The organism is Acinetobacter sp. CY05, assembly GCF_059515805.1.
In genome coordinates, this window is the sequence record NZ_JCAKMW010000006.1 from 1 (window position 1) to 115,343 (window position 115,343).

The 115,343-nt window shown below is 42.3% G+C and carries 99 protein-coding genes and 6 tRNA genes (1 of these 105 running past the window's edge); 57 read left to right on the forward strand and 48 right to left on the reverse strand.

The window, feature by feature from the left end; genetic code table 11:
• The 17 genes from tuf to AC5YCD_RS07060 all read left to right on the forward strand — a co-directional run.
• Positions 1-1,143: elongation factor Tu (tuf, locus tag AC5YCD_RS06980; protein ID WP_496129349.1), on the forward strand; the 1,143-nt coding region annotated here is incomplete at its 5' end.
• A gap of 57 nt (positions 1,144-1,200) precedes the next feature.
• Positions 1,201-1,276, forward strand: a tRNA-Trp gene (locus AC5YCD_RS06985).
• 73 nt (positions 1,277-1,349) lie between these two features.
• On the forward strand, positions 1,350-1,790 hold the full coding sequence (gene secE, locus AC5YCD_RS06990; RefSeq protein WP_496129350.1) for a preprotein translocase subunit SecE: 441 nt from the start codon (positions 1,350-1,352) through the stop codon (positions 1,788-1,790).
• 7 nt (positions 1,791-1,797) lie between these two features.
• Positions 1,798-2,331 carry a transcription termination/antitermination protein NusG gene (nusG, locus tag AC5YCD_RS06995; protein ID WP_496129351.1) on the forward strand — a complete coding sequence of 178 codons (534 nt, stop codon included), beginning with the start codon at positions 1,798-1,800 and terminating at the stop codon, positions 2,329-2,331.
• Positions 2,332-2,449: 118 nt separating this feature from the next.
• Positions 2,450-2,878, forward strand: a complete 429-nt coding sequence (gene rplK, locus AC5YCD_RS07000) for a 50S ribosomal protein L11 (protein ID WP_496129352.1) — start codon at positions 2,450-2,452, stop codon at positions 2,876-2,878.
• Positions 2,879-2,881: 3 nt separating this feature from the next.
• Positions 2,882-3,577 carry a 50S ribosomal protein L1 gene (rplA, locus tag AC5YCD_RS07005; protein ID WP_122899001.1) on the forward strand — a complete coding sequence of 232 codons (696 nt, stop codon included), beginning with the start codon at positions 2,882-2,884 and terminating at the stop codon, positions 3,575-3,577.
• A gap of 302 nt (positions 3,578-3,879) precedes the next feature.
• Entirely contained in the window at positions 3,880-4,386 is a 507-nt protein-coding gene (gene rplJ / locus AC5YCD_RS07010; RefSeq protein WP_496129353.1) for a 50S ribosomal protein L10, read from the forward strand.
• 42 nt (positions 4,387-4,428) lie between these two features.
• The gene (gene rplL / locus AC5YCD_RS07015; RefSeq protein WP_496129354.1) at positions 4,429-4,797 is read left to right on the forward strand and encodes a 50S ribosomal protein L7/L12; all 369 of its coding nucleotides are present in this window, start codon (positions 4,429-4,431) and stop codon (positions 4,795-4,797) included.
• A gap of 306 nt (positions 4,798-5,103) precedes the next feature.
• Positions 5,104-9,192 carry a DNA-directed RNA polymerase subunit beta gene (rpoB, locus tag AC5YCD_RS07020; RefSeq protein WP_496129355.1) on the forward strand — a complete coding sequence of 1,363 codons (4,089 nt, stop codon included), beginning with the start codon at positions 5,104-5,106 and terminating at the stop codon, positions 9,190-9,192.
• Between the two features lie 177 nt (positions 9,193-9,369).
• Positions 9,370-13,569, forward strand: coding sequence for a DNA-directed RNA polymerase subunit beta' (rpoC, locus tag AC5YCD_RS07025; protein WP_496129356.1), 4,200 nt, complete (start codon positions 9,370-9,372; stop codon positions 13,567-13,569).
• A 195-nt stretch (positions 13,570-13,764) separates the two neighbouring features.
• The gene (locus AC5YCD_RS07030) at positions 13,765-14,316 is read left to right on the forward strand and encodes a hypothetical protein (RefSeq protein WP_496129357.1); all 552 of its coding nucleotides are present in this window, start codon (positions 13,765-13,767) and stop codon (positions 14,314-14,316) included.
• A gap of 131 nt (positions 14,317-14,447) precedes the next feature.
• Positions 14,448-14,807 carry a DNA transfer protein p32 gene (locus tag AC5YCD_RS07035; RefSeq protein ID WP_496129358.1) on the forward strand — a complete coding sequence of 120 codons (360 nt, stop codon included), beginning with the start codon at positions 14,448-14,450 and terminating at the stop codon, positions 14,805-14,807.
• A 129-nt stretch (positions 14,808-14,936) separates the two neighbouring features.
• Complete coding sequence (locus AC5YCD_RS07040) at positions 14,937-16,301, forward strand: Na+/H+ antiporter family protein (protein ID WP_496129359.1); 1,365 nt, start codon at positions 14,937-14,939, stop codon at positions 16,299-16,301.
• A gap of 225 nt (positions 16,302-16,526) precedes the next feature.
• Positions 16,527-17,114: an OmpW/AlkL family protein gene (locus AC5YCD_RS07045; RefSeq protein WP_496129360.1), complete on the forward strand. Its 588-nt coding sequence runs from the start codon at positions 16,527-16,529 to the stop codon at positions 17,112-17,114.
• Positions 17,115-17,253: 139 nt separating this feature from the next.
• Positions 17,254-17,598 carry a lysozyme inhibitor LprI family protein gene (locus AC5YCD_RS07050; RefSeq protein ID WP_496129449.1) on the forward strand — a complete coding sequence of 115 codons (345 nt, stop codon included), beginning with the start codon at positions 17,254-17,256 and terminating at the stop codon, positions 17,596-17,598.
• Between the two features lie 77 nt (positions 17,599-17,675).
• Positions 17,676-19,595, forward strand: a complete 1,920-nt coding sequence (htpG, locus tag AC5YCD_RS07055; RefSeq protein ID WP_496129361.1) for a molecular chaperone HtpG — start codon at positions 17,676-17,678, stop codon at positions 19,593-19,595.
• A 187-nt stretch (positions 19,596-19,782) separates the two neighbouring features.
• A complete protein-coding gene (locus tag AC5YCD_RS07060; protein WP_496129362.1) occupies positions 19,783-20,061 on the forward strand; it encodes a hypothetical protein in 279 nt (92 codons plus the stop codon).
• 31 nt (positions 20,062-20,092) lie between these two features.
• Here the strand turns inward: AC5YCD_RS07060 and AC5YCD_RS07065 are convergent, their stop codons facing one another.
• The 6 genes from AC5YCD_RS07065 to AC5YCD_RS07090 form a co-directional block, all read right to left on the reverse strand.
• Positions 20,093-21,169 (reverse strand): hypothetical protein, encoded by a 1,077-nt coding sequence (locus tag AC5YCD_RS07065; protein ID WP_496129363.1) that lies wholly within the window; start codon positions 21,167-21,169, stop codon positions 20,093-20,095.
• Positions 21,170-21,244: 75 nt separating this feature from the next.
• Positions 21,245-22,975: a hypothetical protein gene (locus tag AC5YCD_RS07070; RefSeq protein WP_496129364.1), complete on the reverse strand. Its 1,731-nt coding sequence runs from the start codon at positions 22,973-22,975 to the stop codon at positions 21,245-21,247.
• 9 nt (positions 22,976-22,984) lie between these two features.
• Positions 22,985-23,164: a hypothetical protein gene (locus tag AC5YCD_RS07075; RefSeq protein ID WP_496129365.1), complete on the reverse strand. Its 180-nt coding sequence runs from the start codon at positions 23,162-23,164 to the stop codon at positions 22,985-22,987.
• Between the two features lie 196 nt (positions 23,165-23,360).
• Positions 23,361-23,522: a hypothetical protein gene (locus AC5YCD_RS07080; RefSeq protein WP_496129366.1), complete on the reverse strand. Its 162-nt coding sequence runs from the start codon at positions 23,520-23,522 to the stop codon at positions 23,361-23,363.
• 197 nt (positions 23,523-23,719) lie between these two features.
• Positions 23,720-23,968 (reverse strand): glycine zipper family protein, encoded by a 249-nt coding sequence (locus AC5YCD_RS07085; RefSeq protein WP_496129367.1) that lies wholly within the window; start codon positions 23,966-23,968, stop codon positions 23,720-23,722.
• A gap of 178 nt (positions 23,969-24,146) precedes the next feature.
• The gene (locus tag AC5YCD_RS07090; RefSeq protein ID WP_496129368.1) at positions 24,147-24,809 is read right to left on the reverse strand and encodes a DsbA family oxidoreductase; all 663 of its coding nucleotides are present in this window, start codon (positions 24,807-24,809) and stop codon (positions 24,147-24,149) included.
• Between the two features lie 163 nt (positions 24,810-24,972).
• Between AC5YCD_RS07090 and AC5YCD_RS07095 the strand changes: the two genes are divergently transcribed.
• The 4 genes from AC5YCD_RS07095 (at position 24,973) to AC5YCD_RS07110 (ending at position 28,984) form a co-directional block, all read left to right on the forward strand.
• Positions 24,973-25,719: a hypothetical protein gene (locus AC5YCD_RS07095; protein ID WP_496129369.1), complete on the forward strand. Its 747-nt coding sequence runs from the start codon at positions 24,973-24,975 to the stop codon at positions 25,717-25,719.
• Positions 25,720-25,794: 75 nt separating this feature from the next.
• Entirely contained in the window at positions 25,795-26,067 is a 273-nt protein-coding gene (locus AC5YCD_RS07100) for a hypothetical protein (RefSeq protein WP_496129370.1), read from the forward strand.
• A 52-nt stretch (positions 26,068-26,119) separates the two neighbouring features.
• Positions 26,120-27,472, forward strand: a complete 1,353-nt coding sequence (locus tag AC5YCD_RS07105) for an 8-oxoguanine deaminase (RefSeq protein WP_496129371.1) — start codon at positions 26,120-26,122, stop codon at positions 27,470-27,472.
• 150 nt (positions 27,473-27,622) lie between these two features.
• Positions 27,623-28,984 (forward strand): nucleobase:cation symporter-2 family protein, encoded by a 1,362-nt coding sequence (locus AC5YCD_RS07110; protein WP_496129372.1) that lies wholly within the window; start codon positions 27,623-27,625, stop codon positions 28,982-28,984.
• Positions 28,985-29,035: 51 nt separating this feature from the next.
• Here the strand turns inward: AC5YCD_RS07110 and AC5YCD_RS07115 are convergent, their stop codons facing one another.
• From AC5YCD_RS07115 to fadB, 3 genes are all read right to left on the reverse strand, one after another.
• The gene (locus AC5YCD_RS07115) at positions 29,036-29,623 is read right to left on the reverse strand and encodes a hypothetical protein (protein ID WP_496129373.1); all 588 of its coding nucleotides are present in this window, start codon (positions 29,621-29,623) and stop codon (positions 29,036-29,038) included.
• 223 nt (positions 29,624-29,846) lie between these two features.
• Complete coding sequence (fadA, locus tag AC5YCD_RS07120; RefSeq protein ID WP_496129374.1) at positions 29,847-31,016, reverse strand: acetyl-CoA C-acyltransferase FadA; 1,170 nt, start codon at positions 31,014-31,016, stop codon at positions 29,847-29,849.
• Positions 31,017-31,028: 12 nt separating this feature from the next.
• On the reverse strand, positions 31,029-33,182 hold the full coding sequence (gene fadB / locus AC5YCD_RS07125; protein WP_496129375.1) for a fatty acid oxidation complex subunit alpha FadB: 2,154 nt from the start codon (positions 33,180-33,182) through the stop codon (positions 31,029-31,031).
• A gap of 484 nt (positions 33,183-33,666) precedes the next feature.
• Between fadB and AC5YCD_RS07130 the strand changes: the two genes are divergently transcribed.
• Positions 33,667-34,041, forward strand: a complete 375-nt coding sequence (locus AC5YCD_RS07130) for a lysozyme inhibitor LprI family protein (RefSeq protein ID WP_496129376.1) — start codon at positions 33,667-33,669, stop codon at positions 34,039-34,041.
• A 40-nt stretch (positions 34,042-34,081) separates the two neighbouring features.
• On the opposite strand, the gene AC5YCD_RS07135 is transcribed toward AC5YCD_RS07130, so the two are convergent.
• A complete protein-coding gene (locus tag AC5YCD_RS07135; RefSeq protein ID WP_496129377.1) occupies positions 34,082-35,125 on the reverse strand; it encodes an AAA family ATPase in 1,044 nt (347 codons plus the stop codon).
• Positions 35,126-35,295: 170 nt separating this feature from the next.
• On the opposite strand from AC5YCD_RS07135, the gene uvrC reads away from it, so the two are divergent.
• The 3 genes from uvrC (at position 35,296) to AC5YCD_RS07150 (ending at position 38,444) form a co-directional block, all read left to right on the forward strand.
• A complete protein-coding gene (uvrC, locus tag AC5YCD_RS07140) occupies positions 35,296-37,101 on the forward strand; it encodes an excinuclease ABC subunit UvrC (RefSeq protein WP_496129378.1) in 1,806 nt (601 codons plus the stop codon).
• A 139-nt stretch (positions 37,102-37,240) separates the two neighbouring features.
• Positions 37,241-37,828 (forward strand): CDP-diacylglycerol--glycerol-3-phosphate 3-phosphatidyltransferase, encoded by a 588-nt coding sequence (gene pgsA / locus AC5YCD_RS07145; protein ID WP_122898948.1) that lies wholly within the window; start codon positions 37,241-37,243, stop codon positions 37,826-37,828.
• 31 nt (positions 37,829-37,859) lie between these two features.
• Positions 37,860-38,444 (forward strand): alpha-ketoglutarate-dependent dioxygenase AlkB family protein, encoded by a 585-nt coding sequence (locus AC5YCD_RS07150; protein WP_496129379.1) that lies wholly within the window; start codon positions 37,860-37,862, stop codon positions 38,442-38,444.
• Here the strand turns inward: AC5YCD_RS07150 and AC5YCD_RS07155 are convergent.
• From AC5YCD_RS07155 to recN, 5 genes are all read right to left on the reverse strand, one after another.
• A complete protein-coding gene (locus AC5YCD_RS07155) occupies positions 38,441-40,243 on the reverse strand; it encodes an ABC transporter ATP-binding protein (RefSeq protein WP_496129380.1) in 1,803 nt (600 codons plus the stop codon). The genes AC5YCD_RS07150 and AC5YCD_RS07155 overlap by 4 nt on opposite strands.
• A gap of 112 nt (positions 40,244-40,355) precedes the next feature.
• Positions 40,356-41,126 (reverse strand): IclR family transcriptional regulator, encoded by a 771-nt coding sequence (locus tag AC5YCD_RS07160; RefSeq protein WP_496129381.1) that lies wholly within the window; start codon positions 41,124-41,126, stop codon positions 40,356-40,358.
• Between the two features lie 297 nt (positions 41,127-41,423).
• Positions 41,424-41,867: a Holliday junction resolvase RuvX gene (gene ruvX / locus AC5YCD_RS07165; protein ID WP_496129382.1), complete on the reverse strand. Its 444-nt coding sequence runs from the start codon at positions 41,865-41,867 to the stop codon at positions 41,424-41,426.
• Positions 41,860-42,417: a YqgE/AlgH family protein gene (locus tag AC5YCD_RS07170; protein ID WP_496129383.1), complete on the reverse strand. Its 558-nt coding sequence runs from the start codon at positions 42,415-42,417 to the stop codon at positions 41,860-41,862. Before AC5YCD_RS07170 ends, ruvX begins: the two co-directional genes overlap by 8 nt.
• Positions 42,418-42,504: 87 nt before the next feature.
• On the reverse strand, positions 42,505-44,166 hold the full coding sequence (recN, locus tag AC5YCD_RS07175; protein ID WP_496129384.1) for a DNA repair protein RecN: 1,662 nt from the start codon (positions 44,164-44,166) through the stop codon (positions 42,505-42,507).
• A gap of 113 nt (positions 44,167-44,279) precedes the next feature.
• Here recN and AC5YCD_RS07180 point away from each other — a divergent pair, with 113 nt between their 5' ends.
• The 4 genes from AC5YCD_RS07180 (at position 44,280) to AC5YCD_RS07195 (ending at position 47,792) form a co-directional block, all read left to right on the forward strand.
• A complete protein-coding gene (locus AC5YCD_RS07180; protein WP_496129385.1) occupies positions 44,280-45,608 on the forward strand; it encodes a tetratricopeptide repeat protein in 1,329 nt (442 codons plus the stop codon).
• Between the two features lie 77 nt (positions 45,609-45,685).
• Positions 45,686-46,009, forward strand: coding sequence for a pyrimidine/purine nucleoside phosphorylase (gene ppnP, locus AC5YCD_RS07185; protein ID WP_496129386.1), 324 nt, complete (start codon positions 45,686-45,688; stop codon positions 46,007-46,009).
• Positions 46,010-46,122: 113 nt separating this feature from the next.
• Positions 46,123-46,875: a 23S rRNA (guanosine(2251)-2'-O)-methyltransferase RlmB gene (gene rlmB, locus AC5YCD_RS07190; RefSeq protein ID WP_496129387.1), complete on the forward strand. Its 753-nt coding sequence runs from the start codon at positions 46,123-46,125 to the stop codon at positions 46,873-46,875.
• A 2-nt stretch (positions 46,876-46,877) separates the two neighbouring features.
• Positions 46,878-47,792, forward strand: coding sequence for a DMT family transporter (locus AC5YCD_RS07195; RefSeq protein ID WP_496129388.1), 915 nt, complete (start codon positions 46,878-46,880; stop codon positions 47,790-47,792).
• A gap of 10 nt (positions 47,793-47,802) precedes the next feature.
• On the opposite strand, the gene coaE is transcribed toward AC5YCD_RS07195, so the two are convergent.
• The 4 genes from coaE to pilB are packed head-to-tail and all read right to left on the reverse strand — an operon-like array spanning position 47,803 to position 52,229.
• Positions 47,803-48,402, reverse strand: a complete 600-nt coding sequence (gene coaE / locus AC5YCD_RS07200) for a dephospho-CoA kinase (protein ID WP_496129389.1) — start codon at positions 48,400-48,402, stop codon at positions 47,803-47,805.
• Positions 48,403-48,412: 10 nt separating this feature from the next.
• Positions 48,413-49,270: a prepilin peptidase gene (locus AC5YCD_RS07205; protein WP_496129390.1), complete on the reverse strand. Its 858-nt coding sequence runs from the start codon at positions 49,268-49,270 to the stop codon at positions 48,413-48,415.
• Positions 49,270-50,496: a type II secretion system F family protein gene (locus AC5YCD_RS07210; RefSeq protein ID WP_496129391.1), complete on the reverse strand. Its 1,227-nt coding sequence runs from the start codon at positions 50,494-50,496 to the stop codon at positions 49,270-49,272. Before AC5YCD_RS07210 ends, AC5YCD_RS07205 begins: the two co-directional genes overlap by 1 nt.
• A 29-nt stretch (positions 50,497-50,525) precedes the next feature.
• On the reverse strand, positions 50,526-52,229 hold the full coding sequence (gene pilB, locus AC5YCD_RS07215) for a type IV-A pilus assembly ATPase PilB (protein WP_496129392.1): 1,704 nt from the start codon (positions 52,227-52,229) through the stop codon (positions 50,526-50,528).
• A 278-nt stretch (positions 52,230-52,507) separates the two neighbouring features.
• On the opposite strand from pilB, the gene tpiA reads away from it, so the two are divergent.
• The 11 genes from tpiA (at position 52,508) to AC5YCD_RS07270 (ending at position 59,697) form a co-directional block, all read left to right on the forward strand.
• A complete protein-coding gene (gene tpiA / locus AC5YCD_RS07220) occupies positions 52,508-53,299 on the forward strand; it encodes a triose-phosphate isomerase (RefSeq protein WP_496129393.1) in 792 nt (263 codons plus the stop codon).
• Between the two features lie 13 nt (positions 53,300-53,312).
• On the forward strand, positions 53,313-53,642 hold the full coding sequence (secG, locus tag AC5YCD_RS07225; protein WP_496129394.1) for a preprotein translocase subunit SecG: 330 nt from the start codon (positions 53,313-53,315) through the stop codon (positions 53,640-53,642).
• Between the two features lie 41 nt (positions 53,643-53,683).
• Positions 53,684-53,768 (forward strand) — tRNA-Leu (locus AC5YCD_RS07230).
• Positions 53,769-53,813: 45 nt separating this feature from the next.
• Positions 53,814-53,890: transfer RNA gene (locus tag AC5YCD_RS07235), tRNA-Met, on the forward strand.
• 68 nt (positions 53,891-53,958) lie between these two features.
• A tRNA-Met gene (locus tag AC5YCD_RS07240) sits at positions 53,959-54,035 on the forward strand.
• 70 nt (positions 54,036-54,105) lie between these two features.
• A tRNA-Met gene (locus AC5YCD_RS07245) sits at positions 54,106-54,182 on the forward strand.
• Positions 54,183-54,268: 86 nt separating this feature from the next.
• A tRNA-Met gene (locus tag AC5YCD_RS07250) sits at positions 54,269-54,345 on the forward strand.
• A gap of 211 nt (positions 54,346-54,556) precedes the next feature.
• Positions 54,557-55,081 carry a ribosome maturation factor RimP gene (rimP, locus tag AC5YCD_RS07255; RefSeq protein ID WP_496129395.1) on the forward strand — a complete coding sequence of 175 codons (525 nt, stop codon included), beginning with the start codon at positions 54,557-54,559 and terminating at the stop codon, positions 55,079-55,081.
• Between the two features lie 31 nt (positions 55,082-55,112).
• Positions 55,113-56,597: a transcription termination factor NusA gene (gene nusA, locus AC5YCD_RS07260; RefSeq protein ID WP_496129396.1), complete on the forward strand. Its 1,485-nt coding sequence runs from the start codon at positions 55,113-55,115 to the stop codon at positions 56,595-56,597.
• An 8-nt stretch (positions 56,598-56,605) separates the two neighbouring features.
• A complete protein-coding gene (gene infB, locus AC5YCD_RS07265) occupies positions 56,606-59,293 on the forward strand; it encodes a translation initiation factor IF-2 (RefSeq protein ID WP_496129397.1) in 2,688 nt (895 codons plus the stop codon).
• Entirely contained in the window at positions 59,293-59,697 is a 405-nt protein-coding gene (locus tag AC5YCD_RS07270; RefSeq protein ID WP_496129398.1) for a ribosome-binding factor A, read from the forward strand. The genes infB and AC5YCD_RS07270 overlap by 1 nt, the downstream gene beginning before the upstream one ends.
• 54 nt (positions 59,698-59,751) lie before the next feature.
• Here AC5YCD_RS07270 and AC5YCD_RS07275 read toward each other — a convergent pair whose 3' ends face one another.
• From AC5YCD_RS07275 to AC5YCD_RS07355, 17 genes are all read right to left on the reverse strand, one after another.
• On the reverse strand, positions 59,752-60,159 hold the full coding sequence (locus AC5YCD_RS07275; protein WP_496129399.1) for a Na+/H+ antiporter subunit G: 408 nt from the start codon (positions 60,157-60,159) through the stop codon (positions 59,752-59,754).
• 10 nt (positions 60,160-60,169) lie between these two features.
• The gene (locus AC5YCD_RS07280) at positions 60,170-60,448 is read right to left on the reverse strand and encodes a monovalent cation/H+ antiporter subunit F (RefSeq protein ID WP_122898902.1); all 279 of its coding nucleotides are present in this window, start codon (positions 60,446-60,448) and stop codon (positions 60,170-60,172) included.
• Complete coding sequence (locus AC5YCD_RS07285; protein ID WP_496129400.1) at positions 60,445-60,963, reverse strand: Na+/H+ antiporter subunit E; 519 nt, start codon at positions 60,961-60,963, stop codon at positions 60,445-60,447. Before AC5YCD_RS07285 ends, AC5YCD_RS07280 begins: the two co-directional genes overlap by 4 nt.
• A complete protein-coding gene (locus AC5YCD_RS07290) occupies positions 60,963-62,774 on the reverse strand; it encodes a monovalent cation/H+ antiporter subunit D (RefSeq protein ID WP_496129401.1) in 1,812 nt (603 codons plus the stop codon). The genes AC5YCD_RS07285 and AC5YCD_RS07290 overlap by 1 nt, the downstream gene beginning before the upstream one ends.
• The gene (locus AC5YCD_RS07295; protein ID WP_496129402.1) at positions 62,774-63,139 is read right to left on the reverse strand and encodes a Na+/H+ antiporter subunit C; all 366 of its coding nucleotides are present in this window, start codon (positions 63,137-63,139) and stop codon (positions 62,774-62,776) included. The genes AC5YCD_RS07290 and AC5YCD_RS07295 overlap by 1 nt, the downstream gene beginning before the upstream one ends.
• 1 nt (position 63,140) lies before the next feature.
• Positions 63,141-65,981, reverse strand: coding sequence for a monovalent cation/H+ antiporter subunit A (locus AC5YCD_RS07300; RefSeq protein WP_496129403.1), 2,841 nt, complete (start codon positions 65,979-65,981; stop codon positions 63,141-63,143).
• Between the two features lie 333 nt (positions 65,982-66,314).
• Positions 66,315-67,670, reverse strand: coding sequence for an AAA family ATPase (locus AC5YCD_RS07305; protein ID WP_496129404.1), 1,356 nt, complete (start codon positions 67,668-67,670; stop codon positions 66,315-66,317).
• A gap of 23 nt (positions 67,671-67,693) precedes the next feature.
• A complete protein-coding gene (locus tag AC5YCD_RS07310) occupies positions 67,694-69,184 on the reverse strand; it encodes a UvrD-helicase domain-containing protein (RefSeq protein ID WP_496129405.1) in 1,491 nt (496 codons plus the stop codon).
• 9 nt (positions 69,185-69,193) lie between these two features.
• Positions 69,194-69,976: a bifunctional phosphoribosyl-AMP cyclohydrolase/phosphoribosyl-ATP diphosphatase HisIE gene (gene hisIE, locus AC5YCD_RS07315; protein ID WP_496129406.1), complete on the reverse strand. Its 783-nt coding sequence runs from the start codon at positions 69,974-69,976 to the stop codon at positions 69,194-69,196.
• Positions 69,977-70,165: 189 nt separating this feature from the next.
• The gene (locus AC5YCD_RS07320) at positions 70,166-71,239 is read right to left on the reverse strand and encodes a patatin-like phospholipase family protein (RefSeq protein WP_496129407.1); all 1,074 of its coding nucleotides are present in this window, start codon (positions 71,237-71,239) and stop codon (positions 70,166-70,168) included.
• 81 nt (positions 71,240-71,320) lie between these two features.
• A complete protein-coding gene (locus AC5YCD_RS07325; RefSeq protein WP_496129408.1) occupies positions 71,321-73,036 on the reverse strand; it encodes a hypothetical protein in 1,716 nt (571 codons plus the stop codon).
• A 234-nt stretch (positions 73,037-73,270) separates the two neighbouring features.
• Positions 73,271-74,371, reverse strand: a complete 1,101-nt coding sequence (locus AC5YCD_RS07330) for a hypothetical protein (protein ID WP_496129409.1) — start codon at positions 74,369-74,371, stop codon at positions 73,271-73,273.
• Between the two features lie 65 nt (positions 74,372-74,436).
• Complete coding sequence (locus AC5YCD_RS07335) at positions 74,437-75,948, reverse strand: hypothetical protein (RefSeq protein WP_496129410.1); 1,512 nt, start codon at positions 75,946-75,948, stop codon at positions 74,437-74,439.
• 254 nt (positions 75,949-76,202) lie between these two features.
• Positions 76,203-77,822: an ABC1 kinase family protein gene (locus tag AC5YCD_RS07340; protein WP_496129450.1), complete on the reverse strand. Its 1,620-nt coding sequence runs from the start codon at positions 77,820-77,822 to the stop codon at positions 76,203-76,205.
• A 17-nt stretch (positions 77,823-77,839) separates the two neighbouring features.
• Positions 77,840-78,490: a ubiquinone biosynthesis accessory factor UbiJ gene (locus AC5YCD_RS07345; protein WP_496129411.1), complete on the reverse strand. Its 651-nt coding sequence runs from the start codon at positions 78,488-78,490 to the stop codon at positions 77,840-77,842.
• A 9-nt stretch (positions 78,491-78,499) separates the two neighbouring features.
• The gene (gene ubiE / locus AC5YCD_RS07350) at positions 78,500-79,417 is read right to left on the reverse strand and encodes a bifunctional demethylmenaquinone methyltransferase/2-methoxy-6-polyprenyl-1,4-benzoquinol methylase UbiE (RefSeq protein ID WP_496129412.1); all 918 of its coding nucleotides are present in this window, start codon (positions 79,415-79,417) and stop codon (positions 78,500-78,502) included.
• 165 nt (positions 79,418-79,582) lie between these two features.
• The gene (locus AC5YCD_RS07355; RefSeq protein WP_496129413.1) at positions 79,583-80,287 is read right to left on the reverse strand and encodes a DUF8198 family protein; all 705 of its coding nucleotides are present in this window, start codon (positions 80,285-80,287) and stop codon (positions 79,583-79,585) included.
• 170 nt (positions 80,288-80,457) lie between these two features.
• Here AC5YCD_RS07355 and pap point away from each other — a divergent pair, with 170 nt between their 5' ends.
• A complete protein-coding gene (gene pap / locus AC5YCD_RS07360) occupies positions 80,458-81,864 on the forward strand; it encodes a polyphosphate:AMP phosphotransferase (RefSeq protein WP_496129414.1) in 1,407 nt (468 codons plus the stop codon).
• Between the two features lie 39 nt (positions 81,865-81,903).
• Here the strand turns inward: pap and AC5YCD_RS07365 are convergent, their stop codons facing one another.
• Positions 81,904-82,476, reverse strand: a complete 573-nt coding sequence (locus AC5YCD_RS07365; protein WP_496129415.1) for a hypothetical protein — start codon at positions 82,474-82,476, stop codon at positions 81,904-81,906.
• A 161-nt stretch (positions 82,477-82,637) separates the two neighbouring features.
• On the opposite strand from AC5YCD_RS07365, the gene AC5YCD_RS07370 reads away from it, so the two are divergent.
• The 5 genes from AC5YCD_RS07370 to pnp all read left to right on the forward strand — a co-directional run bounded on the left by AC5YCD_RS07370 (position 82,638) and on the right by pnp (position 94,933).
• On the forward strand, positions 82,638-86,285 hold the full coding sequence (locus AC5YCD_RS07370) for an exodeoxyribonuclease V subunit gamma (protein WP_496129417.1): 3,648 nt from the start codon (positions 82,638-82,640) through the stop codon (positions 86,283-86,285).
• A gap of 2 nt (positions 86,286-86,287) precedes the next feature.
• On the forward strand, positions 86,288-89,974 hold the full coding sequence (locus AC5YCD_RS07375) for a UvrD-helicase domain-containing protein (protein WP_496129418.1): 3,687 nt from the start codon (positions 86,288-86,290) through the stop codon (positions 89,972-89,974).
• The gene (gene recD, locus AC5YCD_RS07380) at positions 89,974-91,665 is read left to right on the forward strand and encodes an exodeoxyribonuclease V subunit alpha (RefSeq protein ID WP_496129419.1); all 1,692 of its coding nucleotides are present in this window, start codon (positions 89,974-89,976) and stop codon (positions 91,663-91,665) included. Before AC5YCD_RS07375 ends, recD begins: the two co-directional genes overlap by 1 nt.
• A 666-nt stretch (positions 91,666-92,331) precedes the next feature.
• On the forward strand, positions 92,332-92,601 hold the full coding sequence (gene rpsO, locus AC5YCD_RS07385; protein WP_004692669.1) for a 30S ribosomal protein S15: 270 nt from the start codon (positions 92,332-92,334) through the stop codon (positions 92,599-92,601).
• A gap of 244 nt (positions 92,602-92,845) precedes the next feature.
• The gene (gene pnp, locus AC5YCD_RS07390) at positions 92,846-94,933 is read left to right on the forward strand and encodes a polyribonucleotide nucleotidyltransferase (RefSeq protein ID WP_496129451.1); all 2,088 of its coding nucleotides are present in this window, start codon (positions 92,846-92,848) and stop codon (positions 94,931-94,933) included.
• A gap of 40 nt (positions 94,934-94,973) precedes the next feature.
• Here the strand turns inward: pnp and AC5YCD_RS07395 are convergent, their stop codons facing one another.
• The 5 genes from AC5YCD_RS07395 to AC5YCD_RS07415 all read right to left on the reverse strand — a co-directional run bounded on the left by AC5YCD_RS07395 (position 94,974) and on the right by AC5YCD_RS07415 (position 100,902).
• Positions 94,974-95,228, reverse strand: a complete 255-nt coding sequence (locus AC5YCD_RS07395) for an HP1242/YdcH family protein (RefSeq protein ID WP_496129420.1) — start codon at positions 95,226-95,228, stop codon at positions 94,974-94,976.
• A 78-nt stretch (positions 95,229-95,306) separates the two neighbouring features.
• Complete coding sequence (locus AC5YCD_RS07400; RefSeq protein WP_496129421.1) at positions 95,307-95,624, reverse strand: chaperone modulator CbpM; 318 nt, start codon at positions 95,622-95,624, stop codon at positions 95,307-95,309.
• A gap of 283 nt (positions 95,625-95,907) precedes the next feature.
• Complete coding sequence (hslO, locus tag AC5YCD_RS07405) at positions 95,908-96,783, reverse strand: Hsp33 family molecular chaperone HslO (protein ID WP_496129422.1); 876 nt, start codon at positions 96,781-96,783, stop codon at positions 95,908-95,910.
• A 42-nt stretch (positions 96,784-96,825) separates the two neighbouring features.
• The gene (locus AC5YCD_RS07410) at positions 96,826-98,658 is read right to left on the reverse strand and encodes a cation:proton antiporter domain-containing protein (RefSeq protein ID WP_496129423.1); all 1,833 of its coding nucleotides are present in this window, start codon (positions 98,656-98,658) and stop codon (positions 96,826-96,828) included.
• A gap of 39 nt (positions 98,659-98,697) precedes the next feature.
• Positions 98,698-100,902 (reverse strand): primosomal protein N', encoded by a 2,205-nt coding sequence (locus tag AC5YCD_RS07415; RefSeq protein ID WP_496129424.1) that lies wholly within the window; start codon positions 100,900-100,902, stop codon positions 98,698-98,700.
• 153 nt (positions 100,903-101,055) lie between these two features.
• Here AC5YCD_RS07415 and gspF point away from each other — a divergent pair, with 153 nt between their 5' ends.
• The 3 genes from gspF (at position 101,056) to AC5YCD_RS07430 (ending at position 103,356) form a co-directional block, all read left to right on the forward strand.
• A complete protein-coding gene (gspF, locus tag AC5YCD_RS07420) occupies positions 101,056-102,261 on the forward strand; it encodes a type II secretion system inner membrane protein GspF (protein WP_496129425.1) in 1,206 nt (401 codons plus the stop codon).
• Between the two features lie 11 nt (positions 102,262-102,272).
• Positions 102,273-102,737 carry a type II secretion system major pseudopilin GspG gene (gene gspG, locus AC5YCD_RS07425; RefSeq protein ID WP_496129426.1) on the forward strand — a complete coding sequence of 155 codons (465 nt, stop codon included), beginning with the start codon at positions 102,273-102,275 and terminating at the stop codon, positions 102,735-102,737.
• Positions 102,738-103,020: 283 nt separating this feature from the next.
• Positions 103,021-103,356: a hypothetical protein gene (locus AC5YCD_RS07430; protein WP_496129427.1), complete on the forward strand. Its 336-nt coding sequence runs from the start codon at positions 103,021-103,023 to the stop codon at positions 103,354-103,356.
• A 34-nt stretch (positions 103,357-103,390) separates the two neighbouring features.
• Here AC5YCD_RS07430 and lnt read toward each other — a convergent pair whose 3' ends face one another.
• Both lnt and AC5YCD_RS07440 read right to left on the reverse strand, forming a co-directional pair.
• On the reverse strand, positions 103,391-104,950 hold the full coding sequence (lnt, locus tag AC5YCD_RS07435) for an apolipoprotein N-acyltransferase (protein WP_496129428.1): 1,560 nt from the start codon (positions 104,948-104,950) through the stop codon (positions 103,391-103,393).
• Positions 104,947-105,786, reverse strand: a complete 840-nt coding sequence (locus AC5YCD_RS07440; RefSeq protein WP_496129429.1) for a CorC family transporter — start codon at positions 105,784-105,786, stop codon at positions 104,947-104,949. Before AC5YCD_RS07440 ends, lnt begins: the two co-directional genes overlap by 4 nt.
• A gap of 157 nt (positions 105,787-105,943) precedes the next feature.
• Between AC5YCD_RS07440 and tusA the strand changes: the two genes are divergently transcribed.
• Complete coding sequence (gene tusA / locus AC5YCD_RS07445) at positions 105,944-106,195, forward strand: sulfurtransferase TusA (RefSeq protein ID WP_496129430.1); 252 nt, start codon at positions 105,944-105,946, stop codon at positions 106,193-106,195.
• A gap of 176 nt (positions 106,196-106,371) precedes the next feature.
• On the opposite strand, the gene AC5YCD_RS07450 is transcribed toward tusA, so the two are convergent.
• Positions 106,372-108,084, reverse strand: coding sequence for an electron transfer flavoprotein-ubiquinone oxidoreductase (locus AC5YCD_RS07450; RefSeq protein ID WP_496129431.1), 1,713 nt, complete (start codon positions 108,082-108,084; stop codon positions 106,372-106,374).
• Between the two features lie 184 nt (positions 108,085-108,268).
• Here AC5YCD_RS07450 and AC5YCD_RS07455 point away from each other — a divergent pair, with 184 nt between their 5' ends.
• From AC5YCD_RS07455 to AC5YCD_RS07475, 5 genes are all read left to right on the forward strand, one after another.
• A complete protein-coding gene (locus AC5YCD_RS07455; protein WP_496129432.1) occupies positions 108,269-108,880 on the forward strand; it encodes a DUF1285 domain-containing protein in 612 nt (203 codons plus the stop codon).
• Between the two features lie 40 nt (positions 108,881-108,920).
• A complete protein-coding gene (gene murI, locus AC5YCD_RS07460) occupies positions 108,921-109,784 on the forward strand; it encodes a glutamate racemase (protein ID WP_496129433.1) in 864 nt (287 codons plus the stop codon).
• Positions 109,785-109,829: 45 nt separating this feature from the next.
• The gene (locus AC5YCD_RS07465) at positions 109,830-110,858 is read left to right on the forward strand and encodes a DUF4062 domain-containing protein (RefSeq protein ID WP_496129434.1); all 1,029 of its coding nucleotides are present in this window, start codon (positions 109,830-109,832) and stop codon (positions 110,856-110,858) included.
• A gap of 63 nt (positions 110,859-110,921) precedes the next feature.
• Entirely contained in the window at positions 110,922-111,941 is a 1,020-nt protein-coding gene (gene hemH / locus AC5YCD_RS07470; protein WP_496129435.1) for a ferrochelatase, read from the forward strand.
• A gap of 9 nt (positions 111,942-111,950) precedes the next feature.
• A complete protein-coding gene (locus tag AC5YCD_RS07475; protein WP_496129436.1) occupies positions 111,951-112,595 on the forward strand; it encodes an MBL fold metallo-hydrolase in 645 nt (214 codons plus the stop codon).
• 39 nt (positions 112,596-112,634) lie between these two features.
• On the opposite strand, the gene AC5YCD_RS07480 is transcribed toward AC5YCD_RS07475, so the two are convergent.
• Positions 112,635-112,814, reverse strand: a complete 180-nt coding sequence (locus AC5YCD_RS07480) for a hypothetical protein (RefSeq protein WP_496129437.1) — start codon at positions 112,812-112,814, stop codon at positions 112,635-112,637.
• A gap of 110 nt (positions 112,815-112,924) precedes the next feature.
• Positions 112,925-113,110, reverse strand: coding sequence for a DNA gyrase inhibitor YacG (locus AC5YCD_RS07485; protein ID WP_496129438.1), 186 nt, complete (start codon positions 113,108-113,110; stop codon positions 112,925-112,927).
• Positions 113,111-113,191: 81 nt separating this feature from the next.
• Here AC5YCD_RS07485 and AC5YCD_RS07490 point away from each other — a divergent pair, with 81 nt between their 5' ends.
• Entirely contained in the window at positions 113,192-113,833 is a 642-nt protein-coding gene (locus AC5YCD_RS07490; RefSeq protein WP_496129452.1) for a class I SAM-dependent methyltransferase, read from the forward strand.
• Positions 113,834-113,836: 3 nt separating this feature from the next.
• Positions 113,837-115,027, forward strand: coding sequence for a TIGR03862 family flavoprotein (locus AC5YCD_RS07495; protein ID WP_496129439.1), 1,191 nt, complete (start codon positions 113,837-113,839; stop codon positions 115,025-115,027).
• Here the strand turns inward: AC5YCD_RS07495 and AC5YCD_RS07500 are convergent.
• On the reverse strand, positions 115,021-115,343 hold the 3' portion of the coding sequence (locus tag AC5YCD_RS07500) for a hypothetical protein (protein WP_496129440.1). 214 nt of this gene lie beyond the right edge of the window; 323 of the gene's 537 nt are visible here — the last part of the coding sequence; its start codon lies off the right edge, out of view — the gene reads right to left on this strand; its stop codon occupies positions 115,021-115,023. The genes AC5YCD_RS07495 and AC5YCD_RS07500 overlap by 7 nt on opposite strands.

Consider the following 115,343-nt stretch of genomic DNA (forward strand, 5'->3'; position numbering starts at 1 on the left):
ACAATTGGTCACGTTGACCATGGTAAAACAACTTTAACAGCTGCGATTGCAACTGTATGTGCTAAACAATTTGGTGGCGAAGCGAAAGACTACGCTGCAATTGACTCAGCACCAGAAGAAAAAGCACGTGGTATTACAATTAATACTTCACACGTAGAATACGATTCTCCAATCCGTCACTACGCTCACGTAGACTGCCCGGGCCACGCCGATTATGTTAAAAACATGATTACTGGTGCTGCTCAAATGGACGGTGCGATCCTTGTATGTGCTGCGACTGATGGTCCAATGCCACAAACTCGTGAACACATCCTTCTTTCTCGTCAGGTAGGTGTACCTTACATCGTTGTATTCTTAAACAAATGCGACCTTGTAGACGACGAAGAGCTTCTTGAATTAGTAGAAATGGAAGTTCGTGAACTTCTTTCTACTTACGACTTCCCAGGTGATGATACTCCAATCATCCGTGGTTCAGCTTTAGCTGCACTTAACGGTGACCAAGGTCAATACGGCGAATCAGCTGTTGTAGCTCTTGTTGAAGCGCTTGACTCTTACATCCCAGAACCAGAACGTGCAATCGATAAAGCATTCTTAATGCCAATCGAAGACGTATTCTCTATTTCTGGTCGTGGTACAGTAGTCACTGGCCGTGTTGAATCAGGTATCGTGAAAGTAGGCGAAGAAGTTGAAATCGTTGGTATCAAAGACACAGTTAAAACAACTGTAACTGGCGTAGAAATGTTCCGTAAACTTCTTGACGAAGGTCGTGCGGGCGAGAACTGTGGTGTTCTTCTACGTGGTACTAAGCGTGAAGACGTTCAACGTGGTCAAGTATTAACTAAACCAGGTGCGATCAAGCCACACACTAAATTCGACGCAGAAGTATACGTACTTTCTAAAGAAGAAGGTGGTCGTCATACTCCATTCCTTAACGGTTACCGTCCACAGTTCTACTTCCGTACAACTGACGTAACTGGCGCAATCTCTCTTCAAGACGGCGTTGAAATGGTTATGCCTGGTGACAACGTAGAAATGTCAGTAGAATTAATCCACCCAATCGCAATGGACCCAGGTCTACGTTTTGCGATCCGTGAAGGCGGCCGTACTGTAGGTGCGGGTGTTGTTGCTAAAGTAACTGCGTAATATAATATTACTGAGTTATTTTTCAGATCGAGGGCTTCGGCTCTCGATTTGCTCTGCAGGCTAGTAGTTCAATTGGTAGAGCGTCGGTCTCCAAAACCGAATGTTGGGGGTTCGAGTCCCTCCTGGCCTGCCACTTTTCTAAAAAAAGCTTGATGCTGGCGAATCTAGTCATATAATAAATCGCGAATTCTACGACGAGTACAAAAATGTCGAACGATAAATCGCGTGACGCATTAAGCGACGCGCCAATTCCTCAAAGAAATAATTCTGCTGAAGTTGTAAAAACAGGGTCGCCTTTAGACTATGTTTTATGGGCTATTGCATTGATTTTGTTAGTCGGTGCTTTAATGACCAACCAACATCTGCCAGCTTATTGGGCACCAGCCAATGATATTTGGGTACGTGTTGGGGTAATTTTGGCTTGTATCGTGGTTGCTTTAGGTTTATTATACGCCACCCATCAAGGCAAAGGCTTTGTTCGCTTGCTTCAAGACTCGCGAATTGAGTTACGTCGCGTTGTTTGGCCGACGAAACAAGAGACGATGACCACATCTTGGCACGTACTTGTTGTTGTACTTGTAGCATCGGTTTTACTGTGGTGTTTCGACTACATTCTAGGCTGGGCTATTAAATTAATTATCGGGTAAGAGAGCTATGAAACGTTGGTACATTATTCATGCCTATTCAGGTTATGAAAAACAAGTGATGCGTTCGCTTAATGATCGAATCCAGCGTAGCGCTGTTGCTGATAGCTTTGGTGAAGTCCTTGTTCCTACCGAAGAAGTGGTAGAAATGAAGGATGGTAAGAAGCGCAAGTCAGAGCGTAAGTTCTTTCCAGGCTATGTCTTAGTCGAAATGGAAATGAACGATGAAACTTGGCACATTGTTAAAGAATGTCCAAAAGTTTTAGGTTTCATTGGTGGTACTGCTGAAAAGCCTGCACCAATTACGCAAAAAGAAGCTGATGCAATTCTTGCACGTGTACAAAACAAAGGTGAAGCACCTCGTCCTAAGACGATGTTTGAACCTGGTGAAGAATTACTCGTAATTGACGGTCCATTCACCGACTTTAAAGGCGTGGTGGAAGAAGTCCTTTACGAAAAGTCACGTTTAACGTTGACCATTAACGTATTTAACCGTCCAACCCAAGTTGAATTGGAATTTCGTCAAGTCGAAAAGACTATCTAACTGGTTTGGATTGAAAACGCTCGATTTGTCGTGTATGAGTCGGGCACTGTTATTGTAACGTAAGTTACTTAAAATCATTGGGGAGCCTAGCGGCGTTTGCACCCAGAGGTAATTGACAATGGCTAAGAAGATTGACGGCTATATCAAGCTGCAAGTTCCAGCTGGTAAAGCGAATCCATCTCCACCGATTGGTCCTGCACTAGGTCAACGTGGTGTAAACATCATGGCGTTCTGTAAAGAATTCAATGCTGCTACACAAAAACTTGAAGCTGGTCTTCCAATTCCAGTCGTGATCACTGTGTACAACGATAAGTCGTTCACATTCATCATGAAAACTCCACCTGCTGCTATTCTTCTTAAGAAAGCTGCTGGTATTGCTAAGGGTTCAGCTGTACCTAACAAAAACAAAGTTGGTAAGTTGACTCGTGCTCAATTAGAAGAGATCGCGACTACTAAAGAACCAGATTTAACTGGTGCTGACTTAGACGCGCGTGTACGTACCATCGCTGGTTCTGCACGTTCTATGGGCTTGGAAGTGGAGCTTTAAGACATGGCTAAATTAACTAAACGTCAAAAAGCGATTGCTGCTGCTGTAGAAGCAAACAAAGTTTACACTTTGGATGAAGCTGTAGCGGTTCTTACTAGCCTTCCTGCTGCTAAATTCAAAGAATCTTTGGACGTAGCGGTAAACCTAGGTGTTGACCCTCGTAAATCTGACCAAGTTGTTCGTGGCGCGACTACACTTCCTGCAGGTACTGGTAAAACTGTACGTGTAGCTGTGTTTGCTCAAGGCGCTGCTGCTGAAGCTGCTAAAGCTGAAGGCGCGGACGTTGTTGGTTTTGATGATCTTGCTGAAAGCATCCAAGCTGGTAACTTAGACTTTGACGTAGTGATTGCTGCACCTGACGCTATGCGTGTTGTGGGTAAATTAGGTACGATCCTTGGTCCACGTGGCTTAATGCCAAACCCTAAAGTGGGTACTGTAACTCCTGACGTAGCAACTGCAGTTAAAAATGCAAAAGCTGGTCAAGCACGTTACCGTGTAGACAAAGCGGGTATCATCCACGCTGCGATTGGCCAAGTAGGTTTCTCTGCTGAAGCTGTTCGTCAAAACGTTGAAGCGCTTATCGCTGACCTTAAGAAAGCAAAACCTGCTACTTCTAAAGGTGTTTACATCCAAAAGATCACTTTAAGCTCGACTATGGGCCCTGGTCTTACTGTTGATGTAGCAAACGTTTCTAAATAAGTTTTAACTTATTACAGAATTTTAAAGCCCTGAGTAAGTTTTAAAGCATTGCTTTAAAACTTACGCAAGAAACGCTTCGTCGTTGATTGCGCAACTTAGGCAAACTTTGAATTGATAAATTGAGATTTATCAGCGTCAAAGACCTCGGGCGAGGGCAGTTTTATGCTGCCTTCTTAAAAATCCAGTCCGAGTAGACGCGGTGGTGTGATTTGGTTCCTCCTCCGCGTGTAAATTCAGCGATGAATTTACGAATTGGGAGTGCACTTGTTTGAGTGCATAAATCACCGTTAGGAGGTATTACAATGGCTCTTCTTATCGAAGGCAAAAAACAGATTGTAGCTGAAGTTAACGCTGTTGCTTCTACTGCTTTCACTGCTGTTGTTGCTGACTATCAAGGTTTAACTGTAGAGCAATTAACAACTCTACGTGTTGAAGCTCGTAAACTAGGTGTTCACACACGTATCGTACGTAACACTTTAGCTAAACGTGCTCTTCAAGATACTCAATTCAGTATTCTTGCAGACAACCTTGTTGGCCCAACAATCTTAGCTTTCTCAACTTCTGAAGACGACATGGGCGCTGCTGCTCGTTTGTTCGAAGAATTTGCTAAAACTAACAAAGCATTTGAACTTAAAGCTGCTGCATTTGACGGTAAAGTGTATCAAGGCGAAGAAGTTAGCGTGATCGCGAACCTTCCAAACCAAGAAAAAGCACTTACTATGCTTGCAAACGTTCTTCAAGCTCCTATTTCGAAATTGGGTCGCCTTATTACTGCGCTCAAAGAGAAAAACGAGTCAGAAGCTGCTTAAACTTACACACACATCATTCAATCCCCATTTGGAGTTACTCTCATGGCTTTAACTAACGAAGAAATCCTAAACGCAGTTGCTGAAAAAACTGTTCTTGAACTTGTTGAACTTATTTCTGCTTTCGAAGAGAAATTCAACGTTTCTGCTGCTGCTGTAGCTGTTGCTGCTGCAGGTCCTGCTACTGCTGCTGCTGAAGAGCAATCAGAATTCAACGTAGAATTAACTTCTTTCGGCGCGAACAAAGTTGCTGTAATTAAAGCAGTTCGTGAAGCTACTGGCCTTGGTCTTAAAGAAGCTAAAGACATGGTTGAAGGCGCACCTGCAGTTCTTAAAGAAGCAGTTTCTAAAGAAGAAGGCGAAGAGCTTAAAGCTAAGCTTGAAGCAGCTGGCGCTACTGTTACACTTAAGTAATTGCTTAAGCGGAGCTAATTCTTTAGAATTGGCTCCAAAAATTGGCTGGTGGCCCTTGGGTCATCAGCCTTTTTGCGTTACAATAATCGGCTCGATTTTTGTTTGCATGCATTAAACGCTATACAAATTAAAAATAAAGATAAAAATCAAATGTTTACCAATATTTTTTTGCCTAAAAATATTGTTAAGCGTTTTTATACCACTGAAAATTGCAGCATTTGTAAAAAGTGGTGGCCATATCGGCCTGCGTAATTCCTTCTAAGTCCGTTCTGCAGGCGGGCTTAGTTCACTTTCCGAGGACTCCAGATGGCATACTCATATACCGAAAAGAAACGGATCCGTAAGAATTTTGGTAAATTGCCCCAAGTGATGGACGTGCCGTACTTGCTCGCGATTCAAGTCGACTCGTACAGAACGTTCTTACAAGACGGTAAAACTCCAAAAAACCGCGATGATATTGGTCTCCAAGCCGCGTTTCGTTCAGTTTTCCCAATTGAAAGTTATTCTGGCAATGCTGCTCTAGAATTTGTTGAGTATAGTCTTGGTAAACCTGAGTTTGACGTTCGTGAGTGTATCCTTCGCGGCTCAACTTATGCGGCACCAATGCGCGTTAAGATTCGTTTGATCTTAAAGGATCGCGAAACGAAGTCAATCAAAGACGTACGTGAGCAAGAAGTGTACATGGGTGAAATGCCACTCATGACTGAAAACGGTACCTTCGTCATTAACGGTACTGAGCGTGTTATCGTTTCTCAATTACACCGTTCACCGGGCGTATTCTTTGACCACGATAAAGGCAAAACGCATTCAAGCGGTAAAGTGCTTTATTCAGCACGTATTATTCCTTACCGTGGTTCATGGTTAGACTTTGAATTTGATGCCAAAGACTTAGTCTACGTACGTATCGACCGTCGTCGTAAATTGCTAGCGACTGTAATCCTACGTGCTTTAGGTTATAACAATACACAAATCCTAGACTTGTTCTACGAAAAAGTGCCTGTATACCTAGACATGGGTAGCTATCAAATTGACCTCGTTCCAGAACGCCTGCGTGGCGAAATGGCGCAATTTGATATTGCTGACAATGATGGCAAAACAATTGTTGAACAAGGTAAACGTATTAACGCGCGTCACGTACGTCAAATGGAAGCGGCTGGCTTAACTAAGCTTTCTGTTCCAGATGAATACTTATACGAGCGTATTACTGCAGAAGACATCCAATTACGTGATGGCGATATTATTCCTGCAAACACCTTGTTAAGCCATGAAATCATGGTGAAATTGGCTGAAGGCGGCGTTAAACAATTTAACATCCTATTCACCAATGACATCGACCGTGGTTCATTCATTGCTGACTCATTACGTGCTGATTTAACCAAAGATCGTGAAGAAGCATTAGTAGAAATCTACAAAGTAATGCGTCCAGGCGAGCCGCCAACAAAAGAAGCTGCTGAAAACTTATTCAACAACTTGTTCTTCTCATCTGAACGTTATGACCTATCTCCAGTTGGTCGTATGAAGTTCAACCGTCGTTTGGGTCGTCCTTACGAAGTCGGTACTGATCAGAAATCGCGTGAAGTTGAAGGCATCCTATCGAACGAAGACATCACTGATGTATTAAAAACATTAGTTGAAATCCGTAACGGTAAAGGTGAAGTCGACGATATCGACCACTTAGGTAACCGTCGCGTACGTTCAGTTGGTGAAATGACTGAAAACCAATTCCGTGTAGGTTTAGTTCGTGTAGAGCGTGCTGTTAAAGAACGTTTATCACAAGCTGAAACAGACAACTTGTCTCCGCAAGATTTAATCAATGCGAAGCCAGTTGCTGCTGCAATCAAAGAATTCTTTGGTTCAAGCCAGTTATCTCAGTTCATGGACCAAAACAACCCATTATCTGAAATTACACACAAACGTCGTGTATCAGCGCTTGGCCCTGGTGGTTTAACACGTGAACGTGCGGGCTTCGAAGTACGTGACGTACATCAAACGCATTACGGTCGTGTTTGTCCAATTGAAACGCCGGAAGGTCCAAACATTGGTTTGATCAACTCGCTTTCTGTATACGCAAAATGTAACAACTTTGGTTTCTTAGAAACACCTTACCGTAAAGTGGTTGATGGCCGTGTAACAGACGAAGTTGAATACTTATCTGCAATTGAAGAAGTAGGTACTGTGATTGCACAGGCCGATTCTGCAGTTGATACAGACGGTAACTTATTAGAAGAAGTGGTATCTGTACGTCACCAAGGTGATTTCGTACGTATGCCGCCTGAAAAAGTAACCCATATGGATGTATCTGCACAGCAGGTTGTATCTGTAGCGGCGTCACTAATTCCTTTCCTTGAGCACGATGACGCCAACCGTGCGTTAATGGGTTCAAACATGCAGCGTCAGGCTGTTCCTACGTTAATCGCAGACAAACCACTTGTTGGTACAGGTATGGAAGCGAACGTAGCACATGACTCTGGTGTGTGTGTGATCGCGAAACGTGGTGGTCGTATCGAATTTGTTGACGCATCACGTGTGGTGATTCGTGTCAACGAAGAAGAGATGGTTGCGGGTGAGGCAGGTGTAGATATCTACAACTTGATCAAATACACACGTTCGAACCAAAACACTTGTATTAACCAAAAAGTTCTTGTGAACTTAGGTGATCAAGTGGGTCGTGGTGACGTTCTTGCTGATGGTCCATCGACTGATGGCGGTGAGCTTGCACTGGGTCAGAACATGCGCGTTGCGTTCATGACGTGGAACGGTTACAACTACGAAGACTCGATCTTGTTATCAGAGCGCGTACTTCAAGAAGACCGTTTAACATCAATCCACATTCAAGAATTATCATGTGTAGCACGTGATACTAAGCTTGGTGCGGAAGAAATTACTGCCGACATTCCAAACGTGGGTGAAGCAGCACTTTCTAAACTTGATGAGTCAGGTATCGTTTATATCGGTGCTGAAGTGACTGCGGGTGACATCCTTGTAGGTAAAGTAACGCCTAAAGGCGAAACTCAACTTACTCCAGAAGAAAAACTGCTTCGCGCGATCTTTGGCGAAAAAGCAGCTGACGTGAAAGATTCATCTTTACGCGTATCTTCAGGTGTTAAAGGTACAGTTATTGACGTTCAAGTGTTTACACGTGACGGTCTTGAAAAAGATGAACGTGCACAAGCAATTGAAAAAGCGCAGCTTGATGCTTACCGTAAAGATTTAAAAGAAGAGTTCAAAATCTTCGAAGAAGCAGCGCGTGAACGTATTATCCGTTTACTTGCTGGTCAAGAATCTAACGGTGGCGGTACAACTAAACGTGGCGATAAGTTAACTGAAGAGTTACTTGCTGGTTTAGAACTTGTTGACTTAATGGATATCCAACCAGTTGACGAAGGTATCGCGGAACGCTTAACTCAAATTCAAGTATTCTTGAAAGAGAAGAGCCAAGAGATCGACGAGAAATTTGCTGAGAAAAAACGCAAACTTTCTACAGGTGACGAACTTACAACTGGCGTATTGAAAGTTGTTAAAGTTTACTTAGCTGTTAAACGTCGCATCCAACCGGGTGATAAGATGGCGGGTCGTCACGGTAACAAAGGTGTTGTATCTAACATCCTACCTGTAGAAGACATGCCACACGATGCTAACGGCGTACCTGTAGACGTAGTACTTAACCCACTGGGTGTACCGTCACGTATGAACGTGGGTCAGATTCTTGAAACTCACTTAGGTATGGCGGCGAAAGGTCTTGGCGATCAAATCGACAAGATGATGAAAGAGCAACGTACTGTACTTGAGCTACGTGAATTCTTAGACAAGATTTACAACAAAGTTGGTGGCGAGCAAGAAGATCTTGATAGCTTAACTGACCAAGAAATCTTGGCATTATCTGGTAACTTGCGTAAAGGTGTACCTTTAGCGACTCCAGTATTTGATGGTGCTGAAGAATCACAAATCAAAGACTTACTTGAACTTGGTGGTATCTCACGTACGGGTCAAACCGTATTGTACGATGGCCGTACAGGTGAACGTTTCGACCGTCCTGTAACTGTAGGTTATATGTACATGTTGAAACTGAACCACTTGGTTGACGACAAGATGCATGCGCGTTCTACTGGTTCTTACTCACTAGTAACACAGCAGCCGCTTGGTGGTAAAGCACAGTTCGGTGGTCAGCGTTTCGGTGAGATGGAAGTATGGGCACTAGAAGCATACGGTGCTGCATACACGCTTCAAGAAATGCTTACAGTGAAATCGGATGACGTTGAAGGTCGTACCCGTATCTACAAAAACATTGTAGATGGTAACCATTATATGGACCCAGGTATGCCAGAATCGTTCAACGTATTGACCAAAGAGATCCGTTCTTTAGGTATCAACATTGAACTGAAAAATGGTGACTAATTAGTTCCATTTGATCCCCCAACCCCCTTGATAAAAGGGGGGGATTCACTCCTCTTAATCTTAAGGGGAGTTTCCCGCTTAAGTAGGCGGGATTGGACGGGGGATTAGTTCAGTTAAAAAACAATATTTGTGACCCAGTTGGGAAGCGAAAATCTTCTCAACACACGGAGAAAAAAATTGAAAGACTTGCTCGATATCATGCGCAAAAAGACGGACTCAGACGGTCACGCTCCTGTAGAGTTTGATCGCATCCGTATTGGTCTTGCGTCACCAGAAATGATTAAGTCATGGTCTCATGGTGAAGTGAAAAAGCCTGAGACAATTAACTATCGTACGTTCAAACCAGAACGTGATGGTTTATTCTGTGCCAAAATCTTTGGTCCAGTAAAAGATTACGAATGCTTGTGTGGTAAATACAAGCGTATGAAATACAAAGGCGTCATTTGTGAAAAATGTGGCGTTGAAGTAACAACTGCAAAAGTTCGTCGTGAACGTATGGGTCACATCGAGCTTGCTTCTCCAGTTGCACACATCTGGTTCTTAAAATCATTACCAAGCCGTATCGGTTTGTTACTTGATATGACTTTACGTGATATCGAACGCGTATTGTATTTCGAATCTTACGTTGTAACTGACCCAGGTATGACGCCTTTTGAGAAATACCAACTTCTTAACGATGAAGAATACTTCAATGCGTTAGAAGAACACGGTGACGAATTCACTGCGAAAATGGGTGCAGAAGCTGTTCAAGACTTGCTTAAAGACATCGATCTTGAAGCGGAAATTGCGCGTCTTCGTGAAGAAATTCCAGTAACAACTTCAGAAACTAAGCTTAAGAAAGCATCTAAGCGTTTGAAGTTAATGGAAGCATTCAACGATTCGAACAACAAGCCAGAATGGATGGTGTTAACTGTACTTCCAGTTCTTCCACCAGATCTTCGTCCGCTTGTACCACTTGAAGGTGGTCGTTTCGCAACTTCTGATTTGAACGACCTTTACCGTCGTGTGATCAACCGTAACAACCGTTTAAAACGTCTTCTTGACCTTGCAGCGCCAGACATTATCGTACGTAACGAAAAACGTATGTTACAAGAGTCTGTAGATGCATTGTTAGACAACGGTCGTCGTGGTCGTGCAATTACCGGTTCAAACAAACGTCCGCTTAAATCTTTAGCCGATATGATTAAAGGTAAGCAAGGTCGTTTCCGTCAAAACTTACTTGGTAAGCGTGTTGACTATTCTGGTCGTTCGGTAATTACTGTAGGTCCAAACTTACGTTTACACCAATGTGGTCTTCCGAAGAAAATGGCACTTGAATTGTTCAAGCCGTTTATCTTTGCCAAACTACAAGCCTCTGGTCAAGCAACCACCATTAAAGCTGCGAAGAAAATGGTTGAGCGCGAGACCCCAGAAGTTTGGGACGTTTTAGCCTCTGTGATTCGTCAACATCCAGTGATGTTGAACCGTGCGCCAACACTTCACCGTTTAGGTCTTCAAGCATTTGAACCGATTCTGATTGAAGGTAAAGCGATCCGTCTTCACCCACTCGTATGTGCTGCGTTCAACGCCGACTTCGACGGTGACCAAATGGCGGTACACGTTCCATTAACACTTGAAGCTCAGTTAGAAGCTCGTGCGTTAATGATGTCAACCAACAACATCTTGTCTCCAGCGAACGGTGAGCCAATCATCGTACCGTCTCAGGACGTTGTCTTAGGCTTGTACTACATCACACGTGATGCGATCAATGCCAAAGGTGAAGGCATGGTGTTTGCGGATACTCATGAAGTAAACCGTGCACTTGCAACAGGTCAAGTTGATTTACACGCTCGCGTGAAAGCACGTGTACACCAAACAGTGATTGACGAAGATGGTAACCGTGAACAACAAACTATTGTTGTAGACACGACACCTGGTCGTTGCTTACTTTGGGAAGTTGTGCCTGAAGGCTTAAGCTTCGAGCAAATTAACCTTGAGATGACGAAAAAGAACATCTCTAAGTTAATCAACTCTTGCTACCGTAAATTAGGTCTGAAAGATACGGTTATCTTTGCTGACCAATTGATGTACTTAGGTTTCCGTCAAGCAACACGTTCAGGCGTGTCGGTTGGTATGGAAGACATGCTGATTCCAGAAGCGAAATACTCAATTATTGAGAAAGCTGAAGCTGAAGTTCGTGAAATCGAACAACAGTTCGAGCAAGGTTTCGTAACTGCGGGTGAACGTTACAACAAAGTTGTCGATATTTGGGCGCGTACCAACGACCAAGTTGCTAAAGCAATGATGGACAACTTATCTTTCACTACTGTTAAAAACAAACAGGGTGAAGATGAGAAGCAAAAATCATTCAACTCAATCTACATGATGTCAGACTCTGGTGCCCGTGGTAGTGCGGCGCAGATTCGTCAGCTTGCAGGTATGCGTGGTTTGATGGCAAAACCAGATGGCTCGATTATTGAAACACCAATTAAAGCCAACTTCCGTGAAGGTTTGACCGTACTTCAGTACTTCATTTCAACACACGGTGCGCGTAAAGGTTTGGCCGATACAGCACTTAAAACTGCGAACTCGGGTTACTTAACGCGTCGTTTAGTTGACGTAGCACAAGACTTAGTGATCACTGAGCCAGATTGTGGCACGATGGGCGGTCTAGTCATGACTCCGTTCATTCAAGGTGGCGATGTCATCGAGAACTTAGGTACTCGAGTTCTAGGTCGTGTTGTTGCTGAAGATGTGAAGAAACCTGGTACAGATGAAGTTCTTCTACCTCGTAACACGTTGATTGACGAGAAACTTGCAACGTTCCTCGAAGACAACGGTGTCGACGAAGTTAAAGTTCGTTCTGTTGTATCTTGTGAATCAAGCTTTGGTGTATGTGCGAAATGTTACGGCCGTGACTTGGCACGTGGTCATCAGGTGAACCCAGGTGAATCTGTAGGTGTAATGGCTGCTCAATCAATTGGTGAGCCAGGTACACAGTTAACCATGCGTACCTTCCACGTGGGTGGTGCGGCAAGCCGAACGTCTGCTGCTAATAGCATCCAAGTACGTAACAAAGGTACAGTACGTTTCCACAACGTGAAAACCGTACAACATGCCAAAGGTCACTTGGTATCAACATCTCGTTCAGGTGAGATTGGTATTGCTGATGATATCGGTCGTGAGCGCGAGCGCTATAAACTTCCTTACGGTGCGTCTATCATCATTAAAGATGGCGAGAGCGTAGAAGCTGGCGGTATCGTAGCGACTTGGGATCCGCATACACATCCACTTGTTACAGAAGTTGCCGGTAAAGTACGTTTCAGCCAAATCTCTGATGGCGTGACTGTTACGACCAAAACTGATGATGCAACAGGTATGTCGACGATTGAAATCTTACCAGTGACTTCACGTCCTGCGTCAGGTAAAGATCTACGTCCTGCCGTTGTATTAGACACAACAGATGGCGGCGAACAGTTCTACTTCTTGCCACAAAACACCATTTTAACGGTTCGCGATGGCGAAACGATTGGTGTGGGTGATGTTATTGGTCGTGTTCCACAAGAAACTTCACGTACTCGTGATATTACCGGTGGTCTTCCACGCGTAGCGGATTTATTCGAAGCACGTAAACCAAAAGAGCACGCAATCTTGGCAGAAGTGTCAGGTGTTGTCAGCTTTGGTAAAGAGACCAAAGGTAAGAACCGTCTTGTGATCACTCCAGATGATGGCTCTGAGATCTACGAAGAGTTAATTCCGAAGTGGCGTACCATTAACGTGTTCGAAGGTGAGCATGTGAACCGTGGTGAGACGATTTCTGATGGTCCACAAAACCCACACGACATCTTACGCTTAAAAGGCGAAGTGGCGTTGACGAACTACATCGTGAACGAAGTTCAGGACGTTTACCGTCTGCAAGGTGTAAAAATCAACGATAAGCACATCGAAGTGATCGTTCGTCAAATGTTACGTAAAGTTGACATTACTGACGGCGGCGACACAAGCTTCATCAAAGGCGAACAAGTGGATTACATCCGCGTGATGCAAGAGAACCAAGCTGTTCTTGCGCAAAACAAATTCCCTGCGAAGTTTGAACGTCAATTGATGGGTATCACGAAAGCGTCGCTTTCTACTGACTCGTTCATCTCTGCTGCATCGTTCCAGGAAACAACTCGTGTGTTAACTGAAGCGGCTGTAACAGGTAAAGAAGATGATTTACGTGGTCTGAAAGAAAACGTAGTTGTAGGTCGTCTGATCCCAGCGGGTACAGGTTTGGCTTACCACTTAGAGCGTCGTCGTCAAGAAGCAGAAGCTGCAGAGCTTGCACTTCACAACGATTTCTCTGACGTTGACCAAGCGCTTAGCCAAGCATTTAGCGATGAGTTTAACGGTCTTTAATTAGCCCTTTAAACCAAGCATAAAAAGCCACCTTCGGGTGGCTTTTTTTATTGATCAATCATGTTTCTTTTAGCGCTGCAAAGTATGAGAAAACGCATCAAAAAATTATAACTTGGCGATTGTTTAAAAATTGCCTATATTCATTTCTAAAGCTTTATAAATAATTGTAAAAACTTAAAAATGAAGGGGCAATCTATGCAAATTAAATCAACACTTTTAACGTTGGGGTTAAGCTTAATTGCAATGGCTACAGTAGCAGCTGAAAACAAACCCATGCCAACCGCCATTGTTCTACCAGACAGTGCAGTTGTGCCTGTAGTAAAAACCCAAGTGATTCGTAGGGCTGAAGGTCAAGAGCCAGTTCGTACCACACAAGCGACCGTATTTGAAGTAAGCAATAAAGGCAAAGATATTATTGCGAAAGACATTTACTTTGCTGACAAAGACATGAAATTTTCTGAAGCGGGTATGGCACCTCCTGTGGTGCGTCGCGGTAGTATGATTGTACCCACCTTTAAAATTCAAGAAAGTAAACGCTTAACGCAAGAAGGGCAATTGGTATCTGAAAGCACACATATTGATGCAGCAGGTATGGAATTTCGTCGTGGTGAAATTGAACCTGTAAAACGCCAATTAAAGCTCGAGATGACAAAAGACCCAAAAAGCACACAACAAGTTGTACATAAAGTGGCTTCTGAAAATGGAGTAGTCACGAGTGATGTGGTGATTTTAGAAGATCAGAACTAACTTTGCTCTGACAAAGAAAGTGATTTTTACATCATTACAGCAATTCATTGCCAGCTTTAACAGTTTCAAAATAGTTAATCCTTAAATAAGCTTTAAACTAGTGCTAAACAACATGAGTTAGGATCAAAGCAATGAACAAATTTATGGGTGCAGCTGCAGTAGCGACATTGGCAGTTTTTAGCTTAACAGGCTGTGAAAGCATGAACTCTAACCAACAACGGATTGGCGCAGCAGCACTAGGCGGTGCTGTAGGTGGTGGTTTGGGCAACAGCGTAGGCGGTGGTGTGGGTTCTGCTGTAGGTGGCGGTGCTGGTGCTGCTGTAGGCAGTAAAGCACAAGGTGGTTCAAATCGTAATGCAACTTACAGTGGCGTAGGCGGTGCAATTGGTTCTGCTGTTGGTAAAAGCGTCTTTGGTGGTAACACTGGTGCAGCGATTGGTGGTGCACTGGGTGGTGGTGCCGGTGCAGCAATTGAACAAAAAAATCGCTAAAATGTAGACGAAAAAGAGCATCCAAACGGGTGCTTTTTTTACGCCTAAAAACTATTCATATTTCTAGCAAACGCCTCTTTTTTGCAAACTCTGATAAAATGCTGTTTTTATCATTCCTTCTCTTCTCTTATGTTCGCGATTCTAGCTGCTATCGGGGTCATGTTTGGCCTGTCGTTGGCTCGTGTGCCTGTGGTTTTCGCCCTAATTATTGGTGCCGTCACGGGTGGTTTGTTGGCAGGCTTAGGACTGCAAGGTACTTTAGAAGCCTTTAATAACGGCTTAGGTGGTGGGGCACAAATTGCCTTAGCCTATGGTGTATTAGGTGCATTTGCCTTGGCATTAGCGCGTTCTGGGTTACCTGATCTTTTGGCTTATAAATTGATTAAAGCCTTAAAAGGTGATGCCAGTGCAAAAGCACAAAATAAAGTCAAAATGATTTTATTCTTTACTGTTGCTTTAGCTGCGATCAGTTCGCAAAACGTGTTACCTGTACATATCGCCTTTATCCCTGTATTAATTCCGCCACTGCTGAGCGTATTTAACCACCTTAAACTTGACCGTCGTTTAATTGCCTGTTTATTGACTTTTGGTTTAGTTGCGACTTATATGCTGGTACCTGTCGGTTTTGGTGCAATTTTCTTAAATGATATTTTAGGGAATAACATCAATAATTTTGGTAAGCCGTACGGCTTTTCAATTAGCTATGACCAAATTCCAGCAGCTATGGCGATTCCTGTGTTGGGTATGTTTATTGGTTTGCTGATTGCAATCTTCTTTAGTTATCGTAAACCACGTGACTATCAAGATGTACAAGTTGAAGCATCAGCCAGTATTGCTGATGAAATTACAACTGACCAAACTGGTGCACCTAAAATTGCTAAATTTACACTGTACATGGCAGCATTTGCGGTAGTAGCCACCTTAGCGGTACAGCTCTATTCAGATTCAATGATTCTAGCAGGCCTAGTAGGTGTTTCTATTTTAAGCTTTGCGGGTATCTTTAAGTGGAAAGAAGCAGATGATGTAATCATTAGCGGTATGCGTATGATGGCATTGGTTGGCTTTATTATGATTTCCGCACAAGGTTTTGCTTCTGTCATTGAAGCAACCAACCAAGTGCCGGCACTGGTTGAGGCATCTGTACAGTGGATTGGTAATAGCCAAGCCTTAGCTGCATTTTGGATGCTATTAATTGGTCTTTTAATTACTTTAGGCATTGGTTCATCATTCTCGACTGTACCAATTTTGGCCATTATTTACGTACCACTTTGTTTACAGTTTGGTTTTAGTCCAGCGGCAACCATTGCCATTATTGGTACTGCGGCGGCCTTAGGTGATGCAGGTTCTCCGGCGTCTGACTCAACTTTAGGTCCAACATCAGGTTTAAATATGGATGGTCAACATGACCATATGAAGGACAGCGTGATCCCAACATTTATCCATTATAATATTCCATTAATGGTATTTGGTTGGATTGCTGCCATGGTGCTTTAAATCACGCTTTTATTAAAATCTGATAAAAACACTCAGATTTTAATTTAAAGATATAACCAACTTGGTCACACTTTTTAAAATTGACCAAGTTGGTTGGATTAAAATAAATTTATATAAAAATCAATAAATTAAAAATAAATGAATTAAATGCTAATTTATAGATATTGCATATTAAATATACTCTATGTTTAATATCTGTATAAATGATTTAAAGAGTAAGACTTTATGTTAAAACAAATTGCAATTGTAGCATTATTGGGGATGTCTACTGCAGCAGTGGCAGGTGAATGGCAAGTTAAAATTGGTGCATCTGCTCTAGCGCCAACAAGCGATACTCAAATCGATCTAGGTACAGTGAAAGCAGATAGCGAGCTTGGTTTTACTCCATCTGTTGAATATTTCTTTAACGACAATTTCTCTACAGAATTATTGCTGGCTACACCATTTAACCATGACGTATTACTCGATGGTGGCAAAGCGGCTAAGATTAAACACTTACCACCAACTATTACAGCAAAATACAATTTTAAAAACTCAACACGCTTCACACCTTATATTGGTGTAGGTGGTACTGCATTTATTGCTTGGGATGAAGAAGGTGCAGCGAAAGAGGTAAAAGAAGAGTTTGGCTTTGCGGGTCAAGTTGGTTTTAACTACCAACCTGCTGATGCGAAAAACTGGGGTGTGTATGCAGACGTACGTTATGCAGATTTAAGCCCAGAAGTGACTTTAATTGATGCAGTTGGTGGCGATAAATTTGATCTAGATATTGACCCAATTGTTTATACATTAGGTTATAGCTACAAGTTCTAATTGTAAGCGTATATATAAGCCTCCATTTTTGGAGGCTTTTTTATGTTTTGCAGAAAATAGCAGATTGCTAACAAAATTAGGCTATTGAATTTACAAACAATCTACTAAGCTTAACTGAAATATTGCCATGAATACTTGTATGAAAACACTCGCTTTAGTTTGCCTGCTTGGATTAGCATGTTCTGCTGCTGCGACACAAGCAGCGAGCTTTGTGTGTGAGCGCGCGCAGACGGCAACTGAGAAAGCCATTTGTAAGCACAGTGAGCTTAATGATGCCGATGTTAAAATGGCGACCACGTATAATATTTTGCGTAAATTGGTGCCGATGGGTACTCGTTCAGTAATTCAAGAAGAACAAATCAAATGGCTACAGCTACGTAATCAATGCCAAGATAATGTCAGCTGCCTCTTAGATGTATACAAAATGCGCCAACAAAAACTCGATTTACACCTAAATCGGATTTATAAAATGGGCCCATTTTAAATTTTTTTAACTTTCGCTATTGAAAAAATTTAAGGTCACTCCAATAGATATTGCATCTATAAATCGAGGAATGACCAATGAGCGAAGCAAACGCACAAAAACATAGTTTCCAAGCAGAAGTTGCCCAATTGCTACACTTGGTAACGCATTCTTTATATTCTAATCCAGAAATTTTTCTGCGTGAGCTGATTTCGAACGCTTCAGATGCCTGCGATAAATTGCGCTTTGAAGGCATCAATCATCCTGAATATTATGAAAACGACCCAGAACTACATGTTCGTGTCACTTTAGATGCCGATAAAAAACAAATTATTATCTCAGATAACGGTATTGGTTTAACTGAAGCGGAAGCGATTGAACATTTAGGCACCATTGCTAAATCTGGTACCAAAGACTTTATGTCAAAATTATCAGGTGATCAAAAATCTGATGCACAATTGATTGGTCAATTTGGTGTAGGTTTTTACTCTGGCTTTATTGTGGCAGAGAAAATTACTGTTGAATCGCGCCGTGCAGGTGTAGAGGCGAACCAAGGTGTGCGTTGGGTCAGCAATGGTACCGGTGAATTTGAAACAGAAAGCATTGAAAAGTTAAACCGTGGTACAGACATCATTTTACACTTACGTGAAGATGCAACTGAATACCTCGACCGTTTTAAAGTCAAACAGATCATCAATAAATACTCAGACCACATCAGCTTGCCAATTGAAATGCAAAAGCAAGTCTGGCAACAAGAAGAAGCTGCTGAAGGTGAAGAAGCAAAACCAGGTCAATATGTGACGACAGATGAGTGGGAAGCGATTAACTCAGCCAGTGCGCTTTGGACACGTAATAAAAACGAAGTCAGCGAAGAGCAGTACCAAGAGTTTTATAAAAACCTCACCCACGACTTTGCCAATCCTTTGGCATGGGCCCATAACCGTGTAGAGGGTAGTACTGAATATACCCAATTGCTGTATATCCCAAGCAAAGCGCCAAGTAATATTTTTACCCGTGAAGCCAAAGCTGGGATTAAGTTGTATGTAAAACGCGTATTTATTATGGATGATGCGGATAATCTGATTCCAAATTACTTACGTTTTGTACAAGGGATTGTCGACAGCGCCGATTTACCACTGAATGTCAGTCGTGAGTTATTGCAAGAAAGCCGCGACGTGAAAACTATTCGTGAAGGTAATGCACGCCGTATCTTGACTATGCTAGATGGCTTAGCTAAATCTGACGATGAAAAAGACCAAGAAAACTTTAAAACTTTCTACCGCGAATTTGCGTCGGTACTTAAAGAAGGTTTAGGTGAAGACTTCACTAATCGTGAGCGTATTTTAAAATTATTACGCTTTGCGACCTCAAGCAATGATGAAGTTAGCACTTCATTAAGTGATTACAAAGCACGTATGAAAGAAGGGCAAAAAGCCATTTACTACGTGACGGCAGAGAGCTTAAATGCTGCGAAAAACTCACCACAACTTGAGTTATTCAAGAAAAAAGACATTGAAGTGTTACTCATGACAGAGCGCGTCGATGAATGGGCAATGGAATTTGTACATGAGTTTGATGGTACACCGTTACAAAACGTGGCCAAAGGCGCAGTCGATTTAGGTGACTTACAAAATGCTGAAGAGAAGCAAGCCTTAGAACAAGCTGCAGAAGCATTTAAACCTGTGGTTGAGCAACTAACCACTTCACTCAAAGACAAAACCAAAGAAGTGCGCGTGACAACACGCCTAGTTGATTCACCAGCTTGTTTGGTGACTCCTGAAGGTCAATTGTCACCACAGTTAATTCGTATGCTTAAAGATGCAGGCCAGCCTGTACCAGACAGCAAACCAATTTTGGAAATTAACCCAAGCCATCCATTGGTACAAAAATTACAAGGTTCAGCACAGTTTGATAACTTAGCCAATGTGATTTTTGACCAAGCGGTGATTGCAGAAGGTGGTTTGCCTGAAGATCCAGCTGAATACGTAAAACGTATCAATAGCTTACTTTTAGCTTAGCGTGCAATGCTTAAAAAGCTCCCTTAGGGGAGCTTTTTTTTGCCTTTTTAAATATTTGATTTTACGAATAATATAAAAAACCGATGCTCAAAATAAGAAAATCCCGTCCAGTTTTAATCTATTGAATGAATTATTTTTTAATTAATGATCTATAATAGCGATCATTAACAAATGAAGTGGAAAGCGTATGAAAGTGCTGTTGAGTTTAGGTTTAGTGGCTATGTTAGGTCTCTCTACGCAGCTAATGGCTGCATCTACAGACATGCTAAAACGTAACGACCGTGTGCAAATTGCCAAAGTGACGACAATAAAGTCCGATACTGCAATGCAGAGTGTACAACGCACAGACCGTATTCAATTCAAAACCTTAGTCGCAACAGAAATTAATAAATTTTCACAGCGTCAGGATTTTATCCGTGAAAAACGCAATGATCGTGTCACGATCACACGCCGTGCCAGCTCTTAAATCAAGCCCATTGATATGGGCTTTTTTAGGCCTAAAATAAAGCTTCTAAACGAACTAAGGCACCTAAATGATGACTTTCATCTTCGCGATCATCATTGAGATAGTTTAAGTCGCCTTGTACAAAAAACCATTCACGCAGTACAGGTTGACGCCAAGAGACAAACGGCCCCCAACTGTTCAGACGTAGTTGATCCGCATTGTAATAACCACTGGTATGTAGACCATAGTTAAAGCGGTTGCCTTGGAAAAATTGATGTTGTCTAAAGCTATAGGTCGACCAGTTAAGATCATCTTCTGACTCATCTGCATAGATTAATGAAAATTGATTGGATAACAAAGCTTCATTGGGGCGTTCATGTACCAACTCTACATTGGTGCGTAGATAATTTTCGCTATCACTGCCATAGCGGTAGATTTGCTCGGCATGAAAGCGGAAGTCATTTTCGAGTTGCCAATCTTTTTCGGCTTTTAAGCGTAAATAGACGTCATCACCTGAGCGAATGCCAATATCTGCATCGCTATCAAAAGCTAAGTTTTTAGAAAAGTTATTCCAACGTAAGGCAATTGAACTGTTATCTTCACGGGTACGCTTACGATCATAGTTTTTGTCATCCGCTAAAGCTGGATTTTCATTGGTAATACTGACTTGGGTATCCAGTTGATCATCCAAACTATCGTCACCAAACACCAAGCTAAAGCGTTTTTCTAAAGTCGGTAAGTCAATTTTACCGCGAATACGAGGGCGGATTTCATAGCCATCATACTTGTCCCAGCGTTGATCAAGCAAAATTCTTAAAGTGGCAGAAGCTGGCTGTGCGGGATCGGTTTCACCAAACCAATCATCTACTTTATGTGCAGTGCCATCGACCCAGTTGCGTAGGCCTTTTTGTTTATGGTCAAACCAAGTTTTGTCTTCAGTGACCTGTGTGGTTGGCACAATAGGATGATTAGATTGTTTAGGAAATACGGTAGGTGTGGCATCAATGACACGAGGAATTTGATAGAGCAAACCTGTGGTTTGGCTATCATCTTGTGCCCAGACTAGATTACTGATGAGTACTAAACCGCCCCAAAGTGCTATTTTTTTAGTGATTGCCATTATTATCATTAAACATCAAGTTTTGGCTTAGTGTGGTAAATATAGGCAATTAAAAGCAAGATATTGCTACAAAATTACAGCAATCTAACTGCTTTGCTGGCAAATGGCTTGGTAAAGCGTAAGTGGATCGACAGGCTGTGCTAAGGTCTGAATGACCTCTTGAATAAGCTGCCAACTCACGCCTTGCTGACGATCAAGTATTAAATAAGGGTAAGCAATTTCATTGAAGGGCAAATGCAAACGCTGATCACCGTGAATAACACGAATTTTTTGGCGTTCTTTGAGCAGTAACAGCGGTGTATGAGTTGTGGCTGGTGCTTCAATAAATTGAATAAATTTATGTGTTTGAATCAGATGGAGTGGAATAAATGGATAATAGGGTTCCTGACTCCAAATTAATTCTGCTAGTGCATCATAGGTATAAAATAATTTATCAAAATCAAATAGATTCTGCTCTAAGTTGGGCCAGTCAATACGGCTGACAGCAGCCAACTTATTGGCTTGAGCATGACTGAAAATATGTGCCAAACGAATGGCTTGTAATTCACCTTGAGCACCAAACAAAGCTAAATATTTGACAAAACGACCTTGTCTATCGGTTTGTTCGGCTAAATAAATTGGTTGCTGAAAGACAGTGTTGATGTCCTGATCATGGAGCAGTAGATCAACATGTTCACACTCAATATGTTGAGGTTGGATGCGATAGAGCTGCTTTTCACGTGCAGCTTCAAATGAGAGTGCACTAATTTGACAAGGGTAGCCCTGTATCAGCAAATCTGGCAAAGCTTGTGTTTTTTTAAAGCGTAAGTTTTTCGAGCTAATCTTTGTGCTGCTTATAACCGCCCGTTCAGTAGGTGATGACTCACTATTAAGCGAAATGCGCTGCAATTGTTGTAAATCTTCTAGTCCTGTAGAGGGATGTGCTGCGGGCTTAAAATCAAATGCTTCAAAACTTGGCTCACGGCTTACTTGAGTAAGATTTGGCGCTACTGCCCCAAATGCTGCGGGAATATGCAGCGGAGGGGTTAACTTTAAATCTAAAGGCTCTAGACCTAAGTCAAACGACAGACCTTCGCTAATATCAGTCTCTTGTTTGCGTAATAAACGGCTCAGCTTAGGCGAAGGCGGTTGATTGGAGTCAAATACAGCCTCCTGCAAAACGCGTTTTTGAATCTGCTGTTGAGTATTATGCTGAGTCAGATCTGGCAAATGACTTACAGGAATTCGCATCGCTTGCTCAAGCTGCTGCGTCCGTGAAGAAACGGGTTCATGCTGCTGTGCCACATGGGGGTGATCTGCATTTCGTCCCATATTGTGTGGTGCGACTTGAAGCTGCTCAGGATCTAGAGCATCTTCAGGTGCTGCTACATGCGCTTTAAAACATTGATATTTCATTTGCTGGCTGACTAACCATGCATAGACACTTTCTAGCTCACCACTGTCACTAATTAATAAGGTTTGATTTGGCATTTGCAGCAGCCAAATTTGCCAACCTTCGCTTGGTTCATACAGCAATGCCCAACTCGATTGATCTTGTTGATATAAAATATCTTCTAAAGTACGATCTTTGCTAAAGACGCCACAACAAAATTCACGATAACGACATTGGTAGACGAAATCTTGAGCATATAATAGCGGTTCGAGTTGTTGTTGTTTTGGGCTTTTTTGTTGCAATACATAGCTACACAGTTGCTGTATTTCCACTATACGCTGCTTAGAACGAGCATGATCAAAATAAGACAAATTGCCATTCTCTAAACTTCTAATCAGTTCAGACAATTCTTGTGTTAATAATGCTTTATCTAAGGGCTTCATTTGGCTTCTCTACAGATACTCTTGCGCTTGTTTTAAATAACTGGCCAATAGTAGGTTGCTGGCAAGATCAATAATTTCGTATTCGGTCGAATCTGGATGAGGATGTAATAGCGCAAGTTCGACTAAACGTTCTAAACAGATCGCTTGAGGCGCAATTTGACCCTGAAGTAAGGCTTGTAATTCTTGCATAGGATTAATTTAAAAAGAAAAATATAAAAATGAATAGGTATTTAATTATAGAGTTTTCGATTCAAAAAAGGTAAATAGATACGAGTCTTTATTATACATATAGTCTAAGCTTATAGAATACAACAATAATAATGCAACTTAATTTTGCATATACACATACAAAAGGCAGAAGATGATCTGCCTTTTAGGATCTATTTTATTCTGCGCTGGTTTCAGTGGCGGATTGTGTTTGCGGATTAGATTCAGCTTTAACATCCTGACTTTGAGTAGGGAAATAAGGTAAATACACAATTTCAGCAGCTGCATGTGTTGCCAATGCCAATACAGTAGTTGCTAAGAAGACACGAATAGTATTCATAATATTAACCTTCAATTTGAGAGATATGTTCAATATGAACCGATTGAAAAATCAAATGAAGTTTAATGAAAAATAAACACAGGTAAATAGATTTAAGATGAATGGCAAGTCATTTTATTGTTATAAATCATATAATTAGAGTTTTTATTCTAAATTTGGAGCTTAAGTCTAAGCTCCAAATTTATAGGCTTAAGTTTTTAATATTTAGGCTTATTTAGACATTTTTTTTCATAGACCTTACCGCCAATGGCCCCAATAATTGCACCACTAATGGTTCCAAATACAGGTAATACGCTGCCTGCAACTGCACCAATTAAAGCGCCCTTCGCTGCAGGTGAAAAGCGCGATTTTTTAATGGGACAACTGGTGTCTTCTTGTTGTCGCTCTTGTGAAGGAGCATCGTCTAAAGCTGGATTGGGTTGTTGTAGATCATCATTATTTTGCATTGTCTTATTCGCCTCTGGTTTTATGCTATATATTGGATGTTTCTTAGCCTAAAGCGATTTTTTGATTGGGTGTGTAAAAAGGCCAACGCTTTTTGTAAATAAATGCTGCTAATGTAAAAAATCCCCAGTCTTACTGAGGATTTAAGCTTATTTATGTGAAGAATTAAAGCTTAGCGCCTTAAGCATCATCCTGTTCTGGTGCTTTTACTTCTGGAATCTGTTGGGCTTTTTCTAAGACTTTTAAAAACACATCACGTGGCTGTGCGCCAGCAAGAGCAATACGTTGGTCAAAGACAAAAAATGGAACGCCAGTCACTTTGAGTTGATCAAGAGCAACTTCTTGGTCAAATTGAACAAAGTCGGCAAATTCATCTGAATCAAGTAGATCATCAACTTCAACAGGATTAAGTCCAATACGCGCTGCGACATCCTCTAAGGTTTCGCGTTCGCCAATCGCTAAACCTTGGGTCATATAGCTATAAAATAAGGCTTCTTTGGCTTCATTACCTAAGCCTTTGCTTTGTGCCAAATGAATCAAGCGATGAGCATTGAAGGTATTGCCTGAATTGGCGTGTTGCCAGTTAAATTCAATCCCCTCAGCTTTGGCCATATCAGCAATATTACGCTGCATTTCTTCAACTTCAGCCACGGTACGACCATACTTTTGTGCAAGACGTTCAGTATTGGAAATGCTTTGACGCTCAGGTGCTTCAGGGTCTAACTGATAACTATGCCAATGTACTTCTAAGTCAACGCCTGCCTCTGCAGCAACTGCTTCTAAACGTTTCTTACCAATATAGCAAAACGGGCATACTACATCTGACCAAATATCTACGCGCATGGGACTTCTCAAATTCTATTTAAACTTTACATGAGGCTGATTGAGTAAATTTAAAGTTTTATGCTTGGAAAAAAATAGCGCAAAATATATTTAATGAAATTTTGGCGAAAAACACAGCAATGTAGGTATGATAAATAAAACTCAGCAATACTAGGAGCTGTCTATGCGCCGCGTGGTTGTGATCATTAGTACTGTGACTTTAGTGATTTTTGCTACCTTATTTTACCAATACAAACAACAACAAAATGAAGTGGCTCAGTTACATCTGTATCAAAGCGTACTCTATGAAAAAACTGAGCAGTTATATTTGCAAGCTCAGGACTGGCAAAAACCTATTCAAATGAGCACCCAAGATCAGCGTCTAAGTGGTGATTATCGAGTAATGGCAGACTTTATTTTAACTTATTTAAAAGACAATGCTGAGGCACGTAATTTATATTTGCGTGAACTTAAAAGTATTGGTTGGGATGAGTTTTTAGAGGTGAAGCGTTTAAGTATTGATAAAAAAAATCAGTACCAACAAACTCAGCAGATGCTAGATCATGCGCGTAGTTTGGCGCAGCAGTATGAACAAAATAGACTTGAGCGCCATCAGAAAGCTTTAAGTGCAGCCAAACACTTAGATATTCAAAGTCATTTAAAGCAGACCTTATTTGAGGGTCTAGAATACAGTGATGATCAGCAGAGTAATGCTGTATTTGCTTTGGAGCAACAGATTTTAGCCAAAGCTGAAGCAATGTTTGTGATTTTAAAGGCGCATCGTTGGGAAGCTCAACAAGGTAAGTTCTTTTTTTATGAGGATCAACCTTTAGCGCAATTTAATCAGCTCTATCAGCAAGTGTTAGACCTGAATAGTCAGATTGAAAGCATAAAAAACACGCATAAAGCCGAAGTGGAAGCTAAATTGTAAGTAGCGCTTGTCAGCAAAGTGTCAACAGCATAGATTAAACTGATACAACGCCATAACAACAATAAGAGTTTAAAAATGCTAAATACAACCTATTTGCCTGATTTAAAAGCCTACTATGTGCAATTTATTCATAGTCCAAAGCGCCCACAGCTGAAACGTCTAACTCATTGGGGGAAGCAGCGGTTTTTCTTGGCACAATATTTTGATGTGGTAGAAGAAAGCTATGAAAGACAGCAGATTGTACTGCGTTATCAGCAGCATTATGTTGAGCTAAATTTAAACCAAGCCCCTGACTTTATGAATCAAAGCGCTTACTTGGATTGGCTTAAACAACAACTTGCGCTTTAAGTCTTGGTATAGCTTTTGCATTGCTTGAGCTTTTGACTTGAGATAAGTTGTCATGTCTAGACTATGGATCAAACAGCCCTTAGCCGTATTTACCGGAAATGACTTAGATGCCAGTAACGGCATTGTCATTGAAGGCCAGCACATTGTAGAAATACTCGGCCAAGGGCAATTGCCTAGCCAACCGGTCAGCGAAATATTTGATGCCAAAGATTTGGTGGTTTTACCGGGCTTGATCAATAGCCATCATCATTTTTATCAGACTTTAACTCGTGCTTGGGCGCCTGTGGTGAATGTGCCCTTGTTTCCATGGTTGGTTAATTTATATCCTGTTTGGGCACGTTTAACCCCTGAGCAATTACATGTGGCTACTCAAGTGGCATTGGCTGAGTTGTTGTTATCTGGCTGTACCTTTGCCGCCGATCATCACTATTTATTTCCGCAGCAATTAAGCGATGCCATTGATATTCAAATCAATGCCGCACAAGACCTAGGCATGCGCGTTATGCTAACCCGTGGTTCAATGAGTTTGGGGCAAGCAGATGGTGGCTTGCCGCCACAACACACTGTACAAGATATGCAGGTGATTTTAGAAGATAGCCAACGTTTGGTGGAAAATTATCATCAGCGTGGTGCAGGGGCAATGGTGAATATTGCATTAGCGCCGTGTTCGCCTTTTTCTGTTACGCCAGAGATTATGCGCGAAAGTGCCAAACTCGCAGAACGCTTAGATGTACGTTTACACACCCATTTAGCCGAAACCTTAGATGAAGAGCAATTTTGTTTACAGCGCTTTGGTTTACGCACAGTTGATTACTTAGAAAGCGTAGGCTGGTTACAAAATCGCACTTGGTTGGCGCATGGGATTCATTTTAATGCAGACGAAATCACGCGTTTGGGGCAGGCGGGAGTTGGCATTTGTCATTGCCCACATTCCAATATGCGTTTGGCTTCTGGAATCTGTCCAAGCCTTGATTTACTGGCAGCAGGCGCGAAAATTGGCTTAGGCGTCGATGGTTCGGCATCGGGTGATGCTTCCAATTTAATCTTAGAAGTGCGCCAAGCGATGTACTTACAACGGCTCAAATATGGTGCAGAAAAAATCACCCCAGAGTTGGCTTTAGGCTTTGCGACTACAGGTTCGGCACAAATTTTAGGTCGTAGCCAAGATTTAGGTCAAATTGCGGTGGGTTATCAGGCCGATTTCGCTTGCTATAAGCTTGATGAATTAAAATTTTCCGGTAGTCATGACCCAATTGCAGCATTATTACTTTGTGGGGCAGATCGTGCCCATGATGTGATGGTGGCAGGTCAATGGCGAGTAAGGGCTGAGCAGATTCAAGGTATTGATATTGAAGAATTAAAATTTAAACATCGTGCTGCAGCCAAACAACTGTTAATGGCTTAAAATTACTTTATTTTTCAATTATATTTTCAACCTATTAAGTCCTGTTGTTGTCGGGAAGTTGCTCAGCTTGGCATATATATTGCTCCATGCCTTTTTAATCAGTTGCCAAGTGTTGGCAATTCACAAAAATGACAAGGGATGGGGCAGAATATGAGCGATCCAAAAAATACATCTCCCGAACATGAGTTTTTAGGGGTAGGTACCAGTTTTACCTATGGGTTACAGCATGTACTCACCATGTATGGTGGGATTGTTGCGCCACCACTGATTGTAGGTACAGCAGCAGGTTTAACTGGCGCACAGATTGGGATTCTAATTACTGCATCTTTATTTATTGGCGGTTTAGCCACTTTATTACAAACCTTAGGGGTGAAATACTTTGGCGCGCAGTTGCCTTTAGTGCAAGGCGTGTCTTTTGCAGGTGTTGCCACCATGATTGGCATTGCGACGACGGGAGGCGGCTTTAATGCCATTTTAGGCGCGGTGATCGCCTCATCTATTATTGGTTTACTCATCGCACCATTTTTTGCCAAAGTGATTCGCTTTTTCCCACCTGTGGTGACCGGCTGTGTGATTACCATTATTGGTCTATCGTTATTACCTGTGGCAGTACGTTGGACCATGGGTGGTAATAGTAATGCGCCAGATTGGGGTTCATTACAAAACATCGGTTTAGCCGCCATGACGCTTGGTATTTTACTGTTACTCAGTCGTTTTGGTTCAGAAGCTATCCGTCGTACAGGAATTTTGCTGGCCATTGTTTTGGGTACGATTTTGGCCTATGCACTTGGTTTTGGTGATTTTTCTAAAGTGGGTGATGGGGTGTGGTTTGCAGTACCTGAGTTTTTAGGCTTTGGTATGCCAACTTTCCATTTGTCGGCTATTTTAGCTATGACCATTGTCATGATTGTGACTTTAACTGAAACCACAGCAGATATTATTGCGGTGGGTGAAATTGTTGGCACAGAAGTGGATGATAAGCGTATTGCCAATGGTTTACGTGCTGATATGTTGTCATCAGCCATTGCACCGTTCTTTGGTACGTTTATGCAAAGTGCCTTTGCTCAAAACGTAGGATTAGTTGCGATTACAGGTGTCAAAAGCCGTTTTGTGGTGGCAGCAGGCGGTTTAATTTTGGTGTTTTTAGGCTTATTGCCAGTGATGGGACGTTTAATTGCCGCTATTCCAACGCCAGTTTTAGGTGGGGCAGGATTAGTGTTGTTTGGTACGGTAGCAGCCAGTGGTATTCGTACCCTTGCGAAATTAGATTATAGCCAGCAAAAGAATTTGATTATTGTGGCCACTTCTTTGGCAGCAGGGATGATTCCTATTATTGATCACTCTTTTTATGCACAGTTCCCTGTATGGTTTAAAACTTTATTCCACTCAGGTATTAGCGCAACATGTGTAATGGCAATTTTACTTAACCTATTATTTAACCATACTCATTTTGGGCACAAAATTGTGGGCGAGAAATCAAATTTGCCTGTGTTGCCTAAGCACGAACATTAAGAATAAACATAAAAAAAGGATGGTTTTAACCATCCTTTTTTTTATTGCAGCTTAAGCAAATTTGCTTTTAAACCAAGAGAAAATTGATTTTTTCTCTTCAGTTGCTTCTGCTTGTACTTCAGCTGTTTTTTCAGCAGCTTCTGTTGCGATCTGTGCTTTTTCAGCTGCTGCTTTTTGCTCTACAGCAGTCACTTTGTCAGCAGCTTGTGCTTGTACTGCAGCAGTTTCAGTTTGAGCTTGGGTATTTACAGCTGTAACTTTAGCAACAACAGCATCTTTAGCTGCTACAGTTTTTTCAGCAGCAACTTGTTGTGCTGTTACAGCTTTTGCGACAGCAGCATCTTTTACTTCAGCAGTTTTAGCTACAGCATTAGCTACAACAGCATTTTTTACTTCAGCTGTTTTAACCACAACAGCATCTTTAGCAGCTAGCGTTTTTGTTACAGTTGCTTCTTTGACTGCCACCGTTTTTTGAGCTGCTGCTTGGCCTGTAGCAAGAGCATCTGCTTTAACATCCTGTAATTGTGTAGTCACTGTTTGTTTTAAAGTTACTGGTGCAACTGGCGCAGTTGTTTGTGCCATTGCTGCAGTTGAGCCAGCCACCAAAGTTACAGCCAAAACTGTTTTGATTGCGTTCATGTGTATCACTCTTTAAAAAAAAGATAAAATTAAGGTGTTGATACTAACGCTAAAATTTTAAAGCTTTATAACAAGAAAAATTTAAAAAGATGATTTTGCGTGAAAAATACACTAATTTAACAATCTTATAACAGGATGTTGCAAAGGGGATACAGAGTGGGTTTTTCAGCAGTCCATAAAAAATCCCCCGCATAAAGCGAGGGATTTTTTAATATTTTATAACTTAAACACGTTCAATAATGGTCGCGATGCCTTGACCGACACCGATACACATGGTTGCTAAACCAATTTGAGTATCTTGTTGTTCCATCACGTTGAGTAATGTAGTGGTAATACGTGCACCTGAACAACCCAGTGGATGACCAAGCGCAATCGCACCGCCATTTAAGTTTACGATGTCTTGCTTATCAAATAGATCTAAACCTTTAAGTACTGATAAACCTTGTGCAGCAAAGGCTTCATTCAGTTCTACAGTTTGAATATCGTTAATTGACAAGCCTGCACGTTTTAACGCTTTTTGCGTTGCAGGGACAGGGCCATAACCCATAGTCGCAGCATCACAACCTGCCACAGCCATAGAGCGAATTACGGCACGCGGTTTTAAACCTAAGGCTTGCGCGCGTTCTGCCGACATTAACAGCATTGCTGATGCACCATCCGATAATGCTGAAGACGTTGCCGCAGTGACATTACCTTTTGGATCAAATACAGGGCGTAAACCACGGAAAGTTTCAATGTTGGCGTCTGGACGAATCACTTCATCGATGTCACATAACACTTTGAAACCAGCGGCATTATGGCCTTCAATGGCAATAATTTCGTTTTTAAAACGACCTTCTTGCGTGGCAGCCCAAGCACGTTGATGCGAAGTCACACCAAACTGATCTTGTTCTTCACGCGTAATATTAAACTGACGACCTAAAAGTTCTGCAGTTAAGCCCATCATATTGGAAGCTTTAGCAAAATATTTAGATGACTCAGGGCTAATATCAATGCCATGACCCATAGGAATATGGCTCATATGCTCGACACCACCAATGATAAAAATATCACCTTGGTTGGTTGCGATTTGTGCTGCTGCCGTGTGGATGGCTTGCATAGAAGAACCACATAAACGGTTAACAGTTTGACCTGCTACAGTTTTTGGTAGTTCAGCCAATAATGCTGCATTACGGGCAATGTTAAAGCCTTGCTCTTGGGTCTGACCGACACAGCCCCAAATCACGTCTTCAATTTCGTTTACATCAAATTGGTTACGAGCAACTAGAGCACGAATCAGATCAGCTGATAAACGTTCTGCACGTACATTACGGAACATACCGTTTTTGGTTTTACCCATTGCTGAACGTACGCCATCAACGATGACAACGTCACGAGGATTTAAAGTAGCCATTCGTGTCGCTCCTTAACCGTAAAATTTCTTGTTATTAGCAGCCATGTCGCGCAGCATTTGTGGCGCTTCGTAGCCTTTACCTAAGTGTGCATATTTGTCACAAAGCGCGACGTATTCTGCAACACCTGTTTGGTCGATATAACGACATGGACCACCGCGGAATGCAGGGAAGCCTACACCCATAATCATGGCCATATCGGCTTCAGCAGGGGTTGCCACGATGTTATCTTCTAAGCAACGGACGGTTTCGTTGCAGAAGGTAATCATCATACGGTCAATAATTTCGTCGGCATCAAATTCGCGTTTTTCAGCAGTGACACTTGGGGCAATCACGTCATACGCTGTTGGGTCAACAGTTTTGGCTTTTTTGCCTTTTTTATCCAGTTCGTATTTGTAGAAACCAACGTCGTTCTTTTGACCTAAACGCTTGGCTTCATACATCAGTTCAATCGCGCCTTTAAAACCAAGTTGCATACGGTCAGGGAAGCCTTCTGCCATCACTTCTGCGCCATGTACGCCAGTATCAATTCCCACAACGTCCATGAGGTAAGCAGGACCCATCGGCCAACCAAAACCTGACATGACTTTGTCAATTTGTTGGAAGTCTGCACCGTCACGGATTAATTGATCAAATGCGCCAAAGTACGGGAACAACACACGGTTCACTAAGAAACCTGGGCAATCATTAACCACAATTGGGGTTTTACCCATTTTTTGTGCCAATACAACCGTGGTGGCAATGGCTTCTGGTGACGTTTTTTCACCACGAATCACTTCTACCAATGGCATCAGTGGCACTGGGTTAAAGAAGTGCATACCGACAAAGTTTTCAGGACGTTCTAAGCCTTCAGCCAAGCGTGTAATTGAAATGGTTGAGGTATTTGAAGCAATAATGGTATTTGGCCCAACTTTGCTTTCTGTTTCACGTAGCACGATGTCTTTGATTTTTGGATTTTCTGTGACCGCTTCAATCACAATGTCCACGTCTTTAAATTCGTAGTAGCCTAGAGTTGGACGGATACGCGCCAAAGTTTCGCCCATTTGTAGAGGCTTCATTTTTTTGCGTTCAACTTGTTTAGTGAGCAGTTTGGTCGCTTCATCCATACCCAAAGCCAGCTGCGCATTACCAATATCTTTCATGATAATTGGTGTGCCTTTACTGGCTGCTTGGAAAGCAATACCACCACCCATGATGCCAGCGCCAATCACGGCTGCTTGCTTAACTTCATGCGCGCCTTTTTCGTATTTCTTCGAAGTTTTCTTGACCACTTGGTCGTTTAAGAACAAACCAATCAGCGCTTCTGATTGTGGTGTAACCGCTGCTTGAGCAAAGGCTTTGGCTTCTTCAGCTAAGGCTTCATTACGGCTTAAGCTCGCGCCTTTTTCTAATGAATCAAGCAGGAGTTTTGGTGCAGGGTACTGTGCAGGTTTGGCTTTAGCAAACACTACGCCTTTGGCTGAGTTAAAGGCCATGATTTGTTCAATGGCGTTTAACTTCACCGGCTCTAATTTTTCTTGGCGTTTAGCTTTCCAGTCTAAACGACCTGCAATGGCTTGCTTGACTAAGTCAATTGCTGCATCTTGCAGTTGCTCATGCGCAACCACAGCATCGACAGCACCTTCTTTCAGTGCTGCTGGGCCACGACGTGGTGCTGAAGTCGTAATCCACTCGACCGCGTTATCGACACCAATCACACGGCTTAAACGCACCGTACCACCAAAGCCTGGGATTAAGCCCAGTTTTACTTCTGGTAGGCCGACTTGTGCTTTGTCTGACATGACACGATAGTCACATACCAGGCACATTTCAAAACCACCGCCTAAAGCTACACCATTAATAGCAGCTACTTTAGGAATATCTAAATCTTCAAATGCATTGAACGTGTTATGTAGTGCTAACACCCAGTCCACAATTGCATCTTCGCCTGCGGCAAAGGTGGTTCCAAATTCAGTGATATCAGCACCGACAATAAAAGTCGATTTACCTGAAGTCACAATCAGACCTTTAACACTGCTATCGGCTTTTACAGCGTCAATTGCAGCTTGAAAGTCATCAATGGTTACACGGTTAAATTTGTTAACCGACTCACCTTGTAAGTCAAAGCGGAATTCTGCAATTCCGTCCGTAAGCATTTGGACGGTAATGGCATTGCCAGCGTGGATCATGCCTGATCTCCTTTATTCTGGAGGACTTTTTAGGTTAATGTTGTGAAGTGTGTGCGTATATTCCTGCGCACATCAAACTTGCTTCATCTTACGATAACTTTGTGTCAAAAAAACATCACAAATGCTATCTAGCTGTGACGCGAGGGTCATCTATTTATCTAGAGTTTCACCTCAAGCTTATATAGGGATTTTGTAACGCTTGTTTTAAGACAAATTTGAAGCAGCTGTTTCTATTTAAGTTTTTGTCATAAGACATGCTTTAGATTTAAGCAAGAATGTTCAGATTTGCAAGCAATTTTATCTTAGCTTTTAGTCAATATGGTCAATCACTAAGTTACAGCAGAGTTTTGCGCTTTTATTTGGGCTTGCTAAATACATCAAGCCTATAGAATCAAAGTGGCTAGCATTTTGTGGCTTGCCTGCTTATGCTGCTTTTAATATTTAGCTAAGATGTTCACTCTATTTCTTAATGAAGATTCAATCTATGAAAAATATAATAAGCAAAACTTTAGTGATTGTTCCTGCGCTATTACTCAGTTCAATGAGCTTTGCAGATTGTGATAACAACTTAAATCAAACCGATTTAAATATATGTACCGCGCAAGAATATAAAAAAGCGGATCAAAAGCTAAATAAGCTGTATCAAGCCTATACAGCCAAACTGAGCAATGCTCAGCGTAAACAATTTACCGCCATCCAAAAATCTTGGGTGAATTACAAGGACAAAGACTGCCACTATGCTGCCCAAGATTATAAGGGGGGCTCAATTTATCCAAGTCTATTAAACAGCTGTTTAACCGAAAAAACTGAAGATCGTATTGATGATCTAGAAGATTATTTACAAGAACAAAATCGTTAATGTATGACAAAAGACCACGCTGTATGCGTGGTCTTTTGACTTAAGTTATTTGAAAATGACCATTTTGGTAATCAAGGTTTAATTGAAATACATCAGGATGTTGTAAAAAATATATAGCCAACACTGGTTCAAGTTCGGTACGGATTTTACGCCCCAAATGGCGTGCGCCATAACGAATGTCATGATCTTGATAAAAATGTGCTTTGGCGGCATCAGTTAAACGCACTTGGCGTTTTTGGTGCTGTAGACGTTGATTGAGTTTAGCCAGTTCAATCTCTACTAAACGCGGTAAGGCATCGTCTTGTACTGGTGCATAATGCAAAGTGCGATCAATACGGTTTAAAAATTCAGGATCAAACTTACGCTGCATGACTTTTTCAATAATGCTTCGTGTTGGAACACGTTTTAAACATAAGTCTTGCATTTTCTTGGGTAAGAAGTTGAGTTTATCGAGATATTGCTGCGCCGCCTGCGCACCGACATTACTGGTCATAAAGATCATGCAATTACGAAAATCTATGGTTTTTGTGCCAGCGGTTAAGGTCAGTTTGCCCGTGTCTAGCACGTTCATTAAGCCGCGCAGGACTTCAGTCGATGCTTTTTCTAGTTCATCAAACAGCATAATGCCAGGGCGAGTATGACTCCCTGCAATTGCTGTTTCGTCAAATAAGCTATGACCTTCTTTAGAGCCCACATAACCCGGAGGGGCACCAGTGAGTGCCGCAGCATAATGTTCTTGCGCTAGGGTATTCATATCAATACGACAAAAAGCATCTGGACGACCATAAATCGCCTCGGCAATTAAACGTACTGTTTCTGTCTTGCCTACACCTGTTGGCCCTAGCATGAGGGTCACTGCCAAAGGACGTTCAGGATTAGAAAAGTCAGCTTTCACCACATGCAGCATTTTTTCAATTTCGTTCAGCGCGGCATCTTGGCCAATAATACGTTCACGCAATTTTTGCATCACTTGAGCAGGTTCAAAGTGAAAACGTGGTTTACCAATCAAGCGGTCTTTTTCTGAAAGACTATGGGTGGATGTGGCTGGTTGAATAATATGCATGGCAGGTGAAGATTGCGTCATAACATGGTTTCCCTAAAGCAGGGTTTAAGCATAGCAAAAATGTGCTGCTAGACCCATGAATTTTACTGATCATACAAGTGGTTAAAATTGCTAAGCTACATTTATTGGCTTGAAAGTTGAGCTTGAATCATCACATTATGTCCATAGAGATTGCCAGTTATAGGTTTTACGTGAACGAAAATGCCCGTCCTCATATCGAAAAAATCTTAGCCAACATGACCACTTTACCGGGGGTGTATCGCATGCTGGGCAAAGAGGGCGAATTGTTATATGTGGGTAAGGCTAAAAATCTAAAAAATCGTGTCTCGAGTTATTTTGTTAAAACCATTGAGCATCCTAAAACTCAAGCGTTGGTGGCGCGAATTTATGATATTGAAACCTTGGTGGTGCGCTCAGAAACCGAAGCCTTATTGCTGGAGCAAAATTTAATTAAGCTGCATCGTCCGCCCTATAACATTATGCTGCGCGATGATAAATCTTATGTCTATATCTATGTTTCGGCTGATAAACCTTATCCACGTATTGCCAGTGGACGGGGAAAAGGCAAACATCAAGCAGGGAAATTCTTTGGTCCTTATCCAAGTGCTGCTAATGCCAAAGATACGCTGCTGGTTTTACAAAAATTATTTAATGTACGCCAATGTGAAAATAGCTACTTTGCCCAGCGTAAACGCCCATGTTTGCAATACCAAATTAAACGCTGTAGTGGACCCTGTGTCGGGTTAATTTCGCCTGAAGATTATCAGCAAGATGTCGCCAACTCGCTACGTTTTTTACAAGGCGATACCAAAGAGCTGAATCAAGAATTAATTGGTAAAATGGAGACGGCAGCGGAAAGCTTAGAATTTGAAAAAGCGGTGTTTTATCGTGATCGTTTGGCGCTGCTGCGTGATGTACAAGCCAATCAAGCTATTTATAAAATCAAAGGTGAAGCGGATATTTTAGCGATTGCCTATCAAGCTGGTGTGACCTGCGTGCAAATTATGCATGTGCGTAATGGCAAAATGTTGGGTGGCAAAAGCTATTTTCCAGATATGCAAGGCGATGATTCGGGGCAAATGCTGAATGATTTTATCGCTAATTTTTACTTTCAGGTCGCTGATGAAGTGCCGAGTGAATTGATTGTGAATGTGGAATTACCAGATCGCAAAGAACTAGAGCAAGGTTTAAGTCAGCAATTTGAGAAAAAAATTCAAATTAAACATAAAGTGCGTGAAACCCGTGCCGAATGGCAAGAATTAGCCGAAATGAATGTACAACATGCGATTAAAGTGCAACTGGCCAATCATTTAGAACTCAATGAGCGTTTTCACCAACTAGAACAGGTGGTGGAGCGTCCTATTGATCGGATTGAATGTTTTGATATCTCGCATACCATGGGTGAAGCGACCATTGCCTCTTGTGTGGTGTTTGATAGTGGTGGTATGCGTAAACGCGATTATCGTCAATTTAGTATTGAAGACATTACTGAAGGCGATGATTATGCTGCGATGCGTCAAGCACTCACACGACGTTATCGCAAACATCTATTGCCAGATTTACTTTTGATTGATGGGGGTAAAGGGCAACTGAGTATGGCCATGCAAGTGATGCAAGATTTAGGACTCACTGAACAGGCCTTTTTGGTGGGTGTATCCAAAGGTGAGGGGCGTAAACCGGGCTTAGAAACCTTACATTTCACCGATGGACGTAAAGTACAGTTGCCTGAAGACCATAAAGCCCTGCACCTCATTCAGCAGGTACGCGATGAAGCGCATCGTTTTGCCATTACCAAGCATCGTGCTAAGCGTGATAAACGCCGCAGTTCTTCGGTATTAGAAGCCATTCCCGGTTTAGGGCCAAAGCGGCGCCGTGATTTACTCACTCATTTTGGTGGGATTCAAGGGGTGCTTAAGGCATCGGAAAAAGATTTAAGTTTAGTGCCGGGTTTAGGTGCTGTGATGGCGCGCACAATTTATAAGGTGTTACACGAATAAACTCAAGTGACTCAACTAGGGCTATTGGTTACAGCTAGTGACACTGTGGGTCATTTCGTATAAAGTGGCGCTATTCACACGAAAAAACCAAAATCATTGGCTGGTTTGATTACAGCATGGGGAAGCGTTGGCGGTGTCTATGACAACAGGTCGTATCCTGAATATTCCTAATATCTTGACCTTAGCGCGTATCGCGTTAATACCCGTATTTTTGCTGGTTGCCTATTGGCCACCGGCGGTAGGGGTGGATGGTCACGACGGTAGCATGACGCGCCATATTGTGCTGACCGCAATTTTTGTTATTGCAGCAGTGACCGATTGGTTTGATGGCTATTTAGCGCGTACTTTAAACCAAACCTCAGCCTTTGGACGCTTCTTAGACCCTGTGGCAGACAAGCTCATGGTCGCAGCTGCCTTAATTGTGTTGGTGCAATGGCAGCCGACGATTTCAATGGCATTTGCGGCAATTGTGATTATTTCGCGTGAAATTACCGTCTCGGCTTTACGTGAATGGATGGCGGAATTGGGCGCGCGTACCAGCGTTGCTGTGTCTGCGGTGGGGAAATATAAAACCGCCTTTCAAATGATTGCGATTTCAGTCTTTTTACTCAATTGGCCGCCGCTTGAAACCTTAGCGTATTTACTGCTGTATACAGCGGTGATTTTAACGCTGTGGTCGATGTTTATTTACTTAAAAGCAGCATGGCCATACTTAAAACAGCCGTAAAATAAAAGCTCCTCGCTGAGGGGCTTTTTTGATGAGCTACAAAAATTATTTACCTTATGATGGTATTGTTGAAGATTATGGGCTGATTTTTAGCGCCCAAGAGGCTGCCGATTGGTTTAACTATTTACAGCATCAATTGCCATGGCAAGCCGATGAAGTGCGCATTTATGGCAAGCATCATGTCTTAAAACGCTTAGTGGTGTGGTATGGCGATGCAGGGCAGAACTATCAATATTCAGGGATCGAGCGTATTGCGCTGCCATGGTCTGATGCAATGTTGCAACTCAAACACTATATTGAACAGCTGACCCAAAGCCAATTTAATTCCTGTTTAGCCAATTTTTATCCCTCAGGTAATGAAGGTATGGGTTGGCATAGCGATGATGATATGTCGCTCGAGCCAGAAACTACAATTGCATCTTTAAGTCTGGGCGCCAGTCGTAAATTTTATTTAAGCCATAAACATAGCCAAGAAAAAGTGAGCTTGGATTTAGCAAGCGGACAATTAATTGTCATGCGTGGTCAAACCCAGCAGCATTGGCAACATCAAATTCCTAAAATGCTGCGTGTGCGTGAGCCACGCATTAACCTGACTTTTCGGCAATTTTTGCTTTAGCTATGGGTTTCTTCTTCGCTATCATCTTCAAAGGTTTTGGCAATTTTTTCAATGTTTAAGCTTTTGGCCATGGCATCAAAAATTTCTTTATACACGCCATCTTGGTGATAGAGTGCCTCATGTTCACCGTGTTCGGCAATCCGACCTTCTTGCATCACATAGGTATAATCAGCATCAATAATTTGCGATAAACTATGGGAAATAATCACCACGGTGCGGCCTTGTTTAATTTCATCCAAACTTTGCTTAATTTGTTCACTGGCAATGGCATCTAAACTTGCGGTTGGTTCATCTAAAAAAATAATCGGTGGATTTTTTAAAAACATGCGCGCAATGGCAATCCGCTGTTGCTGTCCGCCAGAAAGCATCAAGGCATCACTGTGATAGCCCTCAGGTAATTGTAAAATTTGGCTATGAATTGAGGCTTTTTCTGCTGCCAAATAGACCTCTTCTTCTGTGGCATTCATTTTGCCGTAACGGATATTGTCAAAAATAGAGCCTTGGAAAATATGATTTTTTTGTAGCACCAAACCAATTTGATCACGCAGATATTGGGTGTCTATATGGTTTAAGTCTACGCCATCTAAAGTAATACTGCCGTCTTTAGGTATATAAAATTTATCCAGTAAACTAATTGAAGTTGATTTGCCTGCGCCAGATAAACCCACCAAAGCGGTAATTTTGTTGGGTTGAATGCTCATACAAATGTCTTTTAGTGCATGATGACCATTAGGGTAAAAGAAATTGACATTCTTTAGTTGAAATTCACCGCGAATGACGGGTTTTTGTGCACCACTGGCTTCAATTTCATCATCCGCTTCTAAAATTTTAAAGAAGCTTTCTGAATAAATCATGGCGTCATTGACTTCATCATAAATACGATGCAAGGAACGAATTGGGGCAGAAACATTATTAAAGAGCAACACATGATACATAATCATGCCAATACTCATTTTCCCATCCAATACAAAATAAGCAGTTAAAATAATGATCAGCACAATGCCAATTTGCTCAATAAAGGTTTTTAACCCATCAAAGATAAAACTGGTTTGCCGGGTCTGCATTTGGTTTTGGGTCAGCTCACGCTGTAAGCTTAATTGTTTATCAGATTCAATTTTTTCCCGATTAAAGGATTTAATCACGGTAATAGAGTTAATAATACTTAAAATGCCTTGGCTTTTTTTCTCGCGTCCATCGCGTAAATTTCGCCGCCAACCGCCCAGTTTTTGCGCTTGGCGGTAGGTCAGCCAAAAGTAAAGCGGCACAATCGCAGTGGCGACCAAACCCACATAGATATTGGCATAGTACATTAAGCCTAAAGCCACAATGGCACTGGTAAATAAGGGTAAAATATCAATAAAAAAGATTTGCACTAAACGGGTCAGTGAGCCAATACCACGGTCAATACGGGTTTGTAGTTTACCTGCTTGGTTATTATCTTGATTAAAAAAGCTCAGTTGATAGGTGAGAAATTTCTCAATAATGCCTTGGGCTAAATCTTGTGAGACAAAGATTCTGAGTTTCTCGCCATAAAATTTTTGCCCAAATTGTACAAAGGCATTGATGATTTCTTTACTAAGTAAAATCACCGAGATCGTGATTAAAATATGCCAACCGGCATCTAGACCTAAACCTTGTTCAAGCAAGGTATTAATTTGATCGACAGCATATTGTAAGGTCAAGGCATTAACCTGAGCGGTAAACGCAGCAATAAAGGTTAATGCTAAAGTGGCAAAAACTAATAACTTATAGGGCTGTACAAAAGGACGTAATTTTTGAAACAGTTGCCATAAATTCATAACGACAGCTTTATTGTTGTAAAGTCATTTTAGTGTAGCGAGATCTGATGCTTAAACTGTGGAAAAATTGTCAAAAAAAAGCCCATGTTGAACATGGGCGGAGTATAAAACCTTAGGCCTTGCCTTGCTCAAGTGCCAGAAATTTCTTTTCAATTAAAGCTGCATTCTCTTGTAAAATCTCAATAAGTTTCTGTAAATTTACAAATTCAAAACGATTTTTAGACGCAAGTAAGGTTAAAGCCAAAGGTGGCTCTTTAGTTGAGAATTTAACTGGTACCGAAAGACCGGCAATATGGGGATCGAGCTCACCATTTGAAAAGTAATAGCCCTGTTTTTTAATTTTTTTCATTAAGCTTAAAAATTCTTCTTCACTATGGGCAAAGTTAACTTCGGCCAGTTGAGCAGAAAAGCGTTGGTAATAGTCTAAAATTTGCTGTTTAGGCAAATGTGAAATAATCGCTTTAGGCGAAGAGCCTACATAGACAGGACGTGGGCAACCTCGTCCATAAGACAATAAGCTCATGTTTTTAAATACTTCATCATGTAGATCAATACATGAGTCGTAGTTTAGATGCGTCAGTAAACATGAAAACTCGGTGCGCTCCACAATATCTTTAATAAACGGAATGCTAATTTGCACTAAAGGGTCAGTGGTTCTAGAAATATAATCCAGCACAGCAATTTTAGAGCCTAAGGTGTAATCGCCTGAAGTACCGCTTAAGCGCTGTAATAATTCGGCAGAAACCAATTCTTTTAAATAGCGGTAGCTAGTGGGTTTAGATAGGCCAAGCTCTGCACTGATAATATCGACATTAATCACCGGTCGGGACACCGAAAAAAGATCTAAAACAGTCAGAATTTTACCAAAACTAGAAAGCGCCATAATTACCTGCGTACTCAAAAAAGGGTTTAATCAATAGTAATTCTCGATTACTTTACAACAAAAACGCCAAGCCGCGGCAAAGCTTTTACTTGGCTTTAGTAAAATGACTGACATTTATAAATAAATTTAAGAAAAGCATGTAATTTTAGAGACTTATGATGCTGAAGTTTTATTTTGATTCTTTGTATAAGAGATTAAGAGCTGAAAAAACTTAGATTTGGGAGAGATTAGGTCTGTCATTCACTCATGCTGTTTAAATCGACAATAAAAAAGCACCTCATCGGTGCTTATTGTGATTTAAGGTTTTAGACCTTGAGGGTCGCGGTACCAACTTTCGATAAACAAAGCCGCAGCGATACTATCCGCGGCAATATTTTTACCACGACCATTGGCTTGATAAGATACAAGTTCATCGCGTGCTTCACGGGTGGTTAAGCGTTCATCGACCATCAACGTTTCAATATTGGTTTGATGACGTAAGCGACGTGCAAACTTACGTGCGCGTGCAGAAAGTTCAGATTCTGTGTCATCCATATTTAAAGGCAAACCCACCAAAAATAGGCTAGGTTGATATTGTTGCACGATCTTCAGTAAGTTGTCCCATTGAGGAATCCCATCGCGCATGGGAAACAAGGCGAGGGGATGACTACTTTGAATGAGTGATTGCCCAACGGCCATGCCCATTTTTTGTGTACCAAAGTCAAAAGCCATAATCATATGGGGCTGATTTAAATCAGGCATGTCCAATCTCAGAAGATAACCAAGTGCGGTCGAGGCCTAGTTTTTTATAGGCTGCATCCCAGCGCTCGGCATAAGGTAAGTTAAAAATTAAATCCATATCAGCATCACAGACTAACCATTCACCGCGGGCCAGTTCTTGTTCAAGCTGATTTTTATCCCAACTGGCATAGCCAAGTGCAATTTGATAATTGCCTACACCTTGATTATGGGCAATCGCATCTAAAATGTCTTTAGAGGTCGTAATACACACATTTTCACCGACCGCGACTGAAGAATGCCAAGTGGGCTGTCCTGTGTGTAGGACAAAGCCCGCCTCAGGGCGCAATGGACCCCCTTGTAAAACTTCGTGTGGGTTCACATGGTCAGCAGTGATTTCAAGGTCATGTAATAACTCTTTCACCTGAATACCAGATGGGCGGTTAATGATAATGCCTTGGGCACCGTCTGCGTCATGCCGAGCCAGATAAATGACGGTATTTGCAAAAAAGTCATCCGCTAAATCCGGTGGGGCAATAAGGCAACGGTGCGTCAAATATTGTTTATTTGGCAATGCGGCAATTCTCCTTTTTTGCGTAAATCTCTCTATCCAAGTTACTAGAGTCAGACCAATAAACCAATGTCTTTTTGTGTATTTACATTACAACTGTTGGAATTTGAGCTGACGTAACTGTTTGGCATGTTGTAAGGTGGTTTGATTAATTTCAATGCCACCTGTCATACGGGCTAATTCTAAAATACGTGCTTCTTCATCCAACTCAAAAATGGTACTGCTGGCTGGGTCAGTCTGTTGTTTTTGCACCAATAAGTGCTGATCAGACTGAGCTGCGACCTGCGCTTGATGGGTAATACATAAAATCTGCACATGTTGTGCCAAGTCAGCCAATAGGCGTCCAACAATTTCCGCAGTACCCCCACTGATACCCACATCAATTTCATCAAAGACTAAAATCTCGGCATCGGTTTTCTCAGCATTCATGACTTGCATCACTAAAGCAATACGCGATAACTCACCGCCCGACGCGACTTTGGCCAAAGGTTGTGCTGGCATGCCTTTATTGGCAGTAAACAGCAATTGGATCAGGCTTAAGCCTTCAGCATTTGGCTGCTGTAAAGCTTCAAATTTAAACTCAAAATGCGCCTCAGGCAGCGCCAGTTGTTTGACATGTTCGGTCAGTTTAAGCGCCAAAGGCCCTGCTGCATCACGGCGTAATTGATCTAGGGCTTGGGCGTGTTGCATAAACGCTTGTTCAGCAATCAGCACTTGCTCTGCTAAGGTTTCAGGGTCTTCGAGCTGCTGTAATTGTTCAAGTTCAGTTTGCCAGGCCTCATATTCTTGTTTGAGTTGTTCTGGTTGGCTGCGGTATTTACGCGACAAACGATGGAAGACTTCCATTTGAGTATTTAACTCTTCCATACGCTCAGGATCAAAACTTTGACGATCAATAAACTGACGAATGCTGCTGGTGGCATCATCGAGTTCACTTTGTGCATTGAGCAAAGCATTGTAAATATTGCCAAGTTGTTCACTACGTCCGGCATGATCTTCTAAGCGGCGAATAATACTAGAGAGTTCTTGATTAAGATTTTGTTCAGCATCATCTAAAGCGGTGAGGGCATAACCGCAATCTTGCATAATACTTTCATGATGACTTAAGCGATCAAACTCTTGCTCAATCTCTTGATAGTCGAGTTGTACGATGTCCTCGAGTTCTTCAAGCTGTAACTCAAGAGTGGCGAGGCGCTGTTGGCGGCTTGCTTGTGCATCAAGGGCAGCTTGATGCTGACGAATGGTATTTTGCCAAATTTGATACGCATCGCGTACAGTTTGTGCAGGTTGTTGGAGTTGGCTATAACGATCTAACCAATGTTTAGGATAGGGCTGTTCTAGCAATTGTTGCTGACTATGCTGACTGTACAATTGGACCAATAAACGGCCCAATTCTTTGAGCTCAGTTAAACTACTTGGTCGGCCGTTGATCCAAGCTTTCGAGCGACCAGTGGCAAAAATCACTCGGCGTAAATGGATTTCGCCTGAATCATCATCTAGCTCTTGTTGTTTTAGCCACTTGGCTTCGGGGCTATGCTCTTTATAGCTAAATACCGCGGTGACATCGGCCTTATCGCAGCCAAAGCGTACATAATTGGTATCAGTACGTTCGCCTAAACAGGCAGATAAAGCATCTAATAATAAGGATTTACCAGCACCGGTTTCACCTGTTAACACATTAAAACCACTGTTAACGTCAAGGGCAAGGCGTTCAGCTAAAGCAAAATTGATCAGAGTTAAATGTGTCAGCATAAACCCATCCAGGCTGCAAAAAAATGAATTAAAAATCGTCAGCTTTTTTTTGTCATCGCCAGACTTTTATTCTAAGATGACGTAAAACATAACAATTCTATATTAAATTAAATATGAAAATACAATTAAGTTTTTCCAGTTCGCCTTATAAAACATTAAAACAACAACCTGAAGCAATACCGGCTGGCAGTGTGCCCACAATCCCAGATCAAAGCGCCTTAAAACAACGACTCGATACATTGAGTATTGCTTTTCGTAATGCAATTGCGCTTTCAGATTATGTTGCTGCACATCAAGCTGTGACTGAGGTTTTAGCCTTAATGCCCAATCATCCTACTGCAAAGATGGATTTAGCTTTTACTGAGCTACGTTTAGCGCGCTATTCAGAGGCGTATCAACATTATTTAGACGTATTGCAACTGCAACCCAATGAGCAAATTTACCATGTTTATGATGGCTTAGTAGAAGTTTGCTTGGCCTTAAATTTAACCCAAGAGCGACAAAAATATGGTGCTTTAGCGTTGTTACATAAACAACGCCAAGTGGAAAAAAATCATATTTTGACTTTTCCTCAACAGCGCCCTGAGTTTGATCCGAGTCAAGCCGAAGCAAATATTATTAGTTTTGCTTTAAATAGTGCAGACCCACGTTATTGTGAAAGTGCCATTTTAAATGTGCGTTATGCGCGAGATATTTTCCCTGAATGGACTTGCCGCTTTTATATCAATGATGCTGTGCCAATCGACGTGCAGTTACGTTTAAAAATTGCTGGGGCAGAGCTTAAAAAAGTCCCTCAGCATCAACAACATTATCCGGTTGAGTTTTGGCGTTTTTGGGTTATGGGTGATCCACAGGTTAAATTCTTTTTAATTCGTGATGTGAATACGTTGCTATCACGCCGTGAACGTGCTGCGGTCAACGATTGGTTGGATAGTGAATATTGGTTCCATCATATGCGAGACTATGCAACGCATACCGAACTTTTACTGAGTGCTTATTTAGGCGGTTGTTTTGGACCGTTTAAACATATTGAAAGCATTTTGCAGCAATATTGGCAATTGCATCAGCAAACACAAAAAAAGGACCAAGAATGGTACTTTTTAAGACAAATGTGGCCCACTATTTCACGTAGTTTACTGACTCACGATTCCCAAGGCTATAGCAGTGACGGTATCGCATTTCCGGATTACGTGGCCAAAAATGATTATGAAAAAGCCAACTATTTTTACGTTGGTGCAGATTTAGCAACTCCTGTGGTGGAAGTCAAAGTACACGAACCAGATGCACAACAGGTACGTTGGCATTTAGTGGATGAGCAGCATAATACGGTCTGTGCTTATGATGCCAAGGTAGATACAGGCAAGATCCGCATGAATTTACCGCGTGCTTATGCCGAACATTTAACGACAGGGCAGTGGAAAATATGCCTGCAAGCGTATTGATCAATTGATTAGTTGTTGGCGCAGATTTAAACTACAGCGATTGGAAGATTACAACATACTATTTGTGGAGAAAAAGCATGTCGACGCAGTTTGATCATGTATCTGTGGTAAAAAAATCAAATGTTTACTTTGGCGGTTTATGTATCAGTCACACGGTACAATTTGCTGATGGAACAAAAAAAACCCTAGGCGTGATTCTGCCAACGTCGCAAGCATTAACGTTTGAGACGCATGCTCCAGAACGTATGGAAATTATTTCTGGTGAATGTCGTGTGCAAATTGCTGACAGCACTGAAAGTGAATTGTTCCGCGCTGGTCAATCTTTCTATGTGCCAGGTAACAGCCGTTTTAAAATTGAAACAGATGAAGCACTAGATTACGTCTGTCACTTCGAAGGCTAATCCAAGCAATTTTACAGTGAATCAGTTAAACTGTAGCAATCGAAATCCTGTAAGGTGTACTTTGCAGGATTTTTTGTTTTTGGCATTGTCACAGTTAAATTTTGAGGTCGTTCATGGCTAAATTAGAATATTTTTATGGCGTTCACTCTGTGGAGTCATTGTTAGAGCTTGAGCCTGAGCGCGTTTTGAATCTATTTACCTTAAAAGGTCGTGATGATCAGCGCTTAAAAAATATTTTGGCTCTTGCAGAACCCTTTGGCATTAGCGTACAGCAAGCCAGCCGCGATAAATTAGAAAAAATGGCAGGCCAACCCTTCCATCAAGGCGTAGTGGCAGCGGTACGTCCACATCCAACCTTAAATGAACAAGATTTAGAAGATTTACTTAAACAAAATCCCAAGGCCTTGTTATTAGCTTTAGATCAAGTCACTGATCCGCATAACTTAGGTGCCTGTATTCGTACCGCAGCAGCGATGGGTGCAGAAGCAGTGATTGTACCGCGTGATCGTTCGGCAAGTTTAACGCCTACCGCACGCAAAATTGCTGCCGGTGGTGCCGAAAAAGTTAAATTTATTCAGGTCACTAACTTAGCGCGTACCCTTGGCAATATTAAAGATGAGTTTAATGTGCAAGTGGTCGGCACCATGCTAGATGAAAAAGCCTTACCTATCCAAGAGTTTGATTTTACGGGTACAGGGATTTGTATTGTGATGGGCGCAGAAGATACGGGTTTACGTCCAATTACCCAAAGTCAATGCGACCAAACTGTTTACATTCCAATGGCGGGTAATTTACAAAGCTTAAATGTAAGTGTGGCAACGGGTATGGCGCTATACGAAGCATGCCGTCAACGTAACGGACAATAGGCATGTCACCCAGATACCAAGGTTATTTATTTGTTCTGATTACCATGTGTATCTGGGGCGGCTTTACCCTGACAGCCCGCCTCAGTGCCAATTGGCATATTAGTGCTTGGGATATTACCGCGCTGCGTTTTGCCTTGGCATTTTTAATCTTAATGCCGATTCTAATCTACAAAAAAGACACTGCTTTTTTATGGAGTAAAAAGGCATTTAGCTTGGCAATGATTGGCGGTTTAGGATACTGCTTGATTTGTTATCAAGCCTTTCATTACGTACCTGCCGCGCATGCTGCGATTTTTTTAAATGGTTGTATTCCGCTGTGTACTGCACTTATGGCATGGCTATTGTATAAAGCACCATTTGATAAAAACACATGGATCAGCGTGGTGATTATGCTGCTGGCGATTGGCGGGATGAGTTACCTCATGTACCAAGAAAGCGGAATTGCTTTTGGCTTGGGTGATTTACTGTTTTTTATCAGCGCATTGCTGTGGGGCACATTTAGTGTGTTGCTACGTCAATGGAAGCTCTCTGCTTGGCATTCAATGGCCAGTGTTGCGATTTGGTCAGCTCTGGTTTACATCCCAATTTATCTGCTATTTTTGCCTAAAAATTTAAGTGAACCTGAGCCAATACATTTGCTGCTACAAACTATTTTTCATGGCATCTTTGTGGTGATTATTGCGACTTTAACTTATGTTGAAGCCATTAAACGTTTAGGGGCATTTAAAGCGGGCAGTATTGTGACCCTCGCGCCTTTTATGGCGGCTATCTTGGCAGTTCCGCTGCTCAATGAGCCTTTAAGTATGGCGATTATTTGCGGTTTAGTGGGGATGGCGATTGGTGCTTTGCAACCATGGCGTTGGCTGGGGCGTAAAGATCCTCTAGCCGCTAAATTGGCAGAAAAAAAGCAGTCTTAAGACTGCTTTTTTATTGTTCGCTTAAGGCTAAATAGTGTAAATGCAGCGGTCTTAATTGTGCATATAAATGCTCAAGCTCGCCATCATTGAGCACAATATCATCTGCCAACGCTTGTTTTTGCTCACGCGACATTTGGGCGGCAATAATACTTTGGATTTGTTCTAAACTTTGTCCATCACGTTGTGAAGCGCGCTCAATTTGTAACTCGACACTCGCATCAATCAATAGTGTACGTGAGGTGAGTTGGTTTTGCTGACTTTCAAATAAGAGTGGCGAGACCAAAATCACATAGGGGCTAGTGGCTTGTTCAAGCTGTTGAATAATCGATTGGCGAATCGCAGGGTGGGTAATTTGATTTAAGGTCTGCCGAGCATCTTGATGGCTAAAGACATGCTGACGTAAGGCACGACGATTAAGTTCGCCATTGTCGAGTAATACCCAGTCACCAAAACTTTGCACCAATTGTTGTAGTACAGGTGAACCTGCTTCGACCACTTCTCGTGCCACAATATCAGCATCAACTACAGTGATGCCTTGTTGTTCAAACCATGCACTGGCTGCAGATTTTCCGCTGCCAATACCACCTGTTAAACCCACAATCAACCGCATCTCGTTTTCCTTAACCTAGGTAAATTTGCATGATTTTCTCGCCCCATAAAAAGGCAATCCAACCCGCAATTGCAATATAGGGACCAAAGGCAAAAGCCTGATTCTCTTGGCGGATTTTTAGTAAAATAATGCCAATAATCGCGCCTACCACAGATGAAAGTAGCACAATCAAAGGCAGCATTAAAGGGCCCATCCATGCGCCTAAAGCAGCCAATAACTTAAAGTCACCGTAGCCCATGCCTTCTTTGCCTGTCACCAATTTAAATAGGTAATACACGATCCATAAGCATAGAAAACCAATCACATAACCCCAAATGGCTTGGGTAGGGGTGATATACAAGGCATAACTATTGACGATTAAACCTAAGGCTGCCAGTGGGAGTGTGTAGCGATCAGGAAGTAATTGGGTATCAAAATCAATAAAGGTCAAAGCAATCAGCACATAAGTCAGCACTAAACCAAACAGCATTTGCACTGTAGGGCCCAATACTGCCACCACAGTTAGCGCACAGGCTGCGGTTAGCAATTCAATCAGCGGGTAACGCATGCTAATGGGATTTTGGCAAGTGCTACATTTGCCGCGTAACACTAACCAACTTACGACTGGAATATTTTGATACCAGCGAATAGGGGTCTTACATTGAGGACAGCTCGAGGCAGGTTGGCTTAATGTTAACTTGCTGTCATCAATGATGGGGTGTTCAGGATGAATCAGCATTTGGCATTCATTGTGCCATTCTTGCTGCATCATTTTTGGGGTGCGATAAATCACCACATTTAAAAAACTGCCAATACACAGACTAAATAGTCCAACCACGATATACAGCGCAGTTGGGTTGTTGCTTAGAAAATACACAATGTCTTGCATTAGACCACAGAGCCCATTTGGAAGATTGGCAGGTACATGGCAATGACTAAACCACCCACTAACACACCTAAAATTGCCATAATTAATGGCTCCATCATAGAGGTTAAGCCATCCACTGCGTTATCGACTTCGTTTTCATAGTGCGTTGCGACTTTATCCAGCATGGCATCTAAAGCACCTGATTCTTCACCAATCGCCACCATTTGAATCGCCATAGAAGGGAATTTGTTGGTTGCGCGCATGGCAAACTGTAATTGTTGACCAGTTGAAACATCATCACGAATTTTGAGTACGGCTTCTTCATACACCACATTATTGGTAGCGCCAGCAGTTGATTCCAATGCATCAATTAACGGTACACCCGCGGCAAAGGTGGTGGCTAAGGTGCGGCTGTATCGCGCAATAATGGCTTTATAGATTAAGTCACCAAAAATTGGCAACTTGAGCGCAGCTTTATCTAAGCCATCACGGAATTTTTTACTGCGTTTTTTCGCTTCTAAAATCAGAGCAATCGCAATGGCAATACCAATAATAAGAATAAACCAGTAGCTTTGCATCCAGTTTGACATATTCACCACCATTTGCGTAAAGGCAGGTAAATCGGCACCAAAGGAGCTAAACAGGTCTTGGAATACAGGTACCACTTTGACCATCAAGATAATGGTAACAATCACCGCCACTACAATCACGGTGGCTGGATATTTCATGGCTTTTTTGATTTTTTGCTTGAGTAGCTCACTCTTTTCTTTATAGACCGCCACACGGTCGAGCATGGTTTCTAAAGCACCAGATTGCTCACCCGATTCCACCAGTGAACAGAATAACTTGTCAAAATGCTGCGGATATTTACGTAGCGCGCCAGCAAAGGTATTACCACCTTCAACTTCGCCTTTAATCCCCAGTACTACTTCACGCATGGCAGGGTTGTCTAAACCTTCTGCCACAATTTCAAAGCTTTGTACCAAAGGCACACCGGCTTTCATCATCGTTGCAAGTTGACGGGTAAAGATGGTGATATCTAAGGTCGTAACCCGTTTTTTGGTAAAAGCTTCAAGAATATTTTTTTTCTTTTCTCGAATGGTCTTAATGGTAATCCCTTGCTTACGGAGGGTGACTTTAGCCAAAGCCATATTCCGTGCTGGAATTTCCCCCTTAATTTTTATCCCCTTACGATCAACACCATCGTAGATGAAAGTTGGCATCATCTGTGCTTTTTTGACAGCCATGCAAGTTATCCTTATTTTAAATACTTGGTCTATTCGCTGGTTACGCGGTTAACTTCTTGTAAAGACGTTACCCCTTGCATCACTTTAAGTAAGCCTGAACGACGCAGGTTACTAAACCCCAATGCTTGTGACTGCTTAGAAATTTCAATCGAGTTGGCATCTTCCATAATCAATTTAGAAATTTCAGGCGTAATTTTCATGACTTCATAAATCCCCACACGCCCTTTGTAGCCTTCACGACATTCACTACAGCCCACAGGCTGATAAATTTGAAACTCTTGTTGTAAATCTTCTTCGGTAAAGCCCATTTCCAATAAACTGTTTTTGGGAATCTCAATTGGTGCTTTACACTGTTTACATAAACGGCGTGCTAAACGCTGTGCAATAACCAGGTTTACCGAAGTGGCAATATTAAACGAAGGCACACCCATATTACGTAAACGGGTTAAAGTTTCTGGCGCACTGTTGGTATGCAGCGTTGACATTACCATATGACCGGTTTGTGCCGCTTTAATGGCAATTTCTGCTGTTTCTAAATCTCGAATCTCACCGACCATGACAATATCTGGATCTTGACGTAAGAATGAACGCAGTGCCACGGCAAAGGTTAAACCGACTTTAGGATTGACGTTAACCTGATTAATACCCTCTAAGTTAATTTCAACCGGATCTTCGGCAGTGGAGATATTGGTATCTTCACGGTTTAAAATATTTAAACCTGTATACAGGGATACGGTTTTACCCGAACCTGTTGGCCCTGTAATGAGTAACATGCCTTGCGGTTTATCTAAGGCTTCCATAAACAGGGCTTTTTGCTCGGGTTCATAACCTAAAGCGTCAATACCCAGCATGGCACTCGATGGATCTAAAATACGCAGCACGATTTTTTCACCAAACAGGGTAGGCAGCGAGTTGACACGAAAATCGATGGCTTTAGTTTTAGAAATTTTAAGTTTAATGCGTCCATCTTGCGGCACACGTTTTTCGGAAATGTCCATTTGTGACATGACTTTTAAACGTGCCGATAAACGCGTGGCCAATTGCAAAGGTGGAGTGGCAATTTGACGCAGTACACCATCAATACGATAGCGCACACGATATACCTTTTCATAGGGTTCAAAGTGCAAGTCCGATGCACCCATACGAATCGCGTCAATCAGCAACTTATTAATATATTTAACAATTGGTGCTTCATCTTCTTGCGTTGGTTCATCGTGATCATGATGCGGTTCGGCATCGGCTTGTAAATCTAGATCAAGATCTTCGTCAAAATTAAAGGTGGTATCTTCAGCAAAGTTGGCTTCAATCGCACGTTCGAGTTTGTCGTGTTCAACAATCACCAATTCAACATTTTTTTTGCTGTTAAAGCGAATGGCATCTAAAGCATCAATATTGGTGGGATTACTGGTGGCTAAGTAAAGCAAGTGACCGCGTTGATAAATGGGTAAAACGCGATATTTTAAAATTAACTTGTCTTCAATTAAGTCATGAACTAAGTGAGAGGAGTCGTAAGCGTTTAAATCAAAGAGTGGTTCACCAAATTCTTGAGAAATTTTTTCAGCAATCGCATAAGGTGAAATATTTAAATGTTCAATTAAAAAAGGGACGATATCTTGTTCAGTTTTTTTGGCACTTAAGATCGCCTGTTGCATTGCTTCAGCGGCAATGATGCCGTCGTCGACCAAGCGTCGAATAAAGCCTGTGAATTTAGGCGCCCCGTGTGTAAATGACATGCCCCAATCGTCCTCAACATAAATTGTTTATAATACGTATAACAAAATTATACTTTTGTTGCGTGAAAATACTATATCCCAAAGTGTGGTGTTTACCTTAAATATAGATTAAAAATTGAATGAGTTAGAATTAAATCCATGCTTTTTCAATATTTAAGCTCAAGGCATCGACTGACTTGGAATTTGTAAATTCGTACAGTGTAAGAAAGTATGCTTGAAAATTTACAATTCCGTGTAGAATATGCGCGTTTTTATGAATTGTTTTTTATAGGTCATCTATGTCGGCTTCGACCATTACCCCTTGGGTTGTAGGCAACTGGAAAATGAATCCAGTGCAGGCACAAGCACAGCAATTGCTCAATGAATTTAAACAATTATTGCAAGAGCAACCCATTGCAGAAGAAAAATGTCACTTAGGTATTGCGCCCACTATGTTGGCTTTAGGTACTGTACAAGCACAATTGGCTGATGCTGTCCGCCCTGTGTATAGCGTCGCGCAAGATGTGTCGCGTATTGCAGGTACCGGCGCTTACACAGGTGAGGTGAGTGCTGAGTTGCTGGTGGATCATGGCATTGCTTATGTATTGGTAGGTCACTCAGAACGCCGTGAAATTTTTGCTGACGACCGTGAACGTTTAAATGCCAAAGTTCAAAATGCCTTAAATGCAGGTCTAAAAGTCATTTATTGCGTAGGTGAAAGCTTAGAACAACGTGAAGCGGGTCAAGCAGAAGCTGTGGTATTACAACAGATTTGTGATATTGCGGCCGTGGTGTCAGGTGATGCATGGGCCAATATTATTGTGGCTTATGAACCTATTTGGGCCATTGGTACCGGTAAAACCGCTTCTCCTGAAGATGCACAAGCCATGCATGCCAAAATTCGTGAAGGCTTAAAGCAAATTACTAGCTACGGCGCCAGTACAGCAATTTTGTATGGTGGTAGTGTAAAAGCTGAAAATGCAGTAGAGTTAGCGGCCTGTCCTGATATTAATGGTGCACTTGTTGGCGGTGCATCACTCAATGCCCAATCTTTCCATCAGATTGCTTTAGCATTTGCCAATACACAATAATTAGGAGTACAGCATGCAAACTTTTGTGCTGGTCGTACATATTATCTTAGCCTTGTTAATGATCGTATTAATTTTAGTACAGCACGGTAAGGGTGCAGATGCTGGCGCTTCGTTTGGTGGCGGCGGTGCAGCAACAGTGTTTGGTGCCTCAGGGTCGGGTAACTTTTTAAGTCGTTTAACTGCAATTTTAACGGCATTATTTTTTGTCACCAGTTTAACCCTTGCAATCTTTGCTAAGAATCAAAGCAATGACTCGTATAGCTTAAAATCGGTCTCTAGCACACAGACTGCACCGGTAACATTGCCTGAAACTTCACCAGTTGCACCAAAAACTCAAGAATAAGCTTCCCTTTTTGTCAAGGAAGGCTTAGAATGCGTGCTGCTGCGGTGGTGGTGGAATTGGTAGACACGCTACCTTGAGGTGGTAGTGCTTTCGGGCGTGGGGGTTCAAGTCCCCCCTTCCGCACCAACTTTAATCCAGAAGTTAAGTTGGTGTAAGCAGCAAATCTGTTGATGCGGGATGGAGCAGTCTGGTAGCTCGTCGGGCTCATAACCCGAAGGTCGTTGGTTCAAATCCAGCTCCCGCTACCAATCTTATTTAGCATACAAACTAAATGAGGGTTTAACTTGAAGTTAAATCAGAAAATTTTGTATATCGTTGCGGGATGGAGCAGTCTGGTAGCTCGTCGGGCTCATAACCCGAAGGTCGTTGGTTCAAATCCAGCTCCCGCTACCAATCTTATTTAGCTTGCAAACTAAATAAGCATTTAGCCTTTAAGTTAAATGAAAAAATTTGTATATGTTGTTGCGGGATGGAGCAGTCTGGTAGCTCGTCGGGCTCATAACCCGAAGGTCGTTGGTTCAAATCCAGCTCCCGCTACCACTTTTAATTAAGCCAGAACTTAATTAGTGCGATTGATTTTTAGATTGAAAATTAACCGTAATACAGATATAATTTTTGCACGTTGATGCGGGATGGAGCAGTCTGGTAGCTCGTCGGGCTCATAACCCGAAGGTCGTTGGTTCAAATCCAGCTCCCGCTACCAAGTTTTCTAAAGGCTCACAAAAAGGTGGGCCTTTTTGCACAGTGGGCATTTGTTTTCTGTGTAATAATGAGGGCGATTGACGCCCTTTTTTATTGGCTATCGTGTAGTGTCGACATCAATTGGTCAAATAGTCATGTTTCACTACTATTATAGTCCTGTCCAATCTTATGGTCGTTCTGACCATTGAATCGCACAAAATTGACGAGAGTAAATGAAGCTATCAAATAAAACTCAAGCACTCCAAGACCTAATCGCTCCGGCTGTGCAAGCTTGTGGTGTTGACCTATGGGGCATTGAATTCTTGCCACAAGGGAAACGTTCTTTATTACGTATTTACATTGACAAAGAAATCGATCAAAACGCAGCGCCTGTTTTAGATGAAGACGGTGAAGAAGAGCAAGGTCGTGGTATTGGTGTACAAGATTGTGTTCGCGTAACACAACAAGTTGGCGCAATGCTCGACGTGCATGATCCAATTTCAGGTGAATACTCATTAGAAGTATCATCACCAGGCTGGGATCGTCCGTTTTTCCAATTAGAACAAATGCCGGCTTATGTAGGTCAGCAAGTGGCATTACGTTTGATCAGTGCTGTAGATAACCGTCGTAAGTTCCAAGCAAAACTTGTTGCTGTGGATCTTGAAAACGAAATGATTCAAGTGGAAGTTGAAAAACAACAAGTGTTGGACATCGACAGTCACAATATTGATAAGGCAAATTTGGTCTACCAAGACTAATTTATAAAGAATCTGAACGAATAGGTGACTTATGGCACGTGAAATTCTTACCGTAGTAGAAACGGTTAGTAACGAAAAAGGTGTACCTCGTGAAGCAATTTTCGAAGCGCTTGAGCAAGCGTTAGTTGCTGCGACGAAAAAGAAATTTTACGAAGGCACACACTCGGAAGAAGCACAGTTACGTGTAGAAATCGATCGTAAAACAGGTGATTACCGTACTTTCCGTCAATGGGAAGTGGTGGCTGATGAAGATCATGAAATGCCAGCATGCCAAGATGCGATCTCTGATGTTGATCCTGCAAAATGGTCAATTGGCGACATTCGTGAACTTGAAGTTGAATCAATCGATTTCGGTCGTATTGCTGCGCAAATCGCAAAACAAGTCATCGTACAAAAGATTCGTGAAGCAGAACGCGCGTTAATCGCAGATGCTTATGAATCGAAAGTCGGTGAGCTGATTTACGGTGAAGTGAAAAAGCAAACCAAAGATGGCTTTATCATTGACTTAGGTGAAAATGCTGAAGCGTATCTTGCACGTGAAGAAATGATTGCAAAAGAAATTTTGCGTCCTAAACAACGTGTTAATGCGATTTTATTTAACGTAAACCGCGAAGGTCGTGGCGCACAGTTACAACTTTCACGTGCTAAACCTGACATGCTGATTGCGTTGATGAAAAAAGAAATTCCAGAAATTTCTGAAGAAATCATCGAAATTAAAGCAGCTGCACGTCAACCTGGCGTTCGTGCTAAAATCGCTGTAAAAACCAACGATCACCGTATTGATCCTGTAGGTGCTTGTATTGGTATGCGTGGTACACGTATCCAAGCAGTCCAACAAGAACTTAATGGTGAACGTATCGACGTTGTGGTATGGTCAGATGATCCAGCGCAATACATCGCAAGTGCTTTAGAACCTGCTGATGTATCAAGTATTGTGATTGATGAAGATGCAAAAACTGCAGATATCATCTTTGCAACCAGCGATCAGCTTGCTCGTGCCATTGGTTCACAAGGTCAGAACGTACGTTTAGCGTCAGAATTAACTGGCTTTAAACTCGATATGATGCTTGAATCAGAGTACCAAGCACGTCAACAAAATGAAGCACAACAATATCTAGACATGTTTGTGTCGCGTCTTGATATTGCTGAAGACCTAGCAATGGCTTTAGTGGAAATGGGCTTCACTTCGTTAGAAGAAATTGCATATGTTCCAGCGGAAACATTCGATGAAATCGAATTAGATGCTGCAACAGTTGAGATGTTACAAGGCCGTGCTAAAGAAGTAGCTTTAGCAGACGCACTGAAACAACAGGAAAATATCCAGGATCCAAGTGCTGAACTTCTAGCAATGGAAGGAATGACACAAGAGATTGCCTACGCGCTTGCTGCTCGTGGCGTGGTCACTGTCGATGATTTGGCAGACCAAGCTACTGATGATATCGCAGATATCGAAGGTTTAGGTGCTGAGAAAGCGGGTCAACTCATTATGAAAGCGCGCGAATCATGGTTTAACTAGGAGGTAATATGGCGGACAAGTCGATTAAAGATTTGGCATTGAGCGTTGATCGCTCGGTTGAAACACTTTTAGAGCAAGTTCGTGATGCAGGTTTACCGCAACGTAAGCCTGAAGATATTATTTCCACAGAACAACAAGATACCCTCGTGAACCATTTGAAGAAGATTCATGGTCAAGACGTGGGTCAAGCAGGACAAATCACGTTGAAACGTAAAACAACCAGCACCGCTAAGGTAGCAAGTACCTCAGGTAAGGCGAAAACTATTAACGTAGAAGTTCGCAAAAAACATACCTTTGTTAAGCCTGATCCAGAACAGATCAAAGCTGAAGCATTGGCAAAAGCTGAAGCTGATAAAGCGGCGAAAGCTCAAGCTGAACAAAACCAACCCGTGTCTGGCGCAAACAAAGCAAGCCAAGCTTTAGAAGCAATGCGTGCCGCTGCAAAACAAAGCAGCGAAAAGCAAGAAGTGTCTAAAGCGGCTGTTGTGGTAAAACGCAAGTCAACCAACAAGCCAGTGGTAAAATCACAGATTAAGCCTGTGGAAACCCCTGAGCAAAAACGTGCGCGTGAAGCACAAGCAGCACAGTTAAAAGCGACTGAAGAAGCAGCACGTCGTCGTGCAGCGGAAGAAGCGCAGCAACGTACGCTTGAGCAAATGCGTCAAATGGCGTCTAAGTATTCAGCTGAAGACAACGCGCCAACGATTCGTGTTGTAGATGATTCTCCACTTGCTGCGGGCCTTGTGGGTCAAGCATATGAAGATTCATTTAACAAAGAAGACCGCGAAATCAAGCGTGGTACCAATACGCCAGCTGCACGTTCACCGAAAAAGGGTGGTCGTCGTGGTGAAGAGCAATCTTTCCGTGATAACTCGCATAAACGCGGTTTAAAAACAAGCCAATCAAACAAACATGGCTTTGAAAAACCAGTTAAAAAGCAAGTTTATGATGTAGAAATTGGTGAAACGATTGTCGTTGCTGACCTTGCTGCCAAAATGGCAATTAAGGTGCGTGAAGTGATTAAATCGCTCATGAAAATGGGTGAATTGGTTACACAAAACCAAGCGATTGATCAAGAAATTGCAGCATTAATTGTAGAAGAAATGGGTCATAACCCAGTTCTTGTGTCTGATACGCAAGCAGAAGACAACCTTCTTGAAGCGGCTGAAGAAGCGCGTGGTGCGCAATCTACTCGTGCGCCAGTGGTTACCATCATGGGTCACGTTGACCATGGTAAAACTTCTCTTCTTGACCGTATCCGCCGTGCCAAAGTTGCAGCGGGTGAAGCAGGCGGTATTACACAGCATATTGGTGCTTACCACGTTAAAACTGAGAAAGGTATTATCACTTTCTTAGATACACCAGGACACGCGGCGTTTACTGCGATGCGTTCACGTGGTGCGAAAGCGACTGATATCGTGGTGCTTGTTGTTGCAGCAGATGATGGTGTAATGCCACAAACTGCAGAAGCAATTGACCATGCACGTGCTGCGGGTACGCCAATCATTGTTGCAATCAACAAGATGGATAAAGAATCTGCTGATCCAGATCGCGTATTGAACGAATTAACGACCAAAGAAATCGTGCCTGAGCAATGGGGCGGTGACGTACCAGTGGCAATGGTGTCTGCGCATTCTGGTCAAGGTATCGACGAACTTCTTGATTTAATTCTTATTCAATCTGAATTACTTGAATTAAAAGCATCTGAAGAGGGTGCGGCACAAGGTGTTGTTATTGAAGCACGTGTAGACAAAGGCCGTGGTGCGGTAACGTCTATTCTGGTTCAAAACGGTACTTTAAAAGTAGGTGACCTTGTTCTTGCAGGTGCATCTTACGGTCGCGTTCGTGCCATGACTGATGAAAACGGTCAACGTATTAAATCTGCAGGTCCTTCAATCCCGGTTGAGATTTTAGGTCTTCCAGAAGCGCCAATGGCGGGTGACGAAGTTCTTGTTGTCAATGACGAGAAAAAAGCCCGCGAAGTTGCCGATGCGCGTATGGATCGTGAACGTCAAAAACGTCTTGAGCGTCAATCTGCTATGCGTCTTGAAAACATCATGGCGTCTATGGGCAAGAAAGATGTGCCTATCGTCAATGTTGTTCTTAAGACTGACGTACGCGGTACTTTAGAAGCTCTTCACGTGGCGCTTGCTGAACTTGCAACTGACGAAGTGAAAGTACGTATTATTGGTTCAGGCGTAGGTGCAATCACTGAGTCTGATGTAACACTTGCTGAATCTTCAGAAGCGGTTCTTCTAGGCTTTAACGTCCGTGCTGATACTACGGCACGTCAAAAAGCAGATGCAGATAGCATCGATATTCGTTACTACTCAGTGATCTATCAATTGATTGATGACGTGAAAGCAGCGATGAGCGGTAAACTTGCCCCAGAACACCGTGAAACAATTCTTGGTGTGGCGCAAGTACGTGAAGTATTCCACTCAAGTAAATTTGGTGCAGCTGCCGGCTGTATGGTGCTTGAAGGCGTATTACATCGTAATAAACCGATTCGCGTATTACGTGATGACGTGGTTGTATTCCAAGGCGAGCTTGAATCACTTCGTCGTTATAAAGAAGTGGTTGAAGAAGTTCGTGCTGGTATGGAATGTGGTCTTGCGGTTAAAGGCTATAAAGACATCAAACCACTTGATAAGATCGAAGTGTACGATGTGCAATTAATTAAACGGAGTCTTTAATGGCGGGTAGTCAACGTCTGAAGCGTATGGCGGATACAGTACAACGTGAGTTGTCTGAGTTAATCCGTCAGGAGCTGAAAGATCCGCGCTTAGGTGGTCTAGTGACCATCTCTGCGGTGAAAGTCAGCCCAGACTTAGGTTATGCGGAAGTTTATGTGACTGTGATGGGTCGTGAGCTTGGCGATGAGCAAAGTGAAGTGGCAAATAAAGAAACCTTGGAAGTGTTAAATAAGGCTTCTGGTTTCTTACGCCATGAACTCAGTCGTCGTATCAACACACGTATCACACCACGTTTACGTTTCCATTACGACAAAACCAATGCATATGGTAACTATATGTTTGGTCTTATTGCAGAAGCTGTTAAGGATTTACCTGCAGCGGATGACAAGAAAGACGACGAATAAGTTGCTATAAAAAAAGCCACCTTCGGGTGGCTTTTTTTTGGCTATTCATTTTGCTTAAGTGATATCACTATTATCGTGTTTGACTTGCTTTTGATAGCGCTTAAAACTGCGACGATGCTTTTGCCAAGGCAGTGGTCGTTCTAAGCTTTCAGGCACATCACCACTCATAGAGCGTAGGCGTAAATGCAGTGCAGCTTGTGCCATGAGGTTGGCTGATACAGGGGCAGTAATAAAGGCAAATAAGGTAATTAATACCTCTGCAAAACCAAAACGTCCATGGGCAGCTGAAAATACAATGGCTGCCAACAAAAAGCCACCTAAACCTAGAGTACTGGATTTAGTTGGAGCGTGTAAGCGCATAAATAAATCCGGTAGGCGTACCATGCCAATCCCACCGACCAACATAAATAATGCCCCAATCACCAAAAAGATCGACACTAAAATTTCTAAAGCTAAATACATCATTTTGCTCCTAGTCGATCACATGGCCAGTGGTAAAATAACGTGCCAAAGCAGCGGTGGATACAAAACCAAGCATTGCAACCAAAAGTGCGCCTTCGAACAATGAAGTGCTGGTCCAATAAATCCCTAACACCACCACTAGACCTGTCGCGTTTAAAAATAAAGTATCCAACGCCAAGAGACGATCTACAATGGAGGGCCCAATCACTAAACGATACAAGCACATTAACATAGAGATGGTGATTGCCAAGAGACTAATTCCTAAGGCATAAGGCAAAATTGTGGTCATGCCGCATCTCCTATCTTTACATCAAAAATTTGTAGTAATGGCTGCTCATAGCGGGCTTTAATGGTGCGAATTTCTTCTTCAACATTATCAGTGCTTAACGCATGGACCAAAATATCGCCACGGTCTTGGTCAATACCGGCAGTGACTGTACCTGGGGTAGTGGTAATGATCATCGCCAGTAAAGTGTTGACTTGTTCATGCTGGGTTTCTAGCGGTACACGAAACCATTTTGGCTGTAATTGATCGGTGGGTCCTAGGACTAATTTAGCTACACGCACATTAGAAATCACAATATCCCAAAGCACGACTAAAAACAGTTTGATGGACGGCAGCCAGTGAATATCTGGTGTACGTTCTACAAAGGGTCGAATTAAGCGTGGAATAACAATCGCCAAGATGAATGCCATGACTAAAGTGCCAATCGCTAGACTATGAGCCAGCATAATCCAACTGGCGGCAACTAAAACCGAGACAAAGGGATGTGGAAACCAGCGCTCAAGAAAGCTGTATTGCATTAATGCGCCTCCTGTACAGGTTGTAGTTTGTCACCTTGTGGATCATTAATTTCCTGTTCTTGTGCAGCAATTTGACGCTGTTTAAACTCAGAAATATGCTCACCTTTTAGTGTGTTTTCTGAGATCACATACGGGATTAAATGCGCATTTGGATCAAGACTTTCACCACCATATTTGGTTTCAGGTAAATTTTTCGGGTCATAAGGTTGTACGCTAATGATCTGATTATCACCATCACGTTTTAAAATCGTCTGCTCATAGAGCGGATTATTTTGTATTTGTGCTGCAGTATTTTGCATATAACGCTGAATCGGCGCTGCAAAAATGACATAAGCCATTAACATACTCAGTAAAATATAAATCGCAGCATCATTACGTAGAGGTGCTTTGTTTGGCAGGGCTTGATAGGCCACATAAGCTTCTGTATTGACGTCATCTTCAGGTTTGGTAGCGCGCCAAAATAAAATAAAGCCTACACGGGTAAAGCCAATAATACTGATTAAACTCACCAGTAAAATAATGCCAATAATCCAGCCTTGATAAGCATGACCTGCTGTGGCTTGCAAGATAAATACTTTACCTAAGAAACCACTAAACGGCGGTAAACCGGCCATCATTAATGCAATGACTAAAAAGGTGAGCGATGCTGCTTTTTGCTGCTTCATTTGCGGAGCAACTTTTAAATGATCTTTAAACTCGCCGCGTTGTGAAGTGATCCAGCCACTTAATAAATATAAGGCCGCAGCAATTAACGTACTATGCAGCATGTAATATAAGGCACCTGACCAAGCTTGAGTATTTTGCATGGCAATTGCGACTAAGATCGTCCCCACAGAGGATAAGATCATAAAGCCAACAAAACGACGTAAACGCTCAGCTCCTAAAGCGGCAACTGCACCATAGAGTGAGGTGACTAAACCAATCACCAATAACCAAGGCATTAAAATGTTGTGACTGAAATTGTCGTCAAACACGGTGCCATTGACACGTAAAATCGCATAAACCCCGACCTTGGTCATGATGGTAAAAAATGCAGCGACTGGAGTTGCGGCAACAGCATAAGTTTTAGGTAGCCAGAAACCGACAGGCAACATGGCAGCTTTAATACCAAATACCACAAACAGCATTAAGCCACCTGCCACAGCCAGTTTATACTGGTCGGGTTCAAGCAGGGGCATCAGACGTGCCACATCGGCCATATTTAGGCTACCAACACTGCCATAAATCATACCTAAACCAATTAGGAAGAGGGCAGAGGCCAGGAGGTTAATGGTGACGTAGTGAATGCCCAACTGAAAACGTGCCTTGCCTTGACCATGCAAAAGCAGCACATAAGAAGCCATTAACAGGATTTCAAAGAACACAAACAGGTTAAATAAATCGCCTGTTAAAAATGCACCACACAGTCCCATAATTAAGAAATGAAACATGGCATGGAAATAGCGACCGCGTTCATCCCATTGACGGCTGGCATACCATAAAATTGGCATGGCCAAGCCATAAGTCAGCATTAGCATCAGAGCAGAGAGCTGATCTAAAACCAAAATAATGCCAAACGGTGCTGCCCATTCACTTAAATTATAAGTAATGATCTGCCCGCTGCTGGCATAGCTCAAATAGCAAATGGCAGTGGCTAAGCCTAAAGCCGTCGATACATAGCTGATACCACGTCGCCATGGCTGACGCCAATCATAGGCCAATGAGCCTGAGCCAGGGTTGCCTAGCAGCACTAAAATAAATGCAGTGCAGGCAGGGATTAAGATACTGAAAATAGGTGCATGTTGCTGCCAAAATTGGAGAAGATCAGTCATTATGGCTCATCCTCACGTGGGTCAATGGCAGGCAAATCTTCTTTTGAGTCAACGTGATCTGTCCCGGATTCATAACGACTACGTAATGCAAGTTGCACAATAAAAGCGGTAGTGGCAAAACCAATTACAATTGCAGTCAGCACCAAAGCTTGTGGCAATGGATCAGTGGCCTGTGTGGTTTCAGTTAATACCGCTGGTGCATTAAGTTGTACACGCCCCATTGTGAATAAGAAAATATTCACTGCGTAACCAATCATGGCAAGTCCCAACACCACCGGAAAGGTACGCGCGCGTAGGATCAAATAAATCCCAGCTGAGACCAAAAGACCAATGGCAGAGGCTAATAAAAATTCTAAGCTAATCATCTTATTTCCCCTTTGGTACAGGACCAGTCATGGTCGAGTGACGTGAGTCGCCAAGTACAGAAATCAGTAGCATTCCTGCGCCAACGACGGTGATGTATACCCCTAAATCAAACAGGGCAGCAGACGCTAAATGCATCTCACCAATCAAAGGTGGTGAGACATAAATGTGGGCGCTGGTGAGGAATGGGCGACCCCAGAACCATGAACCTATGCCAGATAGAACAGCAATGACTAAACCTGTACCAATCCAAATCTCATACAGACGACCGGATTTAGCTTTCAACATCTGTTCAGTTTGATCTTGCCCAAGGGCAATATATTGAATGACTAAGGCCATAGAGGTAACTAAACCAGCAATGAAACCACCACCGGGTAAGTTATGACCACGCAAAAAGATGTAAACACTTACTACTAAAGCCAGCGGTAAAATCCACGAAGCGGTCATGCGTAGCATTAAAGGTGATGGATTAAAGCGATAGGTCAAACCTTGGGTAATGGTGGTGCCATGCGCGCGCATACCATCCATCATACATAGTGCACCAATGGCAGCGATGCCAAGCACAGTAATCTCGCCAAAGGTATCAAAACCACGGAAATCTACTAAGATCACATTCACAACATTCGTACCGCCACCGAGTGGAATAGATTGCTGCATAAAGAACCATGAAATTGAATTGTGATCACGGGTCATAATGAGCCAAGCAATCCAACCGACGGCAAAGCCACCCCCAATGGCAATAATGGCATCACGCCAACGACGTGAGCGACTAGATTCATAAGGCGTTAGCTGTGGCAATAACGATAAGCTCATCAACAGGAGTACAGTGGTCACGACATCAACTGTAATTTGTGTTAAAGCTAAATCTGGCGCAGATAAGCCGACAAAAACCATGGTGACAACTAAGCCAATTGCACCACTGATTAATACCGCTTTAATACGCTCATGATGGAACCACAGCATCATCCAGCACGCTGAGAACAATAACAACCATAATACGATAGCTAAAATTGGCGCTTGAGTGAGTTCGCGTGTACCTGTACCTAAACCTTGGAAGATCAGTGGCATGCCAACCAGAGTAATGGTAAAGACAATAATATAAAACAGATAGCTTTGTAAGGAGCCATTTTCGGTGCTGCGCTTGAGTTTTCGCGCAAACTGTAATAGATGTTTTAAAGCATCTTCAAACAGTAATTTACCTTGTAGCTTGCCTAAATATGGGTCGAGGTCAATCTCACGTAAGCGGCCACCTTTGGCGAGCGCGAAATAGAAGACTAAACCACCGATCAATGCAATTACACTCATCAATAAGGGTGCATTAAGACCATGCCAAATGGCCAAATGCGTGCCTTCAAAGGCAAAGTTTTGTGTACTGGCGCGTGCTGTCGCGTTGACAATCGGTTCAACCAAAAGTGCAGGCAACAAACCCACTAAAATACACAGTACAGCTAACAAAGTGGCCGGTGCACGCATACCAAACGGTGGTTCATGCGCATCTTTATTGGGCACATTTTTGCCAAGTGGGCCATCAAAAAATACGCCGTGCACCAAACGGGTTGAATATGCCACAGCAAAAATGCCAGCTAAGGTTGCGACCACAGCAGAGGCAATCATGACAGGGCCACTTAAATTGGCCAATAGCTCAGTAAAGAACATTTCTTTAGACAAGAAGCCATTGGTCAACGGTACGCCTGCCATAGATGCTGCAGTAATCATGGTCAGGGTGGCAGTAAAAGGCAGTAACTGCCAAAGACCAGATAACTTACGTAAATCCCGGGTACCGGATTCATGGTCGATGATCCCTGCAATCATAAACAGGGCGGCTTTAAAGGTGGCATGGTTAATAATGTGGAAAATCGCCGCAGCAACAGCCAGCGGTGAACCAATCCCCAATAAACACATGATTAAACCAAGATGACTAATGGTCGAATAGGCCAATAGACCTTTGAGATCTTCTTTAAAGATGGCAAAAAAGGCTGCCATACATAAAGTAAATAGACCCACAAAAGTCACAATATTATGAAATAGTGCGGCACCCGCAAAAATAGGTAATAAACGCGCTACTAAGAAAATACCAGCTTTCACCATGGTTGCCGAGTGCAGATAAGCCGAAACTGGTGTTGGCGCTGCCATGGCATTGGGTAACCAAAAATGGAAAGGAAACTGTGCACTCTTGGTAAAAGCACCCAGTAAAATCAACAATAAAGTGGGTACAAACAAGCCATGACTTTGAATTTGATCGGTCATGGTTAAGATCCGATCAATTTCGTAGGTGCCTGTGATTTGTCCAAGCAACACAAAACCACCCAGCATAGCCAAACCGCCCATACCGGTAATGGTTAAGGCCATACGTGAACCACGTTGGGCTGCGTCGTAATTGCTCCAATAACCGACCAATAAAAATGAGGAAATACTGGTCAACTCCCAAAAGGTCAGCAATAAAATTAAATTATTAGAGAGAGAAATTCCTAGCATAGCTGCCATAAACAGCATCAGCAGTAAGTACAACTTACTTAAGGAATTTTTAGGGCTTAAATAATAATAAGCATAAGTAAAAATTAAAGTACCAATACCGGTAATTAATAGGGCAAAAAGTAGGGCGAGCGCATCCAAGCGGAAGCTAAAATTTAAACCTAATTCTGGCAACCATGTCCAAGTTTGCGTAATGACCTGCCCATCAAAAACATCGGGGGCGTGTAAAAGCAAAAGAATCAAACTGCTTAAACTGACCCCGATTGCCGCGAAAGCCGTTACCCCGCGCGAAAAATTCTTCAGCCACGAGACAAGGGTGGTGCCTAGTACTAGCGGTAATAAGATAATAATCGGTAGCACACTGATATCCATTGTCGTGATAGGTCAAAAACCTAAGAGTGAATCTTATTTTTTCAAGCTTACAGGATCACAAAGAGTCATCCAAAGAGGCTCAAGCTTGAAAACCAAAGGTGTTTACAGGTGTATATAACAAGTTGTGTTGCGCAACTTGATGAAAAAAGCTACAGTAAAATCGGATTTTACTATAAAAGTGTTGATTTTATCTGATCTTATTACATGAACAAAACAACTTCAAACACTTTCGCGCAGACATAACAAAAACATTATACGCCTACCTTTTTGAGATATTGCTTGATGATTGAGCAGATAGCGGCTTTTAAAGAAGGTCTCTCACTCAGCTCATTTTTAATTTAAATCGGCATTGGGTTGATCTAAATGTTCATCATGAACAGCATACTGTTGTAAATCTTGTAGTAATTGTTGTTTTTGTTCAGGTGTTAAGTCATTTTGGATTTGGCTAAGCAGTTGGTTATAACAGGCTTGCTGATCGCTTAAGGGTTCTGAAATCGCTAACGCCTCTTCATCTTGTAATAGGTGGGCATAGAGTTGGCTATATTGCTCATCTAAAATTTGCGCTTGAGTATGTAAGGGTTTCAGTTCTAAATCTTGAAATTGTAAATAATGATAGCGATTTTTTTGTTGTAGCAGTTCAGGTTGTGAGCTGCTTACAATAATTTGTAGTTTTGGAAAGGCTTGTTCAAGGCGGCTTAAAATCTCAAAGCTATGTGGCTCATCAAGCTGTTGCTCAATTTGATCAATCATTAAAATGCCATCACCCATTACACAGGGTTCAAGCTGCTGCGGATTTAGCACACATAAACGCCGAACCACATCACCTACGAGGGCAATCCACACTTTTAAACTATTCGAAAGCTGCTGATAAAGTAGCACTTGGCCGCGGAGTTTGACCTTAAGTTGAATTTTGGGTTGATATTCTAAAATTAAATCTTCAACTTCAGGTAACACAGTGTTTAAGCTTTTTTTGAGTGCAGTTAAATGCGGACGTAGCGGCTGCATATGAAACTGCGCTTGAAAACTGTCGAGATCAATTTGGCTTAAATGTTCTACATAAGCTGCACTATGGGCATTTTCAACATCGTGCATTTCACGTAGCCATTCAAAAAAACGGCTAAAGGTGGTGTAAGGAATATGGGCTAAATCATAAGCATGGATGGGCTGCAGAACTTGAGGATTATTTTTACTGAGTAAATTAACGTCGTTAATAAAGCGTTCTGCTGGATAGTAGGCAATTAGAGGTAAACCATAATCTGGATCATGCTTCAACACCCGTTGATACAGCTTGACTAAGTTTTCGAGTTGCGTGGTTTCCACAGTGCTCATGCTGCTGTTAGCCGTCTGGGTTTTTTTTAGTTGCCATGTGTAAAGTTGGCTGGTTTGATCAGTAATATTGAGTTGCTGGCTACTTTCAAATAAGGCTTGAGAAATTTTGACACTGATGCGTATTTTTGAAGCTTGGGTTTCATGGCGAATATCCTGCGCGACCATCACCACACCTGCAGTCTTTAAATCGCGATAACGGCCTTGGAACCAAGTGAGTGCATGATAAAGATTTTTCAGGAGTGTGGTTTTACCACTGGCTTGTGCACCGCTAATCACGGTTACGGGGCAGTCTTCAGGAATAGTCAAATCGAGTTTAGAAAAATGCGCAGTATTATGCAGATGTAATGCGTAAAGCTTCATAGGTCACCTTATAGTTGTTTACCCTATCTACACATTGATGGCGGCGTCTTCTTTTTTAATAATTGCATCAAGTCATAAATATGGTGAATATTTAGACTTACTTTAGCACGGGTACAGGCTACGTAAAGTAAACGTAACTCTTCGTCACTAATTTTATAATCGTTTTGATTGAGTTTAAATTGGTAGTCATCTTCAATATGCACCCGATTCCACTCTAAACCTTTGGCTTTATGCGCCGTGGAAATAATATAGTCCGCCTGACCAATGGGGGTGATTTTGGCTAAAGCGCGCTTTAAGGCATCAGTACCATGATCGTCCACCAATTTCACTAAAGGCTTAATATCACTGCCTTCATTGGTTTCGCAGTATTCATGTACATCATGCCAAGAATTAAACCAAGCCAGTTCTGGTACATCGTTAGGGCGGCGGCCTTGTTTGAGCATACTGGCTGCATCAACAAAACGACCTAATTTGGCATGATCCGCTTGTAAGCTAACTTTGTCACCTTGCACCAAACCTGAAAGCAAAAGTTCCATAGCACGTGCATTGGTGCGGCATAAAATCGCATCACGTTGTTTGCTATGCGCTTTACGAATCACTTCTGAGTTGAGCGCATCATAACCCAGCAACGGTACCGTTTCACCCAAAGCACTTAACAGGGCATTGGCATTGGCTGCAATTTCAGGGCCAAAACGAAAAGAGGTGGTGAGACGTGATTCAGGTAAAGGCAGTTTTTGCATAGCATTAATTGCACCGCGCCATGCATAAATTTGTTGATGTGCGTCCCCCACATAGATGACTTGTGAACTCTGCTGACGCAGCAAAATACCGAGCATTAACGGGTCGGCATCTTGGGCTTCGTCAAACAAAACATAATCGGCAGGGATGTTGGGTTCAGAGAGAGCCCAAAGCTTGAGATAAATATCATGCCCAATACCGGCTTGATGATTCGGATCAATCGATTCCAACCAACGCCGTTCCACCGCAGGATACAAATGTTTTTGTAAACTTTCGATATCGTCAGGATGCAACCAACTGGGTGCTTGTAAATGTCTAGGTGCAGGATATTGTGAACTGGTGGAACAGAAAAAGCCCACTGCATCTGCAACTAAACTGGCCAAGCGCGAGGGCATCAATACGTATTTTTCGTAGCGTCCACCCATGAGGCGACGCAAGGTGATGGGTTGTAATTGATATTCTTTGGCTAGAAAACTTGGACTTAAACGGGGCAGGCGCAGTTTGTCGGTAATGCCACGCCCAACGTTGCGATAAGCCAGTGAGTGAAAGGTACGGCAATCAACATTGCTACCAAATTTTTGTTGGGCTTCGGTGGCAATGGCTTTGTTAAAAGCCAAGTACATGCCACGCCGCTTGGGCATGGCATGACTCATCATCTGTAAAGTAGTGGTTTTACCTGTGCCAGCATAGGCAATCACTTTAAAAGAATGACCTTGGCAAGCTTGTTCAACGGCAACGGCTTGTTCAGCGGTGGGCTGATGATTCAATGCAGACACAGACAGCACTTAATGTTGACGGTTAGCTTTTTCAAGCAAACCTGATAGACCTTGGCGACGTGCCAATTCATTGAGAACCAATTGCACATCAAGGTCAAAGTAACCGAGCATGACAATGGTATGGAACCAAAGATCAGCTACTTCATAGACTAAATCGTTTTTGTTGTCGTCAGAAGCTTCAGCTTTAAAATCTTTTGCGGCAATAATCGCTTCTACGCTTTCTTCACCGACTTTTTCTAAGATTTTATTTAAACCCTTGTGATACAGCTTGGCTACATAAGATGAATCAGGATCAGCGGCTTTACGTTCAGCCATCATCTGACCCAAGTAAGATAACACTTCGACTTGCTCAGCTTGAGCCTTTGAGGCATTCATGGCAAGCGTATGGGGATTTGTAGATTTTTCGCCATAGATCGCACTTGGATCTTTAAGCTGTGCATCAACAATTTCCCAACCATTTGGCGTGAGTTTACGGTAGAAACATGATTCACGACCAGTATGGCAAGCAATACCGCCATGTTGTTCAATTTGTAACACAATCACGTCTGCATCACAGTCTAAACGGATTTCATGTACCGTTTGGAAATGACCCGATTCTTCACCTTTATGCCATAATTTTTGGCGTGAACGGGAGAAATACACCGCTTGGTTTTTCTCAGCAGTTAAGGCCAACGATTCACGGTTCATCCAAGCCACCATCAACACGCGTCCAGTTTGATGATGCTGTGCAATAGCAGGTACCAGACCTTGTTCGTTAAATTTTACTTCATCGAGCCATTGCAGATTGTTCATTGGATTCACCTAGTGCGTATAAAAGGAAAGTGCAGAATTTTGCGTGACTCATCTTAGCTCAATCATGGCGATTTTGACATGATCAGGACCAAAAAAATCCGATTAAGCGACAGTGCATGTCGTTATAGCCAAAAGCACAGCAAGCACTTTGGTGGTATCGTTGATATGCTGATGTCAGCGCAGATGGATTTATAAATCTTGTAGTACATCGCCCCAATTTTGTTTTTCGAGCAATTCTAAAAATTCATCCCCCAAACGCTGACTTTCACTTACGCTTTGCTGCCAGTATTTAATGCGTGTGGCCTGATCTAAACCTTTTAAAGAAAAGTCTTTACGATCGGGTAAACGACCCAAAGGCAGACTGCTTAAATATTCAGATGAGGGTGAAATCAGTAAGGTACGTGCTTGATTGCTTGGATTGGCACGGCGTTTGATGGTTTTATCAAACCAACCGGGAGTAATGGAATCAGTAAAATGCGGATAGAGCACAATGCCTTGGCTATTAAAAGGCAGGTCAATATGATAATCAATTAAACCGCCATCGCGATAACTGCCTTTGGCATTTGGAATATCTTTGACCGCATTCATCACTCCGGGGATAGATGCCGATGCCATCAGCCAACTTAAAATATTATCTTGATTGAGTTGATGATAATGCGTAGTAAATTGATCTTGTACCTGAAATTGTGAACCATGCGCAGGTTGACTAATCACGCGTTGCATAAATAAACGGTTGTTTTTACGCGATAAGGCATTGGTGCCAATAATTCCAACAATTGAAGCCAGTAAAGGAAGCGCACGATCACTTTGAAATACATGCCGAGCTTTGGCAGAAATAATGGTCAGATGGTAATCGGGATGATGAAGCATGTACTGTTCACGGCCTTGGACTAAATCCAGCAGCATCTGCCGACAAATTTGACCAATGTCGTGCATTTTCATATGTTTATCAAAATACAAATGCGTGTATAAATCAGCTAAGCGGCTTAAGCCTTGGCTTGCACCCCAAGCAGTGATACTGGCAAAACGCCATGCCCCAATGGATGAGCCAATTAAGGTGCGGCGTTTTGGGGCTTGGGCTAAAAAGTGGTCAAAAATGGCTTGGTCTAAACCAAAAATGCCAATGCCTTTTGGGCCGCCTGCGGCGCCGGGAATAATATCCACATCTTGCGCTTGTAAGCCGTGTTGTAAAAGATGTTGCTGAGCGACATGACCAGCACGAAGACTTAAAGCAGGAACAGATTTTTTTAGAATATAGCGCATTGTGAAAATGGGGATGCGTCAAAATAAAAAGATCAACAAGCTTAGCATAAGCCTGTTGATCTGCTGCTATATGAGATGGGCTTAAGGTGCGATTTTAAATTTAGCTGTTATCCCTGAACCGTAGCTATTTTCATTCAGCTGATAACGTTGACTTAACACGATTTTTTCTTCAGCGTTGTTATTGGCAATATGAATGTCAGGATGATCAATCACAGCGGTCAAAGTAACTGTTTCACCACTGAGCGGTAAGCGAGTTAAACCTGCAAGATGCGGTGAAATTTGTGACAGTACATTGCCGTTTAAGGCCACTTGACCATTTTGTAATACGTTAGTGGCAGTATTTAAGGTCAACTCTATGCCACGTACACTGCTTAAATTTGACTCTAAATTGAGTTGGGTACCAGCGGGTAGACTAGCACTTTGCAAGCTACCATTGGCATTAAAGCCTAAATCTAAGCGATCTACCGCAATTGTGACTTGTTTGTTGCTAAGGGTGTTAATTTTTAAGCCAGCACTTACACGCAAGCTTTGATTACGCAATTTGCCATAGCTTTCTAAGCCTAAGCTGATCCCGTTGAGTTCAGATAAGCCAATTGGATTAAGCAAAGATGCATTGAATTGGTTGAGGTTATAGCTTTGATTTAAAATATTAAAACTTGCCAATTTTAAATAATCAGCATAAAACGCATCAATATTACTCAAATCGTCAAATAGCGTATCGGGATCAATATTGACATTAAGATCAGACTCTTGAATCAGTTCAAGTAATTGATCAAGTGGTGCAAGTAAGGCATTTTCACTGTTGCTACTTAAGGCTGCTGCAGCAATTTCTGCCAATATTGTGCTTGTTTGTTCAGCAGGTAAGACTAAAACCTCAGCCAAATTGTCAACCAATTTACTGGTCACGACTGACTCTTTAGCAGCTTGAATATCTTCTTGGGTTGCTTGCTGAATCGCTGCTACACCTTGATTGAATGTGTTAAGTGGTAAACTTTGTAAGGTGCTTTCTACAGCTTGTACATTTTCTAAAATAGCAGGAGTAGCTAAGGCAGCTAAATTGGCACTCACTGCAGCGAGATTGTCTTGATATTCAGGTGGCAAATAGTCTTGCACAGCACTCAAGGTTTGAGTAATGGTGGCTTGAATAATTGCAGGATCTTGTAAGCTGCTAGGTTGATTATCTGCAGTTAAAGCTGAGCTTAGCGCAGCAAAAGCGGCTAAAGTAAACTCTTCTTGTGCAATACCCTCAGTCAGCGGTGCAATACTGCTTTGAATTTGTTCAATTAACTGTTGTACCACCACAGTTTTGGTATACAGCTCTTTATTTCGCATTGGATCAGCAGAAAGCAAGTTAGTGCCTTGCAGACCTAAGACGCGCGCAATTTGCTGCGCTGCAGCATTGACATTTTGACCCGACTCAACTTGCGCTTGAATTAATGTCGTAAGTGGCGACACAATGATGTCATTGGCATTAGAGCGTGGTGCCTTTAAGGTTGAGCTAAACGGTAAATTGGTGGCGCGGTCAAGACCACCACTAACATGAATCGTACTAGAGCTACAGTTCGTCGGAAATTTAAAGAAACCATTTTCATCAGTTTCTGCGGTTTCTGGGTTTTTTGTCGTGGCATTCATACAGTCTTTAAAAACCACCAATGCCCCAGCTAATGGACCATCGACTGCACGACCTTGTGTTGCAGTTACACTGCCACCACTACTACTCCCACCCCCACCGCAGCCAACCAATATAGCTGCAATAGATAAACTTAAAAAAGATGCATAAAAGGCTTTATTTTTCATTCTGATATCCATGTTTAGAGTAATTTTGTTAATAGTTATAACAAAAAAAATATAAAAAAAAACACTAAGCTAAAAACAGATTTTTGAAGCAAAAAATATTTCTTATGTCTTTTTAAGTGGTTTATTTTTATAAACATTTGTTTATTAATTGGTATTTAATTTAAATTTAATGTGAATCATAAAATAAAAAAAGGCATTTAATTTTTAATTAAATGCCTTTTTAGTCAAAATGTATTAAAAACTATGTAAACGTAGTCCAAGCGACGCTAGACCATAACGGCGCTCTAAACGTGAGGCAGTGGTGCCATTATATAAAAAGGGGATATGACCAACAAAGTTGTGCTGATACAGTTCACCTTGCACAAAAGCGCTCATTTTTGGAGTGAAATCATAACTTAATTTTAGTCCAAGCACATGATTGTCTTTAATCGCACTGTGACCAAACTGGGCAACACGATCATCAATATCTTTGCGCCATAAACGTTGATATTGGTAAGCGACTTGACTCTCAAATTGTTGATAACGCCAATTCCATGAGCCGCCTAGGCTGGCAAAATAGCTATCGTAATTGAGATCTTTATCTACCTCTAAACCGTAGTCTTGGGCATCGCCGGTAATCTCAAGTTGATGTACGGTTGAACCGCCAATTTTACAGGGTTCTGCCAATTGACCGCTATATTGGTTATTGGAATCTACGCTGATATCAGCTAAACAACCTTGATAACGGGTACGTAATTTAAGCTGATCAACCTCGACTTTGCTGTAACCTAAACTAGCAAAGGCATTGATCTGATTCATATGGTCAATTTTACGCGAGAAGAGCGCATCAAATTGCAGTTGTAAATCTTGTGGTTGATCGACGCTGACCTTGTCAAAACTATGCCCATTCACTTGGGTGGAGGTTGATTTGCTTAGTTCATCGCTACGATTGCCCCAAACACTGGCACGTAAAGCCAACGCGTCATTTTTTGCTAAAAATGGTAGTTCAGGCTGATAACGTACGCCCAATAAACCGGTATGGATGGTATTGGTATCAGGTGCTAAGTCGATATCACGATAATAATAGCTGCCTTCAATACTCCAATGGGGATTGAGTTGGTATTCAGCTGCAATATGTCCGCCAATATAGTCGCCACGGTCACCGCGCACACCTTCACTTTGACGCATATCAAATATATCAATGCTGTCGTTGACGGCATCAATTGCAACAGTGACCTTAAGTGCTGAGTCTTGTGCTTTAAAGTCATCGGCTTGTAAAAATAGATCATTGGGTGCAGCCAAACTATAGCTACTTAGACCTGAAGCGAGCGCAATGATCAGATATTTTAATTTCATGTCGTTATACATATATTTGAGGGTCGTAAAAAAAGGTCAGCACATGTGCTGACCTTAGGTCTAAATTATTTCAGTTTAAAGTAAGCCGCTAGACTTGGTGCCGAAAAGCTATAGTTTTTAATCTTCATCGTTGAGACTTGTAAACCTAAAGCAGGATCAATCTTGTAGCTGCTTGGTTCCACAAAAATCTTAGCATTCATTGTGTTGCCAGAGACAAGATTACCTTTATAGGTATTATAAGCTGACTCTAAGCGCGGATCGCTTTTCAGGAGTTGGCTCAATGAGATGGTGCGGTCATTGCTCACAACAAAGGTACGTGGTGCTTCAGTTTGAATATAAGAGACGCTGCCATTTTGACCTGGCACAGGGAATTTCATGCTTGAATCAACAGTCAGTAAAGTACCTTCTGTAATCGTTGCTGTCGCAATACGACCCGTCTTATCAAAAGTAACTTTGACTTCATCTAAAATCACGTCAATGGTTTCGCGACGATCACCACCTTGTGCTTGAACGCTAAAGCCTAGACGGAATTTATCTTCTAGCGCTTTTTGAGTGTTTTGAATACCAAAATTAAACTCTAGCACGCGATCTATGTCTTGAGGATCAAGCAGAATAGGTTGTGCTTGGCTTGAATTTTTCAGATCTAAGACACTGTAGTCAGCTACAGTAAAATTGCCATAGATCGGTTGCGTGATGATCTCAGGTGCCGGCTCTTTTAAGGTCTCTTCAAGAACAGCCTGATTTTCTGGCTTTTTCAATTCTGCTAATAACTGGTTTGCATCACCGGCTTGTTCAATCAAGGTTGCTAAGAGCGTTGATAATTTCATTGCGTCAGCAGCAATACCATCGATTAAGCTTAACGGAATGGTTGCATCTGGATTTTTTGCTTGTAGTTGTTGTTCTGCAACGCTAAAAGCTTGATCAAGAACAGTATTTAAAATATTTTCATCAAAGCTAACGCTACCATCTTTAAATAATGGCTTGTCTTTAACAATGTCAATCACAGCTAAGAAAGCGATTTGTGCAGCTTGATTGCCATTAAATACTGAATCGCCATTTATGCTTAAGTTTTCTAAGTTGTCTTCAATTTTGTTGACCAATTGCTGTAGAGCAAATACTGCTGCTGCAGTTTGGGCACTACCGTCAGTCACAGGGTTAAAGCGACTTAAATTTTGAGCATCTACATCAGTAATGCCTAAGTTTTCTAAAATTTTAGCCAATTGATCTTGTTGACCTGCATCAACCAAATGTTTTTCTAAGGTTGTTAATGGGGTCACTGCAAGTTGAGTAGCTTGGTTGAAATCTGTGCTCTTTAATTGTAAGCGACCGGTAAATGGTAAGCCTGTCCCCGTATCTGTACCGCCTGTGATCAGCATTTCTGAGTTTTGGCAGGCTTGTGTGGTTTTAAAGCTAAATTGACCTTGAGCGTTGGTTTTAATCGAAGCACAGTTTGGGTTACTAAACGCAACCGTTGCATCTTTTAAGTAAAAGTCTACCGCTACACCATTAACTGTGGTGCTGGTATAGGTTGGAGCAGAGCTGCCACCGCCGCCGCCACATGCGGCTAAAGACGCCATTGCAGCACAAAGTAGAGAGATTTTTAAATTTTTGCTAAACATACGTAGACCAGCCCCAGATAAAAATAATGATTTTTTTGATAGCTTTAATTGCAACAAAGTAGCATTAAACTAATACGTAAAATTACATTGAGTTTGAATTATAGGCAGAATTTTTAGAAATACGAGTCTTTATGTACTGATTTTGTAGTTTTTTTAAAATATTGAACTCGGTCACAAAAAAAGACCGTTGCTTGAACGGTCTTTATGTAGTTTTATTTAGCAACTCGCCATAGCGCGAGTAAGCTACTCACAGCAATGAGTACCCAAGAAACGTACCAAGGAGCAATCACAGCAATCGCCAATAAAATGGCCATGATACTGCCAAATAACCATGAGCGCTTTTGTTGATGTTCCATTTGCAAGCGTAAATGTTGTAATTCACGCAATTGTTTTTCTTGCCAAGCAGACTGATTCTTTAAACCATTGAGGCTATCAATCATTAAGGTTGGGAGATCTTGGGCACCTAATAATAAATCTGGAATTTTTTCACCCAACTCTTTTAAGTTTTTCTGTGGGTTCATTTGCGCTTTTACCCAATCAGTCAAGATGGGTTTGGCCAATTTCCAAATATCAAGCTGCGGATAAAGATCTGTGCCTAAGCCTTCGACATGCACCAAAGTTTTAAGTAGCAGCATCAATTGTGGCGGAATTTCTAAATGGAAACGACGCGCAATATCCATTACTTGTAGCAAGATACCAGCAAAATCTAATTGGTCCATGGGTTTAGAGACCATAGGACCCACGGTACGGCGCATTTCACGCGCTAATTCATCTTGATTAGTCCCAGGTGGAATCCAACCCGCTTGATGCACAATTTGAATGAGCTGTAAGAAATTACTGTTCATCACGGCAAGTAACATGCGCGCTACCGTCATCTGGTCGCTTTTTGACAGTTCTCCCATAATGGCACAGTCGAGCGCGATATAACGTGGATTACTTGGATTAATGGTTTCGACAAACACATTTCCCGGATGCATATCGGCATGGAAAAAGTTATCACGGAAGACTTGGGTAAAGAAAATCGTCAGACCTTTTTCGGCTAAATCGGCGCGATCCATGCCCATTTCATCAAAGACATGAGTTTCAGAAATCGGCACACCTGTAATCCGTTCAGCCACCATCACATCGACGCTATCCATATACACTTCAGGCACATACATCATGCTTGAGCCTGTAAAATAATGGCGCATACGACGGGTATTGTCCGCTTCTAAGGTTAAATCCAACTCATTTAAGATGGTTTGACGATAGTTTTGGATGATTTCGGATAAATGTAGGGCACGCGCAGCTTCAAGGCGTTTTTCTAAAGTGATACCTAACCATTGCAGGATTTCAAAGTCTTGTAATAGTTGACGTTTGATGTCGGGACGGGTGACTTTAACCACCACTTCGCGACCATCATGCAGCGCTGCGGTATGCACTTGCGCAATTGAAGCTGCGGCCAATGGTTGTTCGTCAAAACGCGCAAACAGGGTGGCAATATCGGCTTTTAAGGCGTTTTGAATACGCATTTTAGCCACATCAGAACCAAAAGGTTTGACCCGATCTTGTAATAACACCAACTGCTGTAAGACTTCAGGTGGAATTAAATCACGACGCGTAGAAAGCAGTTGACCTAACTTAATCGCTAAAGGCCCCATATCTTCTAAAGCTTGTTTAAGCTTTAAAGGATTGTCTTTTTCTTTGCTTGACCACGCAGCAGGGTGCAGGCGAATTAAATTTAAAATGGGGCGGGCTTTGGCAGGTAATTCTTCGGCAGGAAACAACGTGTCGAGTCTATAGTGCGCGGCGATGCGCCAAAGTTCGAGTAAACGTGAAACATGCGGAATCATAAATGCCATTACCTAAGTTAAGAAATTTTTTGTTGCAGCGCTAAAATTTTCGCTTCAGCACGATCAAGATTTTGTTGTAAGCGACGCGTCGCTTGTTGTAAGTCATCCATTTGCCAACGTGGGGCAAATAGACCGGAATCTTCTTTTAAATAATCTTCGGCAATAAACGCTTGGCTTTGCAGTTGATCTTTGAGGACTTTGGGTAAGTGCTGTAGCTTGCCAATTTCATGCGCAATATTTGCACCTATCCACGGGCTTAAATGTGCTGCTAAATCCAGCTCACTGCTTTGCATAATGCGTTGCACATCTTGCAATAAACGGTAATCACCTTGCAGAGGGATTGTACCCACATCTTCACTCACGAGAAGTTTTAGCAGTTCAACTACGCTGCCTACATGCAAAGTTGCAGTGGCGCTTATGGGTACATTGACTGGATCAAAAGGGCGCTGTTCAAAGATTGATGGTGCTTGACTTTGACCTGTGGCAGTAGGTTCTAAACGTACCTTGCCATGGTCAAAAAATACATCCACCGACAGTTGTGGTGAGTCAATCACCACACGCAGCATTTTGCCTTGCAAGCTGTTGAGCTGAATGCGCGTAATCGCATCCAGATCAATCAAATGATGCATAAAGCGCTCGATTGCCCCTAAGGCAAGAATCGACCACATAATCAAGCCTTAGAGTTTAAAGCCACGGTGCACTGCGACAATACCACCTGTTAAGTTGTGGTAGTCACAGTTGCTAAAGCCAGCATTTTCCATCATACCTTTTAAAGTACGTTGGTCTGGATGCATACGAATCGATTCAGCTAAGTATTTATAGCTTTCTGCGTCATTGGCAATGATTTTGCCCATCACAGGCAATGCAGTGAATGAGTATAAATCGTAAAGTTTTGAGAAAGGTTCAAACACAGGTTTAGAGAATTCTAACACCAGTAAACGACCACCTGGTTTAAGTACGCGGTACATCGCTTCTAATGCTGCATCTTTATCGGTGACATTACGTAGACCAAATGAAATAGTTACTAAATCAAAGCTGTTGTCTGCAAATGGCTCTAAAGTTTCAGCATTGGCTAGAACAAAATCTACGTTGGCACAGCCGGCATCTAATAAACGATCACGACCGACATTCAGCATCGATTCGTTAATGTCAGATAACACTACGTGACCCGTAGGGCCAACTTCACGGCTAAAGACTTTGGCTAAATCGCCTGTACCGCCTGCAATATCCAGCACGTGTTGACCACGGCGTACACCTGACATGTTAATCGCAAAGCGTTTCCATAAACGGTGAATACCAAATGACATGAGGTCATTCATAATGTCGTATTTAGCGGCCACTGAATGGAACACTTCAGCGACTTTTTGCGCTTTTTCTTCGCTATTCACAGTTTGATAGCCAAAGTGGGTTTTTTCACCCACGTTACCGGTATTGGCACCGCGCGGTAAGTTGTATTTGGGAATAGCACGTGGCGCATCTTGCTGTACGCTTTGTTGCTGACCCTGAGGCGCACCTTGTGGTAGTGGCTCAGTTAAGAATGGGCTCACTTTGTCTGTGTTCTGTGCGTTAGTCGGCGTTTGATTTTCGTTAGACATGAGTCTCACTCCTAACCGGGAAATAGAGTTAAAAACAGTGCTGCATCATGACAGATTATAAAGCGTTGTACAGTCATGCAGCCTTGAATGTGTTCCATAATATACAGAAAAAAAGCACACTTGTTGTATTTATAGCGCAACTAAACATGCTTCAATCTGCTTAAGTTAAGCAAAAGGTGTTGGGTGACCAGCATGCACTTTAGCGACAATTTCGCGTTCTTGCTCGGTAAAATCACGAACAAATTTTTCGGCTGATTTTAACGGCTTCATGGCAGCAAAACCATCTTGCATAAACTCATACATCACATCAAATCGATGTTTATAAGCGGTGCTTTTACACATTTTAAATGCGGTATGAACCACAAAAGAACGTAAGTACTTGTCTAAGCTTACACCCAATTGATCCAGTTGACGCAGTTGTTCCAAACGCTGCGCACCTTGATCAAGCTTAAGGTAAGTAATACGCATAATTTCATCGGTCAGCGGGGTGTTTTCTGGATAATCTTCTAATAACTGTACGGCCACTTGTTCATCAAGCTGTACCGCCAAAATGGCCAATTGAATCCCAGCTGTACCGGTTTTAATGGCATTTTCTGGAATGAGTTTTTCAGCTTTATGAATTTTGGGAATTAAACGCTCAATTTGTGCTGCTAAAGCATCAAAATCAGGGCCGCCATAGAGGCGATTCATAAAATACTCTGCCATTAACACATTAGACTTTTGCTTAAATTCTTGTGCATGAGTACGAATAATACGTTGCTTTTGCCAATTTTGTACGTCGCGTAAACGTTGCAATAACTGCGGATTTTGGTGATAGTTTAAGTGTTGATAGTTAACTAAAAGTTCATTTAAAACCGCAAGTTTTGACATACGTACTCCAAGCTGATCATTGAGTCTTAAGCTTAATGACTTCGGCTGTGCTCGGCTATGACCAAAACCGATTTAAATATAAAAAAATGTATATCTCGATTGCAGAATGGACAAAATCTTTGTACACATAGCCATAAGCACAACAAAAAACAAATCTAAGGCGGTGGTCAATGAGTGAAAAATTCAAAGTCATGGATGAGGATCAGCTGTCTTTTGATCTCATCGAAGCGCAGTTTGCTTTACGTGAAAGCCGTGACCAGAAAAATGCCAAAAGCTTACTCATTTTGGTCAATGGGATTGATTTAGCAGGCAAGGGGGAGGCAGTTAAACAATTACGCGAATGGGTTGATCCACGTTATTTAAAAGTCAAAGCCGATCAACCCTTGGTGCTTGATCAAACCCAACCGTATTGGTTGCCTTATATGGGTTCTATTCCCAAAGAAGGGCAAATCACCATTTTATTTGGCAATTGGTATAGCGACTTAATCAATACTGCTATGCATGTATCTCATCCGATAGATGATAGTTTGTATGATGAATACATTAAAAAGATGGCAATTTATGAGCAAGATTTAAAAAATAATCACGTTGATGTGATTAAGGTCTGGTTTGATCTGTCATGGGAAACCTTGCAACAGCGCATTGAAGACATGCCACCGAGTGAAGCACGCTGGCATAAGTTGCATGGTATTGATTGGCGCAATCAACACAAATACGACACTTTACAACGCCTACGCAAACGCTTTAGCGATGATTGGTTTATCATTGATGGTGAGGATAAAAATCGCGATCAAATTTTTGCCCAGTATATTTTAAAGGCGCTCAAAGACTGCCCCGAACACCATCAAGGCAGTCAAACCAAATGGAAAGCCAAGCCTATTCCACAAGCATTGCTCCAACCTGAGCAGAGTGTTTTAGCAAAGGCTGAATATAAAGATAAACTGAAAAAGCTCACTGCAGAAGTGGCAGATGCCTTACGTTTTGATCCACGCCATGTGATTATTTGTTTTGAAGGTATGGATGCTGCAGGCAAGGGTGGTGCGATTAAACGCATTGTACAAAAGCTGGATCCGCGCGAATATGAAATTCATAGTATTGCTGCGCCTGAGCCTTATGAATTACGTCGCCCGTATTTATGGCGTTTTTGGCGACGTTTACAAACCGATGGTGATATTAATATTTTTGACCGCACTTGGTATGGGCGAGTTCTGGTCGAGCGAATTGAAGGCTTTGCCCATCCTGTCCAGTGGCAACGCGCCTATGCTGAAATTAATCGTTTTGAACAAGATTTAATTGATCATCATCACGTCATTATTAAATTTTGGCTGGCGATTTCTAAAGATGAACAAGAAGCACGGTTTAAAGCGCGTGAAGACACCCCACATAAACGCTTTAAAATTACCCAAGAAGATTGGCGTAATCGCGAGCGTTGGGATGATTATTTACAAGCCGCTGCGGATATGTTTGCCTATACCAGTAGCCATGACGCACCGTGGCATATCATTGCCACCGATGATAAAAATACAGCGCGAATTCAAGTGTTAGAAGCCATTTTAAAACAGCTCAAAGCCACATAAAAAAACGCTCAGATGAGCGTTTTTTTATAAAAAAGCTGCTTAGTTTTTAGCGGCATCATCTTGTTGCTTTTCAAGGCTTGGTACATTGGTTACAGGTGGGGCAACCGACTCACCACGTTCAACGCCTTGTTTGAGTTGAATGCCTTTGGCCAGTTTATAGCTTTCTTCAACATGTGCTTCGGCTACTTTTTTCATCACCATATAGCCGAGGCCGGCGGCAATCATTTGTCCGCCTAAAGGAATAAATTTAGTCACTTGTTTGGTGACATATTTGGCTGCAATATTATTAAACGATTTTTTCATGGCGGTCCGTGCTACCACCAAACCTGAAAACTCAATGCCACGTTTTTTGAGTTCATTCCAATGAATTTGTTTGGTTTTAGGATCAAAGACAGTAACTTGCTCAGGTGCTAAACCAAAGCGTGCGTTAATCTGTGGAATGAGTTGTGACAAAATTCCCACATCAATAAAAACATCTAAAAATGGAATAGGAATAATCGCAGCACCTGCAGAAACATAGGCACGTTTTTTGACCAATTCCAAGCACTCAGCACGGACTTGTTCTAAATTTAATTTGGGATCAATTGTTTGTGGAATATTATCAATTTTCATCGTGAAATACCTTAAACTAGTGTTGGATTTTTCTTGGTCTATAAAGTGGTGCATGACATCAACTTGGCTTTAATCTGACATAGCACAGGTCATGGGTCTAGTACTGAATCTTTATGATTTTGTAGACAAATTAATACTTTGATTGGGTTTTTGAGGACATTATGGCAATTCATGTGATGCAAAGTCAGCGGATTGAAGTGTTGTTTGAAGCAATGCTACGTGCCGTGCAACAAGCACATAGTAATCCAGTGATGGTATTAAAAGCCCAGCATTTTATTGTCCCTTCAGTTGCCTTAGAAACGTGGCTGACCCAGCGTTTGGCGGAAAAGCACGGCATTAGTGCCAATAACCAATTTCATAGCCGGATTCGTGGTTTTCAATGGTGGGCTTATCAGGAAGTTTTGCATGATCAACGGGATGAAGTGCGTAAAGCCAACTTACCGCGATTAATGATCAAATGGCGGATCTATCAAAGCCTTAAAAATTTTGTGCAAAGCCCGCTTAATCCTTTAACTCAGCAACACCCGTTATATCCCATTATTCAACGGATTTATGCCAGCGCCGACCGTTTAGAAGGCTTTGAACAACTCAATAAAAAACAAAGTATGTTGTATTGGGTGGCTGAGCAAGTATCACGTTTATTTTCCAACTATATGGAATATCGGAGTGATTGCAGCACATGTCATGGCATATGCCGCTGTGGCAGTAATTGGCTGCAAACATGGGGCGCCAACCAAGCCTTAAATGTCGAGCAGATGTTCTTTAATGTGGGTACAGAAATTGAACAATTTCAGTTACAGCAGGCTGTAGAGCTTGAAGCATGGCAACGTTGGCTGTGGCATGTCGTCTTTGCTGAAGATTTTAAGCAAGTGGCGCATATTGATCAGTTATTTTGGCAACGTCTAGAGGATGAAAGTACGCGGCAAGAGGCGCTCAAGCGTTTACCTAAACAGTTGGTGTTGTTTACCTTATTGGATTTACCACCAGTACAACTGCAGTTTTTACGCCGTTTAGGCCAATACCTTGATATTTTTGTACTGCATTACAACCCCTCACAAGAATATTGGGCCGATATGGTCGACCCGCATTGGAAAGCGCGTTATGACGCCCAATTAAGGCAGCGTTTTATTGAACGTGAACAAGCCCAAGGGCGCACGGTCGATGATGCAGCTATTCAAGCTTATGTACAAAAATTTAGCTTAGAATTTCATGCTGAAAAGCGTGATTCACATCATCCGTTACTTACTCGTTTTGGTAAGCAAGCCCGTGACCATTTCTCGTTACTTTCGAGTTTGTCATCCAATGAAGAAGGGCAGTGGTTTGATTTGTTTCCTGAGGATTATCCCAAGACTTTGTTGGGTAAAATCCAAAGCGATATTTTAAATTTAGTCCAACCTGAAGCCAACAGCTATGCTTTAGCAGCCGATGATCGCTCTATTCAAATTCATGTCTGCCATTCGAGTTTGCGCCAACTTGAAGTTTTAAAAGAACAAATTACCCATTGGCTGAGTCAAACTACACCCGATGCGCCGCGCCGTGCCAGTGATATTTTGGTGCTGTGTCCCAATTTAAAAGACATAGAACCGCAAATTCGCAGCACCTTTGCCGCGCCTGTCTCTGAGCGGGAAAGGAGCGAACAAGACAGCGTATATTTACCTATACAAATTGCCGGCGTGACGCAACTTGATGCACAAAATGCATGGCGTGCGGTGCTCGGTCGTATGCAACTGTTACAAGGGCGTTTTACTTTAGAGGAATTTGCAGATTGGCTCAGTTTATTGGCCACCCAGCAGCGTTATAACTTAGATGTCAATGGCTTAGAACGCATTTATGAGTTGCTACAAGCGGCTGGTTTTAAACGTGGTTTTGATGCGCTACATTTACAAGACAGCCTAACCGAAGGCGACGAAGATTATCGCTTTAGCTTTAAATTTGCCTTAGATCGTTTGGCGCTTGGCATTGCGATTCCTGAGCATACGCTGTTTGCACAGACCTTAAGCTATGCGCATGTTCGCCCCAGTGATTTCGCTTTAATTGGTACCTTAATTGAAATTTACCAAGATATTGCGGCACGGCGTACATGGCTCAATCAGCATGAAACCGAAGCCGAGCAAAGTGCAGAACATTGGCTCAATTGTCTCATGCAAGAGATTAACGAGTTTAAAGATGCAGGAGTTACGGTTTTAGATCAGGTTTACTTGTTGGTGAAAAAGCAAGAACGAATGCTGACTTTAACCAGTTTCTATGATGATGCTGAACAAGATGCGCTGCGTAGTTTAACCTTACCATTACCTTATATTTTAGCTGAAGTCGAAAAAAGCTTAACCACGCAATTAGAACACGCAGAACCGACAGGGCATATTACCTTTAGCCAAATGGGACAAATCCGTCCAGTGCCGTATAAATTGGTGGTAATGCTGAATTTAGATAGCGGTAAATTCCCAAATCGTGATCAGCATATTCCCTTTGATTTAATGCAAATTCTGCGGCCAAAATTGGGCGATCGTTCACGTTTAGAAGATGATCAAGGCGCATTTTTAGATGCCATATTGTTGGCCAAAGATAATGTTTGGTTGTTTTATAACGCTTTTGATTTAAATGACAGCGAAGTGCGTGATCCATCTAGCGTAGTACAAGAGTTTGTCCAGCACTTAAATTTCATTACGCAAAAGCATCCTAATCTTGCAGCCAATACTGATGTGCATGGCGTTGAAATTCCAAGTCAATTGCTAAGTGTCTATCAGATTCATCCTCTACAACCCTTTGATCCTGTAGGTTTTCAGCAAAACAACTTAATTCGTTATAAAAACCAATGGTTTAAGGTGGCTCAACAGCTCACTAGTGCCCAGCAGCCACGTCAAGCATGGAGCCGAGGTAACTATCAGTTACAGCAGCTCGATGCGCAGCTAGAAGTGTTGGACAGCGAGCAATGGATAGCAGATATTTTGTTTCCCGCGCGCAGTTATTTAAAAAACTTAGGTGTTAAAAACTTAAGCCCAGCTGATTTGGTTGAAACACAAGAGCCTTTACTCCTCAATGGTTTAAAAAAATATCAGTTACGCGAGTTTATGTTGCAGCAAGGCCAAGCGGAACCTGACCTGGTAAAAGATATTTTACCAGTTGGCAAAACCCAGCATGCGACTTGGCAGCAAAGCCTGTTAGAGCAGGAAAGTTTACTCGAGCGTTTATATGAGTTTGCGCCGCAGCCCAGCACGACCACACGCCAAGTACTAAAAATTCAGCCGCATTTGCAGATCAGTATTCAAGTGCCCAAACACGATACTGATATTTGGGTCAATGTGATGGCAGCAAGTGCTCAGCCTAAACGCCGTGGTCGGGTATGGTTAGAATATTTGTTATGGCTCGCTTATCTTGATTTAGGCCAAGGCGGCACACATTTAAAACGTGTTGCAGTCTGTAGCAATAAAACGCTGGTTTGCCAAGGGGTAAGCTCTGAGCAAGCAAGAGTGTGGCTGAATGATTGGCTTGAGGCGTGGCATTATGCCAAGCAGCAACCACTCTTGTTGCCGGCAGAATTAATTTTAAAAGATGAAGTCAAAGTCGAATGGACGGATGTGTCCAATGGTTTTATGCAAGTCAAAGATTTAGACAAATTATTTAAAGAATGGCGCAAGTCAGATCACTTCGCTGGCTATCGCTATGACCATCAAGAATGGAATATTAAACACCGCGATTGGCAGTTTATTTTACGTGATTGTGATAGTAATCAATTATTAGAAGAAGCCTGTTTAAACTTCTCTTATCGGCTTTATCAACCCATCTTTTGGCATCAAGAGGTACAGGACTAAATATGAATAGTTTTTATCAGCCTGAAGCTTCTTTTGCCCCGATTGTCGATATGCAATTTAAAGGCCTACACTGGATTGAAGCCTCAGCAGGTACCGGCAAAACCTATACGCTGTCGAGTTTAATGGTACGGGTATTGTTACATGATTATCTTCCACATCAAGTGATTGCCACCACCTTTACCCGCGCTGCTGCTGCAGAACTTAAAACCCGTATTCGTAAACGCTTACAAGAGACTTTACATTTCTTACACGGTTATCAAGTGTTTAGCCCAAGTGAAGTGTTGGCGAAAGCGAGCCTTGAACAAGACGTGCTCTTTCAGAAAATCTTACAGGATTATTTTGATAAAATTGGCTATGCCTGTGAGCGTTTAAAGTTAGTGCTTGATCAACTCGATGAGCTGTTTATTGGTACGTTAGATAGTTTTAGTCAAAAGCTGCTGACAGAGTTTTCTTTTGAAAGTGGCAAGATTGAGCATGTCGCAATTAGTGATAACGCGAAGCTGTATACTCAGCAAATTATTCACGATGTATTACGTGAATGGATTCAGTTGCAACCCCAAGTCGTGATTGATTATCTCCTGTTAAATCAAAAGCTAAAATCGGTAGAAAGCTACGCTGCTGTCGTAGAAAGTAGTTTGAATTTTGCATCAGCCAAACTCCAAAACATTCAAGCGCCTCGCCTTGATGTAAAGCAATTTGAACATGCCATTGATGCGCTGCTTGAGCTTGATCTTGCTAGCATTGAGACCTTACGCGATTATTATGCACCCGATGGCAAGCAGCATAGTTTCATTGCTAAAAAATGGCGAGATAACTGTGCCATGCAAGTACTACTCACAGAAAAATTACCGCCATTTTTACAGGCTTTAAAGCTGCGCCGTGGTCAAGCACTCTTTGCACAATCCTTTGAAAGCACTTTAAAAGGCATGATTGATTTAGCCACTAAAAAGGTGATGAATAAATGTAGTGCGGAGGTCTTAGCAGGCTTTGAACAACATCCAACGATTATGGCTTTAGCGAAGTTCTGTGCACAGCTTAAAGATTTACACTTAAATTTAGATGCTTTAGATACTTATCTTAAATATCATTTAGCCAGTGAAGTGAAACGTCGCTTACCGCAGCTTTTACAACAAAAAGGCGAAACCACGTTTTCGCAGCAAATGCGTAGCTTAAGTGAGGCATTACAAGGTGAGCAGGGACAGCGCTTTGCTCAATATGTGCATAGTCGCTATCCGTTGATTTTGGTGGATGAATTTCAAGACACCAACCAAGATCAAGACAATATGCTCAAGCACATTTGGCGTAACCCCAAATGGTATAGCCAAGGCTGTATGATTATGGTGGGCGACCCTAAACAGGCGATTTACGGCTTTCGTGGCGGTGACATGCTTACCTATAGTAAGGCACGTCAAGATGTATTGGCGAAGCAAGGGCGTTTGTATAGTTTGAAATATAATCAGCGTTCGGTGCGCGAGTTGGTTGAAGTGGTCGATGCACTGTTTCAACAGCAAATGGATTTTGGTGAAGGGGTGATCTATAGCCCTGTAGAAGCTGGTGCACGTTCACATCCCATTTGCTATCAACATCAAATCGCCAATCCGAAACCACTACGTTTTATTACGTTGACTGATGCTGACCAAGAGTCAATCCAAGTGGCTTGGCAGATTCGTCAGCTACTGAATTTAAGCGCGCAACAGCAGCTACATTTTGGTGAGCTGGCCGAGCAAAAATTCTTACAACCTGATGATATTGCCGTCCTATCACGTAATCATGACGCTTTAGATAAAGTGCAATATGAATTAAATCGCTTAAATATTCGTGTCAATCGTGCTTCAAAACGCAGTGTCTTTGACAGCCTTATTGCGCAAGATGTAGGTGCGCTGTTAACTGCCATTTTACACCCCTTTGATGAAGCCAAAGTCAAACGTGCACTGCTCAGTCGTTTAATTGGCTTAACGTTGCAAGATTTAACCCAATTGCACAGCCAACCTGAAGGTTTGAGTCAATATATGAATGACTTTGAACATATTCGGGAGATGTGGCTCAATAAAGGGTTCTTAACCGCTTGGCAATACACCCTAAACGTATTTGGAGTGTGGCAAAACTTAGTCCGTTATCAGCATCGTGATAATGAGCGCAGTGTAGTCAACTTACGCCATTTAACCGAAAGCCTGACCCAATACAGTGAAAGCTATCAAGGCGCACAGACTTTATATGCGTGGTATTTAAAACAGATTCAAGCACCCGGGCAACGTGATTGGGAAATGGAGCGTAGTTTAAGCAATAGTGCTGGCGTACAGCTCATGACGATACATCAATCTAAAGGCTTGGAGTTTAAGATCGTATTTTTATTGGGTGCGAGTTCTGCAGGGCGTGAGATGAATAAAACCCTGAACTTCTCTACTCAAATGCTGCCCAATCCGGAGACAGGCCAAGCCGAGCCACAGCGGATCGTGGCGATTAATGATAAACATGGCTTAGATGATGAGGCTATTGCTCAGCACGACGCCCGCCTTGAAGCCGAGCAGCATCGTTTATGGTATGTCGCGCTCACCCGCGCCAGCCATCGTGTATATGCCATGCTCAGTGCTAAAGCCTTGGATAAACCTCATGGTTTACTGTTTTGGAAAAATGCTGCAAATGGCTTTAATCATCCCGGCTGTGTAGATGAGCCCTTGATTTTAGAATGTCCTGAGTTGATTGGTTCGCAGCAAAAGCTTGAGCAAGTGGCTTTAGATGCACTGCCATTGCCTATACAGCGTTTTTATCCGCGTAGTAAAACCAGTTTTAGTGCTTTATCGCAGCATTTAAGCCGTAAACAAGCCATGGATGCACTAGCAGCACAACGTGAACACAATGACAGTGCGGGTGATGATGTGCATGTTGAAGTTGCAAATCAAGTCATCCATCAACCCTTGTCTTGGATCAAACGCAATTTCCCTATGGGAACTTTGGCGGGTGATTTTCTACATGAAATTTTTGAGCATATTGATTTTCAAGACAATAGTGACTGGGGCTTAGAGCTACATCGTCGCTTTAAGAACACCTATCCTGTGCTATGGCAAGAATTACAGCAAAAATATGCCGCTGAATTTGGCGCGCCGCATGATGAGCAGTTATACGCCATGCTAGGTGAATGGTTAGCAGAAGTGTTAATCACACCGTTATTTGATGACTTTAGCTTAAGCCAACTTGAGCCTGAGCAGCATAGTGCTGAATTTCCGTTTTATCTGTCGCTAGCGGATCGCGTGTTTGGGGTACAGCGAATAAGTGAACTATTTCGTGAATACGGCATAGAGATGCTGGCCCTTAATCATGCCAATTCAGCGCGTTATTTAACAGGTTCAATTGACCTTGTATTTTATGATGGTCAGCGTTATCACATTGCTGATTATAAAAGTAACTTTTTAGGCCAAGATCAAGCAGATTATGCCAACGCTAAAATTCAAGCCAATATGTCACAAGCCAGTTATTGGTTGCAAGCGGGTTTGTATTTGGTGGCCTTACATCGGCATTTAAGTGTGCAACTGCAAGATTATGATATGGCAACCCATTTAGGCGGAGCCAGTTATTTATATTTACGTGGTATGAATGGGCACAGTCAGCAGGGCATCCATTATTTTAAACCTGAAGATGAGTTTATTTTACGTTTAGATGCCTTATTAGGGCGTATGCAGGATAAAGCCTAATGCAACAGCAACAACTTGAAACACCGTGGCTCGCGGCATGGAGTCAATATCTCGGAGGTGATTTATCGGCTCAAGCGCAGAATCTGATGCAAGAGGTGTTAATGGCGATGCAACATGGCCACAGCTGTGTTACAGCCTTACCCAAACAGGTACAGACACTGGGTAACTTGGTAGCACCACCTGATCAGGTCGCACCATTTATTTATGATCAAGAATTATTGTATTTGTATCGTTATTGGCAGCTTGAGCAGCATTTAGCTCAGCATGTGCGACGCTTACAACAAGCACAAGTCAGCTGCTTTGCTGTGGATGCCTATAAAAACCTGTTTACAGACCCCCATCAAAATGCTGCTTTAGAGGCTGTTGCGCAGCAAGCATTGACGATGATTACTGGCGGGCCTGGAACCGGTAAAACCTATACCTTGGCCCGTATTATTGCTGCCCTCAATCAAGCCTTGCCCAATTTACGGATTGCTATGGCGGCACCGACCGGTAAGGCTGCCCAGCGTATGAAAGAGGCGCTACAAAAATCCTTTAATGATGACAATATTCGTAACTTAGTCACAGAAGATTTAAAAAATTTAAATCCCATTACCTTGCACCGTTTATTGGGTTTAGGTACGCAGCACCAAGCGCGTTATTCAGCCCAACAGCCATTACCTTTTGATGTGGTGGTGGTAGATGAAGCTTCGATGCTGGATTTAAATCTGGCGAGCCTATTATTTGCTGCTATTGGTGCGGGAACACGTTTGATTTTATTGGGGGATGCCAATCAGTTGGCTTCTGTAGATGTCGGCGCAGTGTTAGCAGACTTACAGCAAGTCAATGCTTTAGCGCCACATCGGGTGCATTTACATACCAGTCGACGTTTTAAGCAAGGTGCCCGTATTGGTGAAGTGGCAGGCTTTATTCAAAAGCAGCATCAGGCAGATCGTGTATTAACTGAATTTGAACAGTTGGTACCCAATGCGATATGGCAAGCAGTTGAACTCAAGGATGAAATGAATGACATTGTACAATTGCAATATTTACCTGAAAGTCTAACAGCAGAGCTTTATAGTCAATACTATGATCAATTGATGTTGGGTTTTTCAGGCTATGTAACTGCATTAAAAGATTATTTAGAGAGCCAAGAACCAGAAACACATGTGGCAAACGTATTAGCACGTTTTGATGACTATCGTATTTTAACCGCCATTCGACAAGGTCAATTGGGACTTTATCAAATTAATCAACAGATTGAAAAACGCATTTTGCAGCAATTAGCCTTACATACGACGAAACAAGGCGATTGGTACGTTGGACGACCAGTCATGATGACCTATAACGATTATCAACTGGGCTTATCGAACGGTGATATTGGCATCTGTTTGCAGCGTTTTCGTGATGGTGAATGGCAGTTTGATGTGTATTTCCCAAGTTTAGAAAAGTGGCTGCCTGCAGCACGCTTACCCAAAAATATTGAAACTGCTTTTGCTCTCACCATTCATAAGTCACAAGGTTCAGAGTTTAAACATACGGCTTTGGTGCTAGATCGCTATGCAGCTAATTTGTTGAGTCGTGAGTTGATTTATACGGCAATTACGCGAGCCAAGTCAGTAGTGAGCATTTTGGCAGATAAACATAGCCTCCAACAGGCGCTGCTTGTCATGACAACCCGGCAAAGTGGTTTGCAAAAAAAACTAGCTTAAAAGTGATTTTTTTTGACTATTTGGTCTAAAACCTCACTTTGTAAGCAATGGCTTACAAGGATTCGAGAAATTGACGCATAGAGCTTAACTTGAGTTTCTGCGAATATAGCTTTAACAAAAGCTCAACACGGAATGTTGAGAATAATCGCATAACGATAATCATAAGTCGAAATGACAGCGAACTTACAGGAAGGTAAGTCACAGAGGAAACTTACAGCCGCTAAGCCTTGTAGTTTTGGGAGAGACTACAAGGCTTTTATTTATCTGCGCTGTTCACGTAAGCCAAAGCGCACAGCATAAGCAGCCAAATTCGACTTGGTTTAACCTCACTTTGCTTTACAATTGTTGATATAAGGAAAGCAAAACTCACAAGGAATAAGTGGGTATTACAACAAAAATATATAAAAGCAAAAATAAGTGAAGAAATTACAGCGCAAAAAGCCCAAGTTCTGCTTGGGCTTTTTTATTTTGTTTATTGAATAGTGACTAAGATTATTAAGTTTTCCCATCAACTTAGCCTGATAAATCACATTTAAGCGAAAGCAATTTTGCAATCGTATGCAATATGGCTTAAAATAGTTGCCTTGCTGTAGTGATGCACGGCAGTCAATTTGCAGAAATTGATTAATATCGAATTTTTTTACAAAAGCATCTCGGAGAAATCGAATGGCTTTAACAAACGCAGATCGCGCAGAGATCATCGCTAAATTTGCTCGTGCTGAAAACGACACTGGTTCTCCAGAAGTTCAAGTAGCGCTTTTAACTGCTCAAATCAATGACTTACAAGGTCACTTCAAAGAGCACAAACACGATCACCATAGCCGTCGCGGTCTTATCCGTATGGTTAACCAACGTCGTAAGCTTCTTGACTACCTTAAAGGTAAAGATGCTACTCGTTACAGCGATTTGATTGCTGCTTTAGGTTTACGTCGTTAATTCGATTTAAACTTTGTTTTTGGATTATTGCATGCTAAGTGCCGTAGGACTAAAAACAAAAGTATATCTAACTTCGGTTAGATAATGGGGAAGGGGCGAATGTTCGCTCCTTCTTTGTGTTTAAAATCTAGTGAGGTCGGCTTCTAAGCTTTGTCATTTATGCTTTGGCTTAAAAAAGTACCGATGAATGCCAAACCTTAGGGGTCTCCACTAGAATAAAATCAGGAAAGAATAGAACATGTCGATGTTTAATATTATTCGTAAAGAATTCCAATTTGGTCAGCACCAAGTTGTGTTAGAAACAGGTCGTGTTGCACGTCAAGCAAACACTGTTGTGATTACTATGGGCGGTGTAACTGTACTGGTTGCAGTTGTAGCACAGCCTACAGCAAAAGCGGGTCAAGATTTCTTCCCTTTAACTGTTAACTATCAAGAAAAACAATATGCTGCGGGTCGTATCCCTGGTGGCTATGGTAAGCGTGAAGGCCGTGCTTCTGAGTCTGAAACTTTAATTTCACGTTTAATCGACCGTCCAATTCGTCCATTGTTCCCAGAAGGTTACTACAACGAAATCCAAGTAACGGCAACGGTTGTATCTTCTGACAAAACGATGGAAGCTGACATTGCAGCCATGTTGGGTACCTCTGCAGCACTTGCGATTGCAGGCACACCATTCCGTGGTCCAATTGGTGCGGCGCGTGTGGGTTTAATCAACGGCGAATACGTTTTAAACCCAAGCCATGAGCAATTAAAAGAATCTGACCTTGACCTTGTGGTTGCAGGTACAGAATCTGCAGTACTGATGGTTGAATCTGAAGCGAAAGAACTTTCAGAAGACCAGATGCTAGGCGCAGTACTGTTCGGTCATGACGAAATGCAAATCGCGATTCAAGCGATTAAAGAGTTTGCTGCAGCAGCTGGCGCGAAAGAATCTGATTGGGTTGCACCAAGCAAAAATGAAGATCTTCGTGCAAAATTAAAAGAAGCTTTTGAAGCGAAAATCTCTGAAGCTTATACCATTGCAGTGAAACAAGACCGTTACGCGGCACTTGATGCATTACACGCTGAAGCGCTTGCTCAATTCGTTCCTGAAAATGATGAAACAGGCATTGCAGACGAATTAAACGAATTATTTGAAGATCTTAAATACCGCACAGTACGTGACAACATCTTGTCTGGTAAACCACGTATTGATGGTCGTGACACTAAAACTGTACGTGCCCTTGATGTACAAGTCGGTGTATTAGACCGTGCGCACGGTTCTGCATTATTCACACGCGGTGAAACTCAAGCGTTGGTAACAACGACTTTAGGTAACACGCGTGATGCATTAATGGTTGATACTCTTGCAGGTACCAAAACTGATAACTTCATGCTTCACTACAACTTCCCTGCATACTCTGTAGGTGAAACTGGTCGTGAATCTGGTCCTAAACGTCGTGAAATCGGTCACGGTCGTTTGGCACGTCGTGGTGTGCAAGCGGTTCTTCCACCAGCTGATCGCTTCCCGTATGTGATCCGTATTGTATCTGACATTACAGAATCAAACGGTTCATCTTCAATGGCTTCTGTATGTGGTGCTTCATTATCTCTTATGGATGCAGGTGTTCCACTTAAGGCGCCAGTTGCGGGTATCGCAATGGGCTTAGTAAAAGAAGGCGAGCGTTTTGCAGTCTTGTCTGACATCTTAGGTGATGAAGATCACTTAGGCGACATGGACTTTAAAGTGGCTGGTTCTGCTAACGGTATTACTGCGCTACAAATGGACATCAAGATCGAAGGGATTACCGAAGAGATCATGGAAGTTGCATTAAACCAAGCATACGCTGGTCGTATCCATATCTTAAATGCAATGAACCAAGTGATTTCACGTGCGCGTCCTGAAATCTCTATGCATGCGCCTACATTCCAAGTGATCAACATCAACCCTGACAAGATCCGTGATGTGATTGGTAAAGGTGGTGCAACTATTCGTGCTATTACTGAAGAAACTAAAGCGGCGATTGATATCGAAGACAACGGTACAGTTCGCGTATTTGGTGAAACGAAATCTGCTGCAATGGCTGCAATCGCTAAGATTCAAGCACTGACTGCTGAAATTGAACCAGGTACAATCTACACAGGTAAAGTGATTCGTATTGTTGAATTTGGTGCGTTTGTGAATATCCTTCCGGGTACTGATGGTTTACTTCACATCTCACAAATCTCAAATGAGCGTATTGCAAACGTTGCAGACGTACTGACTGAAGGTCAAGAGATTAAAGTACAAGTGGCTGATGTCGACAACCGTGGTCGTATTAAATTGACTATGAAAGACATCGAACAAGCATAATTGTTGATGACTTGAAAAAGCCCGCATTCGCGGGCTTTTTTTATTGGCTTTGCGCCTGTAATAACATCAAATACATTTGATCTTTAAGTTTTAATTTCTGCCGTTTGAGCAGTTCTATGTCGTCACGAATTTGCTTGACTGGATCTTGTTCCAATAAATTCACCTCACGATCGAGTTGTTCATGCTGTTCGAACATTTTGGCAAAATGGGGATTTTCTTCGCGTAATTTGGGAATTAAATCCTTAAATTCCGGAAACATGAACTTGGTCTTTTTATTACATTCTTTGGTCTTCATAGCGTGTTAATGATCTCAACAAAGCGTCTATAGACATACAGCAGCTTAAAAGCTGCTGTGCGAAGGGGATGGAGCAATTTAACTATGCATAAAGTTGCAATGTTTAACCTGCTTACGTAATTGTTGCACTTCATCAATTAAGTCAAGCATCATGGCAACTGCAGAAAAACTGGCGTTAAAATCGCGTTGCAAACGGTAGGCTTGTTGGGCACGCACAACATCGGCAGCAAAAAACTGATGAATGCGTTCTTCAGGTCGGCGTGGCAGAATGTCGTATTCTAAGAGCTGTAATACCCACTCTGGGCTTTGCTCACACGCCTCAGCAAAGCTTTGTAAGTCAAAACTTAATGGCTCATCAACATGGTCTAGGGTTTCACGATAATGGATTGTGGTCATGGCCATCTCCTTATAATCGGGTGTAGCAGTATTACTTTGCTACAAAAAAACTCTATTAAGCATAAAAGATTGCGGTTGTGATTACACAATGAGTTCAGTCTTGAAAATGTGTATTTATTGTTGGCCAAGACTAAGGTGGCAATATGCTTAATCTGTCTATTATTTAGTCATTATTCTATGTTTTGCTAAATACGCCTAGAGGGTATTTGTGAGGCTTTGTTGCAAAGTGATAAACGGTTAAATATAAAAAAGGCAGCTAAGCGCTGCCTTTTTTGATGATAGCTTAACTTAAGTGTTCGCCAAATAAGCCTAAAGCCTCTTCTGCGCTAAAGGTATACACTGTGTTACAGAATTGACAGTTCATATCAATTGGGTTTTGATGTTCTAAAGTTTCACGTACACCGCTGACGCCCAATTGTTCTAGTGCAATCGCACAGCGCTCTTTCGAGCAAGTACAGCCAAATTTGAGTTGTTCAGCTTCAGGTAAGCGCACTTCTTCTTCGTTATATAAACGATATAAGATATCGGTTGCAGTTAAATCAGTCAGCTCTTCAGCTTTTAACGTGCTGGTCAACATAGTTAAACGTGGCCATAAATCTTCATCCACGCGTTGCTGTTCTTCTTCACTGTTACGTGGTAACAGTTGGATGAGTAGGCCACCAGCACGTTGTTCATTGCTGGCAAGGACAATACGCGTTGCAATTTGCGCAGATAAATCATAGTACTGCATTAAGCAGCCGGCTAAAGTGTCATGCTCAAGCGGCACAATACCTTGATAACGTTGACCCACATCTGGCTCAATATTAATAAATAATACGGGTTTGACTAAAGTCTTTAATACTGTGCTTGAGTCAATCGCTTGGTTAAAATGCGGGTCAGCTTCGTATTCGGCTAAGGCACGGACTTCACCTAAATGGTTACATTCAGCCATGGCCCATTTTAAAGTGCCTGATGCTTGAATTTGTAAGCTAATACGACCTTGAATTTTTAAGGTGCTGGCTAATAATGCTGTGGCGCTCAGCATTTCACCCAATAAAATTTTAATGGCAGGGGCATAGTCGCGCTGCGCTAAAATGGTGGTTAAGGCATGCTCAAGATGCACCACTTCGCCACGAACAGGGCTATCTTCAATAAAAAAACGTTGACGTAAATCAGACATAAAATTCTCCAAACCCTGTCTTAATGGTGGCTATATTGTAAATCACAAGTCATTTGCCTTCATCTGTTGTAATGCGGAGGCTGGTGTTAAATCATCCACTGTCGCTGCACTTCGTTGACTTTTGAGTTGTAGATCTTGTTGCATTAAATAATGCAATTCATCTAAGGCCGCTTCTTGGGTTTGATATAGTTTAATATCATCGTATTCAATGTGCTGTTGCTGACGTTGTAGTTTTTGGTCGTGAATACGAAACTGAGTAATATGCTCTTGGGCACGATCTTGAGGTACGCCTAAATATTGCAAGCTGTGTTGAGCTAAATCTAAGGCCGATAAATAGGTTTCACGCCAAATATGCTCGATACCTAAATCACGCAGCAAATGGGCATGATGCCGATCTCGGGCACGGACTAAAAGCTGAAGATCAGGATAATTGAGCTGTAAATAACGCACGATATTGATATTGTCTTCTACATCATCTACAGCAATAACAACAAGTTTTACATCGGCTAAAGGAAGTTGTTGTAAAGCTTGCTCATCGCTAGCATCCATTTTAATCAAGCAGCCGCCATAAGCACTTAAATCTTGCTGAGGATGGATATGGTTATCAATGGCGCTAAAGCCAATATGGTTTGCATGCGCCACGCGCGCCACCAATTGTCCAACGCGGCCAAAACCAATAATTAGCAGGTCTGCCAGCTCGTGAGAATAAGCAGCATTCTCTTGATGATGGAGTCGTGGTAATACATAACGCTGAATGAATTGCATGATCAATGGTGCACTGATAAAGGACAGTAGCAACAGCAGTAAATAAGGCTCAAGGATGTGCGCAGGAGCAAGTTGGCTGGCAAAGGCACTGTATAACAGAATAAAACCAAACTCACCGCTACTGATGAAAGCTGTACTGATTAAGCAACTCTCTGAGCACGGCACTTTAAAATAACGTGCTAAAGCGAAGTAAATGCTGGTTTTTATAAAAATGAGCAGCAATAAGCCTAGTGCTAAAAACAGTGGCTGCTCGAGTATAAGATGCAGGGGCAGGCTCATGCCCAACACAATAAAAAATGCCGCAAACACCAAACCTTTAAACGGAGCACTATACTGCGCAATGCGATGATGAAAGCGCGAGTCAGAAATTAAAAATCCAGCCAATAACGCCGCTAAAGTATCATGAATACCTAAAGCATCTAAGGCAATAAAGCTTAAACTTGCAGTCAGTACAGCACTGGCCAAAACTAGTTCATGGGTATGTGTTTGGTCTAAATAGTCAAAAATAGGTTGTAGCACATAGCGCTGTAATAAAACTAAACCACTCAGCGCAGCAACAATGCTCATGACATAGGCCAAGCTATGTTGGGGAGAGGCGAAGCCGGCTAAAATGGGCAGACAAGCAATCAACACCACTGCCCAGATACTCTGTACGATCCCAAAGTTAAATAGTTGCTGACCCAGCGATTGATGAAATTGCTTGGGTAACTTAATTTGTTGTTGTAACAGGCTAAAACTGACCAAGATTAAAGCTGAGCTTATGATAAAACTGACCAACAGCGATAAGTCCAAACACCATATGCCAATACTGCTGAGCAGCAATATACTTAGTCCTAGGGCATAACTGGGCAGTTGAATGTCTAGTGCTTTAAGCTGCATCAAACGTGGTACTTGCAACTGCATACCGATTAAAAACAACAACAGCAATAAACCAAGATGTTGTAATTGTTTAAGCTCCACACTTAAAGGGATGACATCCAGTAAGTAAGGGCCAAGGGCAATACCTGTACCAACATAGCCGATAAGTGTGGGTAAGCCTAGCCGTTTGGTGAATGGCACCAAAACTAAGGCAAACGCCAAAATAATCGTCAATTGAATCAGTAAAGACATGCGCCTTCCTTTGCATTTTAAAGCATAGAGTGTACTGAATTAACTCAGTTCTTGTGGGTCAATATCTAGACTAAGTTTCATATGTGATGGCTTTTGTTGCAATAGATTTGGCCACCATACGCCCAACTGTAAGTGCAATTGGCTACGCTCTGTGGCTAAAAGCACCATATGCGCATGAAAACGTCCAGCTTTGCGTTCCATTGGCGCGGGAATCGGGCCCCAAATTGTGATCTGATGATCTGACATATCACGTAAAAATTGTGCATGTTGAGTCAGTATATCTAGATTTTGATCTTGATTACGGGATTCGCAGCGCACTAAAGCGGCATAACGAAATGGCGGTAATTGCGCAATTTCACGCTCCGCCAAAGTTTGCTTGGCAAAAGCGCGATAATCATTGTTGACCAAGGTACTCAGCAGTGGATGATCAGGTCGTAGGGTTTGTAAATAGACATCACCTTTACGCTCACCGCGGCCAGCACGCCCCGCTACTTGAATAATAAGCTGTGCTGTACGTTCGGGCGCGCGAAAATCCACGCTAAGTAAGCCTGAATCAATATCTAAAATGGCAACCAAAGTTACATATGGAAAATGATGACCTTTGGCGAGCATTTGCGTCCCCAATAAAATCAGCGGCTCGCTGCTATGAATCTTGTCATAAATTTTTTGCCAACTGCCGACCCGACTCGTCGAGTCCCGATCGACGCGTAACACAGGATAATCGGGGAATAAATCTGCGAGCTGTTCTTCGACTTTGCCTGTGCCTAAACCAATCGGTTTGAGGTCTTGATGATTACAGCTTGGACAAGTATCGGGTTTACGTTGAATCGTGCCGCAGTGGTGACAATGTAAATGTACATAAGGCTGATGATGCACGGTAAAGTTGGCATCGCAATTGGGGCATTTGGCTTGCCATGCACAGCTATCACAAAGTAAAACCGGTGCATAACCCCGTCGGTTTAAAAACACCAACACTTGTTCTTTTTTTTCTAAGCGCTTTTTAATTTCGCCAATTAAGCTTTGGCTAATGCCATGCACTTTGGGTTCAACTTTTAAATCTAAGACATGAATTTTCGGCATTAGCGCCGTGCCTGCACGCTGATTGAGTTGCAACGCGGTCATTTTACCTTGTTGCACCAAAGCATAGCTATCAATACTTGGCGTGGCTGAACCTAAAACAATTGGGCATTGTTGTAAATGCGCCCGATACAGCGCCACATCCCGCGCATGATAACGGAAGCTTTCTTGTTGTTTAAACGATAAATCATGTTCTTCGTCTAAAATGATCAGGCCTAAATGGGCCATAGGGGCAAAAATGGCTGAACGTGTGCCTAAAATAATCGAAGCTTTACCCGTTTGTGCATGTTGCCACGCTTGTAAACGTTTGGAGTCATTTAAGCCTGAATGCATTAAGACAATATTGCAGTGGAAACGCGATTGAAAACGGCTAATGGTTTGCGGGGTCAGCCCAATTTCAGGCACCAACACCAAAACTTGTTTGCCTTGTTTTAAGACCTCTTGCATGACTTGCAAATAGACTTCGGTTTTACCACTGCCGGTTAAACCATCGAGCAAGAAAGCTTGGTATTTGTTTTTGGCTTTTAAAATACTTTGAATTGCGGCTTTTTGCTCATCATTGGCAGTTAGTGGCATTTGTGCCAAGGTCATTGGCATGGGGCTAAAATCTTGCGGTTCTAGCACACAATCTACAATGCCTTTTTTTTCTAAAGCTTTTAAGGTGGCTGTTTCAATACCCGCTAAATTTAAAATATTTTCTGCGGTCCCCGTCGGATGTAATTTTAAAACTTTATAGGCTTCGCGCTGTTTTTCCGAACGTTTTAGTTTATCTTCGGCAATCACATCCAATACTCGCCACATACGCGCCAACAAATTATAGGGTTTACCTTGGCGTAACAGAGTGGGTAGTGCGCTATGTAATACTTCGCCGAGTGGAAATTGATAATATTTAGCAGCCCAATACAGTAGTTTTAAAGTAGTTTCATCAAAAATAGCGTCGTCATCTAATAATTCGGTAATACTTTTTAGTTTAATATTGGGGTCTAAGGGCGCATCAAGTGCGAGTTTTTCAGTAATGATGCCCACTAAGTTTTGTCGACCAAATGACACCGCCACCCTTGCGCCCACTTTCGCTTGCTGATATTGGCTTTCAGACAGCATATAATCAAAGCAATCGTAAAGGTGTACCGGTACGGCAACACGGACACGATAGTGAAGATGGGACATAGCACGCTCAACTTTAGCAAGTAAACTCAACTGAGTGTGTGACAAGTAGTTATGTTAGAGTGACACACAATTTTATAGCCCTCACTATGAATGATTTTGCGCTTTCGACGCAACTGAAGTTCGGGGATTTTTTGGAAAAATTAGAGCATTGACATGCCTGCATATCAATTTACTGCACTCGATGCGGCAGGGAAACAGCAAAAAGGTGTACTTGAAGCGGATTCAGCACGGCAAATTCGTCAGCAATTGCGTGATCAACATTTACTACCAATCCACGTTGAACCTGTAGAACAAAAGCAAGATGCTGCACGTGCAACGTGGTGGCAAAAAAAGGTCAGTGCCTACGATTTAGCCTTGATGACACGCCAGCTTTCGGTATTGATTGCCGCAGCAATTCCCTTAGAAGAAGCGCTACGCGCGGTGAGTAAACAGTCTGAAAAAGCCCATGTACGCAACTTACTGATTTCCGTTCGTTCTAAAGTTCTAGAAGGTTACTCACTGGCCAAGGCCTTAGATCAGTCTGGACGTTTTCCTGAATTGTATATCGCGACGATTGCTGCAGGTGAGCGTTCTGGACATTTGGATCTTATCTTAGAGCAATTGGCGGATTACACCGAAAATCGTTTTGCTATGCAAAAAAAGATTCAAGGTGCAATGATTTATCCCATTATCTTAATGCTCATGTCTTTTTCGATTGTTATGGGGTTAATGACTTATGTGGTTCCTGATATTGTCAAAACCTTTGATCAAAATCCTGAAGCATTGCCCTGGATTACGGTGGCTTTAATGTATGCCAGTGATGTGATTCGTATGGCATGGCCAGCAATGTTGCTGATGAGTGGAGTAGGACTGGTACTGTGGCTACGCTTTTTAAAAACCAATGCTGGGCATTATGCCTTTGATCGCGTAGTCCTGAAGCTGCCTTTGTTGGGTAAATTATCACGCGGGATTAATGCGGCACGTTTTGCCAGTACCTTATCTATTTTGACCCAGTCGGGTGTACCTTTAGTGGATGCCTTAAAAATTGCCGCAGCAGTGAGCAATAATTGGGTGATTCGTGATGCTGTTAATTTAGCTGCAGAAAAAGTCACCGAAGGTGGCAACCTAGGTACGCAACTAGAGCGCAGTGGCTATTTCCCACCCATGATGGTACAAATGATCAAAAGTGGTGAAAGTTCTGGTGAGCTAGACCGTATGTTAGAACGCTCTTCAACCATGCAAGACCGTGAAGTGACCAGTTTGATTAGTACTTTATTGGCGCTACTTGAACCTTTAATGTTGGTACTCATGGCCAGTATTGTGTTAGTGATTGTGATTGCGGTGATGCTACCGATCGTCAATATGAATAATATGATTTAACAAAAACGTGTATGAACGAGATGAACATGAATACAGCAAAACAAGCGCTGCCACGTTTTAAACGTGCTGCGGGTTTTACCTTAATTGAAGTCATGGTGGTGATTGTGATTTTAGGGGTGTTAGCAGCGCTGATTGTCCCAAATATGATGGGGCGTGGTGAAAAGGCCAAAGTTGATACCACAGTGATTACCTTAAAAGGGGTCGCAGGTGCTTTGGACCAATATAAATTAGACAACAGTCGCTATCCAAGTATGCAAGATGGTGGTTTAGAAGCCCTAGTCACGCAACCTGAATCAGCGAAAAACTGGATGCCAGGTGGTTATATCAAAGGTGGTTATCCAAAAGACAGTTGGGATAATGACTTACAATATATCGCACCAGGCAGCGATGGTCGTGCCTTTGATTTATATTCATTTGGTGCAGATGGCAAAGAAGGTGGTGAGGGTACAGACGCCGATATTTTCTACCAACCTTAATTAAGAATCATTCTAGATTTTTAAGTGATGGAATATATCACTTCAGTTAATCGGGTCTTTCTATTTATACTGAAGTGATAATACATCTTAATTAGAAATATTATATTAAGTTATTGATTTATATTTATTAAAATAATAATCGCGTGATGCGATTTATAATAAGAATTATTCCCATATTTATTGATTACAATAATTGAAAAATATGCAGATTAATGGGGTTTTTATTTAAAAAATAAAATCGCATAATGTCCTCAAGGCAACATTTTTGACTAAGGAGGATGGAATGAAAGCATTAATTTTGTCGGATGAAATCAACCAATTCCATTGGTCAATGTTAAAGTCGGTACTACTAGTATTAAGCTTATTACCGATGAGCCAATTATTTTTAAATTTATGGCAAAGCACTGAAGGCAGCAGCCAAATTATGCTGGGATTTTTTGCGATTAGCTTATTTAGCGCTTTAACCTTATTAAGTTTTTGTTTTGCGCTACAGGCTACAGTGACCAAGCTTGAGCACGCTGAAGTGAGCCGCTTTGAACAAGCTGTGGTGCAGTTATATCGTTATGTACCTATGTTGTCTTTGGCAACGATGTTGTCCTATTTAGCGTTACAAGCATAAAAAAAACCGAGGCCTAGACCTCGGTTTTGAGTATTTAGCGTCGTGATTTAAACGACACATCGACTGTTTTGGGGCGGAATATCCAACCTAAAATCAGCAATAACAATGACAAGATTAAAATAGGCCAATCACTTAAACGGTTATATAAGGTTTGACCTTGTATGGCAGGTAATTCACCACGTAACACAGTACGTTGATCCATTGCGGCTTGCTTAACAATCTGACCTTCATGGTTAATGATGGCTGTGACCCCTGTATTGGTCGCGCGAATAAACCAACGCCCATTTTCTTTGGCACGCATTTGCACCATTTGCAAATGTTGCAGCGGGCCCGCAGTGCCTGTAAACCAAGCATCATTAGACACAGTCACCAAGAAATCACTTTGGCTCGCGTTACGACGGGTTAAATTTGGATAAGCCACTTCGTAGCAAATTGCCGCACCCAAGTTTTGCTGCTTAATTTTAAGTGGCACTTGATCACTGGCACCACGGCTAAAGCCACTCATAGATGGGTCGTTTTGCAAGGCAGGAAGGACCCAACTGAGTAAACCAGACAATGGAATATATTCACCAAAAGGCACTAAACGTTGTTTTTTATATAAGCCTTCTGCTTCTGCACCTGAAGCCATAATACTGTTATAAAACATGGGCTGTGCTTGGCGTTTTGATTCAGCTAAATCCCAATACGGAATACCTGTGACCCAAGCTGTGCCGGTATTTTTGGCTTGCTGCTGCATAAGCTCTAAAAAGGGCTGGATATCGGTTTGGAACATTGGAATCGAAGATTCTGGCCAAACAATCAGATCACGTCCCCATTCTGTGCGGCTTAAATCGGCATAAATACTCAAAGTTTTGCCTTGGTATTCGGTGAGCCATTTTAAGTCTTGCGGAATATTGCCTTGAACTAATGAGACAGAAAGCGGTTTTGTGGCTTTTTGCTCAACAAATTCAATTTGGCTGGCAGCCCAAGCACCCAATAATAAAATGGCTGATGGAATCACCCAAATCAAGCGTTTACGACATAGCTCGACCAAAGCACAGGCTAAAACAATCACCACAAAAGACACACCAAACACACCAAACAGCGGTGCATAGCCATCTAAGAAATAACCGGTAAAGGCATAACCGGCAAACAGCCACGGAAAACCAGTGAAGACCCAAGTTTTCGCCCATTCAAACAGCACCCAAAGTGGCGCAAAGGTTAATGGGGTTTCTGGGAAGAAACGACGGTAGCTCCAAGCTTGAAAAGCACTAAATAAGCCCATGACGATCGCCATAATGGCAATCATTAAAATGGCCAGTGGTGCGGCAGTATCACCATAGACATGGATTGAGGTGTAGAGCCAAAAAGCACCTACAAACCATAAGCCAATCCCGTAGCTTAAACCAATAGCAAAGGCATGTTTGGCAGAGCGTTTATGTAAGGCCGCATACAATAAAGCCGGTGACAGCAGTGCAATATACCACTGCTCAAAGGGTGCTAATGCAAGGCTAAAAATGGCACCAGCAAATAGCGCCAGTAATAATGGATAAATCAGCGGCAATGCTTTTTTCTGCTCTACATCACGCGCTAATTTTGTAAAATAAGCTCTCATTGACGCACAGCCTGAATTAACTGAATGCTACGTGCATCGGCTTGTAAAATGGTAAATTGCCAATCATCAATTTGGATGGTTTGACCCTGTAAATCGCTCACCAAACCAATTTCTTGCAGTAATAAGCCGCCCATGGTTTCCACTTCATCATCTGGGAATTGGGTATCGAGCATATTGTTAAAATACTCAATTGGGGTTAAGGCTTGTACTAACCATGTATTAGCAGTTTTGGGATCTTGATCTGGCACAATATATTCTGATTCTGGATCAGCTTTATCGTGTTCATCTTCAATCTCACCGACAATTTCTTCTAAAATATCTTCTAAAGTCACCAAACCTGAAGTACTGCCATATTCGTCAATTACAATAGCAATATGGGTTTGGGTGTTTTTAAGCATACGTAACACTTGGTCAGAACGTGCGCTTTCTGGCACAAACAATGGCTGACGCATTAAGGCATGCACATTAATGTTTGGATTTGGGTGGATCAAAAACGGCAATAAATCTTTGGCCAATAAAATCCCGACCACATTGTCTGGTTGATCAACAGAAAACACAGGAAAACGTGAATGCGCTGATTCAACCAAAACTGGCAAAATATCGATGAGCTGATCATCTTCTTGTAGGCTGACAATCGCAGGGCGCTGGGTCATGACTTCGCGAATTTTAGTCGCAGGTAAGTCAAGAACACCTTCTAGCATTGCAACTGTGTCGGGCTCTAAAAAACGACGTGAATCTTGTACTAATTTTAGCAATTCATCGCGGGTTTCTGGTGCGGTACCTAACCATTTACGTAAACCGCGCATACCCCACGATGGGCCTGATTCCTCGTGCATGATCTTTCCTAAAGACTCTTAATATCAAAAAAACATAATTTTAATCATACCGAAGAAAATACGCTTGTCTATGTATAAACATGCCTGAAGCGCGGCAGAATTTAACTTTGTCTGAGATATGTTAAAATAATTCAGGTTTTTTATTCTGAGCGTCAGCATGGCCGATCTTGTTCCCAGTATTCAACTTAATACCCGCGGTTTACGTTGCCCTGAACCAGTGATGATGTTGCATCAAGCGATTCGTAAATCTAAATCAGGTGATGTAGTGGAAGTATTTGCCACGGATAACTCAACCTCTTGGGATATTCCAAAGTTTTGTATGCACTTAGGTCATGAGCTGTTATTACAAGAAGAGCGCTTAGATGAAAATGGCAATAAAGAATTTCATTATTTAGTGCAAAAAGGCTAATTGGCTGTGTAGTCACAAACAAAAAAATCCCTGCACTTGGCAGGGATTTTTTTATGTATGTGCAGAGTAGAATTCTACTCAATGCGAATTACATATTTGGGTATGAGAAGCAATGCTTCGCAAGGTTACCCTAACATTACATGTTAGGGTATGAGCTCGCGTAAGAACTAGCCGAATTACATATTCGGATAGTTTGGACCACCGCCACCCTCAGGTGTTACCCAAGTAATGTTTTGTGATGGGTCTTTAATATCACAAGTCTTACAATGTACACAGTTGGCCGCGTTAATTTGGAAACGCTTAGAACCGTCTTCATTGTCCATGATTTCATAAACGCCAGCAGGGCAATAGCGCTGTGCAGGTTCATCCCATTTTGGTAAGTTTACATTGACAGGAATCGAGGCATCGGTCAGTTTTAAATGCGCCGGTTGATTCTCTTCGTGCACCGTATTCGATACAAACACTGACGATAAACGGTCAAAAGTCAGCTTACCATCTGGTTTTGGATAGTTCGGTTTAAAGTTCACCGCATCGACAGTTTTCAGTGCGCTAAAGTCAGGCACTAAGTCATGTAAAGTAAATGGTACTTTAAATACGTTTTGATCGATGAAGTTAAATGCACCACCGCCAAAGGTACCAAATTTATGCATCGCAGGGCCAAAGTTACGCGCACTGTGCAACTCTTCTTTCAGCCAACTGTTGTTAAATTTGTCGGTATATGCCGTTACTTCTTTAATAAAGAAATCTTCGCCTTCAGTGACACGGGCAATGGCTAAATCACCGCCTTTTTCTACACCAGCAGCAATCGCTTCAAAGACGGCTTCACCACACAGCATGCCTGATTTCATGGCGGTGTGTGAGCCTTTAATTTTGGCAAAGTTTAAGAAACCTGCGTCATCACCAATTAAACAACCACCTGGGAAGGTGAACTTCGGTAGTGAGTTTAGACCACCTTTGACTACAGCACGCGCGCCATAAGAAATACGCTTACCACCTTCTAGGAATTGCTTAATCAGCGGATGGGTTTTCCAGCGCTGCATTTCCATAAATGGATACATGTGTGGGTTTTGGTAAGAAAGATCGACAATCATACCCAAGGTCACTTGGTTGTTTTCTGCATGGTATAACCACCAACCGCCTGAAGAGCCAGTTTCAGTTAAAGGCCAACCTGCACCGTGCATTACAGTACCGGCTTTATGTTTGGCAGGATCAATTTCCCACAGCTCTTTAATCCCAATACCGTAATGCTGCGGATCGGCATCTTTGTCTAAATTAAATTGCGAAATTAAACGCTTACCTAAATGACCACGGCAACCTTCAGCAAATAGAGTGTATTTGGCATGTAATTCGTAACCTGGCATAAAGTTATGCGTTGGTTCGCCATCTTTACCAATGCCCATGTCGCTGGTTTGAATACCTTTTACCGTGCCATCTGCATGGTACAAGATTTCAGAGGCAGCAAAGCCTGGGAATACCGATACTTCTAACTCTTCAGCTTTGGTATTTAACCAACGCACCACATTACCGAGTGAAATGACATAGTTGCCATCATTGTGCATGGTTTTTGGCACCATCCAATGTGGCATTTCTTGTGATTTTTCATCAGAGAGTAAGAAATACGTTTTATCTTCTGTTACTGGAACATTGAGCGGTGCGCCTTGTTCTTTCCAGTCTGGGAACAGTTCATTCATGGCGCGTGGTTCTAACACTGCGCCTGATAAAATATGTGCACCGACTTCGGAGCCCTTTTCCACGACACAAACGGACAAATCGTTTAGGTTATTTTCAATTGCAAGTTGACGAATTTTAATCGCAGCAGAAAGGCCAGCAGGACCTGCACCAACGATGACTACGTCAAACTCCATCGATTCACGTTCGATGTGTTCCATGTAGGACTCCTCATATAATTGACGGGTGGCAACCGATGATTTCCTTAATCGGCGCTGCCATGAGTGTGCTTAATACTTCGGCATGATGATGATCATACCTTGATTGTGGGTTAGTATAGTTTTAAACCGAGTTCTAGCCAATTGGCTGAATCCTATTATTTTTACGTCAGACAGGTATTTAACTATGGAAAATCAAAATAATTCCAATCATCCGACGCAAAATCCAGTCAACTCTGATAATAAAAACTTAAATTCAATAGCACAATACGCAAAAAGTGCACAGGTGGGTCACAAAAAGTCAATTCCCCCTGTAGACACTTGGCAACCAAAACGTTGTGGATCAATGGATTTGACTGTAAAAGCCAATGGTGAATGGTGGCACGAAGGTCAATTAATTAAACGTAAGGCCTTAACGGACCTGTTTGCCAGTGTGCTTTGGAAAGAACAGGGTAAGTTTTATTTAAAGACCCCAGTCGAGCAGATTGAAATTCAGGTTGAAGATGAACCCTTGTTTATTCAGTCGGCTTGCCAAGTGGACATACAGGGCAAACGCTATATTCAACTCATCAGCGACCATGAAGATGAAATTATTGTTGATTCAGAGCATGCCATTTTTATGCGCGATTACCAAGGTGAGATGCGTCCTTATGTGCATGTACGTTTTGGCATTAATGCCTTAATTGGTCGTGCGGCATTTTTCCATTTAATTGAAATGGGCGAGCTGAGTGAAAACGAAGAGGGCGCTACAATTTTACAGCTACAAAGTGGTGATTTACGCTTGCAATTACAAAGTTGAGGTTTAAGCTTGTCAGATTATTTCTCGCATTTTACTGGCTATGAGCACGCGTTATCCTCTACCTCCTTTAACTCATCCCATGCCTAAAGCATCTAATGATGCACCGATTGGGATTTTTGATTCAGGAATTGGCGGATTATCGGTCGCACAAGAGATCGCACGCTATTTACCCAGCGAACGCATTGTCTATTTCGCCGATACAGCCCATGTGCCTTATGGACCACGCTCTGACCAAGAAATTCGCGAGCTGACCGCGCATGCCATTGAATGGTTATATCGTCAGGGCTGTAAGGTCGCTGTGGTGGCCTGTAATACTGCGTCTGCCTTTAGTTTGGATTATTTACGTGAGCATTATGGCGAAAATTTTCCAATTATTGGCTTAGTGCCTGCACTTAAACCTGCGGTTTTACAGACAAAAACTAAAAAAGTGGCTGTGCTAGCTACCCCTGCTACCTTTCGTGGCAAACTTATTAAAGAGGTCATTGCCCGTTTTGCAGACCCTGCTCAGGTCGAGGTATTACCGGTCACTTGTTTAGATTTAGTGCCTTTTGTTGAAGCAGGGCAGCAAATGAGTGCAGCATGTTTAGAAACTTTGCAAGCCTTGTTAACCCCAGTGGTGGATCAGGGCGCGGATCATTTGGTTTTGGGGTGTACCCATTATCCATTTTTAAAACCAGCAATTGAGCAGCTTTTTGCACGGCGATTGAGCTTAGTTGATTCAGGTTTAGCTGTAGCACGACAAACTGCGCGAATTTTGATTAAAAATAGCTTATTAGCTGCGCCGCAGCAGACGACACCACGACTATGCTGTTATGTTAGTGGTCGTAATGCCAAACAATTGCAGCCAATTTTACAACACTTAATCACACCAGATATTAGCTGGACGATGGCTAACTTGCCTTAGTCAAGCAGCATAAAAATAACTACAGGCATGACACGGGGAGCAGGCATGCAAGACAAGCGTTATCAAGTCTTTATCGCAACTTCAGGGCCAGATATGCGCCCTGAACGGATGAGTTTGAGCCAAATTTTAATTGGGATGGGCTTTTTCTCGTGGGGACTTGAACAGCGTACACCATTGAGTACTGCCTTTGCACGTCGTCAAATCGATGAAAGTGATTATGTGGTGCTGTTGCTGGGTAGCCAATATGGTGAGCTGTCGGTGTCTGGGGTGAGTTACTTGCATCTAGAATATTTGTATGCCAAAAGCAAACATAAACCAATTGTGGTGGTGATGTATGAAGCGCCAGACAGCCGTGCCCCAGAACTACGTGAAAGTAAAGCCGATCTGCTTGAAAAATTTAGTAGCTTCCGTCAGCAACTGACCAATGAAAATGAGCATGTTTTTAGCTATCGCACACTACGCGATTTAGAGCTGGTGGTGCGTCAACAAATGCCACAAATGCTAGAGCGTTATCCTGCTATTGGCTGGGTACGTCCTGAAAGTACACAAAAATTACTGGATGAAATTGAAAAGCTCAAGCATCAACTCACCAAACTTGAAGTGGATCAAGGGCGCCGTGATGCAGATCCTGTGATGAATATACAAAAAGTGGCCATGCACGATGACTTCGAATTTGAATACCGTATTCATGCTTATCAAGATGGCAACTTTAAAGAATTAAAACTGCTGCGCAAAATGACATGGGCACAACTGCTCTTGGTCTTAGGTGAAACTTTTACACGTACGATGCCAGAAGAATATTTTAGTAAACGTTTAAATGATTATCTTAATGACACCGCGATGGATGAGGCGAGAATGCAAATGCCGCGAGTACATGCTGTGGCGCGAGCGCAAATTCACATTCGGGCTTTACATCATATTAAATCGCAAATGCGTCAGAATGAATGGATCAGCCCACATGGGCGCGATGAAAGACAACGTTTATTGTGGAAAATTACGCCTAAGGCACAAAAGCTTATCGAGAGTCGTATATTAGATAATCATCGTGTTTCTCAATTAAAATCCTCGAATTAATCCATATAGCACAGGCTCAAAAAACTGTTAAAGTAGGCTCACATTCATAAGGGTGCCCATGTCATGACGTCTGTACAAAAGCCAAAAGTGAGCATTATTGTTGCCAATTTAGGTACGCCAGATGCGCCGACCATTGCTGCGGTTAGGCGATTTTTAGCACAGTTTTTATCAGACCAACGTGTCATCGAGATTCCCAAACCCCTATGGCAAATAATTTTACGCCTGTTTATTTTACCGTTTCGTCCTAAACGCGTCGCTGAGGCTTATGCAAGTGTGTGGAAGCAAGACTCGCCCATGCGTGAAATTTTATTCAAGCAAGTCGAACAACTCAAACAACAACTGCCTGCTCAATTCCCTGAATTTGAGCTGAATATTGTGCCTGCCATGACCTATGGCAACCCAGGAATTACGCAGTTATTAGCGCAGTTGAGCCAAAACCCACAAGATCATGTGATCTTACTGCCGTTATTTCCGCAGTATTCAGCCACATCGACTGCACCATTGTATGATGCTTTAGCCAAATGGATGTTAAAGCAGCGCAATTTGCCGGGCATTAGTATTGTGCGCGATTATTATCAGCATCCTTTGTATATCCAAGCTTTGGCGCAAAGCGTACAAGAATTTAGAGCCCGCCATGGCAGTGCAGATAAGCTATTAATGTCATTTCATGGTATTCCACAGCCTTATGCGGATAAAGGTGACCCCTATGCCGACCGCTGTCGTATCACGGCGCAATTGGTGGCCAAACAGCTAGGTTTAGCTGATGATGAATGGGCGATCAGCTTTCAATCACGCTTTGGAAAGCAAGAATGGGTTAAACCTTATACCGATGCTTTACTACAAGATTGGGCAGCCCAAGGGGTCAAGTCGGTACAGATTATGAGTCCGGCATTTTCGGCAGACTGTTTAGAAACTTTAGAAGAGCTGGCCATTGAAAATGCAGAAAATTTTAAAGCGGCAGGTGGCCAAAGCTATGCCTATATTCCAGCTCTGAATACGCGTCATGATCATTTACAATTGCTAAGCCAATTGCTTCAAGCTAATCTTGAGGCCTTACGCCAGACACTGGCCATTTCGTCTTGAGGATTGCCCATGTTGCAAGTTCAAATTGTGCCGGTGACGGCATTTGCCCAAAATTGTTCGATCGTTTGGGATAAAGACAGTAAAGATGCCATTTTAATTGATGCAGGTGGCGAGCCAGAAAAGCTGCAAGCTGTGGTTGAAGAATTAGGTTTAAAGGTTAAAGCCTTATGGTTAACCCATGGCCATTTAGATCATGCTGGAGCGGTCGGTAAACTCAAAGCCTTATGGCAAGTCCCTGTCATTGGACCACATAAAGAAGATGCGTTTTGGCTAGATCAAATCCAAGAAGTGTCAGCGCGTTATGGTTTTCCAATCCCTGAAAAAGTAATAGTTGATCAGTGGCTTGAAGGCGGTGAAGTACTCACTTTAGGTGAAGAAAAGTTTGAAGTGCGTTTTGCACCCGGACATACCCCAGGGCATGTGATGTTCTATAACCAAAACTACGGTTTACTTTGGACAGGGGATGTTTTGTTTAAAGGTTCCATTGGACGTACCGATTTTCCACGGGGCAATCATCAACAGTTGTTAGATTCAATTGAGCGTGAATGTTTTAGCTTACCCGATGAAACACAATTTATTTCAGGGCATGGCCCGCTTTCAACCATTGGTTATGAAAAACAACATAATCCATTTGTAGCCAGCAAAGCAGGTTAAGTCAAAAGGCCAGTTGCACTGGCCTTTTTTAATTGTTGATTAACGGAATGGATGGCGAGTAATTTTCTTAATCTCTGTAAATACAAGCAATGCTGCACATTCGATTAAAGCTCCTATTACTAGACATAGCATATCACTGGCATATAGGCCAATGCCTAGGAAAAAAATCCCAAGCCCTATCAAGGCGACCAGTAAAAATTTTAACCCCCATGCTGTCATTTTATTTCCCCTCAATTATTATAAAAATTAAATTTTAAGAGGACATTGTCGACTAAATAAGCTGCATTTTCTAGCACTAATTATAATATCAATCTCATTTTTTACGCTATTTAGTGTTGGTTTTCGTCGGGGTCGCCTTGGGCTTGTGGGGCATCTTGAGTAGGTAAACGGTATTCATCATTGGCCCAAGCACCTAAATCAATCATTTTGCAGCGTTCAGAACAAAAAGGACGAAAGTCATTGCCTTGCCATGTGGTGGTTGTGCCGCAGCGTGGGCATTGCAGTGTGGTGGGCATAAGTTTCTCCGAGAAATAAGCAATAGATTAGGCAAATACGAGCACACTTGATAGACTTGTGCGGATTTTTCTAAGTTTGATCTGATTATGCCAATTCGTCAATTTCAAGCCCAACGTATGCGTGCACCACGTGACTTTCAAGCGATAAGCAATCACCCAATTTGTGTGGAAATTGGTGCAGGTAAAGGTAAACATGCTTTATTGTTTAGTGCCAGCCATCCACAGGAACAATTGATTGCCATTGAACGCACGCGCGAGAAATTCTTGGCCATGCAAAAGCAGCATCAACTTGAAGGTCAGCAGAATTTAACACCTGTACATGCCGATGCATTGCCTTGGGTGGTACATGCGTTATTTCCGCAGCAAGTGAAGCAATTCTTTATTTTATATCCAAATCCAGAACCGCATAACCCAGCACAGCGCTGGCTAAATATGCCGTTTTTTGAATTTTTATTGTCGCGTTTGCAGCCCGGTGGTCAGATTACTTTAGCCAGTAATATTCCAGAATATATCCAAGAAGCGCAGCAGCAATTGATTGAGGTGTGGCAACTGCCTTTTGTCAAAGAAAAAATTGCTGCTACATCGGCTCGTACCCATTTTGAAGTCAAATATTTACAGCGTGGGGAATTGTGTCAGCAGTTAATCATCACTAAGCCTGCGGATTACCGCACTCGTTTTGATGACTTTGCACCCTTACAAGGGCAAAACATGGTGACTGATTAAGCCATGAAACGCATTGCAATTATTGGTGCAGGCCCAGCAGGTTTAATGGCCGCAGAAGTCCTGAGCCAGTATGACTATCAGGTACAGGTCTTTGAGCAAAAGCCATCTGCCGCACGTAAATTTTTAATGGCAGGTAAAACAGGTCTTAATATTTCCCATGCTGAAGCGTTACCACAATTTATTGCCCGTTATGACCAAGCCGAGTGGCTGGCACCTTGGATCCAACGGTGGGATGCCACATGGATTCAAGATTGGATGCAAGGTTTAGGCATTGAATCTTATGTGGGGTCATCAGGGCGAATTTTCCCAATTGAAATGAAAGCTGCACCTTTGTTACGTGCTTGGCTTAAACGTTTAAGTGCAGCAGGGGTTGAATTTTTCTATCGACATCAGGTGAAAGCTCTACAAGATAAGAGTCTGAAACTGCATGATTTAAAACAAGATCAACTCCGTGTCGAAGAATTTGATGCGATTGTTTTAGCCTGTGGTGCGGTGTCATGGTCACAACTTGGCAGTGATGGAGCATGGCAAGAATGGCTCAGTCCAAACAGCATTGAACCCTTTCAGGCCAGCAATGCTGGGGTTGAATATCCGTGGTCTAAGTTTATGCAACCTGTTTTTGGTCAACCCTTAAAACGTGTTGAGGCATGGGTTAACCCTAGCGACAAAAGCACAGGGGATATTGTAATTAGCCATTATGGTTTAGAAAGTGGTTTGATCTATAAACAAGGTCGCGCGTTACGTGCCATGCTTAAAACTGGTTCAATGCAGCTGAATTTGGATCTAATGCCAGAGCTCAGTGTAGCGGAACTGGCGAAAAAGCTGCTCCCCAGTAAAAAGCAATCTCTTAGCAATGTTTGGCGTAAAGCCGGTCTAGACAATGCCAAAGCCAATCTAGTACGCGAATTGGTGGCTAAAACGCTTTGGCATGATGCTGAACAATTGGCCTATGCCATTAAACACTTAAGCCTAAATTTAACTGGCTTTCGTCCTATTGAAGAGGCGATCAGCTGCGCTGGAGGCGTGCGCCGTGAGGTACTGAATTCGCATTTGGCATTTCAGCAACAGCCGTATTTATTTGCTTGTGGTGAAATGCTAGATTGGGACGCACCCACTGGTGGCTATCTACTTACAGCTTGCTTTGCCACAGGCCGTGCTGCAGGCCAAGGTGTACACGCTTATTTGCATCAATAAGCTGTATTGCTTTGATGATATTGTGCTTGCCAGTGTTCTAATTGTTCATGCGCATGTAAAAAATCTCCAATCCCTTGCATTGGAATTTGCTGTTGGGTGAGCTGGGTTTGGCCGGAAATTTTATCGGCATATAGCTGATCTTGCTGCTCCCAATAGCGATACATAATGCCTTGAATATAACGGCCTTGCTCAGTTTTAAGGTGTAAATCTTTTAGCATCAGCAGCGCAGATTGAATATTGTCACGTTTACGCAATAAGGCAAAATCTTCACTTAAGCTGCCTGCTTGGCGCATCTGAATCAGTTCATCTTCAGTGG

Excerpts from the sequence above, each read along its gene's own strand:
- secE (WP_496129350.1), top strand. The coding sequence starts at position 1,350 with ATGTCGAACGATAAATCGCGTGACGCATTAAGCGACGCGCCAATTCCT.
- nusG (WP_496129351.1), top strand. The coding sequence starts at position 1,798 with ATGAAACGTTGGTACATTATTCATGCCTATTCAGGTTATGAAAAACAA.
- rplK (WP_496129352.1), top strand. The coding sequence starts at position 2,450 with ATGGCTAAGAAGATTGACGGCTATATCAAGCTGCAAGTTCCAGCTGGT.
- rplA (WP_122899001.1), top strand. The coding sequence starts at position 2,882 with ATGGCTAAATTAACTAAACGTCAAAAAGCGATTGCTGCTGCTGTAGAA.
- rplJ (WP_496129353.1), top strand. The coding sequence starts at position 3,880 with ATGGCTCTTCTTATCGAAGGCAAAAAACAGATTGTAGCTGAAGTTAAC.
- rplL (WP_496129354.1), top strand. The coding sequence starts at position 4,429 with ATGGCTTTAACTAACGAAGAAATCCTAAACGCAGTTGCTGAAAAAACT.
- rpoB (WP_496129355.1), top strand. The coding sequence starts at position 5,104 with ATGGCATACTCATATACCGAAAAGAAACGGATCCGTAAGAATTTTGGT.
- AC5YCD_RS07030 (WP_496129357.1), top strand. The coding sequence starts at position 13,765 with ATGCAAATTAAATCAACACTTTTAACGTTGGGGTTAAGCTTAATTGCA.
- AC5YCD_RS07035 (WP_496129358.1), top strand. The coding sequence starts at position 14,448 with ATGAACAAATTTATGGGTGCAGCTGCAGTAGCGACATTGGCAGTTTTT.
- AC5YCD_RS07040 (WP_496129359.1), top strand. The coding sequence starts at position 14,937 with ATGTTCGCGATTCTAGCTGCTATCGGGGTCATGTTTGGCCTGTCGTTG.
- AC5YCD_RS07045 (WP_496129360.1), top strand. The coding sequence starts at position 16,527 with ATGTTAAAACAAATTGCAATTGTAGCATTATTGGGGATGTCTACTGCA.
- AC5YCD_RS07050 (WP_496129449.1), top strand. The coding sequence starts at position 17,254 with ATGAAAACACTCGCTTTAGTTTGCCTGCTTGGATTAGCATGTTCTGCT.
- htpG (WP_496129361.1), top strand. The coding sequence starts at position 17,676 with ATGAGCGAAGCAAACGCACAAAAACATAGTTTCCAAGCAGAAGTTGCC.
- AC5YCD_RS07060 (WP_496129362.1), top strand. The coding sequence starts at position 19,783 with ATGAAAGTGCTGTTGAGTTTAGGTTTAGTGGCTATGTTAGGTCTCTCT.
- AC5YCD_RS07065 (WP_496129363.1), bottom strand. The coding sequence starts at position 21,169 with ATGATAATAATGGCAATCACTAAAAAAATAGCACTTTGGGGCGGTTTA.
- AC5YCD_RS07070 (WP_496129364.1), bottom strand. The coding sequence starts at position 22,975 with ATGAAGCCCTTAGATAAAGCATTATTAACACAAGAATTGTCTGAACTG.
- AC5YCD_RS07075 (WP_496129365.1), bottom strand. The coding sequence starts at position 23,164 with ATGCAAGAATTACAAGCCTTACTTCAGGGTCAAATTGCGCCTCAAGCG.
- AC5YCD_RS07080 (WP_496129366.1), bottom strand. The coding sequence starts at position 23,522 with ATGAATACTATTCGTGTCTTCTTAGCAACTACTGTATTGGCATTGGCA.
- AC5YCD_RS07085 (WP_496129367.1), bottom strand. The coding sequence starts at position 23,968 with ATGCAAAATAATGATGATCTACAACAACCCAATCCAGCTTTAGACGAT.
- AC5YCD_RS07090 (WP_496129368.1), bottom strand. The coding sequence starts at position 24,809 with ATGCGCGTAGATATTTGGTCAGATGTAGTATGCCCGTTTTGCTATATT.
- AC5YCD_RS07095 (WP_496129369.1), top strand. The coding sequence starts at position 24,973 with ATGCGCCGCGTGGTTGTGATCATTAGTACTGTGACTTTAGTGATTTTT.
- AC5YCD_RS07100 (WP_496129370.1), top strand. The coding sequence starts at position 25,795 with ATGCTAAATACAACCTATTTGCCTGATTTAAAAGCCTACTATGTGCAA.
- AC5YCD_RS07105 (WP_496129371.1), top strand. The coding sequence starts at position 26,120 with ATGTCTAGACTATGGATCAAACAGCCCTTAGCCGTATTTACCGGAAAT.
- AC5YCD_RS07110 (WP_496129372.1), top strand. The coding sequence starts at position 27,623 with ATGAGCGATCCAAAAAATACATCTCCCGAACATGAGTTTTTAGGGGTA.
- AC5YCD_RS07115 (WP_496129373.1), bottom strand. The coding sequence starts at position 29,623 with ATGAACGCAATCAAAACAGTTTTGGCTGTAACTTTGGTGGCTGGCTCA.
- fadA (WP_496129374.1), bottom strand. The coding sequence starts at position 31,016 with ATGGCTACTTTAAATCCTCGTGACGTTGTCATCGTTGATGGCGTACGT.
- fadB (WP_496129375.1), bottom strand. The coding sequence starts at position 33,182 with ATGATCCACGCTGGCAATGCCATTACCGTCCAAATGCTTACGGACGGA.
- AC5YCD_RS07130 (WP_496129376.1), top strand. The coding sequence starts at position 33,667 with ATGAAAAATATAATAAGCAAAACTTTAGTGATTGTTCCTGCGCTATTA.
- AC5YCD_RS07135 (WP_496129377.1), bottom strand. The coding sequence starts at position 35,125 with ATGACGCAATCTTCACCTGCCATGCATATTATTCAACCAGCCACATCC.
- pgsA (WP_122898948.1), top strand. The coding sequence starts at position 37,241 with ATGACAACAGGTCGTATCCTGAATATTCCTAATATCTTGACCTTAGCG.
- AC5YCD_RS07150 (WP_496129379.1), top strand. The coding sequence starts at position 37,860 with ATGAGCTACAAAAATTATTTACCTTATGATGGTATTGTTGAAGATTAT.
- AC5YCD_RS07155 (WP_496129380.1), bottom strand. The coding sequence starts at position 40,243 with ATGAATTTATGGCAACTGTTTCAAAAATTACGTCCTTTTGTACAGCCC.
- AC5YCD_RS07160 (WP_496129381.1), bottom strand. The coding sequence starts at position 41,126 with ATGGCGCTTTCTAGTTTTGGTAAAATTCTGACTGTTTTAGATCTTTTT.
- ruvX (WP_496129382.1), bottom strand. The coding sequence starts at position 41,867 with ATGCCTGATTTAAATCAGCCCCATATGATTATGGCTTTTGACTTTGGT.
- recN (WP_496129384.1), bottom strand. The coding sequence starts at position 44,166 with ATGCTGACACATTTAACTCTGATCAATTTTGCTTTAGCTGAACGCCTT.
- AC5YCD_RS07180 (WP_496129385.1), top strand. The coding sequence starts at position 44,280 with ATGAAAATACAATTAAGTTTTTCCAGTTCGCCTTATAAAACATTAAAA.
- ppnP (WP_496129386.1), top strand. The coding sequence starts at position 45,686 with ATGTCGACGCAGTTTGATCATGTATCTGTGGTAAAAAAATCAAATGTT.
- rlmB (WP_496129387.1), top strand. The coding sequence starts at position 46,123 with ATGGCTAAATTAGAATATTTTTATGGCGTTCACTCTGTGGAGTCATTG.
- AC5YCD_RS07195 (WP_496129388.1), top strand. The coding sequence starts at position 46,878 with ATGTCACCCAGATACCAAGGTTATTTATTTGTTCTGATTACCATGTGT.
- coaE (WP_496129389.1), bottom strand. The coding sequence starts at position 48,402 with ATGCGGTTGATTGTGGGTTTAACAGGTGGTATTGGCAGCGGAAAATCT.
- AC5YCD_RS07205 (WP_496129390.1), bottom strand. The coding sequence starts at position 49,270 with ATGCAAGACATTGTGTATTTTCTAAGCAACAACCCAACTGCGCTGTAT.
- AC5YCD_RS07210 (WP_496129391.1), bottom strand. The coding sequence starts at position 50,496 with ATGGCTGTCAAAAAAGCACAGATGATGCCAACTTTCATCTACGATGGT.
- pilB (WP_496129392.1), bottom strand. The coding sequence starts at position 52,229 with ATGTCATTTACACACGGGGCGCCTAAATTCACAGGCTTTATTCGACGC.
- tpiA (WP_496129393.1), top strand. The coding sequence starts at position 52,508 with ATGTCGGCTTCGACCATTACCCCTTGGGTTGTAGGCAACTGGAAAATG.
- secG (WP_496129394.1), top strand. The coding sequence starts at position 53,313 with ATGCAAACTTTTGTGCTGGTCGTACATATTATCTTAGCCTTGTTAATG.
- rimP (WP_496129395.1), top strand. The coding sequence starts at position 54,557 with ATGAAGCTATCAAATAAAACTCAAGCACTCCAAGACCTAATCGCTCCG.
- nusA (WP_496129396.1), top strand. The coding sequence starts at position 55,113 with ATGGCACGTGAAATTCTTACCGTAGTAGAAACGGTTAGTAACGAAAAA.
- infB (WP_496129397.1), top strand. The coding sequence starts at position 56,606 with ATGGCGGACAAGTCGATTAAAGATTTGGCATTGAGCGTTGATCGCTCG.
- AC5YCD_RS07270 (WP_496129398.1), top strand. The coding sequence starts at position 59,293 with ATGGCGGGTAGTCAACGTCTGAAGCGTATGGCGGATACAGTACAACGT.
- AC5YCD_RS07275 (WP_496129399.1), bottom strand. The coding sequence starts at position 60,159 with ATGTATTTAGCTTTAGAAATTTTAGTGTCGATCTTTTTGGTGATTGGG.
- AC5YCD_RS07280 (WP_122898902.1), bottom strand. The coding sequence starts at position 60,448 with ATGACCACAATTTTGCCTTATGCCTTAGGAATTAGTCTCTTGGCAATC.
- AC5YCD_RS07285 (WP_496129400.1), bottom strand. The coding sequence starts at position 60,963 with ATGCAATACAGCTTTCTTGAGCGCTGGTTTCCACATCCCTTTGTCTCG.
- AC5YCD_RS07290 (WP_496129401.1), bottom strand. The coding sequence starts at position 62,774 with ATGACTGATCTTCTCCAATTTTGGCAGCAACATGCACCTATTTTCAGT.
- AC5YCD_RS07295 (WP_496129402.1), bottom strand. The coding sequence starts at position 63,139 with ATGATTAGCTTAGAATTTTTATTAGCCTCTGCCATTGGTCTTTTGGTC.
- AC5YCD_RS07300 (WP_496129403.1), bottom strand. The coding sequence starts at position 65,981 with ATGGATATCAGTGTGCTACCGATTATTATCTTATTACCGCTAGTACTA.
- AC5YCD_RS07305 (WP_496129404.1), bottom strand. The coding sequence starts at position 67,670 with ATGAAGCTTTACGCATTACATCTGCATAATACTGCGCATTTTTCTAAA.
- hisIE (WP_496129406.1), bottom strand. The coding sequence starts at position 69,976 with ATGAACAATCTGCAATGGCTCGATGAAGTAAAATTTAACGAACAAGGT.
- AC5YCD_RS07320 (WP_496129407.1), bottom strand. The coding sequence starts at position 71,239 with ATGCGCTATATTCTAAAAAAATCTGTTCCTGCTTTAAGTCTTCGTGCT.
- AC5YCD_RS07325 (WP_496129408.1), bottom strand. The coding sequence starts at position 73,036 with ATGAAAAATAAAGCCTTTTATGCATCTTTTTTAAGTTTATCTATTGCA.
- AC5YCD_RS07330 (WP_496129409.1), bottom strand. The coding sequence starts at position 74,371 with ATGAAATTAAAATATCTGATCATTGCGCTCGCTTCAGGTCTAAGTAGC.
- AC5YCD_RS07335 (WP_496129410.1), bottom strand. The coding sequence starts at position 75,948 with ATGGCGTCTTTAGCCGCATGTGGCGGCGGCGGTGGCAGCTCTGCTCCA.
- AC5YCD_RS07340 (WP_496129450.1), bottom strand. The coding sequence starts at position 77,822 with ATGATTCCGCATGTTTCACGTTTACTCGAACTTTGGCGCATCGCCGCG.
- AC5YCD_RS07345 (WP_496129411.1), bottom strand. The coding sequence starts at position 78,490 with ATGTGGTCGATTCTTGCCTTAGGGGCAATCGAGCGCTTTATGCATCAT.
- ubiE (WP_496129412.1), bottom strand. The coding sequence starts at position 79,417 with ATGTCTAACGAAAATCAAACGCCGACTAACGCACAGAACACAGACAAA.
- AC5YCD_RS07355 (WP_496129413.1), bottom strand. The coding sequence starts at position 80,287 with ATGTCAAAACTTGCGGTTTTAAATGAACTTTTAGTTAACTATCAACAC.
- pap (WP_496129414.1), top strand. The coding sequence starts at position 80,458 with ATGAGTGAAAAATTCAAAGTCATGGATGAGGATCAGCTGTCTTTTGAT.
- AC5YCD_RS07365 (WP_496129415.1), bottom strand. The coding sequence starts at position 82,476 with ATGAAAATTGATAATATTCCACAAACAATTGATCCCAAATTAAATTTA.
- AC5YCD_RS07370 (WP_496129417.1), top strand. The coding sequence starts at position 82,638 with ATGGCAATTCATGTGATGCAAAGTCAGCGGATTGAAGTGTTGTTTGAA.
- AC5YCD_RS07375 (WP_496129418.1), top strand. The coding sequence starts at position 86,288 with ATGAATAGTTTTTATCAGCCTGAAGCTTCTTTTGCCCCGATTGTCGAT.
- recD (WP_496129419.1), top strand. The coding sequence starts at position 89,974 with ATGCAACAGCAACAACTTGAAACACCGTGGCTCGCGGCATGGAGTCAA.
- rpsO (WP_004692669.1), top strand. The coding sequence starts at position 92,332 with ATGGCTTTAACAAACGCAGATCGCGCAGAGATCATCGCTAAATTTGCT.
- pnp (WP_496129451.1), top strand. The coding sequence starts at position 92,846 with ATGTTTAATATTATTCGTAAAGAATTCCAATTTGGTCAGCACCAAGTT.
- AC5YCD_RS07395 (WP_496129420.1), bottom strand. The coding sequence starts at position 95,228 with ATGAAGACCAAAGAATGTAATAAAAAGACCAAGTTCATGTTTCCGGAA.
- AC5YCD_RS07400 (WP_496129421.1), bottom strand. The coding sequence starts at position 95,624 with ATGACCACAATCCATTATCGTGAAACCCTAGACCATGTTGATGAGCCA.
- hslO (WP_496129422.1), bottom strand. The coding sequence starts at position 96,783 with ATGTCTGATTTACGTCAACGTTTTTTTATTGAAGATAGCCCTGTTCGT.
- AC5YCD_RS07410 (WP_496129423.1), bottom strand. The coding sequence starts at position 98,658 with ATGTCTTTACTGATTCAATTGACGATTATTTTGGCGTTTGCCTTAGTT.
- AC5YCD_RS07415 (WP_496129424.1), bottom strand. The coding sequence starts at position 100,902 with ATGTCCCATCTTCACTATCGTGTCCGTGTTGCCGTACCGGTACACCTT.
- gspF (WP_496129425.1), top strand. The coding sequence starts at position 101,056 with ATGCCTGCATATCAATTTACTGCACTCGATGCGGCAGGGAAACAGCAA.
- gspG (WP_496129426.1), top strand. The coding sequence starts at position 102,273 with ATGAACGAGATGAACATGAATACAGCAAAACAAGCGCTGCCACGTTTT.
- AC5YCD_RS07430 (WP_496129427.1), top strand. The coding sequence starts at position 103,021 with ATGAAAGCATTAATTTTGTCGGATGAAATCAACCAATTCCATTGGTCA.
- lnt (WP_496129428.1), bottom strand. The coding sequence starts at position 104,950 with ATGAGAGCTTATTTTACAAAATTAGCGCGTGATGTAGAGCAGAAAAAA.
- AC5YCD_RS07440 (WP_496129429.1), bottom strand. The coding sequence starts at position 105,786 with ATGCACGAGGAATCAGGCCCATCGTGGGGTATGCGCGGTTTACGTAAA.
- tusA (WP_496129430.1), top strand. The coding sequence starts at position 105,944 with ATGGCCGATCTTGTTCCCAGTATTCAACTTAATACCCGCGGTTTACGT.
- AC5YCD_RS07450 (WP_496129431.1), bottom strand. The coding sequence starts at position 108,084 with ATGGAACACATCGAACGTGAATCGATGGAGTTTGACGTAGTCATCGTT.
- AC5YCD_RS07455 (WP_496129432.1), top strand. The coding sequence starts at position 108,269 with ATGGAAAATCAAAATAATTCCAATCATCCGACGCAAAATCCAGTCAAC.
- murI (WP_496129433.1), top strand. The coding sequence starts at position 108,921 with ATGAGCACGCGTTATCCTCTACCTCCTTTAACTCATCCCATGCCTAAA.
- AC5YCD_RS07465 (WP_496129434.1), top strand. The coding sequence starts at position 109,830 with ATGCAAGACAAGCGTTATCAAGTCTTTATCGCAACTTCAGGGCCAGAT.
- hemH (WP_496129435.1), top strand. The coding sequence starts at position 110,922 with ATGACGTCTGTACAAAAGCCAAAAGTGAGCATTATTGTTGCCAATTTA.
- AC5YCD_RS07475 (WP_496129436.1), top strand. The coding sequence starts at position 111,951 with ATGTTGCAAGTTCAAATTGTGCCGGTGACGGCATTTGCCCAAAATTGT.
- AC5YCD_RS07480 (WP_496129437.1), bottom strand. The coding sequence starts at position 112,814 with ATGACAGCATGGGGGTTAAAATTTTTACTGGTCGCCTTGATAGGGCTT.
- AC5YCD_RS07485 (WP_496129438.1), bottom strand. The coding sequence starts at position 113,110 with ATGCCCACCACACTGCAATGCCCACGCTGCGGCACAACCACCACATGG.
- AC5YCD_RS07495 (WP_496129439.1), top strand. The coding sequence starts at position 113,837 with ATGAAACGCATTGCAATTATTGGTGCAGGCCCAGCAGGTTTAATGGCC.